General features: G+C 62.0%; 98 protein-coding genes and 8 pseudogenes (2 of these 106 running past the window's edge). 48 read left to right on the top strand and 58 right to left on the bottom strand.

From position 1 onward, the window contains the following. Both K307_RS35110 and K307_RS35105 read right to left on the bottom strand, forming a co-directional pair. Positions 1–3,159, bottom strand: partial view of an AAA domain-containing protein gene (locus K307_RS35110; protein ID WP_051975301.1) — the 5' portion only. 2,397 nt of this gene lie to the left of the window's left edge; the window shows 3,159 of its 5,556 coding nt (coding positions 1–3,159); it begins with the start codon at positions 3,157–3,159; its stop codon lies beyond the left edge, outside the window. Then, complete coding sequence (locus tag K307_RS35105; RefSeq protein ID WP_042885657.1) at positions 3,156–4,361, bottom strand: M48 family metalloprotease; 1,206 nt, start codon at positions 4,359–4,361, stop codon at positions 3,156–3,158. Before K307_RS35105 ends, K307_RS35110 begins: the two co-directional genes overlap by 4 nt. A 155-nt stretch (positions 4,362–4,516) precedes the next feature. Between K307_RS35105 and K307_RS35100 the strand changes: the two genes are divergently transcribed. Continuing rightward, positions 4,517–4,999: a hypothetical protein gene (locus tag K307_RS35100; protein WP_042885655.1), complete on the top strand. Its 483-nt coding sequence runs from the start codon at positions 4,517–4,519 to the stop codon at positions 4,997–4,999. A gap of 166 nt (positions 5,000–5,165) precedes the next feature. Here the strand turns inward: K307_RS35100 and K307_RS35095 are convergent, their stop codons facing one another. Next, a complete protein-coding gene (locus K307_RS35095) occupies positions 5,166–7,226 on the bottom strand; it encodes a penicillin-binding protein 1A (protein ID WP_230626274.1) in 2,061 nt (686 codons plus the stop codon). A gap of 453 nt (positions 7,227–7,679) precedes the next feature. Here K307_RS35095 and K307_RS35090 point away from each other — a divergent pair, with 453 nt between their 5' ends. Continuing rightward, positions 7,680–9,710 carry a S8 family serine peptidase gene (locus tag K307_RS35090; RefSeq protein WP_042885651.1) on the top strand — a complete coding sequence of 677 codons (2,031 nt, stop codon included), beginning with the start codon at positions 7,680–7,682 and terminating at the stop codon, positions 9,708–9,710. 15 nt (positions 9,711–9,725) lie between these two features. Here the strand turns inward: K307_RS35090 and K307_RS44625 are convergent, their stop codons facing one another. Then, on the bottom strand, positions 9,726–10,913 hold the full coding sequence (locus tag K307_RS44625; RefSeq protein WP_051975300.1) for a hypothetical protein: 1,188 nt from the start codon (positions 10,911–10,913) through the stop codon (positions 9,726–9,728). A 234-nt stretch (positions 10,914–11,147) separates the two neighbouring features. Between K307_RS44625 and K307_RS35080 the strand changes: the two genes are divergently transcribed. The 3 genes from K307_RS35080 to K307_RS35070 are packed head-to-tail and all read left to right on the top strand — an operon-like array spanning position 11,148 to position 14,834. After that, positions 11,148–13,346 carry a xanthine dehydrogenase family protein molybdopterin-binding subunit gene (locus K307_RS35080; protein WP_042885649.1) on the top strand — a complete coding sequence of 733 codons (2,199 nt, stop codon included), beginning with the start codon at positions 11,148–11,150 and terminating at the stop codon, positions 13,344–13,346. 11 nt (positions 13,347–13,357) lie between these two features. Then, a complete protein-coding gene (locus K307_RS35075; protein ID WP_042885648.1) occupies positions 13,358–13,843 on the top strand; it encodes a (2Fe-2S)-binding protein in 486 nt (161 codons plus the stop codon). Position 13,844: 1 nt separating this feature from the next. After that, the gene (locus K307_RS35070; RefSeq protein ID WP_042885645.1) at positions 13,845–14,834 is read left to right on the top strand and encodes an FAD binding domain-containing protein; all 990 of its coding nucleotides are present in this window, start codon (positions 13,845–13,847) and stop codon (positions 14,832–14,834) included. A gap of 51 nt (positions 14,835–14,885) precedes the next feature. Here K307_RS35070 and K307_RS35065 read toward each other — a convergent pair whose 3' ends face one another. Then, positions 14,886–15,464 carry an elongation factor P gene (locus K307_RS35065; protein ID WP_042885642.1) on the bottom strand — a complete coding sequence of 193 codons (579 nt, stop codon included), beginning with the start codon at positions 15,462–15,464 and terminating at the stop codon, positions 14,886–14,888. A gap of 521 nt (positions 15,465–15,985) precedes the next feature. On the opposite strand from K307_RS35065, the gene phaZ reads away from it, so the two are divergent. Beyond that, positions 15,986–17,227 (top strand): polyhydroxyalkanoate depolymerase, encoded by a 1,242-nt coding sequence (phaZ, locus tag K307_RS35060; RefSeq protein WP_042885641.1) that lies wholly within the window; start codon positions 15,986–15,988, stop codon positions 17,225–17,227. Positions 17,228–17,244: 17 nt separating this feature from the next. Here the strand turns inward: phaZ and K307_RS50480 are convergent. Then, positions 17,245–17,346, bottom strand: a pseudogene (locus K307_RS50480) (EAL domain-containing protein); the annotation flags it as partial. A 64-nt stretch (positions 17,347–17,410) separates the two neighbouring features. Next, positions 17,411–18,184, bottom strand: coding sequence for an SDR family oxidoreductase (locus tag K307_RS35050; protein WP_042885638.1), 774 nt, complete (start codon positions 18,182–18,184; stop codon positions 17,411–17,413). A 307-nt stretch (positions 18,185–18,491) separates the two neighbouring features. Between K307_RS35050 and K307_RS35045 the strand changes: the two genes are divergently transcribed. From K307_RS35045 to K307_RS35030, 4 genes are all read left to right on the top strand, one after another. Next, positions 18,492–18,692, top strand: a complete 201-nt coding sequence (locus tag K307_RS35045; protein ID WP_042885637.1) for a hypothetical protein — start codon at positions 18,492–18,494, stop codon at positions 18,690–18,692. A gap of 69 nt (positions 18,693–18,761) precedes the next feature. Further along, on the top strand, positions 18,762–19,229 hold the full coding sequence (locus K307_RS35040) for a CBS domain-containing protein (protein WP_042885635.1): 468 nt from the start codon (positions 18,762–18,764) through the stop codon (positions 19,227–19,229). 85 nt (positions 19,230–19,314) lie between these two features. Further along, complete coding sequence (locus tag K307_RS35035) at positions 19,315–20,706, top strand: GntP family permease (RefSeq protein WP_042887797.1); 1,392 nt, start codon at positions 19,315–19,317, stop codon at positions 20,704–20,706. A gap of 5 nt (positions 20,707–20,711) precedes the next feature. After that, positions 20,712–22,727 (top strand): acyl CoA:acetate/3-ketoacid CoA transferase, encoded by a 2,016-nt coding sequence (locus tag K307_RS35030; protein ID WP_042885634.1) that lies wholly within the window; start codon positions 20,712–20,714, stop codon positions 22,725–22,727. Positions 22,728–22,805: 78 nt separating this feature from the next. Here the strand turns inward: K307_RS35030 and K307_RS35025 are convergent, their stop codons facing one another. Then, positions 22,806–23,966, bottom strand: coding sequence for a hypothetical protein (locus K307_RS35025; RefSeq protein ID WP_042885632.1), 1,161 nt, complete (start codon positions 23,964–23,966; stop codon positions 22,806–22,808). Positions 23,967–24,201: 235 nt separating this feature from the next. On the opposite strand from K307_RS35025, the gene hisN reads away from it, so the two are divergent. Then, a complete protein-coding gene (hisN, locus tag K307_RS35020) occupies positions 24,202–24,993 on the top strand; it encodes a histidinol-phosphatase (RefSeq protein ID WP_042885631.1) in 792 nt (263 codons plus the stop codon). 12 nt (positions 24,994–25,005) lie between these two features. On the opposite strand, the gene K307_RS35015 is transcribed toward hisN, so the two are convergent. The 4 genes from K307_RS35015 to K307_RS46850 all read right to left on the bottom strand — a co-directional run bounded on the left by K307_RS35015 (position 25,006) and on the right by K307_RS46850 (position 31,047). Further along, complete coding sequence (locus tag K307_RS35015) at positions 25,006–27,375, bottom strand: DNA polymerase II (protein ID WP_042885630.1); 2,370 nt, start codon at positions 27,373–27,375, stop codon at positions 25,006–25,008. A gap of 132 nt (positions 27,376–27,507) precedes the next feature. Beyond that, on the bottom strand, positions 27,508–28,485 hold the full coding sequence (locus K307_RS35010) for a Bug family tripartite tricarboxylate transporter substrate binding protein (protein ID WP_042885629.1): 978 nt from the start codon (positions 28,483–28,485) through the stop codon (positions 27,508–27,510). Positions 28,486–28,608: 123 nt separating this feature from the next. Beyond that, positions 28,609–29,856, bottom strand: a complete 1,248-nt coding sequence (locus K307_RS35005) for a CaiB/BaiF CoA transferase family protein (protein WP_042885627.1) — start codon at positions 29,854–29,856, stop codon at positions 28,609–28,611. Positions 29,857–30,732: 876 nt separating this feature from the next. Further along, a complete protein-coding gene (locus tag K307_RS46850) occupies positions 30,733–31,047 on the bottom strand; it encodes a high-potential iron-sulfur protein (protein WP_080745330.1) in 315 nt (104 codons plus the stop codon). 412 nt (positions 31,048–31,459) lie between these two features. Here K307_RS46850 and K307_RS35000 point away from each other — a divergent pair, with 412 nt between their 5' ends. The 4 genes from K307_RS35000 (at position 31,460) to K307_RS34990 (ending at position 35,167) form a co-directional block, all read left to right on the top strand. Next, the gene (locus K307_RS35000) at positions 31,460–32,902 is read left to right on the top strand and encodes a sialidase family protein (RefSeq protein ID WP_042885625.1); all 1,443 of its coding nucleotides are present in this window, start codon (positions 31,460–31,462) and stop codon (positions 32,900–32,902) included. Between the two features lie 288 nt (positions 32,903–33,190). Then, the gene (locus tag K307_RS34995; RefSeq protein WP_042885624.1) at positions 33,191–33,676 is read left to right on the top strand and encodes a cellulose synthase subunit BcsC-related outer membrane protein; all 486 of its coding nucleotides are present in this window, start codon (positions 33,191–33,193) and stop codon (positions 33,674–33,676) included. After that, positions 33,661–33,810 (top strand): hypothetical protein, encoded by a 150-nt coding sequence (locus tag K307_RS50035; RefSeq protein ID WP_230626272.1) that lies wholly within the window; start codon positions 33,661–33,663, stop codon positions 33,808–33,810. The genes K307_RS34995 and K307_RS50035 overlap by 16 nt, the downstream gene beginning before the upstream one ends. 766 nt (positions 33,811–34,576) lie before the next feature. Further along, a complete protein-coding gene (locus K307_RS34990) occupies positions 34,577–35,167 on the top strand; it encodes a phosphatase PAP2 family protein (RefSeq protein WP_042885623.1) in 591 nt (196 codons plus the stop codon). Between the two features lie 415 nt (positions 35,168–35,582). Here K307_RS34990 and K307_RS48195 read toward each other — a convergent pair whose 3' ends face one another. Further along, positions 35,583–35,915, bottom strand: a complete 333-nt coding sequence (locus tag K307_RS48195; RefSeq protein ID WP_155301327.1) for a hypothetical protein — start codon at positions 35,913–35,915, stop codon at positions 35,583–35,585. An 18-nt stretch (positions 35,916–35,933) separates the two neighbouring features. On the opposite strand from K307_RS48195, the gene galU reads away from it, so the two are divergent. After that, positions 35,934–36,830, top strand: coding sequence for a UTP--glucose-1-phosphate uridylyltransferase GalU (galU, locus tag K307_RS34980; protein WP_042885619.1), 897 nt, complete (start codon positions 35,934–35,936; stop codon positions 36,828–36,830). A gap of 175 nt (positions 36,831–37,005) precedes the next feature. Here galU and K307_RS48190 read toward each other — a convergent pair. The 4 genes and pseudogenes from K307_RS48190 to K307_RS34965 form a co-directional block, all read right to left on the bottom strand. Further along, positions 37,006–37,137, bottom strand: a pseudogene (locus tag K307_RS48190) (IS5/IS1182 family transposase); the annotation flags it as partial. A gap of 15 nt (positions 37,138–37,152) precedes the next feature. Continuing rightward, positions 37,153–38,274 carry a hypothetical protein gene (locus tag K307_RS34975; protein WP_042885618.1) on the bottom strand — a complete coding sequence of 374 codons (1,122 nt, stop codon included), beginning with the start codon at positions 38,272–38,274 and terminating at the stop codon, positions 37,153–37,155. A gap of 167 nt (positions 38,275–38,441) precedes the next feature. Beyond that, complete coding sequence (locus K307_RS34970; RefSeq protein WP_042885616.1) at positions 38,442–40,139, bottom strand: hypothetical protein; 1,698 nt, start codon at positions 40,137–40,139, stop codon at positions 38,442–38,444. Between the two features lie 294 nt (positions 40,140–40,433). After that, complete coding sequence (locus K307_RS34965; protein ID WP_042885615.1) at positions 40,434–41,234, bottom strand: hypothetical protein; 801 nt, start codon at positions 41,232–41,234, stop codon at positions 40,434–40,436. A gap of 352 nt (positions 41,235–41,586) precedes the next feature. On the opposite strand from K307_RS34965, the gene K307_RS34960 reads away from it, so the two are divergent. Next, positions 41,587–42,687 (top strand): helix-turn-helix domain-containing protein, encoded by a 1,101-nt coding sequence (locus K307_RS34960; RefSeq protein ID WP_230626270.1) that lies wholly within the window; start codon positions 41,587–41,589, stop codon positions 42,685–42,687. A gap of 30 nt (positions 42,688–42,717) precedes the next feature. Here K307_RS34960 and K307_RS34955 read toward each other — a convergent pair whose 3' ends face one another. Further along, entirely contained in the window at positions 42,718–43,536 is an 819-nt protein-coding gene (locus K307_RS34955) for a hypothetical protein (protein WP_051975299.1), read from the bottom strand. 546 nt (positions 43,537–44,082) lie between these two features. On the opposite strand from K307_RS34955, the gene K307_RS34950 reads away from it, so the two are divergent. The 4 genes from K307_RS34950 to K307_RS48185 all read left to right on the top strand — a co-directional run bounded on the left by K307_RS34950 (position 44,083) and on the right by K307_RS48185 (position 49,134). Beyond that, positions 44,083–45,462: an undecaprenyl-phosphate glucose phosphotransferase gene (locus K307_RS34950; protein ID WP_042887796.1), complete on the top strand. Its 1,380-nt coding sequence runs from the start codon at positions 44,083–44,085 to the stop codon at positions 45,460–45,462. Further along, the gene (locus K307_RS34945) at positions 45,452–46,594 is read left to right on the top strand and encodes a glycosyltransferase family 4 protein (RefSeq protein WP_230626268.1); all 1,143 of its coding nucleotides are present in this window, start codon (positions 45,452–45,454) and stop codon (positions 46,592–46,594) included. Before K307_RS34950 ends, K307_RS34945 begins: the two co-directional genes overlap by 11 nt. Then, positions 46,591–47,370, top strand: coding sequence for a WecB/TagA/CpsF family glycosyltransferase (locus K307_RS46845; RefSeq protein ID WP_080745328.1), 780 nt, complete (start codon positions 46,591–46,593; stop codon positions 47,368–47,370). The genes K307_RS34945 and K307_RS46845 overlap by 4 nt, the downstream gene beginning before the upstream one ends. 384 nt (positions 47,371–47,754) lie before the next feature. Beyond that, entirely contained in the window at positions 47,755–49,134 is a 1,380-nt protein-coding gene (locus K307_RS48185; protein ID WP_155301326.1) for a right-handed parallel beta-helix repeat-containing protein, read from the top strand. A gap of 81 nt (positions 49,135–49,215) precedes the next feature. On the opposite strand, the gene K307_RS34935 is transcribed toward K307_RS48185, so the two are convergent. From K307_RS34935 to K307_RS34905, 8 genes are all read right to left on the bottom strand, one after another. Then, positions 49,216–50,508, bottom strand: coding sequence for a hypothetical protein (locus K307_RS34935; RefSeq protein WP_155301325.1), 1,293 nt, complete (start codon positions 50,506–50,508; stop codon positions 49,216–49,218). Positions 50,509–51,067: 559 nt separating this feature from the next. Beyond that, complete coding sequence (locus K307_RS34930) at positions 51,068–51,964, bottom strand: glycosyltransferase family 2 protein (RefSeq protein ID WP_051975298.1); 897 nt, start codon at positions 51,962–51,964, stop codon at positions 51,068–51,070. A 5-nt stretch (positions 51,965–51,969) separates the two neighbouring features. Beyond that, the gene (locus K307_RS46840; RefSeq protein ID WP_080745327.1) at positions 51,970–52,905 is read right to left on the bottom strand and encodes a polysaccharide pyruvyl transferase family protein; all 936 of its coding nucleotides are present in this window, start codon (positions 52,903–52,905) and stop codon (positions 51,970–51,972) included. Continuing rightward, the gene (locus tag K307_RS34925) at positions 52,905–54,212 is read right to left on the bottom strand and encodes a lipopolysaccharide biosynthesis protein (RefSeq protein WP_080745326.1); all 1,308 of its coding nucleotides are present in this window, start codon (positions 54,210–54,212) and stop codon (positions 52,905–52,907) included. The genes K307_RS46840 and K307_RS34925 overlap by 1 nt, the downstream gene beginning before the upstream one ends. A 72-nt stretch (positions 54,213–54,284) precedes the next feature. Continuing rightward, positions 54,285–55,709, bottom strand: a complete 1,425-nt coding sequence (locus tag K307_RS34920) for a mannose-1-phosphate guanylyltransferase/mannose-6-phosphate isomerase (RefSeq protein WP_042885607.1) — start codon at positions 55,707–55,709, stop codon at positions 54,285–54,287. A gap of 300 nt (positions 55,710–56,009) precedes the next feature. Then, the gene (locus K307_RS34915) at positions 56,010–58,244 is read right to left on the bottom strand and encodes a polysaccharide biosynthesis tyrosine autokinase (protein WP_042885605.1); all 2,235 of its coding nucleotides are present in this window, start codon (positions 58,242–58,244) and stop codon (positions 56,010–56,012) included. Further along, entirely contained in the window at positions 58,241–58,699 is a 459-nt protein-coding gene (locus K307_RS34910; RefSeq protein WP_042885604.1) for a low molecular weight protein-tyrosine-phosphatase, read from the bottom strand. The genes K307_RS34915 and K307_RS34910 overlap by 4 nt, the downstream gene beginning before the upstream one ends. Beyond that, complete coding sequence (locus tag K307_RS34905; RefSeq protein ID WP_042885603.1) at positions 58,696–59,835, bottom strand: polysaccharide biosynthesis/export family protein; 1,140 nt, start codon at positions 59,833–59,835, stop codon at positions 58,696–58,698. The genes K307_RS34910 and K307_RS34905 overlap by 4 nt, the downstream gene beginning before the upstream one ends. Positions 59,836–60,041: 206 nt before the next feature. On the opposite strand from K307_RS34905, the gene K307_RS48175 reads away from it, so the two are divergent. Beyond that, the gene (locus tag K307_RS48175; RefSeq protein WP_155301323.1) at positions 60,042–60,380 is read left to right on the top strand and encodes a hypothetical protein; all 339 of its coding nucleotides are present in this window, start codon (positions 60,042–60,044) and stop codon (positions 60,378–60,380) included. 138 nt (positions 60,381–60,518) lie between these two features. Further along, positions 60,519–61,805, top strand: coding sequence for an MFS transporter (locus K307_RS34900; protein WP_230626266.1), 1,287 nt, complete (start codon positions 60,519–60,521; stop codon positions 61,803–61,805). 404 nt (positions 61,806–62,209) lie between these two features. Here K307_RS34900 and K307_RS34895 read toward each other — a convergent pair whose 3' ends face one another. Continuing rightward, complete coding sequence (locus tag K307_RS34895; RefSeq protein ID WP_042885601.1) at positions 62,210–63,478, bottom strand: hypothetical protein; 1,269 nt, start codon at positions 63,476–63,478, stop codon at positions 62,210–62,212. Between the two features lie 1,323 nt (positions 63,479–64,801). Between K307_RS34895 and K307_RS34890 the strand changes: the two genes are divergently transcribed. Next, positions 64,802–65,593: a transcriptional regulator gene (locus K307_RS34890; RefSeq protein WP_230626264.1), complete on the top strand. Its 792-nt coding sequence runs from the start codon at positions 64,802–64,804 to the stop codon at positions 65,591–65,593. Between the two features lie 174 nt (positions 65,594–65,767). Here the strand turns inward: K307_RS34890 and K307_RS34885 are convergent, their stop codons facing one another. Next, a complete protein-coding gene (locus K307_RS34885; RefSeq protein ID WP_329955945.1) occupies positions 65,768–66,064 on the bottom strand; it encodes a hypothetical protein in 297 nt (98 codons plus the stop codon). A gap of 586 nt (positions 66,065–66,650) precedes the next feature. Between K307_RS34885 and K307_RS34880 the strand changes: the two genes are divergently transcribed. Then, positions 66,651–67,331, top strand: coding sequence for a methyl-accepting chemotaxis protein (locus K307_RS34880; protein WP_042885597.1), 681 nt, complete (start codon positions 66,651–66,653; stop codon positions 67,329–67,331). A 13-nt stretch (positions 67,332–67,344) separates the two neighbouring features. Further along, the gene (locus K307_RS34875; RefSeq protein WP_042885596.1) at positions 67,345–68,139 is read left to right on the top strand and encodes a type IV pili methyl-accepting chemotaxis transducer N-terminal domain-containing protein; all 795 of its coding nucleotides are present in this window, start codon (positions 67,345–67,347) and stop codon (positions 68,137–68,139) included. Positions 68,140–68,225: 86 nt separating this feature from the next. Here the strand turns inward: K307_RS34875 and K307_RS34870 are convergent, their stop codons facing one another. The 4 genes and pseudogenes from K307_RS34870 to K307_RS34850 form a co-directional block, all read right to left on the bottom strand. Then, the gene (locus K307_RS34870; RefSeq protein ID WP_042885595.1) at positions 68,226–70,013 is read right to left on the bottom strand and encodes a PHA/PHB synthase family protein; all 1,788 of its coding nucleotides are present in this window, start codon (positions 70,011–70,013) and stop codon (positions 68,226–68,228) included. A gap of 49 nt (positions 70,014–70,062) precedes the next feature. Further along, positions 70,063–70,455 (bottom strand): KUP/HAK/KT family potassium transporter, encoded by a 393-nt coding sequence (locus K307_RS34865; RefSeq protein ID WP_268989238.1) that lies wholly within the window; start codon positions 70,453–70,455, stop codon positions 70,063–70,065. A 1,164-nt stretch (positions 70,456–71,619) separates the two neighbouring features. Beyond that, positions 71,620–71,817: an H-NS family nucleoid-associated regulatory protein gene (locus K307_RS34855; protein WP_230626262.1), complete on the bottom strand. Its 198-nt coding sequence runs from the start codon at positions 71,815–71,817 to the stop codon at positions 71,620–71,622. 81 nt (positions 71,818–71,898) lie between these two features. Further along, positions 71,899–72,530, bottom strand: a pseudogene (locus tag K307_RS34850) (DNA-binding protein); the annotation flags it as partial. Between the two features lie 129 nt (positions 72,531–72,659). On the opposite strand from K307_RS34850, the pseudogene K307_RS34845 reads away from it, so the two are divergent. Then, positions 72,660–73,136 (top strand): annotated as a pseudogene (locus K307_RS34845) (DUF4158 domain-containing protein); the annotation flags it as partial. Between the two features lie 363 nt (positions 73,137–73,499). Here the strand turns inward: K307_RS34845 and K307_RS34840 are convergent. From K307_RS34840 to K307_RS34825, 4 genes are all read right to left on the bottom strand, one after another. Further along, positions 73,500–73,805 carry a type II toxin-antitoxin system RelE/ParE family toxin gene (locus K307_RS34840; protein ID WP_080745324.1) on the bottom strand — a complete coding sequence of 102 codons (306 nt, stop codon included), beginning with the start codon at positions 73,803–73,805 and terminating at the stop codon, positions 73,500–73,502. Then, on the bottom strand, positions 73,802–74,071 hold the full coding sequence (locus tag K307_RS34835; protein WP_042885592.1) for a type II toxin-antitoxin system ParD family antitoxin: 270 nt from the start codon (positions 74,069–74,071) through the stop codon (positions 73,802–73,804). The genes K307_RS34840 and K307_RS34835 overlap by 4 nt, the downstream gene beginning before the upstream one ends. A gap of 616 nt (positions 74,072–74,687) precedes the next feature. Then, positions 74,688–74,900, bottom strand: a complete 213-nt coding sequence (locus tag K307_RS34830) for a hypothetical protein (protein WP_042885591.1) — start codon at positions 74,898–74,900, stop codon at positions 74,688–74,690. 571 nt (positions 74,901–75,471) lie between these two features. Next, positions 75,472–76,719, bottom strand: a complete 1,248-nt coding sequence (locus K307_RS34825; RefSeq protein ID WP_063771724.1) for a serine hydrolase domain-containing protein — start codon at positions 76,717–76,719, stop codon at positions 75,472–75,474. Positions 76,720–77,386: 667 nt separating this feature from the next. Between K307_RS34825 and K307_RS46830 the strand changes: the two genes are divergently transcribed. Further along, entirely contained in the window at positions 77,387–77,575 is a 189-nt protein-coding gene (locus K307_RS46830; protein WP_080745323.1) for a hypothetical protein, read from the top strand. Positions 77,576–77,842: 267 nt separating this feature from the next. On the opposite strand, the gene K307_RS48170 is transcribed toward K307_RS46830, so the two are convergent. Next, complete coding sequence (locus tag K307_RS48170; protein ID WP_155301322.1) at positions 77,843–78,316, bottom strand: hypothetical protein; 474 nt, start codon at positions 78,314–78,316, stop codon at positions 77,843–77,845. A 112-nt stretch (positions 78,317–78,428) separates the two neighbouring features. Continuing rightward, positions 78,429–78,743 (bottom strand): LexA family protein, encoded by a 315-nt coding sequence (locus K307_RS34820; RefSeq protein ID WP_022540044.1) that lies wholly within the window; start codon positions 78,741–78,743, stop codon positions 78,429–78,431. Between the two features lie 48 nt (positions 78,744–78,791). Between K307_RS34820 and K307_RS34815 the strand changes: the two genes are divergently transcribed. Continuing rightward, positions 78,792–79,919, top strand: a complete 1,128-nt coding sequence (locus K307_RS34815) for an IS630 family transposase (protein ID WP_042882497.1) — start codon at positions 78,792–78,794, stop codon at positions 79,917–79,919. Positions 79,920–80,444: 525 nt separating this feature from the next. On the opposite strand, the gene K307_RS34810 is transcribed toward K307_RS34815, so the two are convergent. Continuing rightward, positions 80,445–80,825 (bottom strand): OsmC family protein, encoded by a 381-nt coding sequence (locus K307_RS34810; RefSeq protein ID WP_042885590.1) that lies wholly within the window; start codon positions 80,823–80,825, stop codon positions 80,445–80,447. Positions 80,826–81,533: 708 nt separating this feature from the next. Here K307_RS34810 and K307_RS34805 point away from each other — a divergent pair. The 4 genes and pseudogenes from K307_RS34805 to K307_RS34785 all read left to right on the top strand — a co-directional run bounded on the left by K307_RS34805 (position 81,534) and on the right by K307_RS34785 (position 85,563). Continuing rightward, a complete protein-coding gene (locus K307_RS34805) occupies positions 81,534–82,232 on the top strand; it encodes a hydrolase (protein WP_042885589.1) in 699 nt (232 codons plus the stop codon). Between the two features lie 327 nt (positions 82,233–82,559). Further along, complete coding sequence (locus K307_RS34795) at positions 82,560–83,288, top strand: YoaK family protein (RefSeq protein ID WP_042885587.1); 729 nt, start codon at positions 82,560–82,562, stop codon at positions 83,286–83,288. A gap of 12 nt (positions 83,289–83,300) precedes the next feature. Beyond that, on the top strand, positions 83,301–83,900 hold the full coding sequence (locus K307_RS34790; protein ID WP_042885586.1) for a TMEM175 family protein: 600 nt from the start codon (positions 83,301–83,303) through the stop codon (positions 83,898–83,900). 569 nt (positions 83,901–84,469) lie between these two features. Further along, positions 84,470–85,563 (top strand): annotated as a pseudogene (locus tag K307_RS34785) (IS110 family transposase). Between the two features lie 273 nt (positions 85,564–85,836). Here K307_RS34785 and K307_RS34780 read toward each other — a convergent pair. The 3 genes from K307_RS34780 to K307_RS34770 all read right to left on the bottom strand — a co-directional run bounded on the left by K307_RS34780 (position 85,837) and on the right by K307_RS34770 (position 88,219). Next, the gene (locus tag K307_RS34780; RefSeq protein ID WP_042885585.1) at positions 85,837–86,268 is read right to left on the bottom strand and encodes a nuclear transport factor 2 family protein; all 432 of its coding nucleotides are present in this window, start codon (positions 86,266–86,268) and stop codon (positions 85,837–85,839) included. Between the two features lie 414 nt (positions 86,269–86,682). Next, positions 86,683–87,135 carry a nuclear transport factor 2 family protein gene (locus tag K307_RS46820; RefSeq protein ID WP_080745321.1) on the bottom strand — a complete coding sequence of 151 codons (453 nt, stop codon included), beginning with the start codon at positions 87,133–87,135 and terminating at the stop codon, positions 86,683–86,685. A 496-nt stretch (positions 87,136–87,631) separates the two neighbouring features. Then, entirely contained in the window at positions 87,632–88,219 is a 588-nt protein-coding gene (locus K307_RS34770) for a TetR/AcrR family transcriptional regulator (protein WP_042885584.1), read from the bottom strand. A gap of 169 nt (positions 88,220–88,388) precedes the next feature. On the opposite strand from K307_RS34770, the gene K307_RS34765 reads away from it, so the two are divergent. The 3 genes and pseudogenes from K307_RS34765 to K307_RS48160 all read left to right on the top strand — a co-directional run. Beyond that, the gene (locus K307_RS34765) at positions 88,389–88,637 is read left to right on the top strand and encodes a hypothetical protein (protein ID WP_042885583.1); all 249 of its coding nucleotides are present in this window, start codon (positions 88,389–88,391) and stop codon (positions 88,635–88,637) included. 131 nt (positions 88,638–88,768) lie between these two features. Beyond that, positions 88,769–89,248, top strand: coding sequence for a DUF1348 family protein (locus tag K307_RS34760; protein ID WP_042885582.1), 480 nt, complete (start codon positions 88,769–88,771; stop codon positions 89,246–89,248). 189 nt (positions 89,249–89,437) lie between these two features. Beyond that, a pseudogene (locus tag K307_RS48160) lies at positions 89,438–89,615 on the top strand (transposase); the annotation flags it as partial. Positions 89,616–89,928: 313 nt separating this feature from the next. Here the strand turns inward: K307_RS48160 and K307_RS34755 are convergent. Genes K307_RS34755 through K307_RS34745 form a run of 3 tightly spaced genes read right to left on the bottom strand, consistent with a single transcriptional unit; the run spans position 89,929 to position 92,364 of the window. Then, the gene (locus K307_RS34755; protein ID WP_042885580.1) at positions 89,929–90,777 is read right to left on the bottom strand and encodes an SDR family oxidoreductase; all 849 of its coding nucleotides are present in this window, start codon (positions 90,775–90,777) and stop codon (positions 89,929–89,931) included. Positions 90,778–90,820: 43 nt separating this feature from the next. Then, a complete protein-coding gene (locus tag K307_RS34750) occupies positions 90,821–91,582 on the bottom strand; it encodes an SDR family NAD(P)-dependent oxidoreductase (protein ID WP_042885579.1) in 762 nt (253 codons plus the stop codon). A 41-nt stretch (positions 91,583–91,623) separates the two neighbouring features. Then, a complete protein-coding gene (locus tag K307_RS34745; protein WP_155301321.1) occupies positions 91,624–92,364 on the bottom strand; it encodes an SDR family oxidoreductase in 741 nt (246 codons plus the stop codon). Between the two features lie 283 nt (positions 92,365–92,647). On the opposite strand from K307_RS34745, the gene K307_RS34740 reads away from it, so the two are divergent. Beyond that, positions 92,648–93,541 carry an AraC family transcriptional regulator gene (locus K307_RS34740; protein WP_155301404.1) on the top strand — a complete coding sequence of 298 codons (894 nt, stop codon included), beginning with the start codon at positions 92,648–92,650 and terminating at the stop codon, positions 93,539–93,541. A gap of 6 nt (positions 93,542–93,547) precedes the next feature. On the opposite strand, the gene K307_RS34735 is transcribed toward K307_RS34740, so the two are convergent. Genes K307_RS34735 through K307_RS34725 form a run of 3 tightly spaced genes read right to left on the bottom strand, consistent with a single transcriptional unit; the run spans position 93,548 to position 95,383 of the window. Then, on the bottom strand, positions 93,548–94,474 hold the full coding sequence (locus K307_RS34735; RefSeq protein ID WP_042885577.1) for an NADP-dependent oxidoreductase: 927 nt from the start codon (positions 94,472–94,474) through the stop codon (positions 93,548–93,550). After that, the gene (locus tag K307_RS34730; protein WP_042885575.1) at positions 94,474–94,902 is read right to left on the bottom strand and encodes a nuclear transport factor 2 family protein; all 429 of its coding nucleotides are present in this window, start codon (positions 94,900–94,902) and stop codon (positions 94,474–94,476) included. The genes K307_RS34735 and K307_RS34730 overlap by 1 nt, the downstream gene beginning before the upstream one ends. A gap of 28 nt (positions 94,903–94,930) precedes the next feature. Further along, entirely contained in the window at positions 94,931–95,383 is a 453-nt protein-coding gene (locus tag K307_RS34725; protein ID WP_080745320.1) for a DoxX family protein, read from the bottom strand. 93 nt (positions 95,384–95,476) lie between these two features. Here K307_RS34725 and K307_RS34720 point away from each other — a divergent pair, with 93 nt between their 5' ends. Continuing rightward, complete coding sequence (locus tag K307_RS34720) at positions 95,477–96,394, top strand: LysR family transcriptional regulator (RefSeq protein ID WP_035828097.1); 918 nt, start codon at positions 95,477–95,479, stop codon at positions 96,392–96,394. Positions 96,395–96,831: 437 nt separating this feature from the next. Here the strand turns inward: K307_RS34720 and K307_RS34715 are convergent. Then, positions 96,832–97,717 (bottom strand): annotated as a pseudogene (locus tag K307_RS34715) (LysR family transcriptional regulator). A gap of 200 nt (positions 97,718–97,917) precedes the next feature. Between K307_RS34715 and argC the strand changes: the two are divergent. Next, positions 97,918–98,871: an N-acetyl-gamma-glutamyl-phosphate reductase gene (gene argC / locus K307_RS34710; protein ID WP_042885572.1), complete on the top strand. Its 954-nt coding sequence runs from the start codon at positions 97,918–97,920 to the stop codon at positions 98,869–98,871. A 176-nt stretch (positions 98,872–99,047) separates the two neighbouring features. On the opposite strand, the gene K307_RS34705 is transcribed toward argC, so the two are convergent. Beyond that, on the bottom strand, positions 99,048–99,500 hold the full coding sequence (locus K307_RS34705; RefSeq protein WP_042885571.1) for a PA2169 family four-helix-bundle protein: 453 nt from the start codon (positions 99,498–99,500) through the stop codon (positions 99,048–99,050). A gap of 580 nt (positions 99,501–100,080) precedes the next feature. Here K307_RS34705 and K307_RS34700 point away from each other — a divergent pair. The 3 genes from K307_RS34700 (at position 100,081) to K307_RS50465 (ending at position 102,377) form a co-directional block, all read left to right on the top strand. Beyond that, on the top strand, positions 100,081–101,058 hold the full coding sequence (locus K307_RS34700; protein WP_042885568.1) for an AraC family transcriptional regulator: 978 nt from the start codon (positions 100,081–100,083) through the stop codon (positions 101,056–101,058). A gap of 135 nt (positions 101,059–101,193) precedes the next feature. Continuing rightward, positions 101,194–101,793 (top strand): FAD-dependent oxidoreductase, encoded by a 600-nt coding sequence (locus K307_RS50470; protein WP_268989237.1) that lies wholly within the window; start codon positions 101,194–101,196, stop codon positions 101,791–101,793. Further along, positions 101,793–102,377: an FAD-dependent monooxygenase gene (locus K307_RS50465; protein ID WP_268989236.1), complete on the top strand. Its 585-nt coding sequence runs from the start codon at positions 101,793–101,795 to the stop codon at positions 102,375–102,377. The genes K307_RS50470 and K307_RS50465 overlap by 1 nt, the downstream gene beginning before the upstream one ends. Before the next feature lie 314 nt (positions 102,378–102,691). On the opposite strand, the gene K307_RS34690 is transcribed toward K307_RS50465, so the two are convergent. The 3 genes from K307_RS34690 to K307_RS34680 all read right to left on the bottom strand — a co-directional run bounded on the left by K307_RS34690 (position 102,692) and on the right by K307_RS34680 (position 105,729). Next, on the bottom strand, positions 102,692–103,882 hold the full coding sequence (locus K307_RS34690; protein WP_042885565.1) for a M24 family metallopeptidase: 1,191 nt from the start codon (positions 103,880–103,882) through the stop codon (positions 102,692–102,694). 8 nt (positions 103,883–103,890) lie between these two features. Further along, complete coding sequence (locus K307_RS34685) at positions 103,891–104,811, bottom strand: Bug family tripartite tricarboxylate transporter substrate binding protein (RefSeq protein WP_230626383.1); 921 nt, start codon at positions 104,809–104,811, stop codon at positions 103,891–103,893. A gap of 303 nt (positions 104,812–105,114) precedes the next feature. Beyond that, the gene (locus tag K307_RS34680) at positions 105,115–105,729 is read right to left on the bottom strand and encodes a TetR/AcrR family transcriptional regulator (protein ID WP_042885561.1); all 615 of its coding nucleotides are present in this window, start codon (positions 105,727–105,729) and stop codon (positions 105,115–105,117) included. 169 nt (positions 105,730–105,898) lie between these two features. Between K307_RS34680 and K307_RS48155 the strand changes: the two genes are divergently transcribed. Both K307_RS48155 and K307_RS34675 read left to right on the top strand, forming a co-directional pair. Beyond that, entirely contained in the window at positions 105,899–106,099 is a 201-nt protein-coding gene (locus K307_RS48155) for a hypothetical protein (RefSeq protein ID WP_155301320.1), read from the top strand. 143 nt (positions 106,100–106,242) lie between these two features. Continuing rightward, positions 106,243–107,823: an isocitrate lyase gene (locus K307_RS34675; protein WP_042885560.1), complete on the top strand. Its 1,581-nt coding sequence runs from the start codon at positions 106,243–106,245 to the stop codon at positions 107,821–107,823. A gap of 380 nt (positions 107,824–108,203) precedes the next feature. Here K307_RS34675 and K307_RS34670 read toward each other — a convergent pair whose 3' ends face one another. The 4 genes from K307_RS34670 to K307_RS34655 all read right to left on the bottom strand — a co-directional run bounded on the left by K307_RS34670 (position 108,204) and on the right by K307_RS34655 (position 110,770). After that, on the bottom strand, positions 108,204–108,584 hold the full coding sequence (locus tag K307_RS34670; protein ID WP_042885558.1) for a DUF4124 domain-containing protein: 381 nt from the start codon (positions 108,582–108,584) through the stop codon (positions 108,204–108,206). A gap of 9 nt (positions 108,585–108,593) precedes the next feature. Then, entirely contained in the window at positions 108,594–109,142 is a 549-nt protein-coding gene (locus tag K307_RS34665; protein WP_042885557.1) for a DUF2726 domain-containing protein, read from the bottom strand. A 332-nt stretch (positions 109,143–109,474) separates the two neighbouring features. Next, on the bottom strand, positions 109,475–109,765 hold the full coding sequence (locus tag K307_RS34660; RefSeq protein ID WP_042885555.1) for an excalibur calcium-binding domain-containing protein: 291 nt from the start codon (positions 109,763–109,765) through the stop codon (positions 109,475–109,477). A gap of 237 nt (positions 109,766–110,002) precedes the next feature. Next, the gene (locus K307_RS34655) at positions 110,003–110,770 is read right to left on the bottom strand and encodes a GntR family transcriptional regulator (protein WP_230626259.1); all 768 of its coding nucleotides are present in this window, start codon (positions 110,768–110,770) and stop codon (positions 110,003–110,005) included. Between the two features lie 107 nt (positions 110,771–110,877). On the opposite strand from K307_RS34655, the gene K307_RS34650 reads away from it, so the two are divergent. From K307_RS34650 to K307_RS34640, 3 genes are all read left to right on the top strand, one after another. Then, positions 110,878–111,660: an SDR family oxidoreductase gene (locus K307_RS34650; RefSeq protein WP_042885553.1), complete on the top strand. Its 783-nt coding sequence runs from the start codon at positions 110,878–110,880 to the stop codon at positions 111,658–111,660. 85 nt (positions 111,661–111,745) lie between these two features. Next, a complete protein-coding gene (locus K307_RS34645; protein WP_042885551.1) occupies positions 111,746–112,678 on the top strand; it encodes a 3-keto-5-aminohexanoate cleavage protein in 933 nt (310 codons plus the stop codon). A 123-nt stretch (positions 112,679–112,801) separates the two neighbouring features. Then, entirely contained in the window at positions 112,802–114,109 is a 1,308-nt protein-coding gene (locus K307_RS34640; RefSeq protein WP_042885549.1) for an MFS transporter, read from the top strand. 347 nt (positions 114,110–114,456) lie between these two features. Here K307_RS34640 and K307_RS50020 read toward each other — a convergent pair. Beyond that, a pseudogene (locus K307_RS50020) lies at positions 114,457–115,130 on the bottom strand (ISKra4 family transposase); the annotation flags it as partial. Between the two features lie 153 nt (positions 115,131–115,283). On the opposite strand from K307_RS50020, the gene K307_RS34635 reads away from it, so the two are divergent. Next, positions 115,284–115,343, top strand: the start of a protein-coding gene (locus K307_RS34635) for a hypothetical protein (RefSeq protein ID WP_042885548.1). It continues 309 nt past the right edge of the window; the window shows 60 of its 369 coding nt (coding positions 1–60); its start codon is at positions 115,284–115,286; its stop codon lies off the right edge, out of view.

Raw genomic sequence — 115,343 nt, 5'->3', positions numbered from 1 at the left:
TGCGCCCGACTGCAGGCGCTGCTCGAGTTCACCGAGCGCGCGCAGGAAGGCCTGCATCTCGCTCACGCCGTAGCGCCGGCGGCTGTCGGCATCGGCCGCCGCCAGCGCCGCGCTCGCGGCGTGCTCGGCGGCCAGCGCTTCCAGCACCTTGCCGTAGCCCGGGTGGACGGCGTGCTTGCCGAAGTCATAGCGGCGCTTCATTTCGCCGCGCAGTCGCCACCATGCGGGCTGCAGCCAGCGCGCGAACGACGGCTCCAGCCGCCGCGCCAGCGCCAGCGCCGATTCGGTATCGCCGGGGCTCAGCTTGTCTTGCCAGTTCGAGGTTGCGGCTTGGGCGTCGGCGAGTGCCTGCGCGCGTGTCTCCAGGTCCGCGCGGACCTCGCGCAGCGCGGCTTGCGCCGGCGAGCCCGGATCGAGCAGGTCCAGATGTGCGGCGAGGCCCGTGACGAGCAGCCATTGGCTGTCGGCGGCAATCGCGCGTGCCTGTTCCAGCGCGGTGTCCTGGCCGGTCAGGCTCGCGGTATTGTCCAGCAGCGGGTCGAGCGCATCGAACAGCGCCTCGGTGTCATGGCAAAGCTGCTCGGCGCGGCCATATGCGCGCTCGTCGGCCAGCAGCTGCGGGGACAAGCGCGCGAACGGATGCGCGGCCAGGCTGTCCAGACCGAAGCGCTCGCGCATCGCACGGTGCACGCGGTGCGCGAGATCGCGCTGCCGGTCCCATGCGGCCAGCGCCGGCAGGCGCTCGCGCATGGCAGGCCCGGCGTCTGGCACCGCATCTGGCACCTCAGGCAGCGCGGTGACGCGGCGCAGCAGCGCGCGCACGCTGTCGCCGAGCGCCTCCGGCGCGGCGGCCATCGCCGACTCGAACGCGTCGATACGCTGCTGGTGCGCGGCCAGCGCCTCGGCCACCTGCGTGCGGCGCGCCGCCAGCGCCTCGCCGTCGTGCGGCAGCGCGATCCACTGCTCGTAGCAGGCGCGCAGGTCGGCAATGAAGGCCTTCTTGTCGGTCTGCGAGTCGTGGATCAGGCAGCACAACGAATCCAGCCCGCTTTGCTTGAGGCGATGGAACACCACGTCGAGCGCGGCGCGCTTCTCGCAGACGAACAGCACTCGCTTGCCGCGTCCGGCGTAGTCGGCGATCAGGTTGGTGATGGTCTGCGACTTGCCCGTGCCCGGCGGGCCCTGGATGATAAAGCTGCGCTGGCCGCGCGCGAGGCCGACCGCGGCGTTCTGCGTCGCGTCGGCCGCCACCACGTTCCACTGCTCGGCCGGCGCGAGCGGCGCGAGCGGCGCGGGCGCTTCCGTCTCCACGTCGCGCGGATCGATCGAGAACACGCGGTCGAACGCCGGATTGGCGCCGGGCTCGTCCAGCAACTGCGCGTAGTCGCGCACCAGCGACATCTTGCGGTAGTTGAAGTTCGCGAGCGTCACCTGCGTCAGGTCCAGGTCCCAGGCATAGCGGTGGCCCTCGGACTCCTCGAGCACGTAGCCCTGGCGCTCGTCGCTTTCCGCGGTGGCGGGGCCGCTCATGTGCGGCTGGCGCGGACCGGCGCCCGGCGCTGCGCCCGCCTCGAAGCGTTGCGGCAGCTCGCTCGGCCGCACCCAATGTTCGAACAGCGCGCGTCCCAGCGGCCGGTAGTCATCCTGCGCATAGCTGTACGGCGGCAGCCAGCCGCCGGTGCGCGCGGCGGCCGTGCCCGGCCGGCGGCGCTGGAACTGCTGCATCCGCTGCAGCGCCTTCTGCCGCACCAGCCGCACCGCGGCCTTGTCGACCAGGCGCAGCTCCACCGAGGGCTCCGAGCGGCGAATCTGCGCGAGGATGCCGGCATGGATCTCCTCGAGCGAGGTCTTGCCGAGATCCACCGTCTCGTCCAGCCGGATGTCGTACAGCTGGCTCAGGTAGTGGCGCAGCACCGGGTTGAACTCGGCCTCGCCGCCCGCGCACTGGATCACGTACTGGTCGCGCACGCCCTTGCGTTTGACCAGCTCCACCGGCAGCCACAGCAGCGGCGTCACGATGCGCTCGTCCGGCGCCTCCTTCAGGTTGTGCCAGCGCAGGAACGCCACCACCAGACGCAGGTTGCTGAAGCCGTATTCGGCGCGGTCGCGGCGCGTCTCGGCGATCAGGCGGTCCAGCGACGCCGGCAGGTACGGCTGGTCGTCGAAGCGCAGCCATTGCTGCAGCGACACCGGCTTGCCCGCCACCAGGTCGGCGGCGAACGGTCCGCCCCAGGTGCAGATGTGCTCGGGCCGCACGCTTTCGATCTGCAGCATCAGCGGCACGCTGGCCACGGTCACGTTGACGCTGGCCGCGGCCGGGCGGAAGTGCAGCAGGCGGTTGCGCCGCGAGAGATCGAACAGGCGGTCGCGCAGGTGCGTAAGCACGGCGGCGCGGCGCGGCGTCGCGCCGGCCGTGCCGGCCAGCACACGCTCCACGTCCAGGCCCAGCGGCTGCTCGCGCCACGTGCGCAGGCGGGTCGCCTGCGCGGCGACATCGGTCGCGCGGTCGTGGCGATTGATCTCGGTCATCTCGACGATCACTGCGGCGACGATCGGCTGCAACCGCTCGTGCAGCAGGAACAGGTTGCGGCGATGCGCCACGAAAGTGCGCAGGTCGTCCTCGTCGGTGAAATCCAGGCCGCAGGCCAGGCTCGCGAGCACCATGCCGAGCAGGAAGACATCACCGATCTCGTCGTGGTGGCCGACAAGCCGTTCCCAGCTGGCCGGGCCGGGCAGGTAGACCGGGCGTTCGACGGGCGCCGACGCCTCGAGCTGCAGCGCCAGGTCGGTCTGGTCGCGCTGTCCGTCGTCGGCGTGGCCAAGCTGCAGCGCGCCGACGATGTTCAGGCCCGAGGCCGGATGCGGCTGCACGCGATGCACCGCGCCGATGTCCATGACGGGCGCGTCGCCATCGGGCCGGCGCAGGCGCAGCGCGCCATCCTCGTCCACCAGGATGCTGTCGGGATCGAGCGCGGCCACCCTGCCCTGCGCGTGCAGCGCGGCGACCTGCGCGAACAGCGGCAGCACCAGCACCAGGACGTCGTCGGTGGGCAGCGCCGCGCCCGCCTGCGCATCGATCAGGGCGCGCAGCGTGCGCGGATCGCCGCTGCCGGTCGTACCGGGGATCGTGTTCGTGCCGTGGGTCGTGCTCTCAGTCATGCCTGGCCCTCCCTGGCCAGTTGGCGTTGCAGTTGGCGATGGTAGCGGTCCAGCTCGCGCTTGCCGAAACCGGCGTCGCGGCGCAGGTTGCCTTGCAGCGCTTCCAGGCTGCCGAGCGCCTGCGCCACCTGGCCGGCGCGCAGCAGCGCCGCGTCCTGCTGGTCGGGGTCGGCGAGCGCCAGGTCCATCATCAGCGCGTTGAGGTAGCCGCGCACGCTGTCGTCGGCCACGTCCGTACCCAACCCCTCGGGGCCGATCGCCGGTTCGTCGTCGCGCCAGTCGGGGAACATCAACCGCACCTGCGCGCGCACCGCCTCGCTCGCCAGCGCCGTGCCGGCGAGGAAGTGGGCGAGGAAGCCGCGCGTCAGCGCCTGCAGCCGGACCTGCCCCGGCAGGTCCAGCTTCTCCAGCGCCAGCGGGCCGTGCAGGCGGGTTTCGATCCACGGATCGAGATCGGGCACGCCCTCCCACCACAGCGCCAGCGCGCGGGCCCGGATGAAGGTCTCGGGATGGCTGTGGGCGGCGCTCGCGCCCGCTTCGTGGGATTCGATCTCGGCCGCCTGGCGCAGGTAGGCGGCCGCGTCCACGCTGCCCATGCCAGTCTGCACCTTGACCAGTGTCGACACCGCCGGCGCCACCGCGCCGGCGGCCACGGCGCCGCCGCGGTCGGCAAACAGCTCGGTGTGCAGCGCGTAGCGGCGCCAGGTCTCGCGATGGCTGGCGCTGGCGCCGGGCGCGGCCAGGGCGTCGTTCAGGATGCGCTCGGCCACCAGGAACTGGCCGTCGTCGCGCGACCACAGCAGGTAGTGGGCCAGCTCGTGGCCGAACACCGCCAGCAGCTCCGGCGGCGACAGCCGCTCCAGCAGCGGCCCCTGCAGGACGATGTGGACCTCGCCGGGCACGTAGACCAGCGAGGCGTTCATGTCCTGGCCCGGGGACTGGTAGAGCGTCGCGCGCGCGTCGATGCCGAGCCGGGTCATCGCCTCGGCCAGCGCCGCGTGCACGTCGGCGTGCGCGTCCGCCTCGATGCGGTAGGTGTCGCGCAGCAGCATCGAGCGCAATGCCTCGCGGTGATCGGCGCCGGTCGCGCGGGCGCCGGCCCAGCGCCAGACCTCGGGCTCGTGGCGACGCAGGTAGTCGACCACCGTTGCGTGATAGGCCAGCGGCACCAGCGCGCCGCGCTCCGGGGCGTGAGAGTCCATGCGGGACGTTCCAGGGTTGCGTGGCTGCCGATTCTACAGGGGGCGATCGGTCAGGGGATCGTCCGCCGAAGCCTCCCGGACAGACGGACCCGCTTGCCGCTCCGTGTAAACTCCCGCTTCGGCTGATCGCCAACCATCCCTATTTGAGGAAAAACATGACTCGACAACCACTTCGTACGCTGTGCCTGATGACCCTGCTGCTGACTGCTGCAACCACACCGGCGCTGGCCGATGACCTGAAGAACGCCATGGGAGGCGGTCTGGGCGGTGCCGCGGGCGCGGCCGTCGGCGGCGCACTGGGCGGCAGCACGGGTTCCGTGATCGGCGGCGCGGTGGGCGGCGGCGCGGGCGGCGCGGTGACTGCCAACAAGAAGGAACGAACCGGCGCCATCGTCGGTGGCGCGCTGGGCGGTGGCGCCGGCGCGGCGGCCGGCAATGCCCTGGGCGGCCGAACCGGCGGCATCGTCGGTGCCGCGGCCGGCGGAGCAGCGGGTTCGGCGCTGGGCGGCAATGTGTCGCGCAACAACTATGCCGATGACCACAAGAACGGCAATGTGTCGCGCAACAGCTATGCCGATGACAGGAACGGCAATCGCGGCAAGCACAAGGGCCAAAAGAAGCATCGTCACGACGACTGAGCGAGGCGACGCGCGATGGCGCCCGTCATTGGGGCATCTGTCCCATCGCGCGCTTAACCGCGTCGCGCGGCGGGTTCCGGACGGCCGCCGCTGCGGTCGACCGGCTCGGATCGCGCTGCGTCGGCGGACCCTGCGAAAGCGAATGTCGCGTCCGCCAGCGACGACATCAGAACCTCCAGAACAGGAAGTTCCGATGCTGTCGCGCATGGACCTTGCGAGGAGCCCGGGTCTCAGGGCTGAACCGCGCATCCGGATCGATCACGCGCGTGCGCAGCGCCATATCGTAGAACGCGCCCACCATCGGCAGGGCGCTCTGCGCGCCCTGGCCCCAGTAGTTGCCGAGCGTCACACGTCCATCGTCAAAACCCACCCACGCGCCCGCGACCAGTTGCGGATGCATCAGGATGAACCAGCCATCCGCGTTGTCCTGCGTCGTGCCCGTCTTGCCGGCCACGTCGGCGCGAATCCCGAAGCGCGTGCGGATGCCTGCGCCGGTGCCCCGGACAACGACGTCGCGCATCACATCGACCAGCGTTTGCGCTGCGGCGGCGGGCAGCGCCTGTTGTGGCGACGCACTCGCAAACTCGGCGAGCACCTTGCCGTCATGATCTTCGATGCGAGTGACCATGCGCGGTTCGACATAGGCGCCGCGGTTCGCGATCGTGCCATACGCCGATACCATTTCCTTGAGGGTGACCGGGCTCGTGCCGAGCGCGAGCGACGGCACCGCTTCGAGCGGACTCTCACGCACGCCCATCGCACGCGCTAGTCGTGCGACCTTCTCCGGGCGTTCCTTTTGCATGAGCTGAGCGGTGACGCGGTTGCGCGAATACACCAGCGCGTCGCGCAGCGTCATCGGTCGGCCGGTGGGCGGCTCCGCGTCGGTAGGCCGCCAGATCGCCTGGCCGGTCAGTGGAATGGCGACGTTCCGGTCTACGATCGTATCGCTCGGCCGCGCGCCGTCCGCGAACGCCGCGCCGTAGACGAAAGGCTTGAATGTCGAACCCGGCTGGCGCCGGGCCTGCTGCACGTGATCGAACGGTGCGTCGCTGAAATCGCGACTGCCGACCCATGCCTTGATATCGCCGTTGCGCGGATCGATCGCGACAAAACCCGCCTGGACCTGGGTCTTGCTCCGGCAGAGTGCGCGGACGAATGTCGGGTTCGAGCCGAGCTTCCTGAGCGCCGCCTGATCCGATTGGCCAGCATCGCGTGCGGCGCGATAGTCGGGCGTTTGCCGGATGAATGTCCGGAACAGGTCGTTGCCCGACCAGCAGCCCGTGCGTTCGTTCCATGCCCCGTTCGCGATCCATTGCAGCTGGCTCGCCTGCCAGTCCATCGCCTGCACCGCCATGGCCTGCAGACGGGAATCTATGGTCGTGCGCACGACCAGCCCGTCGGCGTAGATGTTGTAGCCGTTGCGCTCGGCCCATGCGATCAGCCACTTGCGCAGTTGCGCGGAAAAATGCGGCGCCGCGCTTCGTGGTGCGGTCTGCAACTCGAAATTGACGTGGAGTGGCTGTCGGCTCAACCAAGTGTAAGCGTCGGGCCTGAGCTTCCCGTACTTGTTCATCTGCCCGAGCACAGTGTTGCGCCGCTGCAATGCGCGCTCGGGGTTGAGCACAGGGTTGTAGGTGCTGTTCGCCTTCAGCATGCCGACAAGTGTCGCGCTTTCGAGAATGTCGAGCTGACGTGCCGATTTGCCGAAGTAGGTGCGTGCGGCCATTTCCACGCCGTAGGCGTTGTACAGAAACGGCACATTGTTCAGGTACGTCTCAAGGATCTGATCCTTGCTGTACACGGCTTCGATCTTGAGCGCCGTGATCGCTTCCCTGAGTTTGCGCGCGAGGGTCGGCGCACGGCCGATTTCGTCGGGATACAGGTTGCGCGCGAGCTGCTGCGTGATCGTCGAACCACCCTGTCGGTCGCCGGAGAACGTTTGCAACGCAGCCGACGCGATACGCAGCCAGTCGATGCCGTAATGCTCGTAAAAGCGGCGATCTTCGGTTGCGATCAATGCAGCCACCATGTACGGCGAGATCTGCCCGAGCGCTACCCACTCGCGATTGACCGGTTTGAATTCGTCGACCACCCTGCCGTCGGCCGACACGATCAGCGCTGGCCGATCGATGCGGGCTTTGCGGATGTCGCCGATGCCAGGCGTAAACGGCACGAGCGCAATCACGTACAGCAGAAACAGCGCCGGCAATGCGGCGAGGGTCAGCATGATGCCGCGTCGCGTCGGGTAGCGAAGGCGGCGCAACGCGCCGTTGAAGACGCGTCTGGCTATCGTGATGCTGGCAGCGGCCAGCGGTTGGATGCGGAGGAGCCACCGCGCGCAATACTCACGAAACAACGATACATAGCGGCGATTCACAGTGGCGGGGCGCTGGCGGAAAGAGCGCGATCGTACCAAAGCGCAAGGACGCTTCTGTTGTCAAAGCAGAGCACCGGCGAGCGGCATTAACAAACGATTACATTTGTTTCGTACGGGCAACGTTCGCTACCTGTGGCAATCGCGTCCTTCCCTCTCCCCGCCTTTGCGCCGCCGGCGCCACAACGCACTGTCATTTCAACCGGACCGAGAAAATTTTCATCACGGCGGCCCGGCTTTCCGTCTAGAACAGGCTGAGAACCGATAAAAAGCGGCGGCAAGGCGCTGCCTCCGGAGGACTCCGCCATGGCTTCGATCACGATCAACGGCATCGCCATCGACACGTCCGCGCCGCGGGCCGCGCTGGCCGCCGTCTCGCTGGATAACGCAGACGCCGGCGCCACGAACTACATCATCGTGGTGCCGGCCGCCCCGCTCGATGCCAAGCAGAAGCAGCAGCTCGCACGCGTGGGCGCCAGCATCCTGGAGGCCGTGCCCGGCGGCGGGCTGGTGTGCTACTACCCCAAGACAAGCCTGGCCAAGGTGCGGGCGCTGCCATTCGTGGAATGGGCCGATCAGTATCCGCAGGTGGTCAAGCTGTCGCCGTCGTTGCGGCGCCTGGCGCCCCAGCCCGGCGGCGTGGCCGTCGCCGCGGCCGCGCTGGTGCAGCCGCCAGCGCTGGACAGCTCCCACGTGACCGTGGACGTGGTGCTGCACCGGAACGCCAGGCCGGCGCAGGCGGTCAAGGACGTCGCCGCAGCGGCGCACGTGGAGCCTGCGGACGTGATTGCCAGCGGGCTGAAGCTGCGCCTGACCCTGAAGCGCCGCCGCCTGGCCGACGTGGTCGCGCTCGATGCCGTGCGCCATATCGAGGAGGTCTTCTCCCGCCGCCTGGCCAACAACGTTGCCCGCACCATCCTGCGCGCCCCGGCGGCGGCCGACCGCAACGCCCTGCGCGGCGACGGTGAAGTCGTCGCGGTGGCCGATACCGGCTTCGACAAAGGCTCGACCACCGACGTCCATCCCGCCTTCAAGGGCCGGGTCAAGGCGCTCTACGCGCTGGGCCGTCCGGGCCGCAAGGACGACCCGGACGGCCACGGCACGCATGTCGCCGGCTCGGTACTGGGCGACGGCGTGTCCGCCACCGATGGCGCAGTCTGCGGCGCCGCGCCCGGCGCCAGGCTGGTGCTGCAATCGGTGCTGGATCGCAACGCCGGCCTTGGCGGTTTGCCCGACAACCTGAACGACCTGTTCGAGCCGCCCTACAAGACCCACAAGGCGCGCGTGCACTCCAACTCATGGTGCAGCCTGGGCAACTTCGGCGCCTATGACCAGCAGGCGCAGGAGGTGGATGAATTCGTCTACCGCCACCGCGACCTGCTGATCTGCTTTGCTGCTGGCAATGCCGGCAAGGACCGCGACGCCAACGGGCAGGTCGATCCCGCCTCGCTGCCGCCGCCGGGCACCGCCAAGAACTGCCTGACCATCGGCGCCAGCGAAAGCCTGCGCCCGACCATGAGGATGACGTACGGCAGGGGCTGGCCGGCGGATTTTCGCGCCAGCCCGATCCGCTCAGACCGGCTCGCCAGCAATCCCGACGGGATGGTGGCCTTCAGCAGCCGCGGCCCCACGCTCGACCTGCGCCTGAAGCCGGACGTGGTGGCACCTGGCACCTACATCCTGTCCGCGCGCTCGCGCGCGACGCGCTCCGAAGGCTGGGGCCTGTCGGGCGATCCGCTCTACATGTTCGACGGCGGCACCAGCATGGCCACACCGCTGGTGGCCGGCTGCGTCGCCGTCACGCGGCAGTTCCTGCGCGTGCAGCACCAGCTGCGCAAGCCCAGCGCCGCCCTGCTCAAGGCGCTGCTGATCAACGGCGCACGCCAGCTGGCGGGCCAGTACACGCCGTCCGAGGCCGGCGTGGTGCCCAACAACGCCCAGGGCTTCGGCCGCGTGGACCTGCAGGCCGTGGTCGGTCCCTACGCCGAGAACGAAACGCTGCAGTTCTTCGATGAAGACGCCCGGCTCGATACCGGCGAGCGTGAGGAGTACCTTGTCGCGATCCCGACCGATGCGCGCCGGTTGAAGGTGACGCTGGTGTGGACCGACCCTCCAGGCGAAGGGCTGCAGAGCGACCTGGACCTGATCGTCAAGGCCGGCACGCGTGAATGGCACGGCAACATGACGCGCGGCGCGGCCGGGTTCGATCGCGTCAACAACGTCGAGCAGGTAGACTGGAACCAGATCCCGGCGGGCACCGCCACCGTTGCCGTGGTGGCGCACTCGGTGGCGCTGGATCCGCAGAGCTACGCGCTGGTGATCCGTGTCGGCGGCTGAGGCCGGCACGGCAAGTCAGTTCGACGCGATGATCGCCCAGCAGGCCAGTGCGCTGTTCATGCTGGTCCAGTAGCCGAAACCCAGGTAGTAGTAGACCGCCCACATCGCCTGCAGGCTCTGCCTGGCAGGCTTGCTGCGCAGCCTGCCGTTGATCTGCGGGTCGGAACAATTGCGCACCACCAGCCAGCGCGGCGTGGACTTGCCCGCGGCGGCGCGCTCTTCCACCACCAGCCCCAGCACCGCGTCGCCCATTTCCACGGCGCAGCCGATCTCTTCAAGATGGTTGAGCGAGGTGCCGAACTCAAAGAAGTCGGTGGTCAGGATCGGGTGGAACGCGGGCATGTCGCGCCCGTCCAGCTTGATATCGGGATTGTTCTCGCGGATCGGCTTGGGGATGTTGTCCAGCGGCGCGTAGTTGACCGTAGGCGGCAGGAACTCGGGCTCGGCCAGCTCAGGCTTGAACGCGCCCATCAGCGCCACCGCCTTGGCGAAGTGCTTGGTCTTGACGGTCCATTTCGACTTATAGATCTTGTCGTTGAACGGGCTGTCGCGGAACTCCTGCTTGCAGCGGAACTTGGCGCCGCGCGTGACCACCACGTCGCCAAGGTCGTGCCCGGCAAAGACCGCGCCCGCCGTGCCGGTGGTGATGATCAGCTTGGCCCGCGTCTCGTCCAGGATCTGGTGGAACAGGTCCCTCACCGGCAGCGATGCCTGGTGTGCGCTGCCCGCCGGCGGCCTGGTGATGCCATCCTGGTTCAGGTGCAGCTCCGACTTCATGCACAGCACCTTCTTCGCACCGATCTGCACCGGGAAGTAGCTGGCCAGCCGCATCACGCCGCGCGCCGGGGCGCCGGCGCGGATCTTCGGCAGGTACTGGTCGAAGTTGCGGGCATAGCGATACCAGTGGTCGCGCGAAAAACCCGGCGTCATGACATCGCACAATGCCATGGTCTCGTCCACGGTCCAGGTGATGACCACCACGTCGGCACGCGGCAGCGCAGCGTCCAGCGCGGGCATGGGATCGATCGGCACCGGTATGGGCCGCAGCGTGGCCGGGAACGCAATGGTGGGGTGCGCCGCCAGCCCGGGCGCGGCGGCAAGCGTGGTCGCCACGGTGGGATGGTTGTCGAAATCGGCTTCGGTCATGCCGGACGACAGCAGCTGGCGCGCCAGCGACTTGCGGAAATCGAGTGCCTCGCTCATGGTCTCCCCTTTGCGCGCCGCGCGCTTCTTTGCGTACCTGGTGTCCTGTCCCGTAAATAAACTCGATATGAAATCGTCCAGTTGCCCGCAGAGCAACTGGACGATTTCATTCATCAAGCTATTTACGGGCCAGGACACTAGCCTAGTTCGCTGCAGGTCAGACATCAACCACATGTCATTGAAGGGCCGGGATTCATGTACTAGAGTTCTTGCGATGTGGGAGGAGGGCCGACCATGCCGTCAGTCGGGAAATCCGTACCGCGCATCGACGGCCACGCCAAGGTGACCGGGCGGGCGACGTATGCCGCTGATGCCGCCCCCGCCGATGCGGCGCATGCCGTCATCCGCGCCAGCGCGATCGCGAAGGGGCGTGTCTTGTCCATCGACGACAGCGCGGCCCGCGCCGTGCCTGGGGTGCTCGAAGTCATCACCGCCGCCAACTGCCCCCGCTTCCAGGTTCCTGACCCCTTCCCCGCCGCAGCCGGTCAGCGCCGCTTGCCGCTGCAGGACGACAAGGTCGCCCATCTCGGCCAGGCCATCGCCGTGGTCGTCGCCACCAGCCGCGAGGCCGCGGAGTTTGCCGCTGACAGTCTCGCCGTGCGCTACGCGCCCAAGCCGGCCACGGTCATCCCCGCCGCGCAGCTGGTCGCGCGCCCCGCCGCCTCGCCGATGCATAACTTCCGGTGGGCCGCGGCAACGCCCGCTGCGGCCGCGCCCGCTGCAGCGGATGTGCTGGTCGACCAGACCTACCTCACGCCCTTCGAGCACCACAATCCGATGGAGCGCACCGCCGTCGTTGCCGCATGGCAGGGCGGCACGCTCACGCTGCACGACGGCTCGCAATGGATGCGCGGCGAGCAGGCGATGGTGGCCGCCTGCTTTGGCCTGCCCGTGGCGAAGGTGCGCGTGGTGTCGAAGTTCGTCGGCGGCTCGTTCGGCGCCAAGCGGCTGACCTGGCCGCACGTGCTGCTGGCGGCCGTGGCCGCGCAGCGGGTCGGCAGGCCGGTGGTGCTGGCGCTCACGCGCGCGCAGATGTTCTCGATGGTCGGGCACCGTCCGCACACCGAGCAGCAGCTGACGCTGCGCGCCAGCAGCGACGGCACGCTCAAGGCGCTGACGCACAGCGCCAAGTCCACCACCTCGATGAACGACAATTTCTTCGAGCCGGCCACGTCGCGCACGCGCATGATCTATGCCTGCCCGTCGGGGCAAGTCAGCCGCTCGCTGGTACGGCTCGACCTGCCCACGCCCACCACCATGCGCGCGCCCGGCGAAGCCACCGGCTTCTTCGCGCTGGAAAGCGCGATGGACGAGCTGGCCGTGGCGCTCGGCATGGACCCGGTCGCGCTGCGGCTCAAGAACTTCGCCACCACCGACCCGGTCTCGGGCGTGGCATGGACCTCGAACAGCCTGCGCAAGTGCTACGAGCGGGCCGGCCAGAAATTCGGCTGGGCCGCGCGCCAGCCCGTGCCCGGTTCGATGCGCAACGCGCAGGGCCAGCGCATCGGCTGGGGCATGGCCAGCGCGGCGTATCCCGTCAACCGCTCGCCCGCGTCCGCCAGCGTATCGATGGACGCTACCGGCATGCTTACCGTCAGGAGCGGCACGCACGAGATGGGCGGCGGCATCTGCACCGCACTGGCCCAGATCGCCACGGACGCCGTGGGCACCGACCTGGACCACGTCAAGGTCGAGATCGGCGACACCGCCCTGCCCCGCACCACCGTGTCGGGCGGCTCGCGCACGCTCGCCAGCGTCGGCTCCGCGGTACTGGCGGCCAGCCGCGACCTGCGTGGCAAGCTGCTCGCCGCTGCCGCCGCGCAGCCGGGCACTGTGCTCACGGGCAAGCCGGTCGACACAATGGCCGCCGGCGGCGGTCGCGTCTTCCTCACGGCATCGCCTGCACAGGGTGTCGGCTTTAACGCCATCGTTGCCGCCGGCGGCGCTGCGCTCGACGCCAGTGCCAACGCCGCCCCGCCCGCCACGGCGCCGGGGCCGATGCTGTCCTTCGGCGCGCATTTTGTTGAGGTGGTGGTCGACACGGACGTGCCCGTCCCGCGCGTCAGCCGCGTGGTCAGCGCCTTCGGCGTCGGGCAGGTCGTGAACCCGTTGCTGGTGCGCAGCCAGCTCGCCGGCGGCATCGTCGGCGGCATCGGCATGGCGCTGCTTGAAGAGTCGGTCTCCGATCCGGTGGCGGGCGGCTTCGTCAACGCCAGCCTGCTGTCGTACCTGGTGCCGACCTGTGCCGACGTGCCGGCCATCGACGTGATCCTGGTGAAAGAGGTTGACGACAAGGCCAACCCGCTCGGCAGCAAAGGCGTGGGCGAGCTGGGCATCGTCGGCATTGCCGCGGCCATCGCCAACGCCGTGTACCACGCCACCGGCGTGCGCGTGCGCCGGCTGCCGATCCAGCTCGACACCCTGCTGCACTGACGAAGCCGAGCATGCCGACCGCAGCCATCCACCTGACCGTCAACGGCACCGCCCGCGACCTGACCGTCGACACCCGCGCCACGCTGGCCGATACCCTGCGCGACGCGCTCGGTCTGACCGGAACCAAGGTCGGCTGCAACCGGGGCGAGTGCGGCACCTGCACGGTCCACGTCGACGGCCGGCGCGTGCTTGGCTGCATGATGCTGGCCGTAATGGCGCACGGCCACACCGTGCGCACCATCGAGGGCCTGGCGCCCTCGGCCAACAAGCTGCACGCCCTGCAGCGCGCCTTTCTCGACCACGACGCCCTGCAGTGCGGCTACTGCACCGCCGGCCAGGTGATGTCCGCGCTGGCCTGCGTGGCCGAGGGCCATGCCGGCTCGGCGGACGAGGTGCGCGCCTGGATGAGCGGCAACCTGTGCCGCTGCGGCGCCTATCCCAACATTGTCGAAGCGGTGCTCGACTACGCCCGCGACCATCCGGGCGGGGGCGGCTGACATGCGCGAATTCGCCTTCGTGCGCGCCACCAGCGTCGCCGACGCCCTCACTGCCATCGGCAGCGCCGACACGATGTGCATCGCCGGCGGCGTCGAACTGCTCAACCTGATGCGCGAAGGCATCTGCGCGCCCGGCACGCTGGTCGACCTGAGCGGCATCACCGAACTGAGCCAGGTGTCGATGACCGGCTCGGCGCTGGTCATCGGCGCCCTGGCGCGCATCAGCGACGTAGCCGCCGACGCCGATGTCGTGCACGAATGCCCGGCCATCGCCCAGGCACTCGAACAGATCGGCTCGCCGCAGATCCGCAACGCCGGCACCGTGGGCGGCAACCTGCTGCAGCGCACCCGCTGCGCCTACTTCCGCAACGGCACCATCGACGTCCCCTGCAACAAGCGCACCCCCGGCTCCGGCTGCGCCGCGCTGCTGGCCGGCGCCACGCGTGCCTTCGCGCTGTTCGGCCGCAGCAGCCGCTGCATCGCCACGCATCCGTCCGACCTGGCGGTCGCGCTGGCCGCGCTGGACGCACAGATCGTGGTGCGCGGCCCCGGCGGCGAGCGCGTGCTGGCGGCGCAGGATTTCCTGCGCACGCCCGGCACCACGCCCCAGCGCGACCACAACATGAAGGCGAACGAATTGCTGGTGCGGATCATCGTGCCGCGCGGCGCGCTGGCGCGCCAAAGCGTCTACCTGAAGGTGCGCGACCGCGCCGCCTACCAGTCAGCGCTGGTGTCCGTGGCGGCGGCGGTGACGCTGCAAGGCAAGACTATCAAGCGTGCCGCCATCGCGCTGGGCGGCGTGGCGCACCGGCCGTGGCGGCTGGCGTCGGTGGAGGCTGCCATCCAGGGCAAGCGCCATGACAAGCCTGAGTTCCATGATGCGCTGGTGACCGCCATGCTGGCGATCCCGCCGAAAAGCGCGGACGCGACCAAGCGCGCGATCGCCATGCGGGCGGTGGAGCGCGCGTTGCGGGAGGCGGTGGCGTTGTGACCTGCGCGCCTGCGCGGGTGGCCTGGAGACAGGGTGCGACGTGGGCCCCACTCAGGGCCTTCTGGTTTCCCGCCTGACGCGCTCCAGGTATTTTCCTGTGGCGGTATCGATCCTCACGGTGTCCCCCTCCTTGATGAACTGGGGAACAAGGACTTCCATGCCGTTGTCGAGCGTGGCGCTCTTGAAGGTGGAGCTTTCATGCTCGCGCAGCCCCGGAGGCGTGGAAACGACTGCGAGCTCGACCTGCGTGGGAAATGCGATATTGACCGGCTCGCCCTCGTAAAGCCGCACCGGAATCCGCATATTCGGCTGAAGGAACTTTTCGTAGGCACCGACGGCTTCAATGGGAAGACTGATCTGGTCGAAGGTGTCCGGATTCATGAAGTAAAACGCGACGCCGTCGGTATACAGGTATTCCATCTCCTTGTGCTCGAGCACAACATCCTCGAGCCTGTCGCTCAGGTGCAGGCGCAGCTCTTTGATGTGACCTGTTTTCAAGTGCTTGAGCCTGGCGAACACGGCGCCAGCCTGTTGTCCGCCGCCTGCATGGTGCTCGGCGCTGGCCACACTGTGGAGTTCGCCGTCGAGCAGAATGACCATGCCCGCCTTCAATCCGGAAGCTTCAATCATTTGCGTGCCTCTGCCCGGTCGCGAGGTAACAGCTTCAGCCTGGCACTGTTGCCGAGCCCGCCCCTCGTTGCGAGGCTGAAGAGTCTCATGGAGATGCTTCAGTATCCACCCGGCGCGTCGAAGCTGCAAATGCTAATGGAAGGCTTGGCAGGAATTGAGTTGGGGGTGCTTGGCCTCGCGGTAGGAGGCGGTCGGGAAGGTATGAACCGACCCTGGGATCGTCTCGTCGCGGCTGTCGGACGCGCTGATCGAGCGGCGCACACGCGCCTCCTTTTAGATCAGAAGCAGCAGGCACAGCGCCCCCGATCACCGAACCTTGCCGCGCTTCGTGCCTGCCCTATAGTAAAAATCAGGCTGGAAGGGCTTGCATAAACACTGTAACCTCGGTAACCACGTGCCCGTGGCGCCGTGGCAAGGACGCCCGTGTGGGATCTGGGGCATTCCTCGCGTGGATCTAGTATCAGCTTTCGCCACCTCTGTCGGCGGTGACCGGATTATCCGGCTTGTTCCCGGGAGCTCCAATGCTGTACAAATTCATGGAATATCAGCGAGCGCTTTTGCATCCGCTGACGATGTGGGCCGCAGGCGCCGCGCACGCCTTCGGCAACCCTGACAGTCCGTTGGCCTGCCTGCCGGGTGCACCGTACTTTGCCGCAGGCTACGAATTCCTCTACCGGTTCGGCAAAGCTTACGAGAAGCCCGAGTTCAACATTACCGCCGTCGAACGGGAGGGCCGCGTCATACCGGTGGTCGAGCAGCTTGTGCTCGACACGCCATTCTGCCGCTTGCTGCGTTTTGCGGCCGAGGCGGCAGCTGATTGCGGCGTCGCCGGCGGCAAGGAGAGACCGGCGGTGCTGCTCTGCGCCCCGCTCGCTGGTCACCACGCTGTCATGCTACGGGAAATCGTTACAACGTTGCTGCCGGACCATGAGGTGTACGTGACCGACTGGATCGATGCCAGCCGCGTGCCGTTGGCGGAGGGGCCGTTCGACCTGAATGAGAATGTGGCGCTGATGCAAGCGTGTATCCGCCTGATCGGGACCGACCGGTTGCACGTGCTTGCGATCTGTCAATCCACCGTGCCCGCCCTGGCGGCCATTTCCCTGCTGGCTAGCGGAGGTGAGCCAACGCCCAAGAGCCTGATCCTGGTGGGCGGCCCGATCGATGCCCGCCGTAGCCCCACCGCGATCAACAAGCTCGCGGCGCACCGGTCGCTCGCTTGGTTTCAACAGAACCTGATTTACGCCGTGCCAGATCGCTACCCCGGTGCCGGTCGCAAAGTGTATCCGCGCTTCCTGCAATATGCCGGTTTGGTGGCGACGCAGCCCGACCGCCTGGTTGCATCGCACTGGGACTACTATCGCGATCTCGTTCGGGGTGACATCGCCGGTGCCGAGGCGCGCCGGCGCGCGTGCGATGCATATAACGCGGTGCTTGACATGGCGGCCGAGTTCTATCTGGACACCATCCAGATCGTGTTTCAAGAATTTCGGCTGGCCCTCGGCGACTGGCGCGTGCGAGGCCAACCGGTGCGCCCGCAGGACATCCACACCACTGCATTGCTCACCATCGAAGGCGAACTGGATGACATTGCCGGCCGTGGCCAGACCCAAGCCGCGCACGATTTGTGTCCAGGCATTGCCTCAAGCCACAAGCGGCACATCACGGCACGCCAGTGTGGTCATTACGATCTGTTCTTAGGCCCACACTGGCATACCGCGATTTGTCCCGTCGTCCGGGATCAGATTCGGCAATTTGCCTAGTGCCGCGGTTAGTGACGGGGGAAGCGGCTCAGGTAGGCAAGCGAGGAGTAGCCGGTGCCGAAGTCGTCGATAGCCAGTCGCACACCCGTGCGCTTCAGGCGCGAGAGCCAGCTGGACGCGCCACCGAACAAGATGAAGAACGAAGCCGGCGAAAATAGCGGGCATGCAAAGTGGCGGCCTGCCTCAGCCGCGGCCGACAAAAGGCATGTTGCTTGCCATCACCGTCATGTTCAGTACGTTGGCGGAAAGTGGCAGGCCGGCGATGTAGCCGACCGCATCGGCGACGTGGCGAGCGTCGACCATCGGCTCAGGCGCCACCGTGCCATTGGCTTGCAGCACGCCCTTCTGCATTCGCGCCGACAGCTCTGTCAGCGCATTGCCGATATCGATCTGGCTGCAGACGATGTTGAAGGCGCGGCCATCCAGTGCGATGCTCTTGGTCAGGCCCAGCACCGCGTGCTTGCTGGCTGTGTAAGGCGCTGTGAACGGACGAGGCGCATGCGCCGAGATCGAGCCATTGTTGATAATTCGTCCGCCCTGCGGTGACTGGCGCCGCATCAAGGCAAAGGCTGCGCGTGCGCAGAGGAAGACGCCGGTGACGTTGGTATCGATGACGTTTTGCCACTGCGCCACGTCGAGCTCGTCCATGGGAATCGCCGGAGCGTTGATACCAGCGTTGTTGAATAGCACGTCCAGCCTGCCGTAGGTCGCCTCGATGGTGGCGAACAGCGCCTCGACGCTCGCGGCGTCGCGCACGTCGACCGTCACCGCCAGCGCCTCCCGCCCGCGAGCGCGAGCCTCCTCTACCAGGACTGCCAGCGGCTCCATGCGGCGTCCCGCCACCACCACCCTGAAGCCATCGTCGAGCAGGCGGTTGGCCGTGGCCCGGCCGATGCCGCTGCCGGCGCCGGTCACGAGTGCCACACGGTCGGCTTGCGATACTGCTTTCGATTCCATTACCTTGCCTCCTTATTAAGGCCGCGTCGGCGCCGTGCGCCAGTCCTCTCCCGCGGCGCCGCGCAATGCTGCCAGTAGCCTCGCGGCAACCGCCTTTTGGTACCCTGGCGCTGCTTCACTCTGCTGCATTGCCGCATATATCTGGCTTGATGCCAGGCGCAAAGAAGTTTATCGTGGCCGTTCGGTGTACGCTCCCAGCGCTCCTCGCACCGATGCATCCCCTGCTGTCGCCACCGCCAACTGTGGAACCGAGTTCGGGGCAGCAGTCGTACTTCGTGATTTTCCAACCGCGACAACGGAGGCCGCCATGCTAAGTCCGCATGAAATCGCCGCGCTACTGCTGCTCGGCGACGCGCAGGAGATCGACGACCTCGAGCCCGAGCAATTGGACACCTTGTTGGCTCACAAGCTGGTCACGATGGAGCATGGTCATGGTAGCGGGGATGCCTACCCGCGCCTGACAAGTCAGGGGAATTCCATGCTCGAAGCCGTGCGCCGCATTCGGTAAGAGTCAGTCAGCTTATGCCGAAGACCAAACGGAGCGGTCGCTCGCCACAGCGCCCGTAATGTCTGTACCATGAAGAAAGCGAGAAAGACGGCGCGCCAGCTCTTGTCCGACAAGCCTCGCGACCTGATCTCCGTGAGCCCCGACGACTCGGTACTGGCCGCGCTGCGCCTGATGGCTGACAAGGATGTCAGCACGGTACTCGTGATGCAGGCCGACAGCCTCGCCGGCATCCTGTCCCAGCGCGACTACGCCCGAAAAGTCGAGCTGGCCGGCCGCACGGCAGGCGACACCCGGGTCCGCGACATCATGACCACGCAAGTGATTTATGTCACGCCCGACCACACCTGCGAGCAATGCCTGGCGCTGATGCACGCCAAGCGGATCCGGCACCTGCCGGTCATCGAGTCCCAGCGGGTGATCGGGGTAGTCTCCAACAATGACGTCCTGGAGGAACTGATCCAGGAGGACGAGTCCTTCATCAAGGATCTCGAGCATGACATGCTCAACATGACCATCGATACGGGCGGCTCCTACTAGCGCAAGCGCCCGGCTCCGCCAGCAAGGCGTCGGGCAGGACCTTCATCAAGACCGTCACCCGTCACCCTGGAAGGAGAGCATCGTGGTGAGCTTCCTGATCGTCGTGGCCGCCCTCTTCTTCCTGATGTTCGTCGCCTACCGCGGCTTCAGCGTGATCCTGTTCGCGCCGGTTGCCGCGCTCGGCGCCGTGCTGCTGACCGACCCGGCCCTGGTGCCGCCAATGTTCATCAGCGTGTTCATGGACAAGATGGTCGGCTTCGTCAAGCTTTACTTTCCGGTCTTCCTGCTGGGTGCGGTATTCGGCAAGACGATCGAGCTCTCCGGCTTTTCCAAGTCCATCGTCTCGGCCGTGATCGCGCTGGTGGGGCGTGAGCGGGCAATGCTGTCGATCGTGGTGGTGTGCGCGGTGCTGACCTACGGGGGCGTCTCGCTGTTCGTCGTGGTGTTCGCCGTCTATCCCTTCGCCGCCGAGATGTTCCGCCAAGGCGGCATCCCCAAGCGGCTGATACCCGGCACCATTGCGCTGGGCGCCTTTACCTTCACCATGGACTCGTTGCCGGGGACGCCGCAGATCCAGAACATCATCCCGACCACTTTCTTCAATACCAATACCTGGGCCGCGCCCTGGCTGGGCGTGGTCGGGACGATATTCATCCTGGTGGTGGGCCTGACCTACCTCAACTTGCGCCGGCGCCAGGCTGCGGCTGGCGGCGAGGGCTATGGCGAGGGCCATACCAACGAGCCCGAGGCCTTCGAGCATGGCAAGCTGGCCAATCCCTGGATCGCCATCCTGCCGCTCGTGCTGGTTGGCGTGCTGAACAAGGTGTTTACCGAGCTGATCCCGCGATTCTATGGCAAGACCCATGAGTTCATGCTCGCCGGCGCTACCAAACCCGTCACCACCGAGGTGTCCAAGGTGGCTGCGATCTGGGCGGTCGAGGGCGCGCTGCTGGTGGGTATCCTCGCGGTGCTGGTGTTCGCCTTCAAGCCGGTCAGCCAGAAGTTCGCCGAAGGGTCCAAGGCGGCGGTCGGCGGCTCGTTGCTGGCTTCCATGAACACCGCCTCGGAGTATGGCTTCGGCGCGGTGATCGCAGGCCTGCCCGGCTTCCTCGTGGTGGCCGACGCCCTCAAGTCGATTCCAAACCCGCTGGTCAACGAAGCCATCACGGTCACCACGCTCGCCGGCATCACCGGCTCGGCCTCCGGCGGCATGAGCATCGCGCTCGCCGCGATGTCCGACCAGTTCATCGCCGCGGCGCATGCCGCCGGCATCCCCCTGGACGTCTTCCACCGCATCGCCTCGATGGCCAGCGGCGGCATGGATACCCTGCCGCACAACGGCGCCGTGATCACGCTGCTCGCGGTGACAGGCCTGACGCACCGCCAGTCCTATGGCGACATCTTCGCAGTCACCTGCATCAAGACGCTGGCGGTGTTCGTCGTCATTGCCTTCTACTACCTGACCGGCATCTATTGATCCAAATGAATACGCAAGACAGTAAGCACCGTCCATTGCCAGCGATTCACACGCGCGAGAACGGCAAGCTGGTCTCGGCGCGTGAAGCGGTACGCCTGATCCGGGATGGCGATACCGTGGCGACGGGCGGCTTCGTCGGCATCGGCTTCGCGGAAGAGATTGCCATGGCCGTCGAGGAAATCTGCCTGTCGCAGGACGACGACACGCCCGTCAGCCTGTCGAAGCCCGGCAACCTGACCCTGGTCTATGCCGCCGGCCAGGGAGACGGCAGGGAGCGGGGCCTGAATCATTTCGCGTTGCCCGGTCTGGTGAAGCGCGTGATCGGTGGACACTGGGGGCTGGTACCGAAGCTCCAGCAGCTCGCAGTCGGCAACCAGATCGAAGCCTACAACCTGCCGCAGGGCGTGATCACCCACCTGTTCCGCGATATCGCGGCCGGCAAGCCCGGCCACCTGTCGCGGGTCGGACTGGGCACGTTCGTCGATCCGCGTTTTGGCGGCGGCAAGCTGAACGAACGCACTACCGAGGACTTGGTCGAGCTGATGCAGATCGGCGGCCAGGACTATCTGTTCTACAAGGCCTTCCCCATCAACGTCGCCATCGTGCGCGGCACCACGGCCGATCCGGACGGCAATATCACCATGGAGCGCGAGGCGCTGACGCTGGAAGCACTTGCCATCGCCATGGCCGCGCACAACTGCGGCGGGATGGTGATCGTGCAGGTGGAGCGCATCGCCGAACGCGGCTCGCTCAATCCCCGCCAGGTCAAAATTCCCGGCGTGCTGGTGGACTGCGTGGTGCTGGCGCAGCCGGAGAACCACTTGCAGACCTTTGCCACGCCGTACAATCCGGCGTTCTCGGGCGAGGTCCGCGTCCCGACGAGCAGCGTGGCGCCGATGGCGATGAGCGAACGCAAGGTGATCGCCCGGCGCGCCGCGATGGAACTCCAGCCGAACAGCGTGGTGAATCTCGGCATCGGCATGCCCGAGGGCATCGCCAACGTCGCCAACGAGGAACGGATCCTCGACCTCGTGACGCTCTCGACCGAGCCGGGCGTGATCGGCGGCATTCCTGCCGGCGGGCTGAACTTCGGCGCGGCGACCAACCCCGACGCGATCATCGACCAGCCCTACCAGTTCGATTTCTACGACGGCGGCGGGCTCGACATCGCCTTCCTCGGCCTGGCGCAGGCCGATCGCATGGGCAACCTGAATGTCTCCCGGTTCGGGCCACGGCTGGCGGGTGCCGGCGGCTTTATCAACATCAGCCAGAATGCGAAGAAGGCCGTGTTTGTCGGCACCTTCATGGCGGGCGGCGGCGAGTTCTCGGTGACCGACGGCAAGCTCCATATCCACCGCGACGGCACGGCCAGGAAATTCGTCCAGGAAGTGGAGCATCGCACCTTCTCCGGCCCGTACGCGGCGGCGTCGCAGAAGCCCGTGCTCTATATCACGGAGCGCTGCGTGTTCGAGCTGGGCGCGCAGGGCATGGAACTCATCGAGATTGCGCCCGGGGTCGACCTGGAGCGCGACATCCTCGCCAAGATGGACTTCGTCCCGATCGTGCGCTCGCCGGTGCTGATGGACGAGCGGATCTTCCGCCCCGAGCCGATGGGACTGCGCGCCGACGTGCTGCGCCTGCCGCTGGAGGCGCGCTTCAACTACGACGAAGAGAAGAACATCCTGTTCCTGAATTTCGAGCAGCTCGAAGTGAAGCGCCAGGAAGACGTCGAGGCGATCCGCAAGGAGGTCATCCGCATCTGCGAGCCGTTGGGCCACAGGGTCTACACGGTGGTCAACTACGAGGGCTTCGTGCTCGACCGGAGCGTGGAAGATGCCTATGTCGAGATGATCTCGGACATGGTGGCACGCTACTACATCGGCGTGACCCGCTTTACCACCAGCGCCTTCATGCGCGCCAAGCTCGGCGACACGCTCGCCCGGCGCGGCCTCGCGCCCTATGTCTACGAGACCGAGGCAGAAGCGAAGGCGAGCCTGCGGGACCAGCCCGGCGGCGACTAGGCTGGCTGCGTCACGGGCGCCTCCTCCGTGCAGGCTGGCCTGCAGGCACCAGTCGACGCGGCCGCGTTACCGCGTCCTTCAGGACGTCAGGCCTTTGGCGCGGAGCCAGCTCAGCCACGCTTGATCTTCGATTTCGTACGAGCCTCGCGACTCTTTCCATACGATCTCGCGCTCACGAAGGGCGTCAATCGCATTTTGAACCGTCCCGGCGCTCACGCTCACATGATCCGGCACAAGGGCCTTGTACGCGGACATGGCGCTCTCTCCGAAGGGAGAAAACTGACCGTCCTTGCCAGCCATGACACGCACCACCGCCTGCTGAAGTGGCGACAGCGAGGTGAAGTCGCTTTCGACGTCATGCCACAAGCGCTCCTGGACGAGCGTCGCGTCATCCTTGAGTCGGATACTGAGGTTTGGCGATTCGTTCGCCAGTGCGATCGTGCCAATCAGGTGGCGCAGCATCTCCGGGCGATGCCCGACCATCACGAAGGCTTCGTAGACGGCCTCCGGCTCAAGCTGATTGCCCGCGGCGAGCGCCCGGTTCACGCTCTTGGTAAATTCGTCGGTAAAGTTTCGATCGAGCAGCGGGAACGGCGTCACCTGGGAGCCGTAGAACGGCATGCGCGAATTCATGACCAGGTGCGCGAGTTTGTCCCGGCTTGAGCCGGTGAAGACCAGCATGAGCTCCGGGGCCTTGCCCGAAACGTTCATCGCGTCGCGCGCCGCCTTCAGGCCGAACATCGCCTCCACGCCCTTCTCCGTGGTCAGAGCGTGCTGCGCTTCATCGACGATCAGGAGAACCGCTTTCCTGGCGGCCTTGCGCAGCGCCTCAAGGGCCTGCGTGAGCGAGACGCCCGCTGGCAATCCCGTGGCGGTGAGGTCCAACCCGAGGGTGCCCATGACGGTGACCTTGGTGAGGCCGACAGCCTTTGCGGCTTTGCTCACGACACCGTCGTGATCGGCAATTTTGTGCTTGATGGCGTCGGCGATCAGCTCGCCCGGGTCGTGCGCCTTGTTCGACCACAAGTCGACATACACGGTGACCCAGCCGCGCTGCCCGGCGGCCGGCACAAGGTCCTCGCGCAGGAACGTGGACTTCCCTACCCGACGCGGCGCCGCGAGGAACAGGCCCGAGCGGGCATCCTGGATTCCCTCCCCGGCCAAGGCCGCGCAGAAGCTTGCCGCCAACGCGGGGCGGCGAAAGGTGTAACGTTCGGAGGCGGCGGACGGCTCGGACATGGTGACTTCCGGGTGCGATTATCAGCATTTATCCTATCTGGATAAATTATCCTTTGCAAATAAATTAGGATAAATGCCTACTAATGCACATCTGGTGGGAGAGTTGGGCGCCAGGGCGCCCGGGAACAACCACTTATGGGGCCAGCCGATCACGGAACGCGTTGTTGCCGCCGCCAACGATATCGCTTGGTAATCCGCGCCCGGCCAAGGGACGCACTTAGCTTCGCACACTGCCATGTCTATGCACCCAGACGAGCAAGCCGAATATCTCACCTTTGCCGGCCGCCTGGCCGATGTGGCAGGCGCGATGACACTCGCCCATTTTCGTGGGGTCGTCGACGTGGTGAACAAAGGCGCCACCCGCTTTGATCCCGTCACCGTGGCCGATCGGGAAGCCGAGCGAGCCATGCGTGAACTCATCCGAAGCACCTATCCCACCCACGGGGTACTTGGTGAAGAGGAACAGAGGATGACCGGCACCGATCCGTTCTTTTGGGTACTGGATCCCATTGACGGCACGCGTGCCTTCATTACCGGGCTGCCGCTCTGGGGGACGCTGATTGCACTGAACGATGGCCAGCGCCCCGCGCTGGGTGTCATGGACCAGCCCTTCACGCGCGAGCGTTTTTCCGGAGACGGCAACCGTGCCTGGCTGAATGGCAAACCACTACGGGTGCAGCCCTGCCCGGCGCTCGCGCAAGCCAAGCTGCTTTGCACCACGCCGGATATGTTTGAGACCAGCGAACAGTGGGATGCTTTCCAGCGCGTGGCACGGACGGCGCGGATGCAGCGATACGGCGGGGATTGCTACGGCTATTGCATGGTCGCCGCCGGTCATGTCGACGCCGTGGTCGAAGCGGGACTACAACCCTATGACGTGCAGGCGCTGATCCCGATTATCGAGGGCGCCGGCGGCATCATGACGAGCTGGACGGGCGGCGATCCCCAACATGGGGGAGCGGTGGTCGCCAGTGGCGATGCTCGCGTGCATGAGGAGATTCTGCGGCTGCTGAATGCGCAGGGTTGAGCCATGCCCGAGCTATTGCGGGAACAGCGCCATCTGGCCAGTTAACAGCGTTTCGAAATCGTCGTCCAGGAACGGCAGAATGGCATCGGCAATCGGCTGGAGCTGCTTGGTGACGTAATGGCTGTAGTCGATCGGCGCCGCGCGGGTTTCGAGTGGCTCCGGCCCCGCCACCGTCATCACATAGCTGATCCAGCCGCCGTGCTGATACTGGCGCGGGCGCCCCTGGCGCTCGTTATAGGCATCGGCGATGCGGGCGGCCCGGACGTGCGGCGGCACGTTGCGCTGGTATTCATCGAGCTTGCGGCGCAGCCGCTTGCGGTAAACCAGTTGCTCGTCGAGCTCGCCGGCCAGCGTGCGACGCACGATGTCCCTCACATAATCTTCGTACGGCTCCCGGTTGAAGATTTTCTCGTAGAGGGTCTGCTGGAACCGCTGGGCAAGCGGCGACCAGTCCGTACGCACCGTCTCGAGACCCTTGAACACCATCTCGACCTTGCCATCCGGCCGTTCGACCTGACCCGCATAGCGTTTCTTGCTGCCGAGGTCCGCACCGCGGATCGTCGGCATCAGGAAGCGTCGAAAGTGGGTTTCGAACTGGAGTTCGAGCGCGCTTTCCAGGCCATAGGTCTGCCAGAGGTGGTCGCGCCACCAGTCATTGACGTACGCGACGAGGCTGCGGCCGATCTGGTCCGCATCGGCTTCCGTCCGGGCGCGGCGCAGCCAGACGAACGTGGAATCCGTGTCGCCATAGATCACCTCGTAGCCGCGGGCCTCGATCAGCGCCCGGGTCTGTCGCATGATTTCGTGTCCGCGCATTGTGATCGACGACGCCAGTCGCGGATCGAAGAACCGGCAACCGCTGGACCCGAGCACGCCGTAGAACGCGTTCATGATGATCTTGAGCGCTTGAGCGAGCGGCTTGTTCCGCTCACGCTTGGCGGCCTCACGGCCTTGCCAGACCCTGGCGACGATCGCCGGCAGGCAGTGCTTCGTCCTGGAAAACCGCGCACCGCGGAAGCCAGGTACCGAATCGGCATCGTCGGGATGCGCCAGACCCTCGACCAGGCCGACCGGGTCGATCAGAAAGGTACGGATGATCGACGGATAGAGGCTCTTGTAGTCCAGCACGAGCACCGATTCGTACAGCCCCGGCCGCGAATCCATGACAAAGCCGCCGGGGCTTGCCTCCGGTGCCTTCTCGCCGAGGTTGGGCGCTACATACCCCTGGCGGTGCATCAGCGGCATGTAGAGATGCGTGAAGGCAGCCACCGAACCACCGCTGCGGTCGGCCGGCAGGCCCGTGACCGTGGCGCGCTCCAGCAGGAATGGCAACAGCTCGGTTTTCTCGAAAATCCGCGTTACCAGTTCGCAATCGCGCAGGTTATAGCGGGCCAGCGCCGGCTTGTCCTGCTCGAACAGGCGGTCGATGGCGGCCATGCGGTCGTACGGGTTGTCGATCGCCTTGCCTTCGCCCAGCAGCGTCTGTGCCACCGATTCGAGGCTGAACGACGGGAAGCTCCACGTGGCGGAACGCAGCGCCTCGATGCCGTCGATGATCAACCGGCCTGGTGCGCTGGCGAAATAGTGCTGCTGGGCGTTGTGCTCGCGCCATTCCATTTCGGCACCGCCCCGGCCGAGGCGCAGCGGAATCTGGAACTGGCGTGCATGCTCGTGCAACACGCGCAGGTCGAACTGGATCAGATTCCAGCCAATAATCGCGTCGGGGTCGTGATCGGCCAGCCACTGGTTCAACTTTTCCAGCAACCCGGGCCGTGTTGCGCAGTATTCGAGCGAGAAATCGACCTCGGTGGGCGTCTGCGGCGCCGTGCCCAACATGTAGACCTGGCGCTGACCGCAGCCTTCGAGGGCAATCGAATAGAGTTCGCCGAACGCGTTGGTTTCGATATCGAGCGAGACCAGGCGTAGCGTGGGCCGGTAGTCCTGCGCGGGCTTCATCTGGGCATTGCGCAGCACGACGCCGCTGGCATCCGGCTCACCGTCGAACCAGACCGGGGCGGTGATGAAGCGCTCCATCAGGTAGCGCTCGGGCGGGCGGATATCGGCTTCGTAGACATCCACGCCGGCGTCGCGCAGAGAGCGGCCGAGCTGGATCAGTTGCCGATGCTGCTGGCAGTACAGGCCCAGTACGGGCCTGCGCTGGAAATCCTGAAGCTTGAGCGGGCGCAGCTCGACATCGCGCTCGCGGCGCAATAGCGCCTCGGCGCGCTCACGCTGTGCCTCGGGAATAAACGCAATGGACGGCTGGCAGGACAGGTGCAGCCGGCGTGGCCCATCATCGGTAGCCAGCCAGACCTCGACCTCGGTGCCAGCCGGCGTATCGCGCCAATGTCGGGTCAGGATGAAACCCTGCTGAAGTGCCACGCTATTAACCTTGGGGAACCGCTTCTGGTCGATTTTAGCGGAGACAGGTCCTGGAGCGCGGGCCGGGTCGCTGACCGCCCCGGGATTGTGTGCACCGGGCACGCCGTTGCAGCGTGCCCGGCTTGCTGGCGCTTACTCGACCGCGATGCCTTTGTCGCGGATCACCTTGCCCCACTTGGCATAGTCCTGCTGGATGCGCTGGCCCATCTGCGCCGGCGCCTGGTAGTTGGCAATGGCACCGGCCTTCAGCAATTTGTCCTGGACTTCCTTGTCGGCCAGGATCTTGCCGACTTCGCCAGAGATGCGGTCCACCACCTCTTTGGGCGTGCCCGGCGGCGCCAGCAGGCCGCCCCAGGAAACGGCGTCGTAGCCCTTGAAGCCTTGCTCGGCAATGGTCTTGACGTCGGGCAGCATGCGGACGCGCTGCGGCGAGCCGACCGCGATGGCACGCAGCTTGCCCGCCTGGATGTGCGGCAGCGCGGCGACGAGGTCGGCGTACATGATCGGGACCTGGCCACCGATGGTGTCGCTGATCGCGGGCACGCCGCCCTTATAGGGCACATGCTGCATCTCGAAGCCGCCGATCTGCTTGAGCAGTTCCATGCTCAGGTGGCCGAAGCTGCCCGCGCCGGAGCTGGTGTAGTTGAGCTTGCCCGGCTGCGCCTTGGCCTGTGCGATCAACTTGGGCAGGTCCGTCACGTTGGGCAGCAGCGTCGGGTTGACCACCACCACGATCGGCAGGTCATAGACGGTGGCTACGGGCGTGAAGTCCTTGGTCGTGTCGTAGCCCGCCTTCTTGTACAGGTGCGGCGCCAGCAGTGTGGGCGTGGCCAGCATCATCAGCGTGTAGCCGTCGGGCGCGCTCTTGGCCACCTGGGCGGCAGCGATGGAACCCGATGCACCGGCGCGGTTCTCCACCACCACCGGCTGCTTGAGGCGCTCGCCCAACTTCTGGCCGACGATGCGCGACGCAGTATCCGTGGGCCCGCCCGGCGGGAACGGCACGACGAGCTTGATCGGCTTGCTTGGCCAGGATTGCGCGAAAGCGCTGCCGACGAGCAGCGGCGCTGCGACCAGGGCCAGAATGGCACGACGCCGGGAGTGGACCATACGGGTGAAATTTCGAGTGCGCACGTTTGTTGTTCCAGGTTGAATCAGTGCAAGGGAACCCAAGGCCCCCCTTGCCGGGCGGGGTTGCGCGGACGTCCATGTGCGTCCGCGCGGCGCGAATGCTCAGGCGTTCTGCGGTGCCTCGGGCAGCGTCAGCACGCCGCGGGCCTGCAGTGCCTGCAGCTGGTCATCGCTCATCTGCAGCAGGCTCTGCAGCACCGCCCGCGTGCCCTCGCCCAGCGTCGGCGGCGCATTGCGGATCGGCAGGCGCTGGCCATCCAGGCGGTAAGGGGGCGCGAACACATGCGTGCTGCCTGCAACGGGATGGGGCATCTCGCGCAGCAGGCCGCCCTCGCGGGTCCGCTCGCTGGTCAAGGCCTCGTGCAGTCCCGCCACCTTGCCGCAGGGAATGCCGCAGGCCGTCATGCGCTCCAGCAGCAGGTCGCGCGCAAAGCCGCGGATCAGGCCCGTGATCAGCGGGGTCAACGTCTCGCGGTTCCTGGCGCGCTCCACATTGGTGGCATAGCGCGGGTCCTCGACGATGTCCGGACGCTCGATGACCTGGCGGCAGAACTTGTCGAACTGGCTGTTGTTACCCACGGCGATGATCAGCGGGCCATCGGCGGCCTCGAACATGCCATAGGGCACGATCGACGGATGGGCATTGCCATAGCGTGCGGGGTCGCGTCCGAGCAGCATGGCGTCCAGGCCGTAATAGCCGGTGACCATCAGCCCGCAGTCGTACAGCGCCATCTCGATCAGCTGGCCCCTGCCCTTGCGCTCGCGGCGGAACAGGGCCGCCAGCACCGCCTGCGCGGCATACATGCCGGTCATCAGGTCCACCACCGCCACGCCGAACTTCAGCGGCGGCGTGTCGGCTTCGCCGTTGAGCGCCATGAGCCCGGCCTCTCCCTGGATCACCAGGTCGTAGCCGGGACGCTTGGCCTCGGGGCCGCTGCTGTTGTAGCCGGAAACCGCGCAGTAGATCAGGTCGGGCCTGATGGCCTTGAGCTGTTCGTAGCCGAGGCCGAGCTTCTCGGCCCCGCCGGTCTTGAAATTGTGGATGACCACGTCGAACTGCGGCAGCAGGTCGTAGACAATCTGCACGCCTTCCTTGCTCTGCAGATCCAGCGTGATGGACCGCTTGTTGCGGTTCATGCTGTTGTAGTAGGTCGTCTCGGTCTTGCCGATGCGCATGCCCCAGTCGCGCGTGTCGTCGCCGCGGCCGGGGTGTTCCACCTTGACCACGTCGGCGCCGAAATCGGCCAGGACCTGGCCACACAGCGGTCCCGCAAACACACGCGACAGGTCGAGTACGCGCACGCCCTCAAGCGGGAAGTCGATGCCTTGGGATTGGTCAGGCGTCTGCATTGTTTGTCTCCATGGGCTGTTTCGAGGCACGAGCCGTCTGTGAAAAATCGTAGCCTATCGGGCTGGCGCCACGCGATGCCGGTTGGCTGCTGCAGCGCAACGCCCTACATGCGGCGTGCCGGACTCGCGGATGTTGGCAGCGGCGACGAAGACCTCATTGCACCGCCGCTGATGGTCGACCGAAGGAAACGGAAGCTTCCTCGGGCGTGGGCTGGTCCCATCGCGGTCAGCCTAGCATTCTTGCTTGGATAACACCGCTATACAATCCCGATTCAAATTGACAAAATGTTCAATAAAATTTGACAGTGAATCGGGCCGCTGAGGCGCCCTCCTTCTGCACGGCCAAATCAACGAGCAACTGCGCCCGGAGGAGTCCGCACCGACATTTTCTCTACTGACGCAACGTCTGCAGCACTTGTCCAGCCCGGTCGAGTCAGCATAGCAGCCCGTCGGCCACAGTGATGGCCTACCGGTCGGAGACCTTGATTCGAAGTGGCAAGAAGGCGGTTCTGATTGCACCGCCCCTCTCCTCCGCAGGTCAGGGCTGGCTCTTGGGGGCCGACGCAGGGTGGCTACGCGTGGCCGCGGCCGAAGCGCCTTGGCCGCCTGCACGCCCCATATTACGGTCAACATCGCCGTGAGCTGCGCTCTTGTCCTTTTTGGCGCTCTCGCCGGAGGCACCGCTGGCGGCCTGCCCAGACGGCTCTGCGCGCCTGCCAGTGTCAGTCCCTGGTGTTGGAGGGGAGCCGTAGCGGCCGCCCTGGGCCCAAGCCGCAACAGCCGTAAGCGAAAGGGCGGCGAGGAAGGCTAGCTTTTTCATTGCTGTCTCCTTTCATGTGAGATAGCGCGCTTAGAGATAGAGGCGTCTTAGATTTTTCAAACCTTTTTCACATAAGAGTTGCACCAACCGTTTGCTGCGACCTGCTTACTACCGAAAATGGGACAGGGTCCCCACGCGTCGCTGGCTTTTCCTTGAAACAATTGGCAGTTGCTGCACTTCTGGCTCGCCTCGTGCTTTGGAAATTTAGCCTTATCGACCTTCGTTGTTTCGTGCTTATATCCTAGTGAGACGGCTTGTGGATCGTTCTCGTCAAGCTTCCCCGCTTGTGCATTTGCCGGGGACTCGATGCCACCCACTGCGGCCGCTACAAGGCCCGATATACCCTTCAAAAATGTTCGTCGAGTAGTCATCGCAGCACCTCCAGTCAAGCCATTGTTGGTCGGCTTGTATTCGCCCCGACGGCATAAGCTCCCATCTTTTCACGCTAGACGTTCGAGCGGCAAACACAAGCCTGAGGCACGCTTTGCCTCGAACCGAAAAGTGCAGCGGAAGCCGCTGCGACCGGCATAACCCAGCGTCCGCCACCCCCGCGGACAGCGCCGCGGCGGCAAACTGCACTGCATGAACGCCGTGCCGCGCGGGTGGCATATGCCCCATTCCATGCCATCGCCTTGCCCCAGCCGAAACATGGATCAGGAAAGCACCACTTGTAAGCCGGAGGTTAAAAAGCCAGGTCTCATACAGAATTAACAATTCGTCATCTTGCCAACGAGACAAGTTGCCTAAGCTGAGGCGAGCCGTCTGCAATTGGAGGAGGTCCTCATGCATTGCAATAACAAGCTTATCCCGTTGCTGGCCGGAACCGCGCTCTGCGCAGCCTTGACGGTCAGCCCCCCCAGCCAGGCGGCCACGCTGGTTTCCGGCCCCAGCCCATTTGCCGGATGCACCGTTGGCGGCGGCACCGGTATAAATTATTTGAATGCAGAGGTCGAACCTTATCTGGCCATCAATCCCGCCAACCCCACCAATTTCATTGGCGTGTGGCAGCAGGACCGCTGGTCGGATGGCGGCGCACGTGGTCTGGTTGCCGGTTCCTCCTTCGATGGCGGCAAGACCTGGACGCAGACGGTCCTGCCGTTCAGTGCCTGCGCCGGCGGGCTCGGTTACGAGCGCGCCTCCGACCCCTGGGTGTCGATCGGGCCCGACGGCACCGCCTATGCGATCTCGATTTCGTTCAACCGCTCCAACAACAGCAACGCGGTCGGCGCCGCGGTCTCGCGCGATGGCGGCAAGAGTTGGCAAAACCTAAGTGTCATCATTGCGGATAACGAACCCTCTTCGCAGTTCTTCAACGACAAGGAATCCGTGACGGCCAATCCGGTTACCCCTGGCGTTGCCTACGCCGTATGGGACCGTCTCGAGCAGCCGAATGCCAATCCGTATGCCAATTTGCACACGGCCGCCTTCCGCGGACCCGCGCTGTTCTCCAAGACTGTCGACGGCGGCCTGACCTGGAGCCCGCCGAAAGTGATCGTGAACACCCCTTCGCGGCAGCAGACTATTGGAAACCAGATCGTGGTCAACTCGCAGACCGGCACGCTCTACAACTTCTTCAACCTCATCAGGCCGCCCTTCAATATCACTGCGTCCAAGGTCGCGTTCGTCATGTCGACCGACGATGGCGCCACCTGGACCAAGCCTGACGTCATCGCCGACATGCGCACGGTGGGGGTGACGGATCCCAATACCGGCGAAGCAGTGCGCACCGGGGACATCATTCCCGAGCCCGCCATCGACCCGGCAACCGGGCAACTCTACGTGGTGTGGCAGGATTCGCGCTTCAATGGCGGGCTGTACGATGAGATCGCCATGTCGACATCACGCGACGGCGGCCAGACCTGGAGCACTCCGATTCGCGTCAATACGCCTACCGGACGTCCCGCATTCACGCCGTCCGTGCGAGTCAATTCTGCCGGAATCGTTGCTGTTACCTACTACGATTTCCGCAACCTGGCCACCGGCAACACCACCACGCTGCCGACGGACTACTGGCTCACCACCTCGGGCAACGGGGGCCTTTCCTTCGGCGGCGAAGTGCATCTGGCCGGTCCCTTCGATATGAAGACGGCGCCGGCGGCATCGGGCTTCTTTGTCGGCGACTATGAAGGGTTGGCGACAATGGGAAATGCCTTTGTGCCCTTCTTTGTCCAGGCGAACTCAGGCAATACGGCGAATCGCACAGATGTGTTCGTGGTTGCTCCGTAAAACAGTAAGCTGCATCACTGCCTGCCTCTCCTCGCCGACGCCAGGTGAGGAGGAGGCGTTGTTGCAAGGATGGCTAGAAAGCCGGCGCCGCCGAGTTGATCGTGTGAGCGTGGCCAAGTGAATTCGATGAGCGATTCCACCTGAATCGACGCGAGATTCGGTGCGAGCGAGGGCAGCCAGAATCCCGGCGCATTTACCGCTTGGCACCTGGCTGAAGTCGATGGCGCAATCATCCACAGATTGCTCAAGGCAAACAGCGTGTGCAGTTGCTGCTTTCGCTTCCACCAGATGCAGCTGCAGCGATCCGGCATCAAAGGCTGTTCGTTCGAACTGAGCGATCTCCGTGACGGTGGCCGGCGCGGTCCCCCGGACCAGCGCCTGCTGAGCGGCGTGAACTTTACCTCGATGGGGTATGCGGAGAACCTGCGCTACTTCACCTTCGGCCAGGGCGGGTACTTCAGCCCGCAGACCTACTTCGCGGTGACGGTGCCGCTCTCGCTGTCGGGCCGCACCGCGCGCCTGGCCTACCACGTGCGCGGCGCGCTTGGGGTGCAGGCGTTCAGCGAGGATGACTCCAACTACTTCCCCACCGACGCGGCGGCCCAGTCGGCGGCCAATGCCGCGGTGGCCACGGCCAACAGCAAGGGCCTGACCAACGCGACCAGCGCAGTCTACCCGGGCCAGTTCACGACCGGCCTGGCCTACAACCTGGTCGGCTCGATCGAATACCAGGTGGCGCAGCAACTCTGCAACTCTATGTGGGCGGCCTGGTAGGCATCGACAACGCGCGAGACTATCGCCAATGGTATGCCGGCGTCTACGTGCGTTATGCGCTGCAGCGCCAGACCGGACTGATCGCGTTCCCGCCGGTGCCGCCGCAATCCGCGGTGGGCCCACTGCCGTTCTAATTGCGCCGCGCGGCCGGCGCGGCATCAATGATCGGAAAGCAGGCGCAGCCCGACGGACGGCTGCGGCGGGTGCTCAGTCCTCGGGATGGCCGCGGTGGGGAGCCATTCGAGTCCGGGGCAATCGCTTGGAATCCCCTATTTCGAAGGGATCGGCATAGCCGACGAGTCGGTAGAATCAGGTTGCAGCGCACAATAAACACTTGCGGTTCGAGCGTGGGCCGCTCAAGGCAAGGCCTGTGCGCACCCATTCATGAGCGGAGCCTGCAAATGAAATTTCCATCCCTCTTGATACTCGTGCTGGTTGCTGGGGGCGCCCATGCCGGCCAGCGTCTTGGTGTGGCCAGCCACGGCCAGACTGGTGGCACGCAGTACGGCGGTGCCAGCTACGGCTCTGGCCAAATGCAAAGCTACTCCGCGGGTGGCGTGAACGCCGATATTGCAAAGCGCTATAGCGGCGCAGCAGGCGGCTCCCAGTTTGGAGACACATCGTCTGACAGAAGCGGAATGACAAATTCCCAGCCGCGTTCACCATCTCTGTACCCGTCCACGGGCAGTTCTACACTCCAGCAGCCAAAGGCTCCGAAATGAAGAAGCCGCCCGGCGACTCCGCTGCCATCTTGCCTTGACTGCTGCGCTTCATCGCGGCATATGCCGTCGTGCTGCATCAGCTTGCCCCAGCCGCCACCGCAGCAGGTCCGCCGATTGCTTTGAATGCAGTTTCTTTTGGCTGCGCTAAGCTACGGCATCTTCTCTCCCCAAAGAGACCATGTGGAACGCAATCAGCAATGTCGGCGATGCCGCATTGACGCTACCAGTCGCCATTTCATGCGCAGTCTGGCTGGGAATATCAGCTCCCGGCCTGGCCATCCGCTGGATACTGCTTCTGTCGGCCGGCATGGCACTCACCGGCATCACTAAAGTCCTATACGCTGGATGCGGGTTCGAGATTTCCTCGATCGGATTTCGCATGATCAGCGGGCATACGACCTTGTCGACCGCTGTCTGGACCGTCGCCATCGCACTCCTTTCCCGGGGCATGGGAGGCAACGCGGGCATCGGCGCCATCGCCGGCTTGCTTGTCGGCCTGCTGACTGCTGTCGCCAGGGTCTTCGATCACGCGCACACGGTTCCCGAAGTCATCGCGGGCTGGCTTTTGGGCGCTGCAATCGGCGCGCTCTTTGTTCGCGCTCTCACGCGCTCTGAATTCAGACCGTGTCGACCGGTTGCCGCCGCTGCTGCGCTCCTCCTCGTCACCACCGCGGCGTATGGAAACCACGCGCCCTTCCAATCCATGATCGAGGCACATTCACGAGGTCTGTGCGCACGTGCATTTCCCGCAGTTTCGGCCGCACGCTAACGTCAAGTAGGGAGGGATTCAAGGTCGGACCCATTCGCTTGCAGTCCCTTACTCAGGGGGGGATCGGCGCACCCGACGAGTAGGTAGAATCAGGTTGCAGCGCACAATAAATCATGAATGCGCTTCGCTCAGGGTCAACCTCACCGGTAAGCCGCGATGCTCTATTTGCTAGCGTTCGTCGCCTTCGAGGCGGCATGGTTCGTTCCATTCCGCATTGTGTTCAGGTCTGCGCGATTCAGCGCGCTATATGCCTATCTTTCCTTGATCCCGATTCTTGGGCCGCTGCTCTGTATCTGGATACTCGCCGCGCGACCCTGGCCGCTCAAGAGCAAGGTAGTGCGCATGTATTCTTGAAAGGGAAAGCCCCCCGAAGACCTTGGCGAAGGGGAAGCCGCTGGTGCGGAGGACCTGGACTTCAGCGCCAGGAAGAAGGCGCCGGGATAGGCCAGCCCAAACTCGCGCCCGCATGCTTTCGAGCCTGCCTTACGCAAAATTCCGACAACTGCTCGATGCGAAATGCCACCGGGCTGGCATCGAACTGCTCCGAAATTAATCCAGCCGATACGTTGACCATCGGGGCCGTGTAATACCCCGCGCGACGTGGCTGGAGCGTGCATGCTGCCGCGGCGGTCGCAGCTGCGCGCCACAGGCAGAAGTTGTGGGCTGAGCCATCGTAACGACGGATCAGGGAGATGGCCAAGCCGATCATCGATGACGGGTTGTCGAAGCTGATCGAACCACTAAACATTCAGAAGGAACACCGGACATGGACAACCGCGTTACCAAGGCCGTCTTCCCCGTCGCGGGGCTGGGCACCCGCTTTCTCCCCGCCACCAAGGCGAGCCCGAAGGAAATGCTGCCGGTCGTGGACAAGCCACTGATCCAGTACGCCGTGGAAGAAGCCATGGCCGCCGGCATTACCGAGATGATCTTTGTCACGGGCCGCTCCAAGCGTGCCATCGAAGACCATTTCGACAAGGCCTACGAACTGGAAGTGGAGCTCGAGGCCAAGAACAAGCAGGCGCTGCTGGACGCCGTCCGTTCTATCAAGCCGGCCAACGTCGACTGCTACTACGTGCGCCAGCCCGAAGCACTGGGCCTGGGCCACGCGGTGCTGTGCGCCGCCAAGCTGGTGGGCGACACGCCGTTTGCCATCATGCTGGCCGACGACCTGATCGACGGCAATCCGCCGGTGATGAAGCAGATGGTCGACATCTACAACCACTACAACTGCTCGGTACTGGGCGTGGAAGGGATCGCGCCGGAGCAGAGCCGCTCCTATGGCGTAGTCGACGGACGCAAATGGGACGAGGGCGTCATCAAGATGTCCGGCATCGTGGAAAAGCCCGCGCCGAAAGATGCCCCCTCCAACCTGGGCGTGGTCGGCCGCTATATCCTGACGCCGCGCATCTTCGACCACCTGCGCGAGCTGAAGCCGGGTGCCGGCGGCGAGTTCCAGCTGACCGACGGGATCCAGTCCCTGCTAAGCCAGGAGCAGGTGCTGGCCTATCGCTACGAGGGCCGCCGCTATGACTGCGGCAGCAAGCTGGGCTACCTGAAGGCGACCGTGGAGTTCGCGCTGAAGCACCAGGAAGTCGGCGCCAGCTTCCGCAGCTACCTGGAGCAGCATGGCCATCATCCGGCTGACAGCGTGGTTGCCTGACAAAGCTGCCTGCCATTGAGCATGGTGAGGGGGCACCCCCTCAACCCTCTCACGCCACCGTCGTGCGGTTCCGCATACGATGGTTCCCAAACAAGACTGCAAGCGTCGCTGTGTATCCAGCAGCGAGACCAGCCCCTTGGCGTCGAAGTGGCCCTCCGGCAAGGCCGCGTTCATGTGGCTTGCGCAAGGGACGGCCTCGGCATCCGCGGATACCAGGGATCGCTTCGATCAGCGGCAGAAGTTGGGTAACGTCATTGCGGTTCGCGCCGGTCAGGATGACCGCGACCGGCGTGCCGTTTGCGTCGGTGCCTGGATCTCGAATTCAGAACCCAGAGAAGCGAATGCCGATCGAGCCGTAGCCGTAGTACCGGTCCAGCTTGCCAGCGGTCGTGGCGTTATAGAGGAACGGGATGGTGCCGACGAAGTTGTACAGCGACGCCTGTCCGCGCAGGAATACCTCTACGTTCTTCACTACCGCATACGATAGCTCCAGCCCCAGCGTATGGTTCGAGCGAATCGGCGAGTAGCCATAGGTTTGCGCGCGGCTATCGACATTGCTGCGCAGCAGGTATTGGAACTGGTAGCCCAGCCGCGCGGCGAAGTTCTCGTACTTCCAGCGCCATGAACCGCCCAGGTTCAGGTAGCCGCCGGTGTAGTTGAAATCGTCGTTGAAATTGAGCCCGAACTGGCTGGCGTCGACTGCGAACGAGGCCGACTGGAGGGTGGCATTGCCCGCGGTGCACGGCGCGGCCAGCGAGCCATTGGCAATATTGTCAGAGCCGATGGCAACGTTGAAATTGCAATTGCCCCGCTGCAGGCGCGTATTGATGCTGTCGATGGTCACACGGCTGAGTCCGAGCCCGATGAAGCCCGTGAGCTGGTTGCGCTCGGTCAGCTCGCCCGAGAAGATGACGTCGGCCTGGGCCTGGACGTCATTCGCGCTCTTCACCGTGAGGCTGTTGAAGGTCGTGTTGCGAACCGTGACCGGCGATGAGCGGTCCAGGGTGCCGGAGTGGTCGCCCCATAGCGCGAAGCGCACCATGACGCGATCGCGGGCACCGGGTTCGGCCAGCGGGTCATAGTGCAGCGCCAGCATCCAGCTATCGATCTTGTTGTGGTCCTGTCCGTAGTCGATACCGCGGCGCCAGTAGGTGGCCGAAGCCGACACGTACGGCGAGAACTTGTAGCCCAGCATCAGCTTGCCACCGCTATAGTCCCCGGCGTTTTCTGACACGGGGCCCTGCCGGCCTCGCAGATTGAAGATGTCTACGGTGCTATTGACCATGTCGTAACTGGCCTCCACTCGCACCGAGGTGAACTCGCCCGTGGTGGGCTCGGCCAGCATGAACACATCGTCCGGCGCGGCGCTGGCCGCGCCCGCGCACGACAGGCCCAGCATCAGCGCGCAGGCTTGATCCAGCCGGCGCTTGCGAAACAGCTGCATAAGAAACTCCGAGGCCGCGGGGCAAGCCTCATTCGTGGCGCGTCCCCAGGTACTCGACGCAGACACAAAAAGAACCCGGCCACCCGTGGCATTGCCCTGAGGCATGCGTCCGGATGACCGGGGGCATGGCCTTCCCCATCCGGGCGGAAGGCAGCACTACGCGCCGGTCACGGGTTGAGCGTAACCGTAGTCTTGAGGCCGTCGCCGGTCACCTTGGCCGCGTCAGTCTTCACCGACGCGGTCTTGGCGTTCTCCACGTTGCCGTCCACCAGCGCACCCAGCTTCACGTCCTTGCCGCTAATACCTGTCAGCGCAAACGTCACGGGGAACGTGCTGACCGACTTCGGCGTGAGAGCGTCAATCTGCGCCTGGCTCAGCGAGCCGGCAGACTTCAGCTTGCCGAGGAACACCGTGAACGGGAGGTTCAGCGAGCCGCCGTTGGCGCTGTCGAACAGATTGTCCGCCACGCCATTGGTCAGGGTTGCGGCAGCGGACTGGTTGCCGCTGATCTGGAACGAATAGGTCGTGTTGGCCGGCACCACCGCATTCACCAGTTGCGTCCCGTTGAACGTCAGCGTCACGTTCTCGATGATGACGTTGACCTCGTTGCCGCCGTAGGTATAGCTCAGGCCGGCGCGCACTTGCGACGGGCCGCCATTGAACGGATCACCATTCTGCGTCAGCGCAACCTTGATCGAGCTCAGCGTGCCGCCCGTGACCGAGATCGAGTCGGTGATCGGGTAAGCCTGGCCATTGATCGTCAGGTTGGATAGCTGGACGTAGTTGGTCAGCTTGACCGCGTTCGCCACGTTGTTGATCGCGGTGCTGTCCACCGCGCTCCCCAGGTTCGAGGCTGCCTGCTGGATCTCGGTGGTATTGCCGGTTGACACGGCGTCGCCGAGCGCGGCCAGCTTGGACGCGTTCGACGCATCAGTCAGCGCGGCCGGCGTCACAGCCTTGACCAGCGCCGTGGTCGTCGTGGTCTGTGCGCTCTCGGTCACGACGTTGATCGATCCGCTCGCTTTCAGCTTCGACAACGTATCGGCCGGGCTGCTGCTCAGCGCGATGTCGTCCAGCGCTGTGCTCACGCTCGACACCTGGCTCGTGATCAGCGGGGCGGCCAGTGCGGCCACGTTGGCTGCCACGGCGGCAATATTCGACTGCAGGCTCGCGGGCAGGCCGGTCTGGGCGTTCTGCACAGCGCCAGACACCACGGTCGTCACCAGCGCGCTGCTGGTCAGATCAGCCGTGCCCGACGCATTGGCCACGGCGCTGGCGACCGCCTTGGCAGCCGCTGCGGCCGCAGCCTCGGCGGTCAGCGTGCCACCCGTGGCCAGGCCCGTCAGCGTCTTGGTGACCTGGTCGACCAGTTGCTGTACCACGACTGCCGCCTTGAGCGTGGCCGCGTCCTGCATCGGGTCCAGCGTGGCCAGGTCCTTGCCTGCCAGGCCGAGCTTCGCCGCCAGTGCAGCGGCCTGGGTCGGGCCGAGTTGCGCCACCAGCGTGGTCAGCGGCGAGATCACCGGTGTCACGCCCTCCTTGTATGTCACCGCCGGTGCCTGCAGCACCCCGGTGAACGGCTGGTTAGTACCGATATCGGTGCCGCCGGTCACCTTGAGCGCGCTCGTAGTGCAACCGGCCGGGAAGGTGAAGTCGCCGGTTGCATTCGTCGTCGCGGTCTTGTTGCTGCAATCGAGGAAGGTGACCGTCGCGCCAGACAGGTAGAAGTCCACCGCCTTGCCGCTCACGGTGACAGAAGGCTGGGACGGCGTGGGCGAATCGTCGCCGCCACCGCAAGCAACAAGCGTTGCTGCGGCGGCAGCCATGATGCCGAGGGTGAAGATGTTCCGGGTTTTGGTTTGCACGCTTCTCTCTCCTGAGATCGATACTTCGGTACGTCGATACATGGTGGGGAATCCTGCGACGGAATACTGCCGCGCACAGTCTCCGGCGCCCTACGCTGCCCTGTCGTGCCACGCTTCGGCTCGCAAGCGGTTTTTTGCTGCAGCAGCTTGCAGATCGCGCCAGCACACAGATAAACAAATCCCCAAATCCGTGTCACCCCTACTTGGAGGGGGAAAGCCTTTGCTTGCGCGCAGTCCCGTAAGCCGCCCTGCGGCATCGCCGACGCACGCTCGCCATGACTCACTACGGCCTCGCTAACAAGCGTCTGCACCGGAGCAGAGCGCGGGAAAATCGCCCGGTCCCAGCCAGGCGGCAATGTACTGCCCCATCGCGTCAAGCAACACGTCAGACGTCAGTCCCGCTGCGCCGGCCAGTGCCGGGCAGATGATCCACGTGGTGCCGTCGTGCTCCAGCACGCGCAGGGTCTTGGGCAAGTCAGCGGGTTGCAGGATGTGGTCGGCGCCGCGCACTCTCCCGAGAGCGAACGCCTGCACGAAATCGTCGGCGTGCCGCTCGCCCAGGCATACCACCACCTTTGGCCTCCAGAGCCGGCGGATCCTGTCGATGAAGGCGAAGCGCTGACCGTCGCGGCAAAGGTCGAGGTAACGCTGCTTGGGCACAAGCTCCGGCTGGCCGCGGAATGCCGTCGACCACGGTGTCTGGTTAATCAGGCGCGCTGGCAGGGGAAACAGGCTGAGCTTGAACTCCGCGCCGTGCGGCGCGTACAGATGATGTTCGAAGTAATGCTTCCAGTCCCGCTCGCCCAGCGACGTGTTGAAGAAATGTGCGCGCGCTGCGGCCATGATCCTTGCAATCTTCTGGTGCGACTGCCAGCGTTCCATGTGGTCGCGGTGCTTATGGCGGTACGCAGCGTCCCACGCACCGGGCTGCGCGTGCGGAACCAGCGGCGCCACCAGCGACTCAGCTCTCGGATGCGGTGCGCTGTCGCAAAACCATACTGGCGCATCCGGATTACCCCCTTCCATCCCTACGTACGACGCGAAATACTCTTCCAGCTGCTCACGCGTAAACACTGTATTAAGTCCTGTTTCCATGCCTCTATCGCGTGGTTGAGTGAAGGATGCCCAAACGCTGAGGCCTGGTCAGCTTTTTGTGCACCACACAAACTAGGCGGCCGGATTTTGCGCGCGAATCAGCTTGTTTTCTCCCCCCGTTCGAGGGATACGTTGTCATCTCGCTTCCCTTCTTGAGCGGGGTAACGTTCAACGCAATATCACGGCAAATACGCGCGCGAGACACAGCCTCAATGAGCTCGTGGCACGACGAAGAGCTACAAGCGAGACCGTATGTCACACGTCGGTCGTGCCTTTGGGTTAAAGTAGCTCCCCTCGTGTGCCAATGTTCCGTACCGGTCGGTAACAGTCACCAAGCTTCGCATCATCGATCGTGCCAAACGTCACTGCCCCACGGCGCCACGCTGCCCAGCTCACGCGCGGCGAACCCGAACGCTTGCCGCACAGCTACTTCGAGGTAGGTGCCGATGGCTCGCAGGCCGCCAGGGGTCAGATACTTGCGTGGCGACAACGCGTCGGGCACGTCATGGACCTGGGAGTCACGCGCGACAGCCTGCTTGCGCCCTTCCACGCAGCCATCGACCGCTACCTGATCGCGGACATGTCTTTCACGGACTGCCGCTGTGACGGCGTCACGCTGCAACGCAGCCTCGCGCGTATCTCGACTGACTCGGCACGGCATCACGCGATACAGGTCTTCGTCGAAGGCAGCGCCGGCGTAGTGGAGGGCCAGCGCCGCAATCCACAGCCGCGCCATGGAGGTATTCTGCTGACGGACCTTGGGCAGCCTGTTGAGATGCAGCGCGAGGCAACACGCGCGCTCTCATTCTTCGTGCCGCGCACGATGATGGACGCTATCTTCATGGAAGCCGAGGCTGCGCACGGACGCATCGTGGAAACCGACACACCACTGAGCCGACTGGCCGTCGCACACGCCGCCGCGCTCAGTCGCGATCTGCCAACCATGACACCCGAGGCCGCCGTGCACGCCATGCGCACCGGCGTGGAGCTGCTGGTCGGGGCCTTGCGGCAAGGCGTGGGCCTGGACGGCAGCACTCGCGCCGCGGTGCGCAGCGCCGTGCTGGCGCGCGCCCGTCGCCTGATCGACGCCGATCCCGGCCAGGCCGGACTGTCACCCGCCAGACTGCTGGCAAAGCTGGAAATCTCGCGAGCCACCCTTTACCGCTTGTTCGAACCCGAAGGCGGCGTGCAAGCCTATATCCGCAAGAGCCGGCTGCGGGCTGCCGCGCAGGACCTGGTGCGCTACCCCCACCTGCCTGTCAACGACATCGCCTACGGGCTGGGCTTCAACAGCCCGTCCGACTTTACGCGCGCATTCCGCCGCACGCTCGGCATGTCACCGCGCGACCTGCGGGCCTACGCCACCGACGCCGGCAACCGTGCCTTCTGGCAAGCCGCGAACGCAGTCCAGGGCAAGGATTATCAGCAATGGATGCAGCGTCATGCCGCCTGATGGCACCACGGCCGCGGTGGCCAGACGGTGTCACACCGCGGCTTCGGCCTCTTCCTGCCGGTGTCGCTCGGGCTCTTCCGGCCGCATCTGGAAATCGGCGATTGTCAGCCACTGGCTGATGAAGTGCCCCATCGCATTCAGCAGGACGTCCGATGCCAGGCCGGCAGCGCCGGCCACCGCGGGACAAATAATAAGGTGCGAGCCCTGGTCCTGGTAGACGCGCAGTACCCGCACCTGATCGGCCGGCTTCAGCATATGCTCGGTGTACGGCAGGCCGCGCATGCCAAACGCGTGCAGGTAGTCATCCTCGTGACGCTCGCCCAGGCAGATCACTACCTTGGGGCGCTGGCGCCGGCGCAATGCCTCGATGAAGCGGAAGCGCCCCCCGTTGCGGCACAGTGACAGGTAGGTGACCTTGGGGTTGAGCTCGGGCTGCGCGCCGTACAACCGCTTCCAGGGCAGCCCGTTGTCTGCGCGAATCGGCAGCGGAAACAGGCTCAGCTTGAATTCCCACCCGCGTGCACGGTAGAGGTACTCGGCAAGATAGCGCTGCCAGCTGGAGTTATCGCGCCGACCGAACAATACCATTTCCCAGGCCGCCGACATGACGCGCGCGATGCGCTGGTGCGTCTGCCACCTTGCCATATCGCATGCGTGAGCGACACGAAAATGCGCGTCCCAGGCGTTCGGCACTCGCTGCGGAGCCAGCGGCGTCGCCAGCGGCAAGCCCACCGTGGTAGGCATATGATCGCAAATCCAGACCGCTGCCGCCGGGTTGCCTCCCTCCATCCCCACGAAGGAAGAAAAATAGGCGTCCAGCTCATCGCGGGTAAAAACGTTCCCATTCATGTCTTGCTGCATCCTGCGGAAGATTGCCGTGACACCGGCTTGAGATCGGCACTACCGCGTTGCGCGCAATGCCAACGCAAGACTCTAGCCGTGGCGGCCCTTCGCACTTGACCATGCGTCTCAAAACCGAAGGGCACGATGCAAAGGTGCCACGCAATCATCGCCACGCTTTCCCTTCTCACGAAGGGTACCGACGGGTCACGCTGCACCGCACTATTCGCACCAGAAAACACGAAGCACACCGGCGCCGCCAGCGCGCCGGCAGGAAGAGAGCGTTGTAGTTCCAGGGGCGGCCCTCAAGGATGCGGCCAGTGGCCGGTCACTAGCTGACCGCAGCCACGCCATGGAACCGACTGCCGCAAAGCAGTCCCGCACGACTCTGCTTTGTCCGCGCCAAGAGCATGCACACCAAGATGCATGCCAGCGACGAGCCTGGCCGCCACTGTGCGCGGCCTGCAAGTTCGGAGGAGAAAAAAGGTATGGGCACTCGCTTGAGCGCCCATTACGCGAACGCTTCGGGGGAAGCAAATGGGTGTCTATCGCGATATGTTTGCCAGGCATCACGATCAGCTCGCGCTGATGGTTCGCCTGCTCGACGCCGGCGCCATCTGGCTGGCGGCAATACTGGCCAGCGAAGCGCGATTTGCCAGCGCGCACGCCCCGATCCACCTGTTCGTCCAGTATTTCGGCTGCGCGGTCGCCTTCATCGTGTTGCCCGGGTTCGACCTCTACAGCTCATGGCGCGGCCGCAGCCTGTTCTCGCTCGCCACGCGCCTGCTGTCCGCCTGGAGCCTGGTCTGGCTGATCAGCCTGCTGCTGACCTACCTGCTGCACCAGTCCGACGCCCTCTCCCGCTTGTGGATGGTGTACTGGTACGCCTTCTCGCTGGCCGGCCTGCTGGCCCTGCGCGTGGCCAGCCGCGTCGTGCTCAACCTGGTGCGCGTCACCGGCGCCAACAGCAAGCGCGTGCTTATCGTCGGCTATGGCCGTACCGGCCAGGAAATGTACCGCCGCGCGACCGCCAGCCACGCCACCGGGTACAAGATCAGCGGCATCTACGCGACCGAAGGCGAGCCCACACCGGAAGGACGCCGCCGCATCACCGACAGCGCCAAAATCGCCGATTTCGCGCGCGAGCATGAGATCGACGAAATCTGGCTCACCCTGCCGATGAGCGAGTACCGCCTGATGCAGGAGATCAACTTCTCCCTGCGCAATGACTTCATCGACATCAAGTGGATGCCGAGCGTGCTCGACTTCGACCTGCTCAACCACAACGTCGGCAACTTTCTGGGCATGCCCGCGGTGGAAATGAACAAACCGCCCTCGCTCGGCGTGCGCGGCACCATCAAGGCCATCTTCGACCGCACCTTTGCTGCGCTCGTCCTCCTCGCCCTGTCGCCGCTGTTCCTGATCATTGGCATCCTGATCAAGCGCGACTCGCCGGGCCCCGTCTTCTTCAAGCAGGAGCGCCTTGGCATGGACGGCCGCGTCATCCACGTCTACAAGTTCCGCAGCATGAAGGTCCACGCCGAGCATGGCACCGTCACGCAAGCCACCAAAGGCGACAGCCGCATCACGCTGATCGGCGCCTTCCTGCGCCGCACCAGCCTGGACGAACTGCCGCAGTTCATCAATGTGCTCAAGGGCGAAATGAGCGTGGTAGGGCCGCGGCCGCATGCCATGGCGCATAACAATATGTACAAAGAGCAGTTGGACTTCTACATGCTGCGCCACCGCGTCAAGCCCGGCATCACGGGCTGGGCCCAGATCAACGGCTATCGCGGCGAGACCGACACCCTGGACAAGATGGCCAAGCGGGTGGAGCACGACATCTTCTATATCCGGAACTGGACGTTCTGGATGGATTTGCGGATTATTTTCTGGACGGCGTTCAAGGGATGGACGGGACGGAATGCGTACTGAAAAAATCCAGCAGCCAAGCCAGGAAACTATGCGTCCAATGAAAGTATTGCATTTGATTAACGGAGAGTTCTACTCCGGGGCCGAGAGAGTTCAAGATCTCCTCGCATTGCGACTGCCTGAGTTCGGCGTTGAATGTGGATTCGCCTGTCTCAAGCCCGAACTGTTTCCAAGCTGCCGGCGGTCGGTCGATACGCCCCTTCATAAAGTATCGATGCGTTCCAGATTTGACACGTCTGTGGCGGGCCAAGTCGCGGATCTCATCAGGCAGCACGGGTACCGACTGCTCCACACTCACACGCCACGTGCTGCACTCATCGGAAAGTTCGCCGCAAGCAAAGCGGGCATTCCCATGGTTCACCACGTTCATAGCCCTACCCGTCGCGACAGCGAGAACCGAGCTCGAACCTTCATCAATGCGATCGTTGAGAACTGGAGTCTCTCAAAAGCCGCGAGGCTTATCGCCGTATCCAACAGTTTGAGCCAGTATCTTCGCGATTGCGGATTCTCGTCGAATCAGATAGCAGTAGTTCCCAATGGGGTACCCGCAATCGGCGATCAATCCATTCCGAATGGAAAGTCATCAGAATGGGTGATCGGTACGGTTGCCCTATTCCGTCAGCGCAAGGGGCTCGAGGTGTTGCTGCAAGCCTTAGCCTTGCTACGAGAGAAGGGCCAATCTGTGCGCCTCCTTGCCGTAGGAGCGTTTGAAACCGCCCAGTATGAAAAGCACATCCGCGAGGTCACGGCAAAGCTAAATCTTGATGACGCTATTACGTGGGCAGGATTTACCCTCGACGTTGCTACTGAATTCAAGAAGATGGATGTGTTCGTCCTACCCAGCCTGTTCGGGGAGGGGCTACCAATGGTCGTCATCGAAGCGATGGCCCTTGGTCTGCCTGTAGTAGCAACAAGGGTAGAAGGAATTCCGGAAGTCTTAGAGCCAGACGGCGCCGGAATTATTGTCGAACCCAATCAGCCTCGCGCAATGGCTGAAGCAATAGAAAAACTCATCCAATCACCCGCCCAGCTTGCCCAGCTCGCAGAGTGTGGGCGGGCTAGACAGCGCTCCCACTACTCGGACATAGCAATGGCACGAGAGGTAGCAACCATTTACCGGGAAATCGTCGAATGACCAAGCGCCTGCAAGCATTTGGAATAGAGATAGATGCGCTTGACAGAACCGACGCGGTCGCAGAGGTGCTGGAAAAGCTCCAATCGGACAAACGTAGCTGTGAGTATGTTGTCACGCCGAACGTTGATCACATTGTAAAGCTTGGACAATCAGCGGATTTTCTTCAAGCATACCAGTCCGCCAGCCTGATACTTGCAGACGGTTGGCCGGTTGTCGCTGCGTCAAGGCTGCTGGGGACACGTCTCCCCGAGAGGGTAACCGGAAGCGACCTTGTACCAAATCTATTTGCGCACGTCTCCTCCACATGGCATCGCAACCTCACGGTCTTTCTACTTGGCGCAGCGCCTGGCGTGGCCGAGCTAGCCGCGCGCAACATCGAAGGAACGTGGAGGAATATTCGCGTGGTGGGCATATATAGCCCTCCCTTTGGTTTCGAAAACGATCCGAAAGAGTGTGCTTCCATTTGCGCGAAAATTGCACAATCCGGTGCTGAACTGCTCGTCGTGGGACTAGGAGCTCCAAAACAAGAACTCTGGATAGAAAAACACGCAGCCCAACTCCCAGTGAAAGTGGCTCTGTGTGTTGGCGCTGCCATCGACTTCCTGGCCGGCGCCAAGCGGCGGTCACCAAAATGGATGCAGCGGGCTGGATTGGAATGGCTGCATAGGATGGGGTCTGAGCCACGAAGATTGGTCAAGCGGTATGCCTATGGTGCTGTTGTCTTTCCGCTCCTCGTGATCAAGGAACTGGTTGCTGACCGTCATCGCAGGGCATAGAGACTAAAGTAACCTGTTTCTGGTCCAACCCTTGTTGATGAACCTTGGAGGGGAAAGATGGGGGCATTCCACCTCCCCTCAATCTGGATCGCCGAATGGTGTAATCGATATCTACCTACAAACGCTTACACTCATTCGGAATCATCTCGCGTCAACGATCACGTCGCTAGCCACTTGGGGCAATACGGCTATACCTGCCGCCTCGGCATGGACCTGGTCTCAGCCTGCCATGCTCCTCCGTCTGACACAGAAATACGTTGCCTCGGCGCAGCTAGAGCACCACTGTGCCCGTGCATTCTGCGATCATCCCGCCAGTGCGACTGGTAAGCGAATCGCTACAGGGGACATCACGGACCCTGCATACTGACAGGCATCGGAGTCGACATGGACAGAACTCGACGTACCGCAATTGCGATGCTTTGCGGCCTCGGCAGCCTCGGCATCGGGTATCGCGGCCGCGCTGGAGGCGCTCAAGGGGCCTTCCCAGTGCAGCCATTCCGCGGCCAAATTCTCCGGCTGACAGACTTTGGCGCCAAGGCTGATTGGAACGGTACCCGCGGCACAGATAACCAAGCGGCATTAAATACCGCCCTAGCTAGTGGCGCGGCAATCGCCATCCCGCCTGGTCGCTTCAAGATCGGGGCGACAGTCAAAGTACCACCCGGTGCCCGCATCATCGGCCAAGGCGGCGAATTAGTCTTTGTCGAGGGCTCGCTTCAGCTGGATACCAGGTGCATCTGCGACGGAGTATTTATCTCCGGCAACGGGAAGACCAATCGTGGCAATGGCTTCAGCATTCTGGCAGGCGCAAATGCTGTCACCCTCATAGGACCCAAGGTTCGTGACGTTCACTACAACGCCGTTGACAATAGCCATGGCGCTGCAGATCTTGTGGTTATCAATCCAGATTTCGCGAACACTGGTGGCGAGAACATCAATCCAACCTATCAAGGATGCGGCGTCTACTCAACCAACGGAATTCGCCTACGCGTTCTCGGAGGCGAAATGCAACGCTCATATGGTCAAGGTGCCGTCTTCGTAAACGGAGGAAAGGACTATGAGATATCGGGTGTCAATATACATGACACCTATTATCGCGGCATAACAACGTATAACAACCCTACCGGCGGACTGATAGCACACAACACGATCAAGCGCACCGGTGGCTTAAAGCCAAGGGGCTCATCTGGTGTCGGCACAAATGGAATCTATTTGATTAATTCCACCGCAGCGGACTGCCTCGTAATTGACAACGAGATCGAAGATGCGGGGGAAAATGGAATCGAGGGAAACGGTACTATTCTAAACAACAAGATAACTCGCACAGGCTACAATGACTTAGCAACACCCAGCAAGGAGGGCATCTATCTGTATAGCGATGCAATCGCCAGAGGCAATATAATACGCGACTCAGCTGGAGACGGCATTAAATGTTACACAAACGGCAGAACCCGCCATATAGTTGCCACTAATAACGTCATCCACACACCAACCGAGAGTGGAATATCAATTATTACCGACGGCGCGGCGACGATATTTGGCGAATTGAAGATCGAGGACAACATTATATACGGATATAATAACGCCGCCAAAGCCGGTATCAGCATCACCGGTAAGAATGGCGGGCGTTATTCTGAGGAGAATTCCGTAGTACGAAACAACCGCGTCGTCGGTCGCCCTAACAATTCAGTTCATCGCGCCATTACGGCAGTCTCCGGAAATAGTTTTGACAATACAAGGCAACAACAGAAGAACTCTAATTAACAACGAACAACCCACTGGATTCAAGGAAACGTTCTGGTGGAAATTTCCCATCTACTTCTCCGCAACCAGGATCGACCGATACTACGCCGGCCCAAATGACCGTCGCACCCTGCCACCGAGAGGCTGGCCAACCTTTCGCTCCCCGCATCTTCTCGCAGAACCCTCAGCAATAATCCTTGCCGCCAACGCTCTCGCCCGCTGGTGACTTGTCACAATCTGAAGAGACGCCACCGCAAACGCCACAGTCATCACGATAAGACTAACCAAATAGAATGACGAAATATTATTTTCTAATGACAATCTAAAGACAAGAACGAACACTATCGGAACCCACGCCCGGTGACGTTTCCAAACCAACCTCAGGCCTATTCCAATAGCCAGCGTTAGCGCCACCAGAGCAAGCAAACCAAAATCCACAAGCACTAGCAGGAAGTCATTATGAGGCATCATTCCACCCCAAACGCGGGTATAGCCGCCGAAGCCTAACCCAAAAAGTAGTTCCTGCAGGGGTAGTGATTTAATGAAATCACCAAAAATTACGTATGCGTAGAAGCGCCATGTAAGTGAACTCTGATATTCATCCCCCAGCTCCTGGATAGGACGACCGAGTCGCGCTAACTCCACAACCTGATCCATAGCGCCGTTCCAAATAAGCTGAAATGGGCCAAATATCTTACTGAACAGCTCAATATCCATCGCATAGATTACATATCCAGATACCCCGACGCCGATCACCCCGACGAGCAGAAGACGTATTATGGAAATAAATCCAAACTTCCTCATATTCAGGAAGGCGGCAAGACTTAGAATACTAGCACCAGTGGACGTTGAAAGCATACACATTACAACGGGTATTACTTTCTGCCTCACGCGCGCCCGAGAAACGGAATTAATAGCATAAACAAATGCCAAGCTACACAATGCGTAACTTCCGAGAATATTGGCGTGCTCAAAATTAAAGAATTGCCTCCGCAGAGGATTCGCCACCCCAACAGACACAACGAACGAAATACAAAAGAAGAAAATAAAGCAATTCAACACGATTCGGCAAACCGCAGCTATCTTTTCTTCGCTCAAATTGAGCACAAGCAGTTTTACACTGTAGTAAATCGGGACCAATGACACGTATCTCAAAAAAGAGTCGAGGTCATCGCTCAGAAGATACCACCAAACACACATTATTAAGTAGGACAAGGCCAGCAGTATGCCGGCCATGCCAACTCGCGCCAATGTACGCGGCTGGGCCAAAAGCACAAAACAAACGCCAATAGCAGCACAACTTGTAAGCAAGAAGTTGGCCGCTCGCACAGGAGATAGAAAATCGATTGATAGTTTCATAAAGAAGAGAACTACCAATAGTACGTCCGATCTCATGCAGGCTCCGATTGAATCGGCCTCGCCGGATTTCCAGCAACCACGGCATGGCTCTTTACATCATGGACAACAACAGAGCCCGCACCAATCTTGGCATGGGAGCCGATCGAGATAGTACCTATAATGGTGCTACTGCAGCCAATGTCAACGTGATCCCCAATGATCGGCGCATCGCTCGAAGCAAGTCGGGCCCCGATAGTTGTATTATGACGAATAATGCAATGCGCTCCAATTACCGCGGCTGGATTTATCACAATCCCCTGTGCGTGATATATGGTCAAAGGACCTTTTACCCTCGCTTTCCACGGCAATTCACAACCGAAAAACCATTCCACCAAAATCCTATAGAATACGAACAGCGGAAAGGCAAGAATTCTGACCAAACGGCCTTTTAGATAAAAGTACGACGTAACTCGGTACATGAAAAGTATGAACTGTATCCTCCCACTATGGCGGTTACAGGACCAATCACAAAATAGAAACCCGATAGCGATCATAATTTCAGCCTATTCAACCTAACCATGCCAACTGGTGATATATTCGCTCGCCCAACAAGTCACTAAGCAGATTTCGCGAGAATCGACCTAGCGACGTTCTTCACGACAATCTCTCCTGCCCTTCGGGCCATTCTCCAGCGTCCTTCGGCCGACGAACGAATGACTTTCATGGGAATTCGCAGCGCACGAAGAATGTATCCGAGTGACCCTATGGGCTTCAACCTCTCAGGCCAGAGGAAGTCGTAGATATCTGTATGCGAGACCTCCACACCAATCTTTCTTAGGTTACTTTCGACCAGATCCGTATGTTTCTCCTTCTGCAATGCCCGCTTCGTTACCCCAATCTGCTGAAAATGCATTCTATAGTTCAAAAGGACCTTTGGAATATTAACTAGCTCACCGTATTGGGCCAGGTCCAACCACAGCTTGAAATCTTCCGTATACTCCCACTCTTTCCTATAGCGCAGGTTATGGAGCCTGAGCGTTGCTGACCTAATCATTACCGTTGGATGAGCAAAACAGCTATGGAACTGCAGATAGGATAGGCATTGTTCATTCAAAACGGGCATCTTGACAATTCCCGTAGCAGCGCCGACCTTCTTATAGAAGCTTCCGCAAGCTACAACGGCCTCGTTCAAATCCATCAGTTCATACTGTAGCTTGAGACGATCAGGCAAGGCCTCATCGTCTGCGTCCATGCGTGCGATGTACTCGCCGCTTGCAAGATCGAGTCCCCTGTTAAGGGCCGATACGATTCCACCATTCGCCTGGCGGATCGGCTTAACACGCGGGTCTCGGTCCACCAGCTCTTGGATAATGTTGCCGGTCTGATCGGTGGAGCCGTCATCAATCACCAAAAGCTCGAAATCGACAAAACTCTGAGCCAAGATCGATTCGATAGCGCTTCGCACGTACTTTTCGCCGTTATAGACCGGCATGATCACTGAAATCTTCGGCATATACGTCACCCAACCAAGCTGACAATACTACTTTCTTTCGTCCATGAATTAATGTAGCCCGAGTTCTTCCCATATGAATTATCGGAAACTGTATTAGGCATATCTAGAAGACAAGCTAAGATATGCCCATGCAAGCGATCCGTGAGGACATGCTCGTGGGAAGAAAAGAGATCGATTGCCTCTGCTATGAGACGATCTGCGTATTTCATCCACAGCATCATGGCCTTCATAGAAAGTGGCCTGTCTACCCGAAGCAAATGAAGTGCTTTCGTTATCCTATAGAACAGGAGAATCCGCTGAGTACGATTAGCACCTACCAACTCCGGCCAATCAGTCTGGGTCCGCGATTCACTAATGGTCCGCTTTCCGATCTCGTCATCGGTTCTAAAAAAGCCCAATACCCCCCTACCCGGTTCTACGTTCGGCTTTAATGGCCACAATTGGTGAGCCATATCCGGTACGAGATAAACGTGTCTCGACATTGACTTCGCAAGTTCGTAAGAAGCCGCATCCCTTACAAATATATGTAGATCTTGGTGCTTAGCCAATAGATCCACAGATTTTTGATAATTCTTGGCGGATTCGAAGTGAATCGACTGAGGAAGTATTATTATTCTATTATTCTTTAGGCGATAAATCGCTTTTTCTCTGATTTGCTGGGGCCCAGAATATAAATCGCCAAAGTTCCCGCCGCCTTGGAACACGACCACATCCCCCGGCCTAGTCCAATTCGGTCGATAGTTGTAGTAACCGGCCATCAGTGAGAGTCTGATTTTGTTCCTCGAGAAGAACTTCATCGTTCCCTTCATGATCAATAGATCACCAATATTTCCGTGAACCGGCACATCGATATAGTTAACCGGTCGTCCGTCAACAAGGTCAGAGATCACACGATGCAAGCCCTGAAGATGCAGCATCACTTCTCGGTGTTCTTTCTTCATTACTCATACCTTCTGTGTTTTGCGGACAATCTCTCGCCAATTATCTTTGATGCCAATTTTAGATCGGCCTTAGATGGCGCAATTGACGGAATCGGCTGAGCCAGGATGATCCTGTACATCAAAAGGGTGACAACTAATCGTATACACGACCCTAACAATAGAAGGAGAGCCAATGTCACCGTGAGGTTTTCCTGCGAGAGAAAAGGGATCAGGAACAACACGGGCAATACCGCGGCTAACTGTCGCGTCAGCACGACGCCTGGGCGACCCGTAGCATTGAATTGCTGCGCGAGAATCCACGAGGCGCCGCCGATAACGCTTTCAAACAGCAATATATTGAACGGCAGAGCAGCAGCTCCAAAATTCCGACCAAAAACAAAGACTATTAAATGGGTGCTAGCAAGCGATATAATCGCCGCAACTGCCAGTAGTGGGAGCAAGGTCATTCGAAACACCATGAGAATGGTGTCCTTGGGATCGCCAGTCTCCCGGCCAGCAAAATGCGAGAAGAGCGCCGTGGACGCCGTTTCTTGGATAGCGCCGATCAATCTGGATGTAGAGACCGCCACGCTATACAACCCAAAGTCGCCCAATCCGCCCCGCAATAGCAAATAGACCTTATCTAGATTGGTGGTGACCAAACCCAAAACCACCACTAAATGATACCTTAATGCTAAGGGAACAAAACTCACTGCGGCATTCTTCGACACTGCCGTTTTGCTCACCTCTCCAGTTTTTCGGATGATTTTTTTCAAGATAATCACCACTAAAACTACAGAGCAAACGATCGAAAGGAAAGTCTGCGCAGTCAATGCGTACTCAAGCGTCAGCCACTGACCCAGAAATCCAAAGATGAAAACAATTAAGCTTAGAGACGGAAATAACAGCTTTCCAATATTGTAGACATTTAGGTCGGATTGAAGCTGGGCCGCGCTAACATATAGGGTGTACAGGGAAAATGAAGTGCAAAAAATGATCGCGAGTATCGCATGCCCGCCACTCAATCTCGGTGCAAGCATAAGAAATAGCTGACCAATTACAACCGCACTCAACAGCACAGTGGCACTACATTTCCAAAACAAGCCTCGCTGGTCTAGATTTTTATCGGCTCTACTAGCAAAAACAAATGCTTGACCAAAGCCAAATTGAGCCAGTCCGGAAACCAGTGTCGTAAGCAATATCACCGCAGAGTATGATCCGCGCCCCTCTGGACCGAGGGCTCTGGCCGTCAGCAAGTTCGATGCAAACCCAATGACGACCACGGCAGCAACGGAACAAATCGATTTAAACCAGGCTCTCGCGATCATCAAGTCATCTCAATCTTCTTAGGTCTAACCTAGTCTTCGCAAAAAAATATTCAATGAAACTCTGCACAAAAATTATGCACGCCCATAAATATCTTCGAAACGGACTATATCGTCCTCGCCCAAATATGCACCCGACTGCACCTCAATCAGTTCCAATGGAATCTTTCCAGGATTCTCTAGGCAGTGAGGCGCACCAACAGGAATGTAGGTGGATTGATTTTCCGTTAGCAAGTAATCCCGCTCTCCGTTGCGAATACGGGCAGTTCCAGACACTACGATCCAGTGCTCGGCGCGATGATGATGCATTTGAAGGGAAAGCTTTCCTCCCGGCTTCACAGTAATACGCTTTACTTGATAACGCTCTCCGTTATCGACGGAGTCGTATGCGCCCCAGGGACGGTAGACCTTCCGGTGTTCTTTTATTTCACGTCGGCCTCTATGCCGTATCTTTTCGACCAGCGCCTTTACGTCCTGCGATTTATCTCTGTGCACTACAAGCACGGCGTCCGGTGTCTCGACGACCATTAAGTTATCAAGTCCAGCGACGGCTACCAGGCGGTGTGAAGAGTGAACTAGACAATTCTTTGTGTCGTGGATAAGCACATCGCCAGTTGCAAGGTTGCCATCTTCCCCTTTCTCCCCTGCTTGCCAAAGCGCATCCCAGGAGCCCACGTCGCTCCACTCCGCGGACATGGGTACCATGCGAGCTCTATCCGTGTGCTCCATTACCGCATAGTCGATCGAGTCACTACCACACTGCTTGAATGCCTCCTCTTCAAGGCGAAAGAAGTCGAGATCCTTGCGCCCTCCGGCCACAGCGTCTTGCACTGAGCGAAGCATTTCTGGCTGAAACTTCGCCAGTTCTCCAAGATACGTGGACGCTCTGAACAGAAACATGCCGCTGTTCCAGAAATAGCCGCCTTGGGACAAATAGCCCTTGGCCGTTGCCACGGATGGTTTCTCGACAAACCTATCAACCTCAAATGCTGCATCGTCGTCACACGGCCCCGTCTTCATATAGCCATATCCCGGGGCAGGCTCCGTTGGCACGATACCGAAAGTCACTATCGCGCCCTTCTGAGCAGAGGGCACGCCGGCCATTACTGCATGGACGAATGCGGGGATATTTCGAATCAAATGATCCGACGGCAGAAGGAGAAGGAGAGGATCCTTTCCATCAGCCATAGCCCACAACGCTGCCACGGCAGCTGCCGGCGCAGTATTTCGCGCGTGCGGCTCCAGAATCAGGCTGGCATTCTCAAATCCAGCTTCTCGCGCCTGTTCGGCAACCATGAAGCGATGCCCATGACCCGCCATCAAAATGGGAGAGCCGACGCCTGGCACCTCACTTGAGCGCAGAAGCGTGTCTTGTAAAAGCGATCGATTGCCCAAGAGGCGAAGAAACTGTTTGGGATAACCTTCGCGTGATAACGGCCAGAGACGCGTGCCAGATCCACCGCAAAGGACAACAGGAATAATTACGGGCGACGACTCCATCCCTGTGCTCCTACTCTCTCATGTCTACATCGGGCTGCCTGTACCACGAGGACACAGGCGCTTGAAGAACCGCGCGATCTTTGCAGATTCACGCGCCACCTCCCACCAGACGGGAGGAGAATTGCTTTTCGTGCAGGGCGGAACAATGGCGCAACCTACTAAGTCGAAAAAAACTACACCACCGTTGCTCCGCGGTCTTCTCGGCAGGCGAAACGCTAATTGGCGGTCTGTGCGATCTCTCGATTTTAGGACCGCCGCCGATTCAAGCCATCCAACCGATCTGAAGCGCTACAAAGCTTCTTATTGCTCCTTATCGGTTGCATAACCATAGTAGGCATAGCGATATCGGCCGTATTTTGAACCATAGCCATAGCGGAATGCTTCCGGATCCAGCCCATTAAAGATCACTCCCTTAACGTCGACATTCGCGTGACCTAATTGCTTTGTACTCTCCGTTATCTCGCCAATTGTAGTCTTCTCAAAGCGAGTAACTAGAAGGACTGTCCCGCAGCGCGCTGCCAAAATAGCGGAGTCTGAAACCGCTAGCACAGGAGGCGTATCGATGAGAACGAGGTCGTATTTCTCACTGAATTTCTCCAACAAGCTCACCATGCGCTCATTCATCATCAGTTCGGCTGGATTGGGAGGGATAGTCCCAGTCCCGATGAAGTCGAGGTTTTCAATCACATTGTGATGGATTACTTGCTCGATGGCTGTCTTGCCAACCAGTACGTCCGACAGGCCAGGATTCCGATCCTTACCGAAGTACTGGTTCAGATAGCCTTTACGCATATCGGCATCGATCACCAGCACACGTTTCCCACCTGAAGCCATGATGACGGCCAGATTTGCGGATATGAATGACTTACCAACACCCGGGGTAGGCCCGGTAAGGAGCACGCGATTGTTGCCGGCATCCAGCATTGCGAACTGTAACGCCGTGCGCAGGCTGCGCAGGCTCTCAATAGAGGGCTCATTCGGGAAATGCTGAGCAAGAACGTGTTGACCTGGCTTGCGTGAACGAAGCCTTTCTGTTAGATCAACTTGCGCTTGGGAAAGGGGCACCGTTGCGTAGACATTCAACCCAGTGTGCTGCTCGATATCCTGGGCATCCGTGATTCCACCGTATAGCACATTTCGCACAAACGCAACCACTACACCTAGCATCACACCAAGCACAGCGGCGAGCGCGACAACCAATGGCTTTTTTGGCTTTACGGCTTCCTCCGGGATACGCGCGTTATCTACTAGTCGAACATTTCCCACTTTTCCTGCTTTCACCAACTTGAGTTGCTGCATGTTGTTGAGCAACCCAACGTAGAGATCATTGTTCACCTGAACGTCACGCATCAAACGCAGCGTGTCCTGCTCGAGGTCAGGCAGCGACTTCATTTGTTTGGCCACGCTCCCGACCTTTGCGCTCAGTGCGGCAATTTGCTGATCGATTGCTAACAAAGATGGGTGATTTGGCCTGAATCGCGTCAGCAATTCGGTTCGCTTCTGCTTAAGTTCAAGAAGGCTAGTTTCTGATGTGACTGCTTCCTGAAGATACGCCTTACCTTCCTCACTCAGATTAAATGTGCCGCGCTTATTGCGCATAGCGTTGAACTTGACTTCAGCTCGCTCAAGTTCGCTTTTTAGTTGAGGCAGCAGGTCACCGAGAAATATCAGTGACTTTTCTGCCTCAGCCGCCTTGCGCCTAATGTTCTGATCAACATACTCGGCGCCGATTTTATTCAGAATCGCGGAGGTCAATGCAGGATTCTTTCCTTGAAGAGCGGCGCCGATGATGCCACTTTGCTTCCCCTTCTCCTCAATCTTCAAATCATCTTGGAGATTCTCCAACGTCTTCAGTTCGGAGTTCCGGACTAGCGAAAACGCCGCGCCAGTCTTTCCCTTGAGTTCCGTGACCAGCAGCTTGATTTCTCCTACCTGGTGATTTACGAGGAGAGGCTCACCGACCTTGCCCTCAAGTGGATTATCTAGGTCACTCTGTTCTAGCAGGAAGCGGCCGCCACCAAGTACCGTGAGCCGGAACTTCTCGCCTTCCAGATTGGCTGGCACATCAAAGGTAGCAACTTTGATGGCTTCTGTACCCCACACAAATCCGCCAATCCCAAATAGTCCTGGCTCGGACAAACGCTTTGAACGGCTTGCGAGCCACTCACCGATCACAGGGAAATACCGAGGCTTGGCATCGATGTATAGCCGCAGGTCATCGACGGCTTTGCCCACCACCATTCGCGAACGCAGAAGCTCGATTTCAGCCGTGGCTTGAGTTTTCACATCAAATAGCGAAGATACATCGCCCAGCAGACTATTCGCGCTGTTAGGATTGTCTTCCACCTGCACGAGGATGTCAGCTTCGTAGATGGGGCGTGCAATAAAGGCGTACGCCACTCCTAGCAACACCACCAAAGCGGCGATCCCAGCAATCAACCACCGACTCGCCAGCAGAACATCCAGATATCGAACAAAGTCGATCTCGCCATCGGCAGGTGCGGAAAGGGGCACGTAGGGAGGGTTTTGGTTCATATATAGGACTGCGAATTCGGTTTCAGCGCTCGAATACGGGGCACCCATGCATCCACGCCCCGCTGGATAAGCTGAAGCGCATCTTCAAAGGCAGCACGCGGCTGGTGGTATGGATCGGGGATGTCGAATTTTCCGAGTTCGCCCAAGCGGAAGACTTTGCCCGATGCCGCCAGGTACCTTCTCTGAATTTCGTGTTTTTGCTCCTTGTCCATCACCAGAATCAGGTCGGCCTGGCCAACCAGCATGCCGGTGAGTGGCTGGGCAACGTGCGATGAGATGTCGAGTCCGGCTTTGGCAAGGAGTTCGGCCGCATTGCTGTCAGCTGGCTTGCCAATGAGTGCGGCGAGGCCGGCAGACGAAACAGTTACGCTTGGCAATGCCTGCCGCAGCAGCCCCTCCGCCATTGGGCTCCTGCAGATATTGCCGATGCAGACCACGAGTACAGTCTTGATCATTTGACCGCGTTTGCAGTGGACGTGAAGAAGTTGCCGCTCGGCAGCAGTTGGTTGATCACGCGGCTCCAGCGGACCACGCCAGCGGCATCAACGTAGACGACGTCCCTCGGCTTCAGCTCGAACGACTCGGCCAGGGCAAAGGAGACAGGGGACTTGCCGTCGAGGTGGAACACCTCGGCTTCGCCGTCATTGCTCTTGCGGATAACGTAGAGTTCCTTGGCGTTGGCCGAGAGGGGGTTGACGCCGCCGGCTTCACCAATGGCCTCGCTGAGCGTCAGGCGGCCGTTGCGCGGCAGAACGGCGACAGGACGCACGACTTCGCCGGTCACGAATACCTTGCTGTCCTCGCGTTGTTCCACGCGCACGATGTCGCCGTTGCGCAGCAGAATGTGGGCGGGGTCGATGCCTTGCTGCAGAAGCGCAGGCAGGTTGACGACGTAGGTCTTGCCCTCGCGGGAAACGCGGACGCGGCTGTTGTCGCCCGTCAGGACGTTGATACCCCCTGCGCGGTTGAGCGCTTCGACCAGGGTCATGGGTACGTCGTCGATGTTCTGGGGGCCGGGCGTCTTGACTTCGCCATCCAGGTAGACGCGCTTGCTGCGGAAGGCGAGCACGCGTACGGTGACCTGTGGCATGTTGACGACAGGCTTGAGCTGGGTGCTCAGCTGTCCGCGGATTTCGTCCGGCGTGCGGCCAAGAACCTTGACCACACCAGCATAAGGAAACTGGATGGTGCCCGCTGGACTCACGACGTAGCCCGGCACGTTGGCCGCGCCGCTGTAGTTCGGGATCTCGTAAGCGGTGCCAATCGAGTACGTTTGCGTGGGAAACACCAGTTCCGGGTGATCCCACACAACGATCGAGAGAATGTCACCCACGCCTACGGTATAGGGCCTCGGCTCTGCGAACAGTTCCTCCACCCCAGCGTTCGCTGGCTGTGTGGAGGCCTTCAGCGTGCGCACCAGCGCCGGCGTGATCTGGGTGATTTTGGGCACCGATTCCGGGTCCTCCGGATCGAGCGGACGCTGCGGGTCGAAGCGCATCCCTGGTGCGAGTGCACAGGAAGCCAGCAACGGAACGATCCCCAGGCACATTACCGCCCTGCCAAACGTCAGCCTGCTTGAAAGCTTTAGCACGTCTCGATTATTCCCTTGTTACAAGAAGGCCCGCATTGTCCGCCGTCTCCTGAGCGGGCTGTGTTGCGGGGATTCCGCTTGTCCGACATGGCACATGCTGGTGCCTTTCCGCTTGTTTGCGCTGCCTGCGGATTTGAACCTGGCGGTGTTGGCTTCGTGTTGCTCGGCGCGGTGGCGCGCTCTTTTTGCACTGCGTCATTACGCGAATGACGGGCGAAGTGTATGGCTCCATCGGCTACATCTTCAAGGCACAAATGGCGTTTTTAGCGATTTTTCTATCCCCCCATAAGAGTGGACCCGCAAAAAGGAGGGATGTGCGCGAAGCGGTATTGAGCGAGAATGCGTGCCTCGTCGAGCGTGGGAGATTCCGTCATGCGGCTGCGCATTTCATCCCGGGCCAGGCAGCATGCTGCTTTTCTTTCTGCCGTGTTCTTGGCCTGCAGGATTGTCTGAGCCGGCGCATCTTGCCCACCGGATTTCCGGACGCCTCTGTACTCACGCCCTTCTTCCCGCAATTTGCCAAAGCACAAAAAAGAAGGGTGTAGGCACAGGGAGGCCTACACCCTAACGGGATGGGCAAGGGGTCATGCTTGCCGGGGTTGATTATTGATGGGGGTGGGATCGGGTCTTACCCTGCTTTGGTGGGCCCCACGCTTAGGTGGGGAAAGATACGAATAGGAGCATTGAGCGTTGAGATGGGGGAAGGAGACACTCAGAAAAGCGAACTCCGAAAGACTGTCGTCGCAACGTCTCTCGTCAGTGGACTGGAAACGTTTGACTTCACCGTATTCGGATTCTTCGCGGCGATGATCGGAGACCAGTTCTTCCCGGCGGAAGACCCTCTGACTTCGTTGCTGTTGGCAGTGGGCACGTTTGGCGTTGGCTTTCTCATCCGGCCGCTTGGCGCGATGATGATCGGTGCCTATGCCGACCGTGTCGGACGCCGCGCGGCAATGACGAGAACCATCGTCCTGATGACCATCGGGACGGCGGCCATCGCCCTCTGCCCGCCGTTTGCAATGATCGGTGAGGCTGCGCCGCTCATCGTCATCATCGGCCGGGCGCTGCAAGGTTTTGCCGTCGGCGGCGAAATCGGCGTTGCCGCGACATACGTGATGGAAACCGGACCGGTGTCGAGTCGTGGCCGCGTGGTCAGCTGGCAGTTCGTGAGCCAGGGCGCGGCTGCGTTGCTGGGAGCATCCCTGGGCGCGCTTCTCACGAAGATGATGTCGCCGGAGGATCTGGCTTCCTGGGGCTGGCGTGTTCCGTTCCTGATCGGACTCCTGATCGCGCCAGTTGGCATCTACGTTCGCCGTCAGCTTCGCGAGGCGCCGCTCGTCGACACAAAGGGCAGAGATGCGGCCACGCCGCTCGCCGAGCTGTGGCGCGAGCATCGCAGGACAATGCTCCTGGCGATCCTGATCAGGATGGGGCCAACGATCCCGGTCTACGTCATCGTCTACTACATGCCAAGTTATCTGCATCGCGTGATGCACGTTTCTGCCATCACCGGATTCCTGTCATCGACGGTGTCCGCGCTGCTGCTGACTGTCATCCCGCCGCTGTCCGGCCTTCTCATCGACCGACTGGCCCGCCGCAAGCCGCTGGCCCTCTTCACTGCGGGATGCACAGTGCTCCTGGTCTTTCCGGTGTTCCTGATGATTGTGCGTGCAGACGGCACGCTGCAAGTCCTGGTTGGCGTCGGGCTCATCAGCACAATGGTGGCACTTGGCGCCGCCGTTGGCACCCTTCTTGTGCTCGAAGCATTTCCTGCACGGGTGCGCGCCAGCGGCGCCGCGATTTCGCATGCGCTGAACGTTGCGCTGTTTGGCGGCACCGCGCAGTTCATCGTGACAGGAATGATCAAGTTGACCGGCAATCCCATGTCGGCGGCCTGGTATATGGCAGCGACATGCCTGCTGAGTTTCGGTGCGGTCGTTCTGATCAAGGAGAAGCGCTCGGAAGTCTGAATCGGCCCTCCCAGTCGGGGAAGCAATCGCCTGCGCCGGGCAGTACGGCTCCGCGTTAACGCCTCTGGCCCTTCCTCAGCATATCCAGCCAGAATTCCCCCAGGCGTCACCCCGGCCGAGTTCGTCTTTACCCTGCCCTCGTGTTTCCCATCGCTTGAGGGGTACCGATAATGCTGCGATGCAGCACAATGCCAAGCGGCGACCCCGTTGCCAACTTAAGGGTGTAGGCGCATCCCTGTGGCGCCTACACCCTCTTTCTTCGCCCTCAGACCAAACGATCTGTACGCAGTCGTTCGCCATGCCAGGCCCCATGGGGAACAGAAAGGCGGCAGGACAATGTGTCCTGCCGCCGCTCAAGCGCGCGTCTGCCCCCCGGCCCAGACGCGCGCCGCCATCCAACGTGCCTACTTGATGCAGGCGAGGTTGACGGCGAGGCCTCCCCACTCGGTGGCCTGGTTGTTGTCGACCTGTACCTGCAGCTTGTCGTTGTGGTTGACGGTTCCGGACGGCACCTCTTTACTGCAGTTCTGCAAGCCGTTGGTGACTTTGCAGCTCAGATTGCTGACGGGCGTGATGGTCACTGACGCGCCGGACCCTGTCACCTTGTGCACCGAAATGTCCAGCGTTCCCCTTACCTTACCGAGTGTGGTGGCAGTGAGCGTGACACGGCTGCAATCGTAGGGGATCACGACGCCGAAGTCCGACGGCAAGGGAACCGCCCCGCCTGCGCCGGTCATGGCATAGCGTCCGCGACTGAGGGTGTCTGGCACGTTGAAATTGCCGTTGTAGACGGTGCCCGTCGTCATGGTCACGCCCGAGGTCGGCCACTTGCCGTCCTGCTTGGGACCGTACAGCGTCGAGGTCGAGGTGTCGAAATAGAAGTCGCCATCGACGCCGATGCCGTCGGTCGGCGCACCGCTGCCATACAGGATGTGACCGCCATTGCCGGCAGTGTTGCCGCCCGTGCCGCCGGTGCTGCCGCTGCCCCCCGGCTGACTGACCAGCGAGACCCCTGCCGGCCAGACGTCATTGGCCTTGGGCCCATACAACGTCCAGGTGTTGGTATCGAGGTAGTAGTCGCCATTGTTGCCGACGCTGTTGTCTGGCGCTCCTGCGCCCGCCAGGACGGTGCCGCCGCCGCTGCCCGGCGACCCCGTGCCGCCACCCAGCTGGACGCCCGGCGGCCACGTGCCGTCCGCCTTGGGCCCGAACAGGGTCGAGGTGGCGGTATTGATGTAGTAGTCGCCATTGTTGCCGACGCTGTCGGTCGGATCGACCGAGCCGGACAGGATGGTGTTGCCGGCCGTGCCGGTATTGCCGGTGGCCCCTGTGTCGCCCTTGGCGCCTGTCCCGCCCGCCGGTCCCGCAACCGAAACCCCTGCTGGCCACACGCCGTTTGCCTTGGGCCCGAACAGCATCCAGGTCACGGTATTCAGGTAGAAGTCCCCGTCTTTACCGACATCGGGCCCCGGATCGGTGGTACCCGACAGCGTGGCGCTGCTGCTGGCCGCGGCCGGCGTTGGCGTCGTGGGTGACGTTGGCGTTCCCGTGCTTGGGACTGCGGCGGCGGCGTTGGTAGCCGTCGAGTCGCCCCCGCCTCCCCCGCAACCTGCGACCGTGATGACCAGACAGGCGAGCGGCAAGGCCGCCAGCTTCATATGGATGCGTTTCATGGATGAACCCCCTTCCCCGGTTTTTTTAAGCACGTAAATTCGATGGCTTTGGCGATCGCCAACGATGAGGTCAATCTAGCTGGCGGATTTGGAATGGAAAATCGGCTCTATGGACGAGCTGCGCACTTGCCGCGCCGCTGGCGCTCAGGATGATGTCGGAGCGCACGGCATTAAGCGCGTTGCGCTTTCGCCTCGGGCTTCGGGATTCCCGCAAAGCCTTGAGGGACAAGGCATTGCCGACCATGGAGAGTAGTTCTTGGAGGCTTCGGCAGGCACTGCGGCCACCGGAATCCAGCGCCCTGAAAATGCTATCAATCCCCACTGGAGCGGGGTGCGGCGCGCTAAACAGCTAATGAAGAAGTATTAGGCCAAAACGACCGGCAAAAGTATGTATAGCAAATGAAACGTCGTCGAGTATGCCGACTCACCGCGAATGTGCCACGCCTGCACTGATCGCAGAGCGCACGACGTTCAGGCGTCCCCATTTCAATCCCCTCCATGGAGGGGATTGAAATGGGGTAACCCCAGAAATATCGCAGTGCAGCAAAGCTGCTTATGTCAGACCTTAAAAGATTGGAATTCCTATTTCCGCCAGGTTTGGTTAAATTGACCGCAATTGCAGAGGAATCGGGGATAAGAAAGCAACCGGGCTGGAATGCCGCGTGGCTGCGCGCTTGGAGAAATCTTGATTTTTTCTCCTTGGCGTGTGCCATCGATAAGCGGGTAATGCCCAGGCAATACAAAAGCAGTATCAGTTTGCGTCAGTGACAACAATCACATAAGAACGGATATAGCCTGGACCCACGAAAGGGCCAGCTTGCATTTTCTTATTCAGTCGACATTGCTTTTCGTCATCGGCAGCTACGCGGCTGCATTTCTGTCAGCGCGGCATGCGGGTACTGGCCTGGTCCTGTGATTACGCAGGCAACCAGATATCGCCGGCATTAAGGAACGACTAGCAATTACCGGTGCCATGGCACCGGGCGGGCCATTACGTCAAGATCCCATCGGCACAAGGATGCCGCCCGCGAGGGCGGCACTGACCCCGTTCGCGCCCCGCCTGCAGAAAAAGCTTTTTAGACGACCACAGTGGCACGCACGCCCCAGAGGCGGCGGCATGCTGCGGCATTGGATGTATGGGGGTCCCACCAGGCAGCAAGGGATAATATGCAGCACTCAGGGGTATTCGCGCGTCAGGAACTGGATCGTTATTTTGCATCGTACGTGGGGATGGAAGGAGGCAACCCAAGAGCTCCCGTCTGGATATGCGACAGAAGCCCGCGCGCCTGGTTGGAGCCCCTTGTCGCGCCGCTGCAGCCGCGTGTGGCGCCGCCCGCCTGGGACGCCGTGTTCCGCCACCGGCAGCGGGAAAACATGGGCAAGTGGCTCGGCCATCAGTACATTGCCCGCATCATGGCCGCCGCGCGGGCTGAAGCACTGCGCGTTCGGCTCGCGGACAACGACTGGGAACAATACTACTGGCGCCATCTCTACGCGCCTGGGGGCGCCGAGTTCAGGCTCAGCCTGTTTCCCCTGCCTGCCCAACTCGATGGACGAACGCCTTGGTCCAAAGCGTTCCGAGGCCAGCCCGAACTCGTCCCACAGACGCGCTACGAGGATCTGTGCCGGCATGGCGAACGCTTCCGGTTTCTCGCAAAGACCTGCGCCCGCTGGCGCCCGAAGGTGGTCGTTTGTCTGGGCCATCGCCATACCGACGAATACCTCGAAGCCTTCTCTCTAGGCGGGCTCGCCAGCGAAGAGCACGCAATCCAGCCGGCCGACCAAGTCAGGCGCTTGCGCATCTTTGCCAAAGACGGCACGACGTGGATCATCTGCCCAGCGCTCGGCGGCAGCGCAGGACTGATCTCGCAGGTCCAGCTCGATGCGTTTGGCAAGCTTCTAGGCACGCGCCTGGCAGCAAGCGACTTCAAACACTGCCTCGATCTCGATCCCGTCGACAACGCCCCATGGGCGCAGATGGAGGTCTTGCCCGATCCGTACCAGAGGAGCAAGCTGCCTGCCGACGCGGCTGGTTGCCGTACAGAGGAACGAGCCCGGCCAGTGTTTCCTGGGAGCGAACAGGCTCGGGCGGGCACTCGTGAATCCTTCGCCTGACATGGGGGTATGCCAAGATAGGGAAATTCGCTATCACAAGGGGGACCGTGCCCTCGCCCGCTCGCCATGGCAGGCGCCCTGGGCCACTTGTCGCCGCACCGCGCGGAGCCAAGGCGGCATGTCGCCGGTCCCGTCCCAGCTCTGCCGCTCGGCGTTGCGGTCGGGTCGCGATCTCTATTCGTGCCCTTTCACCGCCCTTTTCGTCGCGTGATAGCCGTGCCTTGTTGCGTCAGCCACGGTGTGGCCGGCCTCCGTCGTACCACGGCCCACCGCGTGCGCGGCATCGCGCACAGCATGCCCGGTCTTCTTTCCTGCTGTCTTGACGCCATCCTTGAAGGCCCGAGCATCCGTGGCCAGGCTCGCATGCGCCAACGAACTGACGGCGGCAAGCGCGAATGCCATGATCGAGATTTTCGTCTTTATCATTTCAACTTCATATGAGGGCACAGGAAAGACCGATCGCCAGGGCATCGCTGCAATCCTCTGACCCGGCGCAATCCAAACACTCGTGTGTAAACACGATCAAGCGCCTATTCTAGCGGACCTGTCCAGGCCTTGTTTCAGGCAGAGCTTTGCTCGAGTGCGAGCCCCGAGTACTTCCTGGACCGCAATTCGCGTCGCCACCGACGCCGACGCTGGCTGGGACCCAGCCGCGCACATTGTCCCGCCGAGTTGCAGCGAGTCATTCAGGCAGGCATTGCATAGCAGAGAATCCCGGCCCGGACTGTCGCCTCCCCCCTTCCGGAACTTCTCCCAACGCACGCATCGTTATGCACATCAGGCACCAGACTAGTGCAATGGACCCTTTTCTCCCTGCTTCTCAGCCCTCCGCGACTTGCGTGAGGTATGGCACACATATTGCGTTTGGGGCACACAGGCCAGCGGCCTTGAAACAAATTGACATCGCTATGACACGTTCCGAAGAAGGCGTACGGTGCATTGGCGCCGCGAAGCGAAATGACCGCCTGCCGGGAAACGGTCTGCTCTGGCTTCGGGCGCCTGATTTGCCAGTCAGCGCGGTGCGCGTCTGCGTCGACACTCCCCTGCAAAGGATGGCATGAACGCTTCCTCTACCCCACTACCCCCGACCGAAGTGTCGGCCGAGACCATCGGTACGTTGATCAACTTGTCCGGAAGGCAGCGCATGCTGTCGCAACGGATCGTCCTTCATATGTTGCTCGCTTCGCGCGGCGATCCCGCGGCGCTCGATATCGTCCGGAAGTGCCTGGCGATGTTCGAGTCGGCGCATTCGGATCTCGTGAAGGGCAATGAGCGGTTGCCCGGCGCATTCTCCGGCGCCTTGGAGCAGCTGTACTTTGGCAATGCGCGGGCCGATGCACGTATCCGCGAATTTATTGGCCAGGTCAGGACAGCGATAGACGCACCGACAGCCGACACCAACCGGCGTGCCTCAGCACTCGATGCACTGGTCGCGCAGGCCACACCAATACTTGAACTGCTGCAGACCGTTACGCAGGCCTATCAGGAGGAAATGCACCGCTGCGAGGTCACGGTTCGCAAGCGCCAGACCGATCTCGTCGAGCGCCTCACCGGCATTTCGATGCAGGCGAACATCGTCGCAATGAATGGGCGCATCTCGGCGGCGCGGGCCGGGCAGTACGGCAAGGAGTTCTCGGTGATCACGGAAGTGCTTGCAGGCATCATCAAGGAAATGGATCAGTTGATACGCCACGTCGTTGGCTCGAACGGCGCGGAGAATAATTCCGTCGGACACTGATGCGGAGACTGCCTTGAAACGTTACCTCAGCGTCGTTTGCCTGATCGTCTACAGCGTCCTGGCGCTTGCCTTGGCCGGAACCGCTTCGGCCGAAACACTGACCATTAACTCGGCCATCAACAAAGCGGGCCGCCAGCGCATGCTGTCCCAGCGCATGGCCAAGGCCTATTGCCAGGCTGGCATCGGTGTTGAAGTCGAACGCGCCAAGCGGATCCTGGAGCAGTCAGTCGCGCTCTTCGACAAGCAACTCATGGATCTGCAGGCGTTCGCGCCTACGTCGGAGATCAAGGACACCTACGCGAGACTCGAACAGGCTTGGATTTCCTATAAGCAGTTGCTGTCCAGCAGCGAACCGAATCTCGAGAACGGGAAGACAATTGCAAGAATGAGCGAGGAGGTACTGAGGCTTGCACAACTGGGTACCGTACAGCTGGAGAGATTCTCCGGCACCACTACGGCAAAGCTGATCAACGTTGCCGGCCGCCAGCGAATGCTCTCGCAGAGAATCGCCAAGATCAGCATGTTACGCGCCTGGGGTATCACCTCCCCCCAGATGACGCAGGAGCTGGACACGGCTACCACGGAATTCGCCGCCGCGCAGGAACTGCTGACCTCGGCACCACAAAACACTGCAGCAATCCGAGGCGAACTGCAGCTTGCCGGTTCCCAGTGGCTGTTCTTTAAAGAGGCGCTCAGTCAAACCGGTGTCAGTCGAGCGGAGCAGTTGAGAAACATTGCCACGACCAGCGAGCGAATTCTTCAGGTGATGGACGACGTCACTGGCATGTACGAGCGCACGCTCAAGTAGCCTGCTTCTGTCACATGGACTTGCAGGCCGCTCGCATGCGGGAGACAAAGCAGATATCCCGGATTTTTACGCCGCCCGCGCCAGACTCAGGGTTCAAGGACGTACCTGCCAGGCGCTTCGCCCAGGTTCACGTCCGTAGCCGGCGGCGCGATCTTCCCGGCGGACTTCGCAACGAGCCAATGCTGCCAGCACGGCCACCACGACCCGTTCGTGACCGGCGTCTGCGCGAACCATTCGCCCGGGCTCAGGTAGCGGGCGTCCTCGCTGCCGGTGCTGAAGCGATAATGGCGCCCGCCATGGCCCGGCTCCGAGACGATGCCCGCATTGTGTCCGCCTGAGCTTAGCAAAAAGCTGATCGGCACCCGCGTCAACAGTCGCAGTTTGTAGACCGATGGCCATGGCGACACATGATCGCGCTCGGTGCCGACCACAAACATCGGCAGCTTCAGGTCCGTAAGCGCTATCGGATGTCCGTGCACGCAGAGCTTGCCCTCGGCCAGCCGGTTATGGAGGTACAGGTACTCGAGCGTCTCGCTGTGCAGTCGATAAGGCAGTCTGATGGTGTCGGCGTTCCAGGCCATCAGGTCTGTTGCCTGCGCACGCTGGCCGAGCAGGTATTCGCGAGTCAGGCGGGACCACATCAGATCGCGCGCGTGTAGGAGCTGAAAGGCGTTGGCCAGCTGGCGGCCGTCCAGGTAGCCCTGTTCCCACATCAGCGCCTCCAGGTACGCAAGCTCGCTGGCGTCGATGAAAAGCCCGAGTTCCCCTGGTTCGCCGAAATCGGTCTGTGCCGCGAACAGCGTCGCCGTCTTCAGTTCGGCGTCCTTGCCCTCACCTTCGCGGCCCAGCGCCGCGCCGCCAATGGCCACCAGGGTTCCACCAAGGCAATAGCCAGCCACATGGATCGGCGCGTTGGCCGTGATCTCGCGCACACGGGCCAGGGCGACGAACAGACCATCCTCCAGATAGTCATCGAGGCCAAGCTCGCGTCCGTCGCTGCCAGGGTTGCGCCAGGAAATCATAAAGACCGTGTGACCGTTCTCCACCAGGTAGCGCACCAGCGAATTGTGGGGCGAGAGGTCGAGAATATAGTACTTGAGGATCCACGAGGGGACGATCAGCACCGGCTCGCGCCACACTGCCGGCGTCTGCGGCGCGTACTGGATCAGCTCGATCAATCCATTCCGATACACCACCTTGCCCGGTGTAATGGCGACATCCTTGCCGACCGCGTGACGCGCGCGTTGCCGGCGCGTGATGCCTGGCGCAATGCCCGCAATGACGCCCTGCTGGTCCTCCAGCCAATTCCTGGCGCCAGCGACGAAGTTTGCGCCACCCGTTTCAGCGGCGATCCGCAGCGCTTCGGGATTGACCCACCCGAAGTTGCTCGGCGACAGCATATCGACCCATTGCCTTGCAGAAAAATTGACGACGGCTTCATGATGCGGCGAGACACCGGGCAGCCCGGTGGTGGCCTCGTGCCAGAACGATTCCGTGCGCAAGAACGCATCACGCAGCCAGTTGTAAGGCCAGTGACCCCAGCCAGGATCGGCAAAGCGCGGATCGCCGGCCCTTTGGGCGGCCGGGCCGGCTTGTCGGTCCTGTACCTGCTTCGGGGCTTGCAGCAGCGCATATAGTTTGCCCGGAGATACGGCCAGGTGCATTGCCCAGTCCAGCCAGGCCAGCCAGAGGGTCGCCGGCGAGACGCCGCCGGTGGCAGCTGCCAGGGCCGCACGTACGATCCGGTCGAGCCGCTCGTCAGACGCGTCGGCAGGTGGCCGGTCGCACGGCTCATGCGCAAGGCCTGGTTCCTTCGAAGGGTGGACTCGCGCCTTGCGCCGGGGTGCGCCTTCGGAGATCAGGTTCTCTGCCATTGGATTCCCCTGTGCAGCGTGGCCGAGCCGACCGCTTCCGTGAAACATTTTAGGAAATGGCCCCCTCGGTACAAACGGTCGTGGTCCCGCTTCTCCACACGGCTTCCTCCTGATGTGGCATGGTTTCCACGTGCAGAGGAATAAGGTGCGCAACAGCTCGCAGTGCCATGATGCCGCCTTCGCCCTTATTGTTCGCCCGCATGATGAGTATCACGTACTTACGCGAGACGACCACCATCAGCGCCCAGTAGATCGCGGAAATGCCGCCAAGTATGTTTTCTGGGGCCAGCGGGATCCCGTGGGCGGGATTGAAGGTTTCCTTGACCGCATAAAGGGGGCTGGTACCGATGTCACCGTAGACGACACCCAGTGCAGCCAGCGTCAGAGCGGCGCGGGATTGCAGCGGCTCACTCGGACAGAGCCGGAAACATTTCAATTGCACGGCGTACCTGGGAGAGGCGTCCCATAACTGGTTATCCCATGACAGGTATCGCTCCGGTTGACGGCAATGCCCTCCGCGTTCGGTTCTCGGTCGAGGGGGAATTTTCCGACCTTAGTGCAGCAATAACGAAACTCAGTCGAAAGTGCTGGGGCATTCGTCATCGCTGGGGACGCCATGGCGGGTTGCTCAGGTGTCGGGACGTTTTTCGTCCTTGGGGGAGCCTTGGCAGGTTGCTCAGGTGCCGGGACATTCTTCATCGCTGGGGGAGCCTTGGCGGGCTGCCCAGGTGCCGGGAAATTCCTCGTCGCTGGGGGAACCCTAGCGGGTTGCTCAGGGGAGACGCACTCGCTTTGCTCGCAAATTCGCTCCCCTTTGCACTGCATGTCATATTGGCATCCAATTGCACTGGCGTGCGGCGCAACCCCTACCGCCATTGATATGGCGAGAAGCAAGCCTAGCGCTTTCATACCTAGCTTCGCCCCCTTCTCTATATAGATTGCCAGTCCGTGCGTGTTGCCCTCCGCCCGCCAAGCCGTATTTGCGGGCTTCACGTCCCCTAAGCGCGGCGGTCTTGCGCTGGCCTCGCCCGTGGTCTTAGGAGGGCTCATGTAGAAGTAATGGCGGCTACGCCGCCTCGGCCTCCCGCTCGCTGGCGGTGCTGGCGACGGTGCAAGCCTGGTCAATGGGCCGAGGGACCTGCTGCGCAGCCGGCTCAGCCTGCTCCAAGGATGTGGCCGTCACCGGGCTGGTTGGTTTTGGAAACGGACGCAGCCAAGCCATCAACGCCGCCCGGCGCTCGTCGAGGCGAGAGCGAAGCGACAAGATCGTCGGGCTATGCCGCTGCTGGACCGCATTCTCACGAGGGCGATCCAGATAATGAATCCGGAAGCACATGGGATACCTCCTTTCGGAAGGCGGAGACGTCCCACGAGCATCGCTGCAATCCGGCGGGGACGACCGCTTCTAGTATGGAATGTGCACGCGCTGAGCGCCACCCGAGCTGACCGTTTTACTACCGGGGCACCCGGAGCAGCCATGCCACTGAGCGCGGTACTACGGGGATACTGGCTGCTCCTGCCGGCTGGCCACCCCCCGCGCGGCCTCGCGGAATGGTGTGAGTCCACTTTCACAAGACGATCGCCCCAAGCTAATCCGCTGTCGAAGCTATCCGATCCGGAAAAACTCCACCGACTGCCCCGCATAGACCGCCCGCCGCAGCCAGGCGGGCATCTCGCCCTGCCCGTCCCAGCTCATTCCCTGGGCGTTGCGGTAGCAGACCGGCGGCGGAGGGGGCGGGGGTAGCGGCGGATCAAAGCACCCCGCCGCCTCCAACTCTTCCATCGTCAGCCCATAGTCGTCCATCTGGGTCTAGATCCAGCGGATCGCGTCCGCCCGCTCATTTTCACTTGCCTTCGTTGCCATCGACTTAGGCGGCCCGTTCGCTCTTCTGCTCTTCTGGCGCGCGGTGCGCTCCTGGTCGAGTTCGCGCAGTGCGCGCCGCTCGCTGGCCTCGGCCCGTTCCTGGGCAAGGGTCACCTGCTCGCGCGCGCGCTCGAGCTCCGTCGAGAATTGGGTGCGCAGCTCCGCCAACTGCCGGGCCGCGGTCTCCAGTTCCCCCCGCCCCGCTTCCAGTCGCGCCTGCGTCGCGGCGTGGGCCTGCCGCTCGGCGGCCAGTTCCGCCTGCACGGCATCGTGTGCCTGGCGCGCCTCGGCCAGCTCGGCGTAGAGCGCCTGCGCCTCCTCGCGCGCGGCCGCTGTCTCGCTGGCCACGCTGCGCGCGGAGGCGCGCCATGCGGCCAGCGCCGCCGAGGCCGAGCGCGATGCGGCGCGGGTCGATCTGGCAGGCGGCCAACGAGGCCGCCACTGGCGAGCGTCCGCACCGCCTCGGCGGCCACCTGCTTGAGCGCGTCGGGCAGCTCGGGATGGTCGATGGTGACGCGCGTGCGCCCGAGCAGTTCCTGCCAGAACCCCTGCAGCACCTCGGCGGGCGTGCCCATGCTGCCCTTGCGCACCAGGCTGTAGAGCTTGTTGGCGGTCGGCGTGACGCCGTAGCGGAAGAACAAGGCCCCTACAATCAAGGTACGCCCAAACCGCTATCATAAGCCATCAGGTTATATAGAAATCAATAATCATTACCTCAAGATATAACGCGGGATTGTTACCGAACAGACTGGCTGGCCCTTCAGCGATTGCCGAGATCCTGTATGGCCACCATCGAGCGTACCGCCTACCCGCGTTTCCCGAAGGTCTTCTCCATCAAGGAACTGCGGGCTTGCTACTCACCAAGCACGGAAGAACTGGACTGGGCTACCCGATCCACACGCGGGCAAGAATCACGGCTTGGTCTGCTGGTTCTCCTCAAGGTCTTCCAGCAGCTACACCACTTCCCAAACCTCGACACGCTTCCCGCAAGCGTGACTGAACTGGTGCGCATCAGCGCCGGGCTCAGCCCAGGTACCAGGTTCGGCTACGACCGTAAGGTGTCGCCGACCTTGTTCCGGCACTACACGGCCGTGCGAGAGTTCCTCGGCATCCAGACCTACATCGGTACCGATGCCAATGAGATAACTGTCCGCGCGGCACGCGACGCCGCCGAAACGATGGACCAGCCGGTTGACATCATCAATGCGACCATCGATGCGCTGGTCCTGCGTCAGATCGAACTGCCAGCCTTCTCCAGTCCGGAGCCCACCATGTCTATTGGAACAGCCAAAGATCCTGGCATCTTTTTTGCGCATTGAGCGCCGCGAAGCTTTGTAAAGCCTGCATCGCGACGGTCCGCCAAATACTTGTCCGCTAAACCGATGGCATCGCAAGTTTTTCACTTGCCCCCATTGTGCTTGCCATACCGATCGCCAGAGCTGGCGTTCCGATACTCCCCGCCCTTGTGCGACGAGCCATTTCCGCCGGCGTAATGCCCGCCATGGCTACCGGAGTGGGAACTGGCGCGCCGCGGACCTAGACGTTGCGCATCGCGCAGGAAGCGTTCCGGCGCTGGGCGTGGTTGACCATGGCATGGCGGGGACGGCGTCGGCCGGCCGGCCTCAGTTGAACAACAGCGCGGCATAGTTGCGGGCGCTGTGCAGCACGTGCAGCACGTCGATGCGCGCGGGCGGATCGCCCACCACGCGGTAGAAGATCTGGTAATTGCCGTGTACGCGGTGCCGGATGCCGCGGTCCTCGTAGCGGGGCACCAGCGGGAAGGCGAGCGGCATGTCGGCGAGCGACAGGCACCGGTCGCGCAAATCCTGTACGAAGGAGAGCGCGCGGCGCGGGTTGTCGCGGGCAATGTAGTCGGCGATAGCTTCGAGTTCGGCCTCGGCCAGCGGCGTCAGGCGAACGACGATCATGCGCCGCGCCCGGGTGTGCCGCCTGCCGCGGCGCGGTACTTGGCCTCGAGGCGGTCGAACACGGTGGCCGCGTCGGTGCCGCGGCCCGCGTCTGCCTCGGCCAGGCTTTGCGCGAGCGCCGCGTCCAGCGCCATCAGCTGCGCTTCGCGGTCCTGGATCAGGCGCACGCCTTCGCGCAGCACTTCGCTCTTGGAGCCATAGCGGCCCGAGGCGACCAGTTCGGTCACGTAGCGCTCGAGTTGTTGACCAAGGTCGGCACTGATCATGGTTCGCTCCTTTTCAGACGGGTGCCGTGAGTGTACCCCTCTTGATAATAGTTATCAAATTGGCCGACTTCCGTGCGGGCAAGTGGACTGAAAGGCACCCGATGTGCCTGGTGCATTGCCGTGCCGGGCTAGCGAGCGGCCCGCAGAAAAGGGACACTCCGTAACACGAAAGGGCGGAATAAAAGTGGTGTCGCAAACGCCTGACTACAGGACAGGAGCCCCCGTTTGTTGGTGACTTCCCGTCCGTGCAAATTCCCGTGTCCGCCAACGCCGCAGCGGCGGGGAGCCACTGTGCTCGGCGGCGCGCCAACCTTGCCGATAAAACCCCATATCGAGCCCTATCGCCGCCTTCCGCTAACGCCGACCCCGGATTCATCTTTCCCGGTGTCCTGAAGCCCATTGCTAGGCCAACGACGGAGCATCGCAGCGGCGGTAGCCGGCCAGAAGCAGCCCGTCAACGTTACCTTTCAACCATAGAATATCCCTGACACGCCCATACGTTGGGCGGTAGCTATTGACCCGGCATCAAAGAGATAATCAGTTGCCATTGGCACTTCAACCACCCCCGGGCTGAATGCGAGCGACAGCGCGGGGGCGGTTCTCTCGGCTTTCGCGCCTACAATGCCCCACGCGCGAATTGGTCAAAATTCCATTTGTCTATATCGAAGGTGACAAGGTTGTTTTCGTCTCCGTTCAACATCCCCACCGCGGAACGCCCGCCCGATATCCGGCGCAACTCCTCGCTCGAGAGTGAACGAATCGTCCTGGTTGGCTTGGCTTGCTGCTCGATGTCGAGCGGCAGCAAGTCCTTGATCGTCATTGTGCTCATGGCTTCTCCTAGCTGTGTAACGAGTGTGGTTTCAATCGAGCATGTTGCAGTGCTCGATTGAACAGACGCATGGAGCGTGCCGGTTGCGGAGAATGGCCAGGGGACTGTCGAGGTGGCCGCGCAAACGCCGGGTTTCCGGGCGGGACGGTCGGTATGACCGCGGCGTGGCGAAACGCAACGCGGCGTGGAGTGTTGGAAGGCATCCGGCAGTGCCACGAACCTGTACAGTGCTACCCAACACCTACAAGCGGCGCGACTAATGCAGGACCCGGCGCACTGTGACGCCGCTGACGAGGCGGAGGCGCTGCTTCTCTCCGCGGGCCGCATGGGCGCGCCCGGGCCTATCGGAGCGCCATCGGCCTCGAATCCGATCCGGTGATGCGCCGGTTCCTGCAAGCAGAGCCTTTCGCGAGCCCGGCAATTCGGGCAGACGCGAAGGACGGCATTGGGTCGCTATGCAAACCTCTGCATAGAGCAGAGGGTGCAGATCTCCGCATAGCTTCGATCTGCACATAGGGTCGGGAAGAGCCGATTGCTCACTGCAAACGACTCATCGCATTGAGTTCGCGCTTTACCAGCTACCGTAGTGGCGGACGACACCCCGCCAAAACGCGTCCGCATCTTTGGCGAGTGTTGTCTGCCCCGCCTTGGCAGTCGCGTTCACCGCCGCCTGTACCATGACCAGCTTCAATTCGGGATCGATGAGCATCATCTGACCGTACACACCGAGGAGGGCAAAGCGCCGTTTCTCGCCGGGAAAGATCCAGAACTGGTAACCATAGCCATAATAGGGAGTCGCCTTGCCGGGCTGGAATGCCTGCGGGATTCGGCGCCAATCCGTGCTATCCAGCAAATATTCCCTCGGCACAATCTGCTTCTGTTGCGGATCGTCTGGGCGAACACCGTTGCTCGCCAAGACAATGCCTAAGCGCCCATAGTCCCGCAGTGTTGCGTTGAAGTTCCCTGCCGCCCGCTCCATCCCTGTACCATCGGCCCGCCAAAGCGCCGAGTTTTCCGCCCCGATGGGCTGCCACAGGCGCGGCGTCAGGTATTCGCTGAGCGTCATGCCAGTGGCGCGATGCACGACTGTTGCGAGAATATCGGTCTCGGCGCTCGAATAAGAGAATCGCGTGCCTTGAGGCGCCTCCCGCTCGGTGATGAGCTTTGCGGCTGCCTCCACACCCTCGCGTTGCGCTGCCCGGCCAAAGCGCGCCAGATCGTCGTGGCCGTCGTAGTTCTCGGTGAAGCGCACCCCCGACGACATGCGCAACAGGTTGCGGATCGTGGTGCCGCCGTATAGCGTGCCGGTCAGCTTTGGGGCGTAGCGTTCGGCAGGATCATCCAGTGAGGCGATCTTTCCTTCCTGGAGCGCAAAGCCCACTGCCAGGGAGGTAATCGACTTGGTCATCGAATTGGATAGAAACCGCTGCGACGGTTTACGCTCATACTGGTACCGCTCCACCTGAATCACGCCATCCTTGATAATCAACAGGCCCATGATTCGTTGGCGAGCCAGATAGTCGTCAACCGTCAGCCGTTTGAGATGATCCACGTCCCAGCGGATGGACGGTTCGCTGTCGCTGTGCGACAGAACCATGGGCGCGACGCTTGGGGCAAGCACATTCATCTTGATGCCCGGAATGTCACCCTGCGCGGAGAAAGAGCCCACCCTAACCGACTCCTCGTAGAAGAAATTCCCAAGTGTTCCGAGCGGATACCCTTTGGCTCTACCTAGCCTGTCTTCATCGGGTGCGGCACCCGCCGAGCTTGCAAAGGCTACCACAAGCAGAGCGACGGTAATTTTTTGCGAGGATGGCATGCTTCTCTATGTTATGAGTCCGCCATGGGTAGGCGCCCAATCGGGCTGGGCTGATGAATTGATGCGGACGCGGGCAACTGATACTCCATCGGCTTCCTTCTACGGAAACGTCTGCTCCAATCTAGCAGCCAAGCGGCGCTAGACTGCCTGAGCGCTGCCCTGGAAGCATATCGCACCAGAACGGCCAGGTGTTCTCGCCAGCCGAATTGGTTCGAATCAGCAGGCTGCCGAACCGCTCACCAAAGCGCCGCACGGTGGGAATTGCGGAATTGCTGTGTCAATCCCTGCATCAACCATGAGGGCATTGCCGGCCTGAGGCGCCAGGCATCCAGCTAGTCGACCGCTTACGGCCCAATCGACTGGGCCACTAACCGGTGGTGGCGGTTTCCGGCCAGCAACGGCCTGTTGGGGGAGGTGTACCTTCAGTCCTGCATGTCCATACGGCGTACCTTGTGGTGTGCGCGTCCATGGGCCTTCCCGTTACCGGCTATCGGCTTCTACGAGCCAAACTACGAATCCGGTAGGGCCGTACGCTGGCGCATCGGGCTTGCCGGCGGCAACCGTTCGCCATTGCCGGCATCCACCAGAACGAGCACATGGCGTGTTCAGGAAGGCGGCATAATCGCCGTGCCTTTTCGGACTAAAATCCTCTGAGGAGGTGCCAATCATGTCAGCTCTCAGGCGCATAGATCCAGGTCATCCCGCCTACCAGGCCGCGCTGCATAGGACGACCCGCTACCCTGCGGAGCACGTCACGTTGACGGCTAGCTCCAGGAAGAGGCTGCGCCCCTGTGTGCCGCATCGCAAGGTCGGGCGCGGCAAGGTCGGCATCGGCGGCAAGCGCAGCGGCAAGTAGGGCGTGAAGCGCTGATCACCACGGCGCGACAACGCGCCGTTATATCACGGCCGCAGCAGACCAGACGACCGACGGTTCCTGTGCCCGTATGCCGCCCGACCGCACTATTGTGCTTCGATTAGGCTGCTGCTGGTAACAGTTACCGCTATTGAGAAACCATGCCGACTGTGAGCACGGACCCCGGCAAGGCAAGACGCGGCATGGTGATCCCGCAACGCGAAGAGTTGATGCGAAGCGGACGGAGATGTTGCCTTGGCAGTCCCTGATTCAACTCTGCCGGCAGTACATTACTGTCGCACAAAGTAGGGACTGATTCAGAATAATGCCAAGTGAAACAAGTCCTAATCCGATTAGAAACGTCTCCAAATTCTGTTTCGGGTGAAGGAAGGTCCAACACATTGCAATGACTGCCCCAATGGCGCCTCCCGGAAGGGAAAATAGATAGCCAAGCCAACTCATACTGTCCGGATGTTCGCGGGAAAATACCCACCAGCCAAACGCTGCCAAATATAGCGCAAGCCCCAGACCAACTCCACCAGTCAGTGCTGCCGGCGCACGATACCAACACATCAGCCCTAGAATGGCGGCATGAGGCAACCAGTAGAAGCGGAAGTTTCCCCAGAAGTAAGGCCCTGTTGGCGATAGAGCCGCTGCAACAATGAGCCCGGAAATACCGCCCACTACCAATAGAGATAGCTTCGTAATGCGCTCACCCAAATCGGAAACCATGACGGTACCCATTCCGAATAACTCCTCAATGACGGCACGCTTCTGACTCTCCTAGCGTCCCCGACCGACGAGCACGTATCTGTTCGCCATCCCACAGTCGACAGCCTTCACGGAACCGCGCCTACTAGTACCGCTGCACAGAGGTTATGACAGTTTGGCTGGGTTGTAGGACAGGCAAGCAGTTGTGGTCAACGAGCAGTTCGATGGTGCGAGCGATGCCTGCTTGGCGGCGGATCAACCCATTGCGTTCGAGGTTGAGCACCATCTGATGGACGGAAGGAGCCGTGACGGCGAAGAAGCGCTGCATGTCGCGCTCGGCCGGAGAGCGGCCGTTTATCAAGCTGTAGGCCCATATGAAGGCGAGATACTGACCTTGCTTGTCGGTGAAGCTCGGGCAGGCTGAGCGCTCGCCAGACAATGGAAGCGATTTCTGATTCATTCGGAACCCCCGCAGTCGAAGGAGGCCCCCCAGAAGGAGGCCATCCGAATGAATCTACGCTATCGAGTCGAGCTCGACCAATCCGAGCGTGAGGCGCTCGCTGCCATGCTAAGCGGCGGCAAGCATGCGGCACGCAAGCTCAAGCGAGCGCAAATCCTGCTTGCAGCGCACGCTGGCCAGGATGACGCGAGCATCGCAGCCACCGTGGCGGTTGGCGAATCCACGGTGTACCGCACCAAGCGCCGCTTCGTGGAGACGGGTCTGGAAGCGGCGCTGAACGAACAGGCTCGACCCGGGGCGCAGCGCAAGCTCAGCGGCAAGGAAGAGGCCCTGCTGATTGCCACCGCCTGCACCAACCCGCCACCGGGACGTGCGCGCTGGACGCTGGAATTGCTCGCCGACACGCTCGTCAAACTGACCGAGCACGAAGAGCTATCGCGCGAGACGGTACGCCGGCGCCTGGCCGAGAACGATCTGAAGCCCTGGCGCAAGAACATGTGGTGCATTCCCAAGATCGACGCGGAGTACGTTGCACGCATGGAAGACGTGCTCGACCTGTATGCCGAAACCCCGGACCCGCAACACCCGGTGGTGTGCTTCGATGAAAGCCCGACCCAGCTCATCGGCGAGGTACGCCAACCGATTCCGGCCGAGCCGGGTAAGCCTTTGCGCTACGACTGCGAATACAAGCGCAACGGCACCGCTAATCTGTTCGTCTTCCTCGATGCGCACCGTAGCTGGCGCAAGGTGAAAGTCACCGAACGGAGAACGGCAGATGACTTCGCCCAGTGCATGCGCGACCTGGTCGATATCCACTACCCCCAGGCACCGCGCATCCGGGTCGTGCTGGACAATCTGTCGACCCACACGCCGGCTGCCCTCTACCAAGCCCTGCCACCAGCAGAGGCACGCCGCATCCTGCAGCGGATCGAATTCCACTACACCCCCAAGCACGCCAGCTGGCTCAACATGGTCGAGATCGAAATCGGCGTGCTGCGAAGCCAGTGCCTGGATCGCCGCATCGACTGCCGCGATCGGCTGATCACCGAGGTCGCGGCTTGGGAGCAACTGCGAAACGCCAGCGGCGCTCGCATCAACTGGATGTTCTCTACCGAAACGGCACGGGAGAAATTGGCCAAAGCCTACCCAGTACCGACCTCTGACAAACCGTCATAACCTCTGTGCAGTGGTACTAGAGCGATTTCGCTACTTCGTTTTGGGGCGCCGCCGCGTAACCCCAGATTCGTCTCGCCTAGCCTGTTGCCGGAGTACGGTTGCCGGCATATCCTCCTGCGGCCACCGCTGCCCCTTGGGTGTCCGCTGCGCGATCTGAGCGTCTGCTCCGGGTCGGTCAGAGACGGTCGCAGTTTGCGGAGGGAATCCGACCGAGATCCGCAGCCACTTCCAGCCATTCGCTCGAACGCTCTAGCGGACACGCGAACGTCAGGTCCACTCGGACAAAAATTGAATTCATGATACCGGTCACGACGCGCTTCGTCAGCGCACCTGCTAGACCCCACGCGCCTCAACCGGGATCGGTGTCAGGACGGGGTAGATCTGGTGCCTGCGCTCTCCGGCACCGTCTGCGTGCTACTGGATCATATGAGCGTCCTCCTCGCGAGAGCGGAGTCCGGTGGATTCATCGCCAAGTGCCGTCAGCTTCGGGAAGTTTGGAGGTGGTTTGCGTGAACCAGAGCAGCGTCACGCGAGGCGAGTTTCGATCGGCAACCCGGATTTCAACGTCTTCGTAACGGGCGTGCGCTCGGCAATTTCCGCCAGACGCGCTTTCTGACTGTCCTCCAAGCCCTTGATCACAAGCGTCCGCACGATTCGCCGCTCGTCCGTCCCGACAAGCCGCAGGGAAACATCGAGCGACTCAAGGGCCCAACCTTTGCGTTCGGCATACATTTTGAGCGTGATGGCGGTGCACGCTCCAAGGCTTGCAAGCAATAGATCGTAGGGGGCCGGTCCAGCCCCTTGCCCGCCGAGAGCGGGGGGTTCATCGGCCGTGATTGCATGGCCGCTTACGACGATGTCCGTGCGATAGGGCGTCGATCCAATCTGTGCGGTACCGTGTGTCATGGTTTCTGTCTCTTCTACACGACGATGTGAAATGTGGGATGAACTGGTTGTCCTTGAGTATCTTCACAAAGCGTCTGATATACCAATCAACCTTTGGTATGGTCGATCGGCTCGGCGGCATCGTGGGATGGTCGAATCGAGCCGGCGATCCAGGCCTTCACGTTCCCGGATCCGCCATGCTGCCTGGTGCTTGATGTTCGCGTGCGCGGGCCGAGCGGACTCGATCTGCAAGCGAGGCTGACGCAGATGGGCGTGCACGTACCGAAAAGATAGGAATTATCGGCAGGCGACGATCGCCACTCTCCCCACAATTGGCCGAAGCGGCCAGATTGGGATTCGACTCTTGTCGACTGCTGAGCCAGGGACGGGATCATCAAGAGCCCCAATTCGTAGAAAAGGGCAAACGACGGCCTTGCGTCAGACCCGCCGCTGGAAATGCACCGCGCCCCCTATTGCTGCGCTCATGATTTCGGGCCGTGGCCGCTCCTTTCACTTGCGATTGACTGGTTCGCGCCTTGATCCCCGCGGCCTCGTACAATCCCCACAGATATCAAATTTTTTGAATAACATTGACAATCCAGATTGGCTGTTTGTGCACTTGCCTTCGCTATAGTTCTGCACATGGACGGCGCGACACCGCAACAGAGCGAAACAGCGCAGCCAGACAGAACCTCAAAATAATTGAATCGATTTCCACCGGAGAACACCATGTCGAACGCCAAGCTTGAAGTCCTGACCCCCCGCAACAGCCAGCTCATCATCATCGACCACCAGCCGCAGATGGCCTTCGGCGTGCAGTCGATGGACCGCCAGACCATGAAGAACAACGTCGTGGGCCTGGCCAAGGCCGCGAAGGTCTTCGACGTGCCGACCACGATCACCACCGTCGAAAGCGATTCGTTCTCCGGCTATACCTATCCGGAACTGCTCGACGTCTTCCCCGGCAAGCAAACCCTGGAGCGCACTTCGATGAACTCCTGGGACGACCAGAAGGTGCGCGACGCACTGGCCGCCAATGGCCGCAAGAAGGTCGTCGTGGCCGGCCTGTGGACCGAGGTCTGCAACACCACCTTCGCGCTGTGCGCGATGCTCGAAGGCAACTACGAGATCTATATGGTGGCCGACGCCTCGGGCGGCACGACCAAGGAAGCGCATGACTACGCCATGCAGCGCATGGTCCAGGCAGGCGTGGTGCCCGTGACCTGGCAACAGGTCATGCTGGAATGGCAACGCGACTGGAAGAACCGCGAAACGTACGACGAGGTGATGGCCGTGGCCAAGGAACACTCGGGCGCCTATGGCATGGGGGTCGACTATGCCTATACGATGGTCCACAAGGCCGCGCAACGCACGGCAACCACGCACGAATCGCTGGCTCCCGTGCACGCGCCGGTCATCGACCGCTGATGCATGTCCGCCGCCAGTCATCCCTCGGAGCGCACAAGATGATTCCAGGTCGAAGCGTGGCCAACGGCGCCCTCCTGCTGGGAAGCTGGCTGGCCATCAGCGCCTCTAGCGTAGCGGCGGCAGCGATCGTCGCCAAGACGCTGATCGCATGATCGCCCCCCCGCGGGGGAAACCCTCCCCCGCGGGCATGCCCCTGCAAGACAAGCAAGCGACGACAATGCTACCGGCGAGCGTTTGCCACCCTTCAGCATTGCCGGATCGGCCGAACGCCCAGAGTTGGGCGAGTGCAAGGGGCCGCTGCTCCCATTTACCGGATGGATCTCAACCATGAGCGCAAACGTCAACGCATCAAACAATACAGAAACAAGCGAAAATCTCAGCCTCTGGGAAATATGCAAAGCGCCAATCCTTCTTACTATTGTGGGCGGCGCCATCGACACGATCGGCTTTATTGCGCTGCTGGGCTTCTTCACTGCGCACGTCACCGGAAACCTGGTGCTCGCGGGAGCGGCATTCGTCAAAGGCGGGGCCGGCTTATGGATTAAGCTTGGCGCCATACCACTCTTTATTGTCACGGTCATCATCAGCAAGATGCTGATTGACCGCAACCAGCAAACCCACCAGACCCACCAGACCTTAGGTTGGCTGTTTGTTGCCGAAGCAGTCTTCTTGCTGGGTTTCATGGCCGCCGGCCTGTATCTCGAACCGTTCGAGAATCCGGATGGCGCGGGCCTTGCTTTGACCGGAGGCCTTGGCCTTGTCGCGCTTGCCGTCCGAAATACTGCCAGCAAGACACTGATCAAGTACATCAGTCCCAGCACTATGATGACCGGGAACACCACACAACTGGGTATCGATCTGTCAAACTACTTGCGTGCCAGGACACGCGCCAATTTCCAAGATCTTCTCAAAAGCGCAAGTGTTGTTGTCGGTTTTGTGATCGGTGCTTTCCTGGGTGCATCCCTCTATGTGACGATCGGATTTTGGAGTGTCTTCCCATTTATTCTACCCATCGCATATATGGCGCGCGTGGCATTTCGCAACCAATTTAGATGAGTGAATGACAGCATGAGCATCAGCAAGAACAGGCTTGAATCATTTAGCGATGGGGTCATTTCCGTAAGCTTGACACTCATGCTGTTTCAATTACAGGTTCCAGAAGGATTCTCACTTAAAGATATCCTGAATAATGCCTATAATTTCTTCGGTTATGTACTAAGCTTTGTTTACGTCGGAATATACTGGAACAATCATCATCACCTATTTCAAGTTGCCCGTGGCATCAACGGCAAAATTATGTGGGCGAACCTCCACTTGCTATTTTGGCTAAGCATGATTCCATTCACCACCACCTGGACTGGAAAATCTGGCTTCGCGGAAGCGCCGACGGCAATGTATGCATTTGTCCTATTCATGTGCGCCGTCTCTTACGCGCTGCTCACCAAACTCATCATAAACTACGACGGCGAACATTCCGCACTTAGACAGGCCATCGGAAACGACCTCAAAGGGAAGCTCTCCATCCCAATCTACGCATTAGCGATCCTGGCCAGTTTTTTCAGCAGCGTAGCTTCGTTTTTTATACTGACCTTAATGGCTGGCGTATGGTTCGCTCCTGATTCCCGCATTGAAAAATATCTGCTCGGTAACAAAACCCACGAGCCCTGACGGTATGGGGCTTAGGATTGAGCCAGATGCACGAGCCCAGGACTCGGAGCATGTCATGCCCGTTGCCACATCCGGAACAAGAAAGCATCGGCCTGATTGACATAAATGCTCGCGCTCGGACACGGGCTGCGCCCGAAAGAATGCGAAGTCAGAAAGAAAGAATGAGGTCGGTCAGAATGTCAATGGCGCCACCCGTGACGCCACCTACCAACTACCAACTACCAACTACCAACTACCAACTACCAACTACCAACTACCAACTACCAACTACCAACTACCAACTACCAACTACAAATCCTACTCCCCGCCGCCGGCACCTCAAGGGACGCCCCCGAGCGGGGCCGAGAAGTGACCGGCCTGGTCTGCGGACCCGGACTTCCGCTCTCGGCCAGGAACGGTCCTTCACCGCTACCCAAGGAACGACCGAAGTACCTTTGGCTGCGGCCTCAAAACGCAGAGTTAAGGAAGGTCTGCGCAACACGAATTTACGCAGATCTCCGACTGAGATGGACCCGACGCCTCCCTTCGGGGGACACTATCGGCCTCAACCTGACACGTGGAGGTTCATCATGGAAATCGACATCCTCGGCATCGATCTCGCCAAACATGTGTTCCAGCTCCATGGCGCCGACCGCCGCGGACGGCCTGTGCATCGAGCAAAGGTCTCGCGTGGCTTGCTCCTGGTGGCGGTGCGTACACTGAAGCCAGCGATGGTTGTTATGGAAGCCTGCAGTACACGCACCACTGGGCACGGCGCTTCCAGTCGCTCGGCATTGAGGTTCGGCTGATCAGCCCACAGTATGTGTCGCCCTTCGTCAAGACCAACAAAAATGACCGCAACGACGCCGAGGCGATCGTCGAAGCCGCCAGCCGGCCCGCCATGCGTTTCGTTACCGTCAAATCGGTTGAGCAACAGGACATTCAGGCTGCGCACCGCATGCGTGCGATCCTGCTACGCCACCGTACCGCCATGATCAACCAGATGCGCGGCCTGCTCGGCGAGCGCGGACTGACGATTTCGCGCTCCCCAGAGGGGTTCAAGCGTGCAATCCCGGAACTGCTTAGCAAGAGCGCCGACGAACTGGCGTCGTTCTGCCAGACGCTGCTGACTGAACTGCTGCAGCACCTGCATGCGATCGAGGAGCGAGTCCACCTGATCGAAACATCGATCCAATCGTTCATGAAGCGATCCGCGCTGTGCAAGAAGATCGCGGAAGTGCCTGGCATCGGCCCGATCACCGCCACGGCTATGGTCGCCGCCGTCGGCGATGCCAAGCAATTCAGGAACGGCCGACATTTGGCGGCCTGGCTCGGCCTGGTGCCACGTCAGTACTCCTCGGGCGGCATGCCTCGTCTGCACGGCATCAGCCGGCGCGGCGACACATACTTGCGGACCCTGCTCATCCACGGGGCCCGGGCGGTCCTCCGCTACGCAACGAGAAAAGTTGATCCGCAGAGCGTCTGGCTGCAGCAGCTGATTGCGCGACGCGGCCACAACTGTGCGGCAGTCGCTCTGGCCAACAAAAACGCCCGCATCATCCAGGCGCTGCTCAGCAGCGACTCGACCTATGACCTATATGAAGCGAAGCGCGGCAGCATAGCCCAAAACCGCTTGCAGGGAGGGAATACCCACGCAGGTTTGCGAAGCTTCTCAAAGCGATGACGAAATTGGTTGAACCAGCATCCTAAAGCCTGTTTTTCGTGCCGGCTGCCGTGTTCGGCGAGCCGTGAATTTGCTAAGGACGGGATGCGCGGATCTCATCGAGGCTGCGGGCGTGCTTCGGCAAGCGCCCATTGGGCAAGCCGGATACATGCATGCAGACCGTTTCGACATCACGAACAAGAAGCTTGCAAAAGGCGTCGGGTCCATACATGCACGAAAAGTACGATTACCCCGTTTAGTACAAAGCTGTATCTTGGTCGCAGGCCTACTAGACTAGGACAACACCGAGAAATCGCCGCTGAACAGGTCCCACCGCGCATCGCGCCGTACAATGCGCCAGCCTTCGGGCCGGCGCTCCCAGCGATCGGTATATTCGCCATTGGTATCCAGGAACAAATGCGATTTTTCGCCTGCACCCTGGTGGCGAGCCTGGACATAGCTGCGGCTGAGCGCCATATCGCCCTCGACCTCCGTCTGTATGCTGCCCAGCAAGTGCTGGGACGGACCGCAGGGGCCCAGGAATTTCCTGAAATTCTCCAGCAACGCAGCCCCGCCCGCTCTCTCACCGCCGTCGCCGTAGTCGAACGTCAGATCGTCCGCGAACACTTCGCCGATCCTCTGCCATTCGCGGCGGTCGAGGATGCGTGCGAACAGGCCGAGACGATGCAAGATTTCGCGCTCGTCTAGCAAAGCTTGCAGGTTCATGTTTCCTCCTGTGTGGAATCACCGTGGCTTTTTTAGTGCTACCCAAGCCGCGAACCGCATGCCATCAGAGGGCATCAGGGCGGCGGGCGATTGCCCAGCACCGTCACGGCGGCGATGCCCCGGCTTTGCAGGCAGGCGTCGTCGCAATAGGTCAGCGCGGCGTCCACCGCCGCCCGGATATCCGTCTCGGCTGCCGCGGGGGCTGAAGCACGTTCTCTAGCGCCGTCCTCCCTGGCGGGAGGCCAGGCCGTCATCAGGCCGGCGAAAACCCAGCGCCAGCACCGCGCCGGCGCCCAACAGACATGTGATGCGATATCGAGCCTTCACGACGGTCTCCTCTGTGCTCGTATCCCTTTATTTCCCGCTGTCGTGCTCTTGTGGCGCTACGCTGGCGCCGGCACGGCCTCATGGACTTCACTGTAGCCACTGGAGCAAAGCGTTTCCTCGTCCAAGCAGACTAGGGTCGATCCCGTAGACCCGCGTGCCGTGAACCGAGGGACTGGATTTGCGATGACAGGGGAAATCGGGGAAACGCCAGGGGAACAGCCGCCTATTCGCCATACAGCCGCCCGAGTGCCCCTGCATTTGCGCATACACCGCGAAGCTCAAGGCTGCGGCGTTGCCGTGCGAACCCCGGGGCGCCGCCACCACGTCCAGCCGCGCGCCGAGCGAGGTCGCGTGCCGGTAGAAAGCGAGGATGGCCTCTCGCCCGGCGACGACGGGGCTGCCCACGGGATCCTCCACGGTCGCGTCGTCGGCAAACAGCGCTACCACGCGCCCCGCGTCCGCCGCATTGAAAGCGGCCACGTAGTCGAGCAAGGCGGCCTTCATGGCGGCGCTCCTGCTCGTGGTCATGTCGGTGGTCATTGCCTTCCTCGTTGAAGATGAAGGGGGTTGGCCGGGATTCGCAAATATCTTAAGCTTCAGATATTTTCGAATCCCGGCCAACCCTCTATCACCGACGCGCTGCGCGCCGTTGCGCTGGTGTCCGCTGTGTGCGCGTTCGCCGGAGCGGGTCTCGCGGTGGCGACCATCCAACCCCGCAGGTGATATGCCTCGTGTCGCCGGACGCGTCCATTGCCTATCGGCGCCCTCCCCTCAACTAGCCGAAGTCGGCCATCAGGCGACATTCGATCATGCCCTCGGCGGACGTTCAGACGTCGGCTCCTCGCTGCAATCGGTCGATCTAGGAAGATTGGCTGTGCAATCCCAAGCCGCAAAAGAGTGTACCGACTGTGGCCCCCTGAACAGTTTTGCGGGACGCGGATGTGCAGACGGCCCGCCAACTGGCGGGCCGTCTCAACGAGGCTACGGGGCAATAAGCAGCCTGCGCGGGCGCAGTACTTTCGCTTAGTTGTCTGTGTCAGGCAGCTTTGGCTCTGCGCCTGGTTGAGGCGCCCTCTTCGATTCGCGCCAGTACGCGCTTGCCCGAATCAACCACCGTGGAATCATGCGTCATCTGATAGCGCACAATCATGCCTTCTACGCAGATCATCGCATCTCCGGCGACGGTAGCAGGTGACTGCAGCCCGAGGCGGCCAGCGAGTTCAGAAATGTACCGCTCCATTGAGTGCTTATGGGATACGGCCTGCTGAAGGTGCCCAGAGTCTCCCGTGGATCCGGCTTCGGCTACCACATTGATGAAGGCGCAACCACGGAAGTCTTCCTGCGCGAACCATTCACCCAAGGCTTCTGCGAGGACGGACAGCTCGGCACGCTGAGCAAAACGAGCCTCCACGTCTTCGACAAACCAGCGCATCCAGAAGTCATGACGACGGTCCAGGAACGCCGCAATGAGTTCGTTCTTGGAGGCGAAATGCCGGTAAAGCGACATTTTCGCAACGCCTGACTCGGCAATGATCTTGTCGATGCCTGTGGCACGGAACCCGTCCTGATAGAACAAGCGCGCCGCAGTTTCCAATATCCGGTCGCGTGCGGAAGGTTGTGACATTTCAGCCCCTTTTTGACCCACTCGATGCCTCTAGTATCGCAGACAGACCTGTCTCTGCAAAGGTACCGGGAGACATGAGAAATTTTCTTGACAGACAGATCTGTCTACACCATTATAGATACAGAACGGTCTACATCATATCAAAGGTCGATGCTTCAAGGAGACTGCCATGCGCTACTCACATTCCCAAGTCGCCCTCCTTCATCAAGCTCTGCAGGCGGATAAATCGAACCTGGCCACATGGCGCTGGTACAGCGATCTGGTCGACAGCCAGCGCCTCGTGCTTCGCCTCAATGAAGACCAGTGGGTCGTCGCAATTGACGGTAGTGACTTTGCGTGCGCGGAGGGCCTGTACGCGGCCGTGCGTTGGGCGCACATCATGACGCACTCGGGCGGTTACATCACGTTCGCGGCGTAAGCGAGCGGATTAGGAATCTGCCTGTGCACGGGCTAATCGCCACACCAAGCATTTGAAAACACGCAGCACTGCTCTTATCAACCCTTCGGCCCGGTATCGGGTCTTCATCCACCAACCACAGAGGTGATTTCATGTCGACTAACACTGAACTCCGTCCGCCGCTTCCCCCTTTCACACGCGAATCCGCCATCGAGAAAGTGCGCCTAGCCGAGGATGGCTGGAACACCCGCGACGCTGCCAAAGCGTCCCTCGCGTACAGCCTGGATACGCGATGGCGCAACCGTGCTGAATTCGCAAACGGCCGCGACGAAGCCCGAGCGTTTCTAGAGCGCAAATGGTCGAAGGAGTTGGAGTACCGTCTCATCAAGGAGCTGTGGGCGTTCACGGATAACAGGATTGCCGTGCGCTACGCCTACGAGTGGCGTGACGACTCCGGCAACTGGTTCCGGTCCTATGGCAATGAGAACTGGGAGTTCGGCGAGGACGGTCTGATGGTGAATCGCTACGCTTGCATCAATGATTTGCCAATCAAGGAAGAAGAACGGAAGTTCCATTGGCCGCTCGGTCGTCGTCCAGATGATCACCCCGGCTTGTCGGATCTCGGCCTCTAATAGCTAGGCCGTCCATATCGCTCCGATTGGAAGCACCCGGGGAAGCAAAGGCAAAGGTGAGGCAGTTTCTGCGAAGGCCTCCTGAAGCTCGCGATGAAGGAGCAACCCCGTCGTCTCGCTGTCCTTCTCACCTAGTCAGCCCTCAAACGATTGCTGCCCACTCGATGTGGGCAGCAAACCTTGCAGCCCTTGCAAATAGAAGCCTCTCCGAAAGGTGGGCGTCCTCATGTAGATACCGCACGGGCTGAACGGCATCCTGTTTGTATTGGAAACAGGGATTATTCCTTGGGAAGAGCTTCCGCAAGAATTCGGGTTCGGCAGCGGGATGACTTGTTGGCGTAGGCCGTGCGAGTGGCAAGACACAGGAGAAAGGCCGGATGACCGCTCATAGACCCACTTCGCTCTCTCGATTCGAATCCAAGGGATGACAGAGAAGGGTCGGTCTGAGACGGCCACCGTTTCGCGGCGGGCATCCGACCGAGACCGGCCAGTTTGAGACATAGCTGTGCACCCGATTGAATGTCGCTTCTTGGTGATAGTTGTCAGAGCGAAGCCGCCGTTAATGGGTGCCCCAGAGACGGTATTGGGACCCGGCCTGCACCCGTCTTATCTTGTGCGTTGCATTGCCGCGTCGTCGCAAAAATGTCCCGGCAAGGCCGGGACATTCGCACACCTCTCAATCAATCCGCGAAATCGGTGGCTTCGGAAGAGCCCCTCCACGCGTCGAGGTCCTTTGCGACAGCGTTCGCCTTGGCTGCCGCAAGTTCGTTGGCGATCTTGCCGGCAAACAGATGCAGCGGCGGCGATTCGACACTGGCGGCCTGGATGATCAGCAGTGCCAGCTTGTCAGGGTCTCCGGCCTGATGGCCGTGCAGCGTGCCCAGATGCAAGTCGAGCGAAGCCTTGGCCTCCGAGTAGTCGTCGATCTGCCGCTTGGCCACTGCCAGCGCGCCGCTCGACAGGAAATCGGTGCGGACTGGACCGGGATAGACCACCGTGGCGCGAATACCAAGTTCGGCAACTTCCGCGGCCAGCGACTCGGTCAGACCTGCCAGCGCGAACTTGCTCGCGACGTAGCTGCCCCAGCCGGCATATCCACCCTGGTAGCCTACGATGGACCCGATATTGATGATGTGCCCGTTGCGCTGGCTGCGAAGATGCGGCAGCGCATGGCGCAGTACGACCATCGGCGCAAAGAAGTTGACTTCGAAATTCTGGCGAAGCTCGTCGTCGGACAATGCCTCGACAGTTCCTTGCTGCGCGTATCCAGCGTTGTTCACGACCACGTCGATGGCGCCAAACGTCTGCACGGCCTTCTCGATTGCCTGCTGGACGCTGTGGTCATTGGTCAGGTCCACTTCGAGCGGAAGGAAGTCGTCGGATGCCTGGCCGAACGCCTTGGTCAGCGATTCTGCGGTGCGCGACGTTGCGGCCACGCGGTGGCCTTGCTCAAGCAGATGCTTGACGACTTTCTGGCCGACGCCTTTCGATGCGCCGGTGATGAACCAGGTACGGAATGCTGTTTTCATGATGAAAATCCTTGTGTGGTTGTAGATTGGATGTGCAACGTCCTCACGGCAGCGCGACGCTCATGCCGCCGTCGGCCATCACCACGGCGCCGACAATGAAACTGGCCTTTTCCGATGCCAGGAAGGCAATCACCTCTGCGATTTCTTTTGGCTGGGCCGCGCGGCGGATCGGCGCCTTCTTGCCATGCTCGGCCAGGAACGCCTGACCGTCGGCGTGGATGTGGTTGGTGATGTTGGTGATGACGTCACCGGAGCCCACCGCATTGACGCGGATGCCATGCTCGATGGCTTCGAGCGACAACGCGCGCGTCAACTGCGCCAGCGCACCCTTCGACGCCGCGTAGGCCGCGATCGTCGGGAATGCCTGATAGCACGCGTACGAACCCACATTGACAATGGCGCCAGTCTTTGCCGGCACCATCGCGCGCATGGCCTCGCGCGAGAACAGGAACGCCCCCGTGGCGTTGACGGCCTGGATGCTGTTCCAGTCGTCGAGCGACATGTCGACGACGGGCTTGTTTATGATGATCGCGGCGTTGTTGACGAGGATGTCGAGCTTGCCAAATTGCTCGATCGCAGTTGCGACTGCCTGCACGGCGCTTTCCTCGCGCGCCACGTCGGCGACAAGGGGAACGATGCCGGGGCGGGCTAGGGCCTCGACGTTGGCGCTGCGTCCCACGGCGATCACGTTTGCACCTTCGGCATGCAGTAGTTGCGTAGTGGCCAGGCCAATGCCGCTGGCCGCGCCGGTAACGATGGCAACCTTGCCTGCGAAGGCGCCGGTTTCTCGATTGCGTGATGTCATGATGGTTTCCTTGATCGGATTGCGTGACAGGTGCCCGGCGTTCAGAACGGGCTGGCGGTGGGCCGTACGACGATTTCGCTGACGTCCACATCGGCCGGCTGCTCCACGGCGTAGGCGATGGCGCGGGCGATGGCGTCGGGCGTGATGGCGATGCGGCGGAACTCCTGCATCGCCGAGCGTGCGGTGTCGTCGGAAATCGAATCGGCCAGTTCGGACTCCACCACGCCCGGGCAGATCACCGTCACGCGGATCTTGTCGGTCTCCTGGCGCAGCCCGTCGGAAATGGCGCGCACGGCAAACTTGGTGGCGCAGTAGACGGCCGCAGTCGGCGACACGGACAGGCCGCCGATCGAGGAGATATTGATGATCTGGCCCTGGCCTTGCTGCTCCATGGTCGACAGGACGGCGGCGATGCCGTGCAGGACGCCACGGATATTCACGTCGATCATGCGGTTCCACTCGGTGACCTTCAGCGCGTTCAGCGGCGACAGCGGCATCACGCCCGCATTGTTGATGAGCACGTCGATGCGGCCGAAGGCATCGAGCGCAAAGCGTGCGAAAGCCGCGACGTCATCGGCCGAAGTGACGTCGAGTTCGCGATAGCGCACGATGCCGCCGGCTGCCTGCAGCGACTCCGTCAGCTCGACGAGCCTGTCGGTGCGGCGCGCGCCGATCACAAGCCGATGGCCTTGCGCGGCCAGCAAACGGGCGGCGCCCTCGCCAATGCCGCTGCTGGCGCCGGTAATCAGGATGACCTTCGATTCGGTGGATGGGATTGCCATCTTGCATACTCCTATTGTCGGTTCGGATTTGGCCGCGCCTGTCCGCTGATTGCCCGCAGAACATGCCGTGCCGGTTTCGGCCTGAAATGAAGCGGTACGTGTTCGTCGGCCGGTGAATGAATGGTAGGGAAGACGGCCCCGGAGGCGAATACACGGAGCGATGCCGTTATTGCCTATTCCTATTGATCAGGGTGGCGCGTGCGGCGGGGGATGACTACAATGCCGTCTATCGCGACTACAGGAGAGTGCGGTGTCGAACAACCGCAATCCCGCTTCCATCCGGATGGTCCGGCTGCTGGAAAGACTGGCGCCCAACGAGGGTTACACGCAGTCGGCACTCGACAGCGTGCGGCTGATGCGTTCGGATCGCCCGCTCGGGCGCACGCCGGTGCTGTACGAGCCGAGCATCGTGATTGTTTGCCAGGGGCGCAAGCTCGGATTCCTGGGCAACGAGGTCTATGTCTACGACGCGCAGCATTACCTCGTGCTGTCCGTCCCGCTACCGTTCTCGACGGAAACGCAGGCCTCGCCAGAGGAGCCCATGCTTGCGGTATCGATCCGGCTGGACCTGATCGAACTGAGCGACCTGATCACGCAGATCGGTGCGGCCGGGCAGCATCCCGAAGCGCCGCCAGCCGGCATCGTCTCCACACCGCTGGACGGCGATCTTGCGGGCGCGACGATACGGTTGCTGGAAGCATTGACGGTGCCGCTCGATGCGCTGGTACTGGGTCCAGCGATCGTGCGCGAGATCTGCTATCGCGTGCTCACTGGCGAGCAGGGCGCGGCGATGCGTGCCGCCCTGGCGCATCACGGCCGCTTCGGACGCGTGGCGCGGGCACTCAAGCGGATTCACACCGAATATGCAACGCCGCTCAACGTCGCGCGTCTTGCCGAGGAAGCGGGTATGAGCGTGCCGGCGTTTCACGCCAACTTTCGCACCGTGACACAGACATCGCCGATCCAGTACATCAAGTCCACCCGCCTTCATCAGGCACGCCTCATGATGATCCGGGACGGCGTGACCGCGGCGGCGGCAGCGGGACGCGTCGGCTACGAAAGCGCGTCCCAGTTCAGCCGGGAGTTCAAGCGCCTGTTTGGCCGTACGCCGGTCGAGGAAGTGCGCGACATGCGCGAATCGTTCACGCTCTCGCCGGCGGTCCGCTTCGGGACGTAGGCTTCGCTAAGCGGCTACATCGAGTGTCACCTTCCCGCGCACGTGGCCGCTCATGCTCCGTGCAAGGGCATGGCTTGCCTTTGGAAGGGAAAAGACCGAATCAATGTGGGTGCGCAATTCGCCCGAGGCATAAAGTGCGGCCAACATTGCGAGCAGCGATCCATCGGCGCGGGTGGCGAAGTTCTTGCCGGTGGCGCCCACATCGTGGCCGCGCGCCGGATCGGGCTTGCTGACGGTGGACACCAGTATTCCGCCCGGCTTCAGCACGGACCATGAACGCGCCTGCGTATCGCCGCCCACCAGGTCCAGCACCACATCGAATTTCGACGCGCGCGCCGCAAAATCTTCCGCGGCGTAGTCGATCACCTCCGTGGCACCGAGGCTTTGCACGTAGTCCCGATTGCCGGCCGACGCGGTGCCAGTCACGCGGGCGCCGGCCAGTTTGGCGAGCTGCACGGCTACGCTGCCCACACCGCCTGCCGCAGCGTGAATCAGGACCGTCTGACCGGCCTGCAACGCGCCATGTTCGTGCAGCGCCTGCCACGCCGTAAGCGACGCAGCGGGAATCGCAGCCGCTTCCACGAAACCAAGAGACGCTGGTTTGCGCGCAAGGCGAGCGGCGTCGACCACAGCGCGCGTGGCGAAGGCGCCGACGATGCCGATAAATCCCATCACCTCGTCGCCCGGCGCCAGCGTGGTGACGTTGCGCCCCACCGCGATGACGGTGCCCGCGGCATCGACGCCGGGTGTGAAGGGCAACGGAAGCGGTATGAACGCCTTCATCGCGCCACTGACTATTTTCCAGTCGATCGGATTCACCGACGCAGCGGCGACATCGATCAGCACTTCGTTATCGCCGGGCACGGGGTCGTCCAGCTCGGCCAGCGTCATGATGTCCGGGCTGCCATAGGCAGCAACACGTATGGCTTTCATTAGATGCTCCTGGAAGAGACACCCACAATTGGGGCATCGAGTGCGAGTGCGGCCTGCACGGGATCGAAATACTCGCGGAGGTGCGCGATTCGGCCGTCACGGGCGGTAAGGAAGACGACGTACTCTTGCCGGTAGGTCCGACCGGTCGCGGCAATCAGCCCTTCGGCACGCACGCGCGCGACGGCATGCTGGGAGTCATCGGTGGCGATTACCACAGTATCGAAGAAGCGAAAATCCTTGACCGCGCCCCCGAACCAGTTCACATGCCGCAGCACGGCGTCGCGTCCGTCGAGTTGCAACGGATGGCCCAGGCTGGGGGCGTAGGGAAGATCCCACACGATGTCGTCGGCGATCAGTTCCTGCCATTGCTGGTGGTCGTCCACCAGCCACTGGAGGTGTTGCTGCAAAAGCTCTGTTGCGATGCTCATGATGCGTTTCTCCTCTGGATGCCAACTGTCAGGCAGCTACCCGCTGGGCCGGCGCGCGGCGGCTGTCAACGCTGAAGGCTCCGGGGCCGAACGCCACGACCTGCAACAGGCCGCCGGCCATGGCGAGGTTCTTCAGGAAATGGAACATCTGGTTCTGGTCAGCCAGCGCGTGGTGGAAGATCAGCGCGGTCACCACGGCGTATGCCGCCAACAGCAGCGCAACCAGGCGCGTCTTGTAGCCGACTGCCAGCAGCACGGCGCCAGCCAGTTCCAGTACCAATGCGCCGATGAGGCCCAACGCGGGCGCGGGCAGGCCCAGCGATCCGATGTAGGCCATGGTTGCGCCGGGGGCCAGAAGCTTGCCGATGCCGCTGACGAGGAAAATGGCGGCGATCAGGGTGCGGCCGATGGCCGGCACGGCGGAACGGCTGTTGATGTTGGCGTTGATGTGGGCGTTCAGGTTCGAGTTCATGTTGATCATCCTTTTCAAGGAGTGGATGACCGAAGAGTAGAGACTTGACATGTATCCAGGAAGCCTATATTTCTAGATGAGATCCATCTATCGGATAGATATATGCTCGACGCCGTCTCGTTGGACCAGCTCCGTACTTTCATCGCCGCCGCAGACGAAGGCAGCTTTTCCGCGGCGGGCCGCAAACTGCGGCGGGCGCAGTCGGTTGTCAGCCATACGCTGGCCAATCTGGAAGGCCAGATTGGCGTGCAGCTATTCGATCGCGGCGGGCGCTATCCTCGGCTGACGGAGCAAGGGACGGTGCTGCTCGCGCAGGCGCGCCTGGTGGTAAGCGGCATGGACGGCTTCAAGTCCAAGGCGCGAGCGATTGCCGACGGACTCGAACCCGAGTTGTCTGTCGTGGTGGACGTCATGTATCCGATGGCATCGCTGACCGATGCCGTCGGCGCATTCCGCAACGAATTTCCTCACACGCCGCTGCGGCTTTACGTGGAGGCCCTTGGCGCCGTCATGCAACCCGTACTTGCGCAGGCGTGCCGGCTGGGGATCAGCGGCTCGATGCCATCGGTTCCGGAAATTCTGGATGCGGAGAAGCTGCTCGATGTACCCATGGTCACGGTCACGGCGCCATCGCACGCGTTGGCATCCCACAAGGGAATCATCCGGCCACGCGATCTCAAGGACCACGTCCAACTGGTGCTCACCGACCGCACGACGCTAACCGAAGGCGCGACCTTCGGCGTCTTCTCGCCGCAGATCTGGCGGCTTGCCGATCTGGGCGCCAAGCATGCATTCCTGCGTGCCGGATTCGGATGGGGTCATATGCCGGTGGCGATGGTTCAGGCGGATCTGGATGCCGGCAGCCTGGTTCCTTTGCGGATCGAGGCCTTTCAACCGCATACGCCGCCGATTGCCATGTTTGCGGTTTATCGGAAAGACACACCGCCCGGCCCTGCCGGTCGATGGTTTCTCAAACGGCTTAAGGGCGCGCGTGGCACGGACGAACGCCGACTGCCTTGATTACTCCTGGGTGCCTCCTTCCCATCCAGTTTTGGTCGGATACAGGGCCGACACGACTGGCCGATACGGGTCGGGTACCGCCTTACGCTAGCAGTCTCGGAAAGAGCCGCACCTCTTTCATCAGGCGGTATCCGACATTCAGATTGGCCAGGAACAACGACGCCGAACGGACGCTGTCGTTCTAGCGAGCTCGGACCGACGTAGCACGCCCGCGCGCCCGCCCATCAGCGACCGCGGCTTACTTTCGCTCGGGCGCAACGTTCTGGAGCGGCGCAGTTTGCCAGGCTGGCTGCACGCCTACCCTCGGCGGCGCAGCACCGATAGCGCAGGCCAATGGCTGGCAACGCAGGCCGCGCGGACGATGCCCCCCGGGCAACGCCCTGGAAGGTCCGGTCTGGGCGCCTCGCACAGCCGCCGGTCGACGTGTGGCAACGGCGCTACCCCGCCCGCAGCGCCCACAGGGCCTCCAGTACGTATTCCGTGGCACGTTCTACCCGTTCCCCGCTGTGCGCCAACCCCAGTCGCCGCCACAACGCCGGCCGCAGCGGCCGCATCACTACGCGCGCATCCGGTGCCGGCGTGGTGACCTCGTGTGGCAGCAGGGCCGCGCCATAGCCGGCCGCCACCAGGCTCTTGATGGCGTCGTTGTAATTTGAGCTGAATACGCGGCGCCGGCCTGTGGCCACCGCTGGCGAACCACTCGGCGGTCAGGCGCGACAGGCGCGTGGTGCCGTCATTCAGGATTAGCGGGCGCGTTGCCAGCCAGGCCGGCGTGATGCGCGCCGGGCAGGGCCAACTCGCTGGCAGGAAAGCCCGTACCGGATCGCGCCGCCAAGGGCGGATGGTCAGCCCCGCCACGCGCGCCTGTGGCAGTGCCACCAGACCGACCTCCAGCGTGCCGGCGGCCAGCCGCGCCAGCGTCTCCTGCGAGGTGAGCACGGCCACCTGCACGTCGATGTCGGGATGCCGCTCCGCCAGCATGGCCAGCGCCTGCGGCAGCAGGTGGGCGATGGCCCCGGTCGAGGCGCCGAGGCGCACGCGGCCGGTCAACCCCTGCACCTGACGCTGCACGTCGTCCAGCGCAAGGTCGGCATCGGCCAGCAGGCGGCGTGCGCGATCGACCAGTGTCTCGCCAATGGACGACGGACGCACCTCGCCGCGCTTACGCGTCAGCAGTGGCGCACCGACGCGGGCTTCCAGCTCGACAATGTGAAGGCTGACGGTGGGCGGAGCCAAGTGCAACGCGCGCGCAGGTTCGGCGAAGGAACCCAGATCGGCGATGGCGACGAGGGTACGCAGGCGGTCCAGGCTGATCTCGCGCATGGGGCGGCACTCCGGTTAAGGGCGTATCTGCTGACGAGGATATCGTTCAGGAAATGTGAATTTCATCGTCATGATATTCAACTTTTTCGATTCTATCCGGTGGCGCAAGATGGCGCTTCGTGTACCGGCCGCACCAACGCAGAGCTGATGCTGCACCGGTCGGGGCCGCCACTTTCACGCCACTTCCGAGGATCCATCCCATGCGCTACCCTCTTGTTTTCATCGACGGCGACCAGGGCACCACCGGCTTGCAGATCCACGAACGCCTCCGCGGACGCGACGATCTGCGCCTACTGACGCTGCCCGCCGGCCAGCGCAAGGATGCGCGCGCCCGCGCCGACGCCATCAACGGCTGCGACATCGCCATCCTGTGCCTGCCGGACTCCGCCGCACGCGAGGCGGTGACGTCCATCGTCAACCCTGCGGTGCGTGTGATCGACGCAAGTTCGGCACACCGCACGCAGCCCGGCTGGACCTATGGCTTTCCGGAGATGGCCGCCGGCCAGGCGCAGCGCATCGCGGGCGCGCTGCGCGTCAGCAATCCGGGCTGCTATCCCACCGGGGCGATCGGCCTGCTGCGCCCCTTGGTGGGGGCCGGCCTGCTGCCGCACGACTACCCCATCGCCATCCACGCGGTGTCGGGCTATTCGGGTGGCGGCCGCACCGCAGTTGATACCTACGAGGGACCGGAGGCCACCTGGGCCCTGCCCTTCCAGGTCTATGGCCTGGGCCTGGCGCACAAGCACACGCCTGAAATCCAGCAGCACGCGGGCCTGGCACGGCGCCCCGCCTTCGTGCCGGCCTACGGCGCGTTCCGGCAAGGTATCGTACTGACGGTGGCGCTGGAGTTGGACCTGCTGGCATCCGGCACGGACGTCGGCAGGCTGCACGCCTGCCTGCTCGACCACTACGCCGACGCCCGCCATGTCGAGGTGATGCCGCTCGCCGAATCGGCCGCTGCCACTCACCTCGACCCGCAGGCACTGAACGGCACCAACGACCTGCGCCTGGGCGTGTTCGCCAACCGCGAGCACGGGCAGGTGCTGTTGGCAGCGGTGTTCGACAACCTCGGCAAGGGTGCTTCGGGGGCGGCAGTGCAGAACCTCGACCTCATGCTGGCCGGGGTGGCGGCGGAGGTTCGCCGGGCCGCCTGACGTCTACCCAAGGTAATGGCGGTCGTCGCAGCCAGGCAGTCCCGAGTTCACCGTGTCGCCTTCCAGGCGCGTTACTTAAGGCGGCGCAAGCTTCGGCGTCGAAATAAAAAGGCCGGCAGCTTGTCGGCTTCCGGCCCGCCTGGTGCGATCGGGTCAATCAGGCGTGATTCAGCGTGTCAGTGAATCTGCATGCCACGCATGGCGTGGATGCGTTCGTGATACTTCTGCATGCCCTCGTACTGACGCAGGAGCACCGAGCGGATTTCCTCTGGCATGTCTTTCGTCAGCGCCGAGCGGTACTCGCGCCTGGCGGCCTCTTCCTCGCGCTCGCACAACTGTAGCACCGCGTCATCGTTGTGCGGCGCGATGATGTGCATCACCTCCATCCAGCCGCGATGCATCGTGCCGGCCATGGAGCCACGGTCGCGCGGCACCGCGCCCAGGGAGCTGATCAGGGCCTGCAATTCGGTCACCGAATTGCGGCAGGTTTCGGCGGTGCCGGTCAGGATGCTGCGCATTTCGGCGTCGTACACTTCACGGGCGCCGGTCATGCAAGTGAGTTCGCCGTCCTTGCCGACTTCGATCAGATGGTTCAGGGTGAAGACGAGTTGTCCTTGAGCGTTGGCCATTGAAAATCTCCTTGCCCGAATCGAGGCAAATGTGAACCTACGAGGACATCCACGCCGGGCGGGTGGTGCCGGGCTGGCTCACGTGGGATTGGCCAGGATCAAGGTCTCGATTCCCGCTATTGGCGTGCACCACCGTCGAGCGCGAGTCTCGCACTGTCGTAATCTCAGTATAGAAGCGAAGCAGGGTCGGCCAGTGGTGCCAGTGGAGAAGCACTTCAGCTATTGGCGAACAAACCTTGCGCCAGGCAATAGAATCCCTCTCTTGCCCCTGTCCGGGCGCTCGCGCGGGATTGCGCATTGGCAACTTGCCCCGAACACCACCAGCGTGGCCGCAACGGAATCGCTTGTGCCAAGCGCGATCGCTCAGCGAACGGCCGCTCAACCAGAAACTGGCCTCCGAGGTCATGACAAGTTGTATGGCTGCAACGGGTCGATCTGGGACCGCCGCAGTTTCGCGGCGGGCATCCGTCCGAGACCGGCCACTTGCTGCCGTTTGACCTTCATCGCGCCAATGACCGAAGTAGGCCATCGAAGACGCTGAGCTAGAATCCCACATCCCTCGCGCCCCATTCTCCCGACGATGAATCCCGGACCGCATGACGTCCTGAGCCGCATCCTTTCCGCATGCAAGGCCGAACGCGCCGTGACGGCAAGTTTCCGGCTCCACGCACCGTGGGCGTTGCACTCGGCCGGCACCGAGGGCGCGCTGATCCGTATGTGTACCGGGCCCGGGTACTGGATCTGCACCGATGGCGGCACGCCTGTCGAGATTGGTCCGCGCGATATCGTCATGCTGCCGCGCGGCACGCCGCATACGGTGTCATCGACACGGGACCCCGGTGAGGGCGTCGTGCCCTTCGCCGATCTGCTGAAGGCGCACATGATCGGCCGCCATGGCGACCATCCGATCGAACTGACATATGGCGCAGACGGCACGGGCAGTGTGGACGCCCCACCCACGCAACTGTTCTCCCTTCACCTGTGGATGCCCGCGCTTGACGTGGGCGCTATCCCAGCGGAATTGCCACCGCTGATCGTGCTGCGTGCCGACGAGCTTCCGCTGGCGCACACGCTGGCAAACACGATGGAACTGCTGGTGCAGGACTCGCTGTCCCAGCGTCCGGGCTGGCAGTTGTCCGCGGCACGCATGGGCGACCTGCTGCTCGTGCATATCCTGGGCGAGTATCTGCGCACGCCCGCCGCCGCGCGCCAGGGCACGCCGAACGTCCTCGACGACCCCGGCATTGCGCGTGCGGTTGCGGCCATGCACGAGGCGCCGCAACAGGACTGGAGCATCGCCCAGCTCGCCGCCGTGGCATACCTGTCGCGCACGGTGTTCGCCGAGCGCTTTTGTGCGCTGCTGGGCGTGCCGCCGATGCAGTACCTGAGTGCATTTCGCATGAACCTGGCCGCCGAACGGCTGCGCCAGCCGCGCGTACGGATCGCCGAGGTCGCCGAAGCGACGGGCTATGCATCCGAGAAGGCATTCTCACGCGCGTTCCATCGCTGGATTGGCGTATCGCCCACCCAATATCAGCGCGACGCATCGGCGCCCTGATGCCTCCGCGCGGCCACACGCTGCCGATCCGGACGATCGGTGCCCGAATCCGGCGTTCCGGAGGTTGAGCACGGCATGGCCACCGCCCAATAATTCCGCTCAATCGCCCTCGCTGGCAAACAAGGAGACATGGGCATGAAGCAGGTAGAACACGCGCTGATCGTGGGAGGTGGCATTGCTGGCTGTGCGGCGGCCATTGCACTGGCACAGGCTGGTGTGCGGGTGACGATGCTAGAGAAGCAGCAGGAATGGCGATTCCAAAGTTCCGGCATCTTTATCTATCACAACGGACTTGCGGCGCTCGGCAGCCTCGGGGTGCTGCCGGAGATCGTGTCGAGTGGCTTTGCCATTGCCGATGGCCGGAATATCTACCTGGACGAGCGCGGCGAACCGATCACCGATACTTTCTATCCGTCCCGTCATCCGGACATTGCGCCGATTGTCGGTATTCGCCGGGCCGAAATGCATCGCATCCTCGCTAGCCGACTCGATGCGCTGCGCGTCGATATCCGCTTGGGCACCACTGCCGTCCGGATCGACCAGAAAACGGCAGAGCACGTCACCGTTGCACTCTCCGATGGCACCTCGGGCCAATACGATCTTGTGGTCGGGGCGGACGGCATTCGCTCGGAGATCCGCCGCCTGGTCGCAGGCCCGCTGGAACCGGTCTATACCGGACTCGGCGTCTGGCGCAGCGTGCACAGGCGACCGAAGAACCTCACCGCAAAATCATGATGATGGGTACCGGCAAGCGGCTCGGCATCATGCCGATCAGTGATGACCAACTGTACTTGTTCGGCACGCTGCCTGAGCCCGCCCGGCAATGGTATGAGCGGACCGATTGGCCGGCGCTGATGCAAGCCCGTTTTGCGGAGTTCGGCGGCCCGGCGCGCCAGTTCCTGGACGCGCTCTCTGCCGACGCCGAAGTGCTCTACACCGCCGTGGAGGAGGTCGCTGCCCCGCTGCCCTGGCACCGTGGCCGTGTGATCATGATCGGTGACGCTGCGCACGCGTCAACACCCTTCATGGGACAAGGCGGCGCGATGGCACTCGAAGATGCCGTGCTGCTGGCGGAGATGCTGTCCCGCGACGTCAACGTGGAGGCCACGCTGCGAGCCTTCGGTGAGGCACGCTATCCCCTATGCACGTTTGTGCAGGACACCTCGCGTAAAGTCGGCGAGGCCGGGGCGCAGGAAGACGCGGCCATCCTGGGGGCGCGCAACGAAACGATGCGGCGCACCGCACAGCGGCAGGTGGACGACTTCTACGCGCGGATGGATGCGCTACGCAGTCAGTTGCCCTCGGCGCAGTGCGCCTGACAGAGGGGTACAGCCGCACCTCCCCGCGCGCAGACTCGAGCTTGTTGTCGTCCTCGCGATGGTGGCCGACGAATTCGATCACCCCGTCGAGGTCACGCATATCTCATGCATGCCTACATGCCAGTCGCTAGCGCAGGCGCAGCAAGAAGGCACCCCCCTGCCTGAACGGTGGGGCAGGGGGGGCGCTGCGAGCGACTGCTTTGGCCCAAACTGCGGTCGCACGCTGAGCCGTGCGCGAACGACTCTATAAAGGGTCGGAAGCGGCCGACCCCTTAGTGACGTTGCGGCCTCCAAACCACGACAAAAGCGGTGCATTACCCAACCGTCGCGTACGACAAAGTCTTCGGTGTCTGGACGATGACCTCAGGTTCGTCGCCCACGATGACAGTGTCGTCTAGACGAAATCCGCCGAGGCCGTATACATACAGCCCCGGTTCCGATGAGTAGACTTCTCCGGCCAATAGTTCGCGCGTGTTGAACGCCATGTCTTCTGGATACTCATGCAGCATCAGGCCGACTGCGTGACCTGTCCTGTGGAACACGAACTGGCCGCACCCCGCTGCTTCGATCACAGCCTGTGCGGCGGCGTCCATATCGCAGACGCGTCGACCGACCACTGCAGCGGCAACGGCAGCGTCCGTGGCCTCCGCCGCCACGCGGTAGAACTTCGCCTGCTCGTCAGTGGGCTGGCCGCAGAACCACGTGCGTTCGTTTTCGACATAGAGTCCATTCAGCCTGGGCAGCACCAGGTTGACGATCGTATCGCCCTTCGCAATGCGGGAGCCACAAGACGCGCCATCGCCATGCGGCGACGCCGAAGCAGGCCCCGTAAGTGTCCAGCACTTCAGGATCTCGAAGTCCTCGCCGGGAAACCGCCTGGCAGCCTCTTCCACCATGAGCGCAGCCATGGCGTGATCGAGTTCCTGAACCAAGCGGCCGGGACGGATATTCTCCTTGTACCGGTCCTGGACCCAGTCGGTCAGACGAGCCAGGGCCCGCATGTTCTGCAGCTCCTCGCTGTGCTTGACCCACCGGAGGCTCCGCATCTCGGCAAGTGACGGGCGCAGCGTCATCTCGGGAAGGTAACGCTGTGCCCCGGCAAGAATGGGGTGCTGGACATCAACGGCAATGCGGGACATCGCAAGACCTCTCTGGCTCAACAAGGTCGCGACGACTTCCGGCAATTGCGATGGCAATGCAAGGCGGTCGGCCACGCGCAGGTGTTCAGCGTAGTAGGTGACATCCGCGAGCCAAACCGTGCCCTTCTCTGTTGCGAACCGCATGTGGTTGGTGGAGAGCTCGTTCATCACCGCAAAGGTGTCGCCGTCGCGCGGCACCACAACGAACACGGGCCGCTCCCATGGCCACACATCGAGCTGGAAGTTGGTCGCGTATTGAAAGAAGTCCGGGGTGCCGAACACTAGCGCATCCACCCGCAACCGGTCCATCAGTCGTCGCATGGCCGACAGGCGGTAATCGTGTACAGCTTTCGTCAGATGAGGCATGGCGTGGTCTAGAGAGAGATGTTGAGGCGGCGAATCACGGGCCCCCAGGCGTCTGCATCGCGCTTCATGTAGCGCTCTACTTCCGAAGGCGGTCCCTTGATGGCATCCAGGAACTGGAAGCCCAGCTTTTCCTTGAACTGGGGATTGTCGAGGACATGGTTGATGTCCGTGTTGATCTTCTGGATTACGCGCGGCGGCGTGCCCGCACGGGCCACGATCGCGTACCAGCCTGGCACCTCGACGTCGTAGCCCAGCTCCTTGAATGTTGGGACCGTGGGCAGTGCGGCCAGCCGTCGGTCACCCGTGACCGCCAGCGGCAGCAGCTTCTTGCCCGCAATGAACGGTTGCACGCCGGCCACGACGTTCATCATCACAGGCGTTTGTCCATTCATCAGGCTCGTCGAACCACCCGTACCGTTGAACGGTACGTGCTGCATCTTGATGCCGGCTCGCTCCGCAACCAGTTCCATGGCCAGATGCGTGGAGTTTCCGATTCCCCCCGAGGCGAAGCTGATCTCGCCAGGATGTGCCTTGGCCATGCGCACAAAGTCCTGAAACGTCTGCACGTGCAGCGATGGTGCAGCGACGAAGACGAACGGGGAATTGGCGAGCATAGCGACGCCGGTCAAGTCCCTGGTCGGCGAGTATGGCAGCTTCGGATAGAGGTACGGATTGAAGCTGAGGTTGGATACGCCGGCAAAGAACAGTGTGTAGCCATCAGCCGCCTGCCCCAGCACGTAAGAGATAGCCAGCGTGCCGTTGGCGCCAGGCTTGTTCTCCACAACCACGGGCTGCTTCCACGCCTGCCCGAGCTTCTCGGCCAATGCGCGTGCCAGCACATCGTTGCCTGTCCCACCCGCCTGCGGCACCACCAGCCGGATGGGTTTCGTCGGAAAGGGTTGTGCGCAGGCGCCACTCGACAGCGCCATCGCCGCCACTGCGCCCGCTGTCCATTCCCATAGCTTTTGCAGGTTCATCTCGCATCCTGATAGATCTCGTCGCCGCCACCGATAGCGACGATTTCCGAAAATGTACCATGTGGTACACGATAGTGAGAAATAGGGGTTTACTCGAAAGCGCGAAGACAGTGGGGTGTGGGATATGTGAAGACGGACGCAACCGCGAAGCGCGGGCGGTCAGTGGGTGACGCGATGCCCGGCGGCCCCGGACATTGGCGAGCGAGCGCCGCGGATGGAGTGTGCGGGTTCGGAGGACTGCGGGACAGCAGGAGACTATCCGCCCCCCTTCCTTGCCTTGCCGGGCGCGGCCATCTTGCTGGCGAAGTACTTGAGCGCAGCAGTGGTGCCCTTGCGGTCCCCCGTCGTGATCAGGTCGAGCAGCAGCCCACGTATCGTCGCGACTTCCACCCGCGCAAACAGTCGTGCTTCGTCAGCGCTGACGTTCATGCTTTGCTGCAATCGCTCGGCGATCACTGAGGTCCAACTGCCAATGACATCATCGAGGAAGCCGCTGAAGCGTTTGCGATCCCTGATAGCTCTTCCGTAGATCTCGAACAGCAACTGCATGATGGGCAGGTAACTCGGCGCGGAATAGCGGTCCCATGCAGCCGCCATGGTCGCTTCTGCGTCCACGCCCTCTACATGCAGTCGCTCCCGCGCCTGCTGTTCGGCATGTCGTACGCGAAACAGCAACGCCTGCCAAAAGCCGTCGGCGGATCCAAAGTAGTAAATGAGCATCCGGTGACTGGTACCCAGTGCATCCGCCACGTTTCGCAACGACAGGTCGCCCAGTCCGTTCTCCAGGACATGAGCAGTTGCCGCATCCAGCAATTGAATGGCTTGCTCGCTAGACGAGCGGTCGACCGGCGACGCTTTGACTTTCGGCATCCTTCGAGTTCTACGGGAAATGGGTTTCGCAGCCCAAAATGTACCATGCAGTACAAGGATGACTACTGCGCGCTTCATCGTCGGCTGTCGGCCAGTTTCCGACGACAATCGCTCGTGATCGAATGATCGAAGCGGACGCGAAGACAGCCACATGTTTCTGCGCCGGCTCATGACACTGTTCGTCGGAACAGACGTCTACACAGTCCCCCCAGCTTCGGTGCTCGAGCCATCCGTGCTTGCCCTGCCTCCGACAACTGAAAGCGCGTTTCACATTGCGGAATTCACCCCATATTTCCCCCGGCGCTATTTTTCGTTTGTTGAAAAAGTGTTCCACATCGCAAAATTTACTATCTATCTCATTGAAAAATAAAGAAAAATCAACTCTTATGTCTTATATAAGACATGGCCGCGACGCATCAAAAAGACCCTACAATGAGGCCACGCTGCTTGCTTCGACATCCGTCGGCACACTCAACTATTTTTTCAAACGCGCTTTATTCTTAGGAAATTCGCATGGCCCAGTATCAAGACGACATCAAGGCAGTTGCTGGTTTGAAAGAGAACCACGGCAGCGCGTGGAATGCCATCAATCCCGAGTATGCCGCCCGCATGCGTGCCCAGAACAAGTTCAAAACGGGCCTGGACATCGCCAAGTACACCGCCAAGATCATGCGCGCCGACATGGCCGCCTACGATGCCGACTCGTCGAAGTACACCCAGTCGCTGGGCTGCTGGCACGGCTTCATCGGCCAGCAGAAGATGATCTCCATCAAGAAGCACTTCAACAGCACCGACCGTCGCTACCTTTACCTGTCCGGCTGGATGGTGGCCGCGCTGCGCTCCGAGTTCGGCCCGCTGCCGGACCAGTCGATGCACGAAAAAACCTCCGTCAGCGCGCTGATCCGCGAGCTGTACACCTTCCTGCGCCAGGCCGACGCCCGTGAACTGGGCGGTCTGTTCCGCGAGCTGGACGCTGCCGAAGGCCCTGCCAAGGCCGCCATCCAGGAAAAAATCGACAACCACGTCACCCACGTCGTGCCCATTATCGCGGACATCGACGCGGGTTTCGGCAACGCCGAAGCAACCTACCTGCTGGCCAAGCAGTTTATCGAAGCGGGCGCATGTTGCATTCAGATCGAAAACCAGGTGTCCGACGAGAAGCAGTGCGGCCACCAGGACGGCAAGGTCACGGTGCCGCACGAGGACTTCCTGGCCAAGATCCGCGCCATCCGCTACGCCTTCCTGGAACTGGGCGTGGACGACGGCATCATCGTGGCCCGTACCGACTCGCTGGGTGCCGGCCTGACCAAGCAGATCGCCGTGACCAACACGCCAGGCGACTTGGGCGACCAATACAATTCCTTCCTGGATTGCGACGAATTGTCGACCGACGAACTGGGCAATGGTGACGTCATCATCAAGCGCGACGGCAAGCTGCTGCGTCCTAAGCGCCTGCCTAGCAACCTGTTCCAGTTCCGCGCCGGGACGGGCGAAGCGCGCTGCGTACTGGATTGCATCACGGCACTGCAAAACGGCGCTGACCTGCTGTGGATCGAAACCGAAAAACCGCAAATCGCCCAAATCGGCGGCATGGTCAGCGAGATTCGCAAAGTCATCCCGAACGCCAAGCTGGTGTACAACAACAGCCCGTCGTTCAACTGGACCCTGAACTTCCGCCAGCAGGCGTATGACGCGATGAAGGCCGCGGGCAAGGATGTGTCGGCATATGAGCGCACCCAGCTGATGAGCGTGGAATACGATCAGACCGAACTGGCGATGCTCGCCGACGAAAAGATCCGGACCTTCCAGGCCGACGCGTCGCGCGAAGCAGGTATCTTCCACCACCTGATTACGCTGCCGACCTACCACACTGCCGCACTGTCGACCGACAACCTGGCCAAGGAATACTTCGGCGACCAGGGCATGCTGGGTTATGTGGCTGGCGTGCAGCGTAAGGAAATCCGTCAGGGCATCGCCTGCGTCAAGCACCAGAACATGTCCGGCTCGGACATCGGCGACGACCACAAGGAGTATTTCAGCGGCGAAGCGGCCCTGAAAGCGGCGGGTAAAGACAACACCATGAACCAGTTCTGATACCAGTAATACCCCAAGCAAAACGCCAACCCATACGGGTTGGCGTTTTTTTATCCGGCGAGATAGCTCGCGGGGTTCTCATCAAACATTTGCTTGTGCGCTTCCATGCAGAAGCTGTACGTGTGGCTCGGTAGAGAACGACGACGAGCTCGGCAGACAACCTGGCGGTGCCGATGCATCCGTCCGGAAATGTCCGCAGCAGGATTATTCTTGGTGAATATGGCCGGTACCGACAGGAGCCGCCGCTTTTGAACTGGGTAGAGACGTTCGAAAAATTCGACCAAGGGTCCGGAGAGGGTCGGTCTCGGTCATCGTCCACCGTGGAGCGAGAGCCATCGTAGGATGGCTATGGCGAATCTTACGCTCGCTTCGGCGTATTGTTACTCGCACCGATACCTGGATATTTGCGCACCGGCTCGCTGTACAGCCTCTGATGCTTGCTGGATCTGCACCGAATTATGGGTGAGCATTGCTCGCTCGGAGTGGGTAACCGCAGCCCGGTATGACTGGCGCAGCGACGGGCACATGATGCTCGATGCGAGCCGCTCCTGCCCCTTCGGGTCGAAGAACGAAGACGGCTCGGCACGATACTCTGCGTTTCGTTGGCCGATGGATTTCCTCACCACCTCAGTCTTTGCGTCGTGCTGGCAGGGGGCATCCTGCAACGTGACATGTCCCGCGGCGCTCCGACATTGATAGATGGTCTGGCCCGCGGCATTCGTGGCCATGGCGAACATCGCGATCGTCAGATATCTCAGCATGGTTCAGCTTCAGGCCACGGGTGCCCGCACGGCCCGCAGCTTTCGTTCGTTGTCTGGCGCTGACGGACCAACTCCTTCGGCGGGCCGCGGCGGGACAACACTGAAGTAGTCGCTGAGGATTGTCTTCAAATCCACGTCCTTGGACGTGTAGCGCATGATCGGAATACCGGCCGACGCGAGAACGTCATTCTTTTGCTTATCGCGCTTCTGTGCTTTTGCGCTACCGTGCGAGGCGCCGTCAAGCTCGATGACATAGAGCGGTCGCATCGTCTTGCGCTCGCAGACGAGGTAGTCGACATACTTCTGAGCGAACAGATTCCTGGCGCCTTGTGACTTTCCCCTGTGCTGTACAAACGCGGACATTGCGACCTGGGGAAAGACGTACGTGTCTTCGAGCTCGGCTGTCAGCCGTTCGTAGAGCTGTATCTCATCCTGCCGCAAGAATGGAGATCTGCGAGCAAATCGAAAATCCCTGGAGGAACTCCCGCCTGCCGCTGCTGACTTCAGTACCGACAGGAGAACGATGGCAATGGCGAAAAGGAACACCAACCCTAGCATCGCTTTCACTTGACCCTCCTGCGCTTATTGTTTGAGCGCGATGCTAAGCGCTGGGACAAGCTGGAAGCACCCCTCCATAGTGGGGCTGACTTGGGTCGAGATGCGCGAACCGGCCCCTGCCCCGCTCGACGGGGCGAGAGCCGCCTGTACTTCGGAAGCGGCCCTTGTGGTGGCCCGAGTCCGAACGGCGGTTCCGGGTCGGAAGCGACGGCCGCATAGCAGCCCAGATGGCTCGCCGCTTGCCGCATGGGCTTTCCTGCCCCGCGTCTTCGTGAGAAATGTCACCACGCAGGCGTGAACAGCATCGCGTAGATGACTACCTTATCGGCGCGTCAAAACATACATTGGAGAGACGGCGTCTCACATGGAATTCCGTCACCATCCCCATCCATTTTCACCGCTGGGCAATTCTTTAGGTAGAAGCGGGCTTCCGCGCAGGAAGCCATCTGACTGCAGTGCTGTTTGCCCTCGCAGCGGAATACCCCTTCCGGCGTCGAGGCCACCGCTGAAATCTCGATCGGCTGTGGCTCGGCGTGAGCAACGGCATTTTCCAGAGGCGCGTGAGTTTTGTAGTAGATTAAGGCGGCCGCGGCGGTCGCGACGAGCGGCAAGCTCTTGTACATGTTGACCCCTACCCTGCTTTTTATTATGCAAAATGCAAGGATGCCACAACAGCGTCGTAGTCGGTCTGTCGCACTGCCGGGATGAGGTTCAAGGACGGACTCAGGTTGGAGCTTGCGCACAGGTGGGGCGAGTCCACACTGCCCTGGCCTGTATTGGTGCTAGAACGGGCGTTATGTTCGAGCATAGATGCGAGAAAGATCGCGCGGCTCCAACCCCGCCTTCCCTGCTTACAACGACTACGAAGCTGTCCTGACCCTTGCCTTCGCTGCCCGTTGCACAGGCGCGAGCATGGCCGCAGCAGCCTCGACGCTGTCCGCATTGACCAGCACACCGGCCGAGACGATATAGGCCGCCGCGCTTTCGATATCGCCGCGCAGCGCCGCGCAGGCAGCAGCACTGTCGTGCCGGCACAGGGCTTCGACCAGGTTGTCGTGATGCTTGACCGCGACGCGCTCTTCCACGCGGCGCGATCCTGAGCGCAGGTCGTGGTTGAGGATCGGGCCAATGCGCAGCCACTGCGACTCGATCATCTGCAGCAGGATCGGCATCCGAGCCGCCGCGTAGACGGCAAAGTGAAACGCCTGGTTCGCGGCGATGACATCGGCACCGTCCGGCCTGGGCTTCGACATCTCCTCTGCGAACCGGCTGCGCAGTGCCTGCACCCTTTCCAGTTCCTCATCGCTGATGCGCTCGGCCGCGGTTGCGGTGGCCAAACCCTCCAGCTGGATCCGGATCTTGGTGATTTCCTCGAATTGGCTGACGCTCATCCTTGGCACCCGTAGCGCACGGTTTGGCGTCAGTTCGAGAGCCTGCTCGGCAACCAGCCGGTGGACCGCTTCACGCACCGGCATCACGCTCACGCCCAGGGCCGCAGCGATATTGCGCAGCGAAATCTGCTCCCCCGGCATCATCTGGCCGGAAATCAACAGTTCCCGCAGTTGCGTGTAGACGTCACGGCTAAGCGTCTGGCGGGTGATGGGCGTCACAAGTTCGTTCAGGGTCATGCCGCGAAGGATAGCACATAGGGTTATCCGCTATATGCGATCTGTGATCACAGTTTTAATCTTGCCTCCGAAGACGGGCGTTCGCCTGTTGTAAGGAGACTGGAGTCATGTGGAAGGATGAATCGCTCGTCGGCAAACGCGTGTTGGTGACCGCGGGAGCGGATGGAATTGGCCTGGAGATCACACGCGGCTTCGTGGAAGGCGGCGCCCGCGTTGCGGTTTGTGATGTGTCGGGCACCAGCCTGGAGCGCGTTGCTGCGGAGCTGCCCGGCGTGGTTGCGCTCCGCGCCGATGTATCCAAGGAAGACGACGTCGGGGCGCTGTTCCAGGCCATCGATGCCGGATTCGGTGGGCTTGACGTCCTCGTCAACAATGCCGGAGTTGCCGGCCCGACGGGCGGCGTCGAAACGCTGACGCTGGCCGACTGGGAGCGCACGCTCGCCGTCAACATCACCGGCCAATTCCTTTGCGCCCGCGCCGCGGTGCCGCGCCTGCGCAAGGGGCGGTCGCCGTCGATCGTCAACCTGTCCTCCGCGGCGGGGCATCTCGGCATGCCGGGCCGCTCGGCCTACTCCGCGTCGAAATGGGCCGTGGTGGGCTTTACCAAGTCGCTGGCGCTCGAACTGGGTCCGGATGGCATCCGCGTCAACACCGTGTTGCCCGGTGCGGTCGACGGTCCGCGTATCCGCGCCGTCATTGCTGCGAAGGCCGAGTCGCTCGGCAAGCCGCTTGAGGAAGTGACGCGCGACTACACGTCGCAGGCGGCACTGGGCCGCATGGCGACGATGCGGGATATCGCCAACATGGTGCGGTTCCTCTGCTGCGACCAGGCAGCCAACGTGCACGGCCAGGAAATGGTCGTGGATGGCCTGACCCAGGCCCTTAGCTAAGCCACCCTTCTCTTTCCGGGCCGGCGGATCTCCGCAGCCCGAAAATTCCCGACAACGCCAGACAAAGCCAGACAAAGGACCCACCATGGCCAAGCGAGCCAAAGCCATCATCACCTGCGCGCCGACCGGCGCCATCCACACGCCGAGCATGTCGCCGCACCTGCCGGTGACCGCCGACGAGATCGCGCAAGCCGCCATCGACGCCGCGCGTGCGGGCGCCGCCATCCTGCACCTGCACGCCCGCGACCCGAAGGATGGGCGCCCTTCGCAGGACCCGGAGCTGTTCCGCCCTTTCCTCGCCAGGATCAGCGCCGAGACCAACGCGGTGATCAATATCACCACCGGCGGCAGCCCGCACATGACGGTAGAGGAGCGTATGCTGCCGGCCACGACCTTCAAGCCGGAGCTGGCCTCGCTTAACATGGGCTCGATGAACTTCGGCCTGTTCCCGATGCTCGACCGCTTCAAGGACTTGCGCCACGACTGGGAGCGCGAGCACCTTGAGAACAGCCGCAACCTGATTTTCAAGAACACCTACCAGGACATCGAGAACATCCTGCGCATCGGCAACGCCAACGGCACGCGCTTCGAGTTCGAGTGCTATGACATCAGCCACCTATACAATCTGCGGCACTTCCTCGACCGCGGCCTGGTCAAGGGTCCCGTGTTCATCCAGTCCGTGTTCGGTATCCTGGGCGGCATTGGCCCCGATCCCGAGGACCTGATGCATATGCACCGCACCGCACAGCGCCTGTTTGGCGACCAGTTCCGCTGGTCGATCCTCGGCGCTGGCCGGAACCAGATTCCGCTGGCGACCATCGGCGCGGCGATGGGGGCGAACGTACGTGTCGGCCTTGAGGATTCGCTCTGGATCGGCCCGGGCCAGCTGGCGGCGTCGAGCGCCGAGCAGGTCACGCGCATCCGGACCGTGCTCGAAGCCCTGAATATCGACGTGGCCACGCCGGACGAAGCCCGCGACATCCTCGACCTCAAGGGCGCGGCAGGCACCGCGTTCTGACCGGGCGGGGCCGACGCGGCCCGGCCCCCGCCGCCCAATACCGAAGACACGCAACCAGGCAGAACGGCGAGCGCGCGGCCCCGCAGGGCGCGGCGCCGTATTTGCCCAATGGAGACCAGTTTCATGCAGACCGTACCCGCCTCGAGCGCGCCATCATTGGCCGCGCCGACAGACCGCTCGCTTACCGGGCTACTGTTCCGCAAGCTCATGCCCTTGCTGGTCCTGTCGTATGTGATCAGCTTCCTCGATCGGACGAACATCGCACTCGCCAAGACCCATATCGCTGTCGACCTGAACATTTCGGCCGCCGCCTATGGCCTGGGCGCGGGCCTGTTCTTCCTCAGCTATGCATTGCTGGAAGTCCCGAGCAACCTGATCATGCATCGGGTCGGCGCGCGCTTCTGGATCACGCGAATCATGGTGACGTGGGGCCTGCTGTCCGCGGCGATGGCCTTTGTCCAGGGCGAGACGTCGTTCTACATCATGCGCATGCTGCTCGGCGCGGCCGAGGCGGGCCTGTTCCCCGGCGTGATGCTTTATCTCACGTACTGGTTCGGCCGCGAGGATCGCGCGCGGGCGGTGGGCTACTTCCTGCTCGGCGTCTGCATCGCCAATATCGTAAGCGGCCCGCTGGGCGGCGCCCTGCTAGGCATGGATGGGGTCTGGGGCTTCAAGGGCTGGCAATGGATGTTCGTGCTGGAAGGCCTGCCGGCCGTCTTCCTTGCCGCGGTGGTCTGGAAGAAGCTGCCTGACGGCCCGGACAGCGCACCGTGGCTGACGCCGGCCCAGGCGCAGGAAGTCCGCCGCCGCCTCGCCGCGGAAGCCGCCGACGGCAGCGCTGGCAAAGGCAACCACTCGTTCCTGGGCGCCATGCGTGATCCGCAGGTCTGGCTGGCGATCTTCATCTACTTCTGCCACCAGATCGCCATCTACACGGTGATCTTCTTCCTGCCGGGCATCATTGGCACGTACGGCAAGCTCACCCCCGTGGAAATCGGGATGCTCAACTCCCTGCCGTGGATTGCCGCCGCCATTGGCGCCGCCTTGCTGCCCCGCCATGCCAACACCCCGCAGCGCGGACGCCGCCTGCTGTGCCTGGGCCTGGTCGTGATGGCAACCGGCCTGCTGATCGCCGCCTTCGCGGGCCCGGTGATGGCGCTGGTCGGCTTCTCGCTGACCGCGCTGATGTTCTTCGTGGTGCAGTCGATCGTCTTCCTGTTCCCGTCGTCACGCCTGACGGGCGTGGCGCTGGCTGGCGGGCTGGCGCTGATCAATACCTGCGGGCTGGTGGGTGGCTTCATCGGGCCGTCGGTGATGGGCATCATCGAGCAGGCGACCGGCAGCACGCGCAACGGTCTGGTCATCATGGCCGTCCTGCTGCTCGTGGCCTGTACCGTGGCACCTTTTCTGCGCCAGGGGCAGGAACGCTGAGGACGGAAACGCGAATAAACTGCCCCGGTACCGCCGCCCGCCTTGCGCCGGCGCTCAGCACAACATTCGGAACTTCGGCAGCGTGATTGTCTCCGTGACATCGTGGAACTCGACCACGACGCGCTTGCCGATCCGGACTTCCACGGGATCGCTGCACAGGATGTTTGTCATCATGCGTCACAACGGTGCCGTGGCGAAGCCGACGCAATGTGCTGTCCAGTCTAGTTCAGCGATCCCGTCGGGCCAACCTTGAATCCCGCGCGGCAAAGAACCGACGGACAAACCATGCGCGATTCATCCCAGGCTGACGGCGGCCTAAAAGGAGACCGCGCCAAACCGGGGCCTGACTAAGCGGCAATGCGGTGGTCTTCTTCTCCGGCGATGGAGGGATACCATCGTTCAACACACGACCGGAGCTGGTCGTTGAGCACTGCCGTCCGGATTTGTAGCAGGTTGCGCGCGTGCAGAGGCCGCCAGGCCATCCGTTGCCGTTTGACGAACCTCTCGCTCACCACCTGGTTGACGGCTGACTCGATGAACCCTGATGCAATGGGTTCCCCATGCCGATAGCGGTCACCGTAGTTCACGATGAAGTGCCGGTTGTTATCCAGGTAGACGATGAACTCCTCGAGTTTGCCGAGGAGCTTGGCCTCCTCGGGACTGGCCTCGGCTTCCAGATCCCAGCCCAGGCTTTCTAGTCAACGTAACGCTGGATAGGGGCAGCCGTGCCAGGGGTGCCACTTGGCGCCATGCAGCGTTTTGATCATTGCCCTGTTGCTCGGGCCGTCACAGTGCGCCAGCCGGCCCTTGATATCTGTTCGAGGTTCTGTACCCGCATGGCGATGTGGAACCAATCGAGGACTTACTCACTGCGGTCACCACAGCCGAGCTGTGCAAACCGTACGGTATTCCCTCCGTCCGACAGGAAGGTGAGCGGTTGATTGGGTTGCACACCTTCTCGTAGAAGAAAATTCAACATACGATCGGCCGGGCGGTGCTCCAGCTTGTGCACGTAGGCAAAATGCCATGCGATGGCGCTTGCCTCCACGATTGGATGGGTAGCTGGGCCCACATGCGAAAATTCTCCACCGCCCATCTTTGGTACCATCCCGCCCGAGACACGTCCCGCAAGCCGAGACGTACCCCGTCCCATGGGCACGAATGGAGATCGCCTGTGAAATACCTGAAGATCCCGGCGGTGATGGCCTGCCTGGTGTCTGCTGCTTGCACTACC

This window comes from Cupriavidus necator A5-1, assembly GCF_000744095.1.
Lineage (GTDB): Bacteria > Pseudomonadota > Gammaproteobacteria > Burkholderiales > Burkholderiaceae > Cupriavidus > Cupriavidus necator_A.
The sequence above is the reverse complement of the archived record's forward strand: the minus strand, read 5'-3'. Positions and strand labels throughout refer to the sequence as shown.

Coding starts and splice junctions, on each gene's coding strand:
- K307_RS35105 (WP_042885657.1), bottom strand. CDS start 4,361: ATGGACTCTCACGCCCCGGAGCGCGGCGCGCTGGTGCCGCTGGCCTAT.
- K307_RS35100 (WP_042885655.1), top strand. CDS start 4,517: ATGACTCGACAACCACTTCGTACGCTGTGCCTGATGACCCTGCTGCTG.
- K307_RS35095 (WP_230626274.1), bottom strand. CDS start 7,226: ATGCTGACCCTCGCCGCATTGCCGGCGCTGTTTCTGCTGTACGTGATT.
- K307_RS35090 (WP_042885651.1), top strand. CDS start 7,680: ATGGCTTCGATCACGATCAACGGCATCGCCATCGACACGTCCGCGCCG.
- K307_RS44625 (WP_051975300.1), bottom strand. CDS start 10,913: ATGAGCGAGGCACTCGATTTCCGCAAGTCGCTGGCGCGCCAGCTGCTG.
- K307_RS35080 (WP_042885649.1), top strand. CDS start 11,148: ATGCCGTCAGTCGGGAAATCCGTACCGCGCATCGACGGCCACGCCAAG.
- K307_RS35075 (WP_042885648.1), top strand. CDS start 13,358: ATGCCGACCGCAGCCATCCACCTGACCGTCAACGGCACCGCCCGCGAC.
- K307_RS35070 (WP_042885645.1), top strand. CDS start 13,845: ATGCGCGAATTCGCCTTCGTGCGCGCCACCAGCGTCGCCGACGCCCTC.
- K307_RS35065 (WP_042885642.1), bottom strand. CDS start 15,464: ATGATTGAAGCTTCCGGATTGAAGGCGGGCATGGTCATTCTGCTCGAC.
- phaZ (WP_042885641.1), top strand. CDS start 15,986: ATGCTGTACAAATTCATGGAATATCAGCGAGCGCTTTTGCATCCGCTG.
- K307_RS35050 (WP_042885638.1), bottom strand. CDS start 18,184: ATGGAATCGAAAGCAGTATCGCAAGCCGACCGTGTGGCACTCGTGACC.
- K307_RS35045 (WP_042885637.1), top strand. CDS start 18,492: ATGCTAAGTCCGCATGAAATCGCCGCGCTACTGCTGCTCGGCGACGCG.
- K307_RS35040 (WP_042885635.1), top strand. CDS start 18,762: ATGAAGAAAGCGAGAAAGACGGCGCGCCAGCTCTTGTCCGACAAGCCT.
- K307_RS35030 (WP_042885634.1), top strand. CDS start 20,712: ATGAATACGCAAGACAGTAAGCACCGTCCATTGCCAGCGATTCACACG.
- K307_RS35025 (WP_042885632.1), bottom strand. CDS start 23,966: ATGTCCGAGCCGTCCGCCGCCTCCGAACGTTACACCTTTCGCCGCCCC.
- hisN (WP_042885631.1), top strand. CDS start 24,202: ATGTCTATGCACCCAGACGAGCAAGCCGAATATCTCACCTTTGCCGGC.
- K307_RS35010 (WP_042885629.1), bottom strand. CDS start 28,485: ATGGTCCACTCCCGGCGTCGTGCCATTCTGGCCCTGGTCGCAGCGCCG.
- K307_RS35005 (WP_042885627.1), bottom strand. CDS start 29,856: ATGCAGACGCCTGACCAATCCCAAGGCATCGACTTCCCGCTTGAGGGC.
- K307_RS46850 (WP_080745330.1), bottom strand. CDS start 31,047: ATGACTACTCGACGAACATTTTTGAAGGGTATATCGGGCCTTGTAGCG.
- K307_RS35000 (WP_042885625.1), top strand. CDS start 31,460: ATGCATTGCAATAACAAGCTTATCCCGTTGCTGGCCGGAACCGCGCTC.
- K307_RS34995 (WP_042885624.1), top strand. CDS start 33,191: ATGCAGCTGCAGCGATCCGGCATCAAAGGCTGTTCGTTCGAACTGAGC.
- K307_RS34990 (WP_042885623.1), top strand. CDS start 34,577: ATGTGGAACGCAATCAGCAATGTCGGCGATGCCGCATTGACGCTACCA.
- K307_RS48195 (WP_155301327.1), bottom strand. CDS start 35,915: ATGTTTAGTGGTTCGATCAGCTTCGACAACCCGTCATCGATGATCGGC.
- galU (WP_042885619.1), top strand. CDS start 35,934: ATGGACAACCGCGTTACCAAGGCCGTCTTCCCCGTCGCGGGGCTGGGC.
- K307_RS34975 (WP_042885618.1), bottom strand. CDS start 38,274: ATGCAGCTGTTTCGCAAGCGCCGGCTGGATCAAGCCTGCGCGCTGATG.
- K307_RS34965 (WP_042885615.1), bottom strand. CDS start 41,234: ATGGAAACAGGACTTAATACAGTGTTTACGCGTGAGCAGCTGGAAGAG.
- K307_RS34955 (WP_051975299.1), bottom strand. CDS start 43,536: ATGAATGGGAACGTTTTTACCCGCGATGAGCTGGACGCCTATTTTTCT.
- K307_RS34950 (WP_042887796.1), top strand. CDS start 44,083: ATGTTTGCCAGGCATCACGATCAGCTCGCGCTGATGGTTCGCCTGCTC.
- K307_RS34945 (WP_230626268.1), top strand. CDS start 45,452: ATGCGTACTGAAAAAATCCAGCAGCCAAGCCAGGAAACTATGCGTCCA.
- K307_RS46845 (WP_080745328.1), top strand. CDS start 46,591: ATGACCAAGCGCCTGCAAGCATTTGGAATAGAGATAGATGCGCTTGAC.
- K307_RS48185 (WP_155301326.1), top strand. CDS start 47,755: ATGGACAGAACTCGACGTACCGCAATTGCGATGCTTTGCGGCCTCGGC.
- K307_RS34935 (WP_155301325.1), bottom strand. CDS start 50,508: ATGAGATCGGACGTACTATTGGTAGTTCTCTTCTTTATGAAACTATCA.
- K307_RS34930 (WP_051975298.1), bottom strand. CDS start 51,964: ATGCCGAAGATTTCAGTGATCATGCCGGTCTATAACGGCGAAAAGTAC.
- K307_RS46840 (WP_080745327.1), bottom strand. CDS start 52,905: ATGAAGAAAGAACACCGAGAAGTGATGCTGCATCTTCAGGGCTTGCAT.
- K307_RS34925 (WP_080745326.1), bottom strand. CDS start 54,212: ATGATCGCGAGAGCCTGGTTTAAATCGATTTGTTCCGTTGCTGCCGTG.
- K307_RS34920 (WP_042885607.1), bottom strand. CDS start 55,709: ATGGAGTCGTCGCCCGTAATTATTCCTGTTGTCCTTTGCGGTGGATCT.
- K307_RS34915 (WP_042885605.1), bottom strand. CDS start 58,244: ATGAACCAAAACCCTCCCTACGTGCCCCTTTCCGCACCTGCCGATGGC.
- K307_RS34910 (WP_042885604.1), bottom strand. CDS start 58,699: ATGATCAAGACTGTACTCGTGGTCTGCATCGGCAATATCTGCAGGAGC.
- K307_RS48175 (WP_155301323.1), top strand. CDS start 60,042: ATGACGGGCGAAGTGTATGGCTCCATCGGCTACATCTTCAAGGCACAA.
- K307_RS34895 (WP_042885601.1), bottom strand. CDS start 63,478: ATGAAACGCATCCATATGAAGCTGGCGGCCTTGCCGCTCGCCTGTCTG.
- K307_RS34885 (WP_329955945.1), bottom strand. CDS start 66,064: ATGCCCTGGCGATCGGTCTTTCCTGTGCCCTCATATGAAGTTGAAATG.
- K307_RS34880 (WP_042885597.1), top strand. CDS start 66,651: ATGAACGCTTCCTCTACCCCACTACCCCCGACCGAAGTGTCGGCCGAG.
- K307_RS34870 (WP_042885595.1), bottom strand. CDS start 70,013: ATGGCAGAGAACCTGATCTCCGAAGGCGCACCCCGGCGCAAGGCGCGA.
- K307_RS34855 (WP_230626262.1), bottom strand. CDS start 71,817: ATGGACGACTATGGGCTGACGATGGAAGAGTTGGAGGCGGCGGGGTGC.
- K307_RS34840 (WP_080745324.1), bottom strand. CDS start 73,805: ATGATCGTCGTTCGCCTGACGCCGCTGGCCGAGGCCGAACTCGAAGCT.
- K307_RS34835 (WP_042885592.1), bottom strand. CDS start 74,071: ATGATCAGTGCCGACCTTGGTCAACAACTCGAGCGCTACGTGACCGAA.
- K307_RS34830 (WP_042885591.1), bottom strand. CDS start 74,900: ATGAGCACAATGACGATCAAGGACTTGCTGCCGCTCGACATCGAGCAG.
- K307_RS34825 (WP_063771724.1), bottom strand. CDS start 76,719: ATGCCATCCTCGCAAAAAATTACCGTCGCTCTGCTTGTGGTAGCCTTT.
- K307_RS46830 (WP_080745323.1), top strand. CDS start 77,387: ATGTCAGCTCTCAGGCGCATAGATCCAGGTCATCCCGCCTACCAGGCC.
- K307_RS48170 (WP_155301322.1), bottom strand. CDS start 78,316: ATGGGTACCGTCATGGTTTCCGATTTGGGTGAGCGCATTACGAAGCTA.
- K307_RS34820 (WP_022540044.1), bottom strand. CDS start 78,743: ATGAATCAGAAATCGCTTCCATTGTCTGGCGAGCGCTCAGCCTGCCCG.
- K307_RS34815 (WP_042882497.1), top strand. CDS start 78,792: ATGAATCTACGCTATCGAGTCGAGCTCGACCAATCCGAGCGTGAGGCG.
- K307_RS34810 (WP_042885590.1), bottom strand. CDS start 80,825: ATGACACACGGTACCGCACAGATTGGATCGACGCCCTATCGCACGGAC.
- K307_RS34805 (WP_042885589.1), top strand. CDS start 81,534: ATGTCGAACGCCAAGCTTGAAGTCCTGACCCCCCGCAACAGCCAGCTC.
- K307_RS34795 (WP_042885587.1), top strand. CDS start 82,560: ATGAGCGCAAACGTCAACGCATCAAACAATACAGAAACAAGCGAAAAT.
- K307_RS34790 (WP_042885586.1), top strand. CDS start 83,301: ATGAGCATCAGCAAGAACAGGCTTGAATCATTTAGCGATGGGGTCATT.
- K307_RS34780 (WP_042885585.1), bottom strand. CDS start 86,268: ATGAACCTGCAAGCTTTGCTAGACGAGCGCGAAATCTTGCATCGTCTC.
- K307_RS46820 (WP_080745321.1), bottom strand. CDS start 87,135: ATGACCACCGACATGACCACGAGCAGGAGCGCCGCCATGAAGGCCGCC.
- K307_RS34770 (WP_042885584.1), bottom strand. CDS start 88,219: ATGTCACAACCTTCCGCACGCGACCGGATATTGGAAACTGCGGCGCGC.
- K307_RS34765 (WP_042885583.1), top strand. CDS start 88,389: ATGCGCTACTCACATTCCCAAGTCGCCCTCCTTCATCAAGCTCTGCAG.
- K307_RS34760 (WP_042885582.1), top strand. CDS start 88,769: ATGTCGACTAACACTGAACTCCGTCCGCCGCTTCCCCCTTTCACACGC.
- K307_RS34755 (WP_042885580.1), bottom strand. CDS start 90,777: ATGAAAACAGCATTCCGTACCTGGTTCATCACCGGCGCATCGAAAGGC.
- K307_RS34750 (WP_042885579.1), bottom strand. CDS start 91,582: ATGACATCACGCAATCGAGAAACCGGCGCCTTCGCAGGCAAGGTTGCC.
- K307_RS34745 (WP_155301321.1), bottom strand. CDS start 92,364: ATGGCAATCCCATCCACCGAATCGAAGGTCATCCTGATTACCGGCGCC.
- K307_RS34740 (WP_155301404.1), top strand. CDS start 92,648: ATGGTCCGGCTGCTGGAAAGACTGGCGCCCAACGAGGGTTACACGCAG.
- K307_RS34735 (WP_042885577.1), bottom strand. CDS start 94,474: ATGAAAGCCATACGTGTTGCTGCCTATGGCAGCCCGGACATCATGACG.
- K307_RS34730 (WP_042885575.1), bottom strand. CDS start 94,902: ATGAGCATCGCAACAGAGCTTTTGCAGCAACACCTCCAGTGGCTGGTG.
- K307_RS34725 (WP_080745320.1), bottom strand. CDS start 95,383: ATGATCAACATGAACTCGAACCTGAACGCCCACATCAACGCCAACATC.
- K307_RS34720 (WP_035828097.1), top strand. CDS start 95,477: ATGCTCGACGCCGTCTCGTTGGACCAGCTCCGTACTTTCATCGCCGCC.
- argC (WP_042885572.1), top strand. CDS start 97,918: ATGCGCTACCCTCTTGTTTTCATCGACGGCGACCAGGGCACCACCGGC.
- K307_RS34705 (WP_042885571.1), bottom strand. CDS start 99,500: ATGGCCAACGCTCAAGGACAACTCGTCTTCACCCTGAACCATCTGATC.
- K307_RS34700 (WP_042885568.1), top strand. CDS start 100,081: ATGAATCCCGGACCGCATGACGTCCTGAGCCGCATCCTTTCCGCATGC.
- K307_RS50470 (WP_268989237.1), top strand. CDS start 101,194: ATGAAGCAGGTAGAACACGCGCTGATCGTGGGAGGTGGCATTGCTGGC.
- K307_RS50465 (WP_268989236.1), top strand. CDS start 101,793: ATGATGGGTACCGGCAAGCGGCTCGGCATCATGCCGATCAGTGATGAC.
- K307_RS34690 (WP_042885565.1), bottom strand. CDS start 103,882: ATGCCTCATCTGACGAAAGCTGTACACGATTACCGCCTGTCGGCCATG.
- K307_RS34685 (WP_230626383.1), bottom strand. CDS start 104,811: ATGGCGCTGTCGAGTGGCGCCTGCGCACAACCCTTTCCGACGAAACCC.
- K307_RS34680 (WP_042885561.1), bottom strand. CDS start 105,729: ATGCCGAAAGTCAAAGCGTCGCCGGTCGACCGCTCGTCTAGCGAGCAA.
- K307_RS48155 (WP_155301320.1), top strand. CDS start 105,899: ATGACACTGTTCGTCGGAACAGACGTCTACACAGTCCCCCCAGCTTCG.
- K307_RS34675 (WP_042885560.1), top strand. CDS start 106,243: ATGGCCCAGTATCAAGACGACATCAAGGCAGTTGCTGGTTTGAAAGAG.
- K307_RS34670 (WP_042885558.1), bottom strand. CDS start 108,584: ATGCTGAGATATCTGACGATCGCGATGTTCGCCATGGCCACGAATGCC.
- K307_RS34665 (WP_042885557.1), bottom strand. CDS start 109,142: ATGCTAGGGTTGGTGTTCCTTTTCGCCATTGCCATCGTTCTCCTGTCG.
- K307_RS34660 (WP_042885555.1), bottom strand. CDS start 109,765: ATGTACAAGAGCTTGCCGCTCGTCGCGACCGCCGCGGCCGCCTTAATC.
- K307_RS34655 (WP_230626259.1), bottom strand. CDS start 110,770: ATGACCCTGAACGAACTTGTGACGCCCATCACCCGCCAGACGCTTAGC.
- K307_RS34650 (WP_042885553.1), top strand. CDS start 110,878: ATGTGGAAGGATGAATCGCTCGTCGGCAAACGCGTGTTGGTGACCGCG.
- K307_RS34645 (WP_042885551.1), top strand. CDS start 111,746: ATGGCCAAGCGAGCCAAAGCCATCATCACCTGCGCGCCGACCGGCGCC.
- K307_RS34640 (WP_042885549.1), top strand. CDS start 112,802: ATGCAGACCGTACCCGCCTCGAGCGCGCCATCATTGGCCGCGCCGACA.